Origin of the sequence: Leeuwenhoekiella marinoflava DSM 3653 (assembly GCF_900129005.1) — a bacterium.
GTDB lineage: Bacteria > Bacteroidota > Bacteroidia > Flavobacteriales > Flavobacteriaceae > Leeuwenhoekiella > Leeuwenhoekiella marinoflava.
The window spans coordinates 57,672-173,014 of sequence record NZ_FQUN01000006.1; the positions used below are offsets into that span (position 1 = coordinate 57,672).

Annotated in this window: 87 protein-coding genes and 1 pseudogene (2 of these 88 cut by a window edge); 51 read left to right on the forward strand and 37 right to left on the reverse strand. The window is 35.8% G+C overall.

The window, feature by feature from the left end:
• The 9 genes from BUB91_RS05190 to BUB91_RS05230 all read right to left on the reverse strand — a co-directional run.
• A protein-coding gene (locus BUB91_RS05190) for a TlpA family protein disulfide reductase (RefSeq protein ID WP_073097904.1) crosses the window boundary here: on the reverse strand, window positions 1–405 show its start. The gene continues 1,005 nt to the left of window position 1, outside the view; only the first 405 of its 1,410 coding nucleotides appear in the window; it begins with the start codon at window positions 403–405; its stop codon lies off the left edge, out of view.
• A gap of 258 nt (window positions 406–663) precedes the next feature.
• Complete coding sequence (locus BUB91_RS05195) at window positions 664–1,953, reverse strand: PepSY-associated TM helix domain-containing protein (protein WP_073097905.1); 1,290 nt, start codon at window positions 1,951–1,953, stop codon at window positions 664–666.
• Window positions 1,954–1,956: 3 nt separating this feature from the next.
• Complete coding sequence (locus BUB91_RS05200) at window positions 1,957–4,386, reverse strand: TonB-dependent receptor (RefSeq protein WP_073097907.1); 2,430 nt, start codon at window positions 4,384–4,386, stop codon at window positions 1,957–1,959.
• Between the two features lie 645 nt (window positions 4,387–5,031).
• A complete protein-coding gene (locus BUB91_RS05210) occupies window positions 5,032–5,541 on the reverse strand; it encodes a DUF4168 domain-containing protein (protein WP_083557840.1) in 510 nt (169 codons plus the stop codon).
• Between the two features lie 171 nt (window positions 5,542–5,712).
• Window positions 5,713–5,994: an FKBP-type peptidyl-prolyl cis-trans isomerase gene (locus BUB91_RS21235; RefSeq protein WP_241652573.1), complete on the reverse strand. Its 282-nt coding sequence runs from the start codon at window positions 5,992–5,994 to the stop codon at window positions 5,713–5,715.
• Window positions 5,995–6,083: 89 nt separating this feature from the next.
• Window positions 6,084–6,758, reverse strand: a complete 675-nt coding sequence (locus tag BUB91_RS21240; protein ID WP_241652572.1) for a peptidylprolyl isomerase — start codon at window positions 6,756–6,758, stop codon at window positions 6,084–6,086.
• 496 nt (window positions 6,759–7,254) lie between these two features.
• Window positions 7,255–7,941, reverse strand: a complete 687-nt coding sequence (locus BUB91_RS05220) for a potassium channel family protein (RefSeq protein WP_073097910.1) — start codon at window positions 7,939–7,941, stop codon at window positions 7,255–7,257.
• A 9-nt stretch (window positions 7,942–7,950) separates the two neighbouring features.
• The gene (locus tag BUB91_RS05225) at window positions 7,951–9,495 is read right to left on the reverse strand and encodes a TrkH family potassium uptake protein (protein ID WP_241652571.1); all 1,545 of its coding nucleotides are present in this window, start codon (window positions 9,493–9,495) and stop codon (window positions 7,951–7,953) included.
• A gap of 402 nt (window positions 9,496–9,897) precedes the next feature.
• On the reverse strand, window positions 9,898–10,479 hold the full coding sequence (locus tag BUB91_RS05230; protein WP_073097914.1) for an RNA polymerase sigma factor: 582 nt from the start codon (window positions 10,477–10,479) through the stop codon (window positions 9,898–9,900).
• A gap of 100 nt (window positions 10,480–10,579) precedes the next feature.
• Between BUB91_RS05230 and BUB91_RS05235 the strand changes: the two genes are divergently transcribed.
• The 6 genes from BUB91_RS05235 (at window position 10,580) to BUB91_RS05260 (ending at window position 22,442) form a co-directional block, all read left to right on the forward strand.
• The gene (locus BUB91_RS05235; RefSeq protein ID WP_083557841.1) at window positions 10,580–11,710 is read left to right on the forward strand and encodes a FecR family protein; all 1,131 of its coding nucleotides are present in this window, start codon (window positions 10,580–10,582) and stop codon (window positions 11,708–11,710) included.
• Window positions 11,711–11,830: 120 nt separating this feature from the next.
• A complete protein-coding gene (locus tag BUB91_RS05240) occupies window positions 11,831–15,364 on the forward strand; it encodes a SusC/RagA family TonB-linked outer membrane protein (RefSeq protein ID WP_073098282.1) in 3,534 nt (1,177 codons plus the stop codon).
• Window positions 15,365–15,373: 9 nt separating this feature from the next.
• Entirely contained in the window at window positions 15,374–16,789 is a 1,416-nt protein-coding gene (locus BUB91_RS05245) for a RagB/SusD family nutrient uptake outer membrane protein (RefSeq protein WP_073097918.1), read from the forward strand.
• Window positions 16,790–16,793: 4 nt separating this feature from the next.
• Window positions 16,794–18,806: a TlpA family protein disulfide reductase gene (locus BUB91_RS05250; RefSeq protein ID WP_073097920.1), complete on the forward strand. Its 2,013-nt coding sequence runs from the start codon at window positions 16,794–16,796 to the stop codon at window positions 18,804–18,806.
• A complete protein-coding gene (locus BUB91_RS05255) occupies window positions 18,806–20,209 on the forward strand; it encodes an alpha/beta hydrolase family protein (RefSeq protein WP_073097922.1) in 1,404 nt (467 codons plus the stop codon). The genes BUB91_RS05250 and BUB91_RS05255 overlap by 1 nt, the downstream gene beginning before the upstream one ends.
• 109 nt (window positions 20,210–20,318) lie before the next feature.
• Window positions 20,319–22,442 (forward strand): protein-disulfide reductase DsbD family protein, encoded by a 2,124-nt coding sequence (locus BUB91_RS05260; RefSeq protein WP_073097924.1) that lies wholly within the window; start codon window positions 20,319–20,321, stop codon window positions 22,440–22,442.
• A gap of 381 nt (window positions 22,443–22,823) precedes the next feature.
• On the opposite strand, the gene BUB91_RS05265 is transcribed toward BUB91_RS05260, so the two are convergent.
• The 3 genes from BUB91_RS05265 to BUB91_RS05275 all read right to left on the reverse strand — a co-directional run bounded on the left by BUB91_RS05265 (window position 22,824) and on the right by BUB91_RS05275 (window position 24,643).
• Window positions 22,824–23,075, reverse strand: a complete 252-nt coding sequence (locus BUB91_RS05265) for a hypothetical protein (protein WP_073097926.1) — start codon at window positions 23,073–23,075, stop codon at window positions 22,824–22,826.
• 197 nt (window positions 23,076–23,272) lie between these two features.
• Entirely contained in the window at window positions 23,273–24,178 is a 906-nt protein-coding gene (locus tag BUB91_RS05270; RefSeq protein WP_073097928.1) for a DUF6892 domain-containing protein, read from the reverse strand.
• A 21-nt stretch (window positions 24,179–24,199) separates the two neighbouring features.
• Window positions 24,200–24,643, reverse strand: coding sequence for an SMI1/KNR4 family protein (locus BUB91_RS05275; RefSeq protein WP_073097930.1), 444 nt, complete (start codon window positions 24,641–24,643; stop codon window positions 24,200–24,202).
• A 199-nt stretch (window positions 24,644–24,842) separates the two neighbouring features.
• Between BUB91_RS05275 and BUB91_RS05280 the strand changes: the two genes are divergently transcribed.
• From BUB91_RS05280 to BUB91_RS05320, 9 genes are all read left to right on the forward strand, one after another.
• The gene (locus BUB91_RS05280; RefSeq protein ID WP_073097932.1) at window positions 24,843–25,193 is read left to right on the forward strand and encodes a hypothetical protein; all 351 of its coding nucleotides are present in this window, start codon (window positions 24,843–24,845) and stop codon (window positions 25,191–25,193) included.
• A 2-nt stretch (window positions 25,194–25,195) separates the two neighbouring features.
• Window positions 25,196–26,062, forward strand: a complete 867-nt coding sequence (locus tag BUB91_RS05285; protein ID WP_073097934.1) for a hypothetical protein — start codon at window positions 25,196–25,198, stop codon at window positions 26,060–26,062.
• Window positions 26,062–27,195, forward strand: coding sequence for an adenylosuccinate synthetase (locus BUB91_RS05290; RefSeq protein ID WP_073097936.1), 1,134 nt, complete (start codon window positions 26,062–26,064; stop codon window positions 27,193–27,195). Before BUB91_RS05285 ends, BUB91_RS05290 begins: the two co-directional genes overlap by 1 nt.
• 118 nt (window positions 27,196–27,313) lie before the next feature.
• On the forward strand, window positions 27,314–28,366 hold the full coding sequence (locus BUB91_RS05295) for an SMI1/KNR4 family protein (RefSeq protein WP_073097938.1): 1,053 nt from the start codon (window positions 27,314–27,316) through the stop codon (window positions 28,364–28,366).
• 65 nt (window positions 28,367–28,431) lie between these two features.
• Entirely contained in the window at window positions 28,432–30,942 is a 2,511-nt protein-coding gene (locus tag BUB91_RS05300; protein WP_073097940.1) for a hypothetical protein, read from the forward strand.
• A 3-nt stretch (window positions 30,943–30,945) separates the two neighbouring features.
• Window positions 30,946–31,602, forward strand: a complete 657-nt coding sequence (locus tag BUB91_RS05305) for a DUF1266 domain-containing protein (RefSeq protein ID WP_073097942.1) — start codon at window positions 30,946–30,948, stop codon at window positions 31,600–31,602.
• A 2-nt stretch (window positions 31,603–31,604) separates the two neighbouring features.
• Window positions 31,605–33,845, forward strand: coding sequence for a tetratricopeptide repeat protein (locus tag BUB91_RS05310; RefSeq protein ID WP_073097944.1), 2,241 nt, complete (start codon window positions 31,605–31,607; stop codon window positions 33,843–33,845).
• Window positions 33,846–33,862: 17 nt separating this feature from the next.
• On the forward strand, window positions 33,863–35,827 hold the full coding sequence (locus BUB91_RS05315) for an ATP-binding protein (RefSeq protein WP_073097946.1): 1,965 nt from the start codon (window positions 33,863–33,865) through the stop codon (window positions 35,825–35,827).
• Between the two features lie 5 nt (window positions 35,828–35,832).
• Window positions 35,833–36,471, forward strand: a complete 639-nt coding sequence (locus BUB91_RS05320) for a response regulator transcription factor (protein ID WP_073097948.1) — start codon at window positions 35,833–35,835, stop codon at window positions 36,469–36,471.
• A 50-nt stretch (window positions 36,472–36,521) separates the two neighbouring features.
• Here the strand turns inward: BUB91_RS05320 and BUB91_RS05325 are convergent, their stop codons facing one another.
• Window positions 36,522–37,508, reverse strand: a complete 987-nt coding sequence (locus BUB91_RS05325) for a hypothetical protein (protein ID WP_073097950.1) — start codon at window positions 37,506–37,508, stop codon at window positions 36,522–36,524.
• A gap of 150 nt (window positions 37,509–37,658) precedes the next feature.
• Here BUB91_RS05325 and BUB91_RS05330 point away from each other — a divergent pair, with 150 nt between their 5' ends.
• Window positions 37,659–38,054 carry a hypothetical protein gene (locus BUB91_RS05330; RefSeq protein ID WP_073097952.1) on the forward strand — a complete coding sequence of 132 codons (396 nt, stop codon included), beginning with the start codon at window positions 37,659–37,661 and terminating at the stop codon, window positions 38,052–38,054.
• A 254-nt stretch (window positions 38,055–38,308) separates the two neighbouring features.
• On the opposite strand, the gene BUB91_RS05335 is transcribed toward BUB91_RS05330, so the two are convergent.
• From BUB91_RS05335 to BUB91_RS05370, 8 genes are all read right to left on the reverse strand, one after another.
• A complete protein-coding gene (locus tag BUB91_RS05335; RefSeq protein ID WP_073097954.1) occupies window positions 38,309–38,710 on the reverse strand; it encodes a hypothetical protein in 402 nt (133 codons plus the stop codon).
• Window positions 38,711–38,730: 20 nt separating this feature from the next.
• Window positions 38,731–39,423: a hypothetical protein gene (locus BUB91_RS05340; RefSeq protein ID WP_073097956.1), complete on the reverse strand. Its 693-nt coding sequence runs from the start codon at window positions 39,421–39,423 to the stop codon at window positions 38,731–38,733.
• A 76-nt stretch (window positions 39,424–39,499) separates the two neighbouring features.
• Window positions 39,500–39,787, reverse strand: coding sequence for a hypothetical protein (locus BUB91_RS05345; RefSeq protein ID WP_073097959.1), 288 nt, complete (start codon window positions 39,785–39,787; stop codon window positions 39,500–39,502).
• A 34-nt stretch (window positions 39,788–39,821) separates the two neighbouring features.
• Complete coding sequence (locus BUB91_RS05350; RefSeq protein ID WP_073097961.1) at window positions 39,822–42,230, reverse strand: leucine-rich repeat domain-containing protein; 2,409 nt, start codon at window positions 42,228–42,230, stop codon at window positions 39,822–39,824.
• A 51-nt stretch (window positions 42,231–42,281) separates the two neighbouring features.
• Window positions 42,282–42,659: a hypothetical protein gene (locus tag BUB91_RS05355; RefSeq protein ID WP_073097963.1), complete on the reverse strand. Its 378-nt coding sequence runs from the start codon at window positions 42,657–42,659 to the stop codon at window positions 42,282–42,284.
• 67 nt (window positions 42,660–42,726) lie between these two features.
• Entirely contained in the window at window positions 42,727–43,140 is a 414-nt protein-coding gene (locus BUB91_RS05360; protein WP_083557842.1) for a hypothetical protein, read from the reverse strand.
• A gap of 112 nt (window positions 43,141–43,252) precedes the next feature.
• Entirely contained in the window at window positions 43,253–48,250 is a 4,998-nt protein-coding gene (locus BUB91_RS05365; RefSeq protein ID WP_073097965.1) for a DUF4132 domain-containing protein, read from the reverse strand.
• Between the two features lie 384 nt (window positions 48,251–48,634).
• Window positions 48,635–49,234, reverse strand: coding sequence for an RNA polymerase sigma factor (locus tag BUB91_RS05370; RefSeq protein ID WP_073097968.1), 600 nt, complete (start codon window positions 49,232–49,234; stop codon window positions 48,635–48,637).
• 109 nt (window positions 49,235–49,343) lie between these two features.
• Between BUB91_RS05370 and BUB91_RS05375 the strand changes: the two genes are divergently transcribed.
• The 20 genes from BUB91_RS05375 to tnpB all read left to right on the forward strand — a co-directional run bounded on the left by BUB91_RS05375 (window position 49,344) and on the right by tnpB (window position 79,132).
• Entirely contained in the window at window positions 49,344–50,504 is a 1,161-nt protein-coding gene (locus BUB91_RS05375; protein WP_073097970.1) for a FecR family protein, read from the forward strand.
• Window positions 50,505–50,596: 92 nt separating this feature from the next.
• Window positions 50,597–53,887, forward strand: a complete 3,291-nt coding sequence (locus BUB91_RS05380) for a SusC/RagA family TonB-linked outer membrane protein (RefSeq protein WP_073097972.1) — start codon at window positions 50,597–50,599, stop codon at window positions 53,885–53,887.
• A gap of 45 nt (window positions 53,888–53,932) precedes the next feature.
• Entirely contained in the window at window positions 53,933–54,226 is a 294-nt protein-coding gene (locus tag BUB91_RS21125) for a hypothetical protein (RefSeq protein WP_206635266.1), read from the forward strand.
• An 18-nt stretch (window positions 54,227–54,244) separates the two neighbouring features.
• Window positions 54,245–55,417, forward strand: a complete 1,173-nt coding sequence (locus tag BUB91_RS05385; RefSeq protein ID WP_262490531.1) for a RagB/SusD family nutrient uptake outer membrane protein — start codon at window positions 54,245–54,247, stop codon at window positions 55,415–55,417.
• Window positions 55,418–55,772: 355 nt separating this feature from the next.
• On the forward strand, window positions 55,773–59,093 hold the full coding sequence (locus BUB91_RS05390; protein WP_083557843.1) for a SusC/RagA family TonB-linked outer membrane protein: 3,321 nt from the start codon (window positions 55,773–55,775) through the stop codon (window positions 59,091–59,093).
• Window positions 59,094–59,111: 18 nt separating this feature from the next.
• Window positions 59,112–61,226 (forward strand): RagB/SusD family nutrient uptake outer membrane protein, encoded by a 2,115-nt coding sequence (locus BUB91_RS05395; protein ID WP_073097974.1) that lies wholly within the window; start codon window positions 59,112–59,114, stop codon window positions 61,224–61,226.
• Window positions 61,227–61,246: 20 nt separating this feature from the next.
• Complete coding sequence (locus tag BUB91_RS05400) at window positions 61,247–62,482, forward strand: glycoside hydrolase family 88/105 protein (protein WP_073097976.1); 1,236 nt, start codon at window positions 61,247–61,249, stop codon at window positions 62,480–62,482.
• Window positions 62,483–62,487: 5 nt separating this feature from the next.
• Window positions 62,488–64,113, forward strand: a complete 1,626-nt coding sequence (locus tag BUB91_RS05405) for a glycoside hydrolase family 43 protein (RefSeq protein WP_073097978.1) — start codon at window positions 62,488–62,490, stop codon at window positions 64,111–64,113.
• A 5-nt stretch (window positions 64,114–64,118) separates the two neighbouring features.
• A complete protein-coding gene (locus BUB91_RS05410) occupies window positions 64,119–64,961 on the forward strand; it encodes a rhamnogalacturonan acetylesterase (RefSeq protein WP_073097980.1) in 843 nt (280 codons plus the stop codon).
• Between the two features lie 2 nt (window positions 64,962–64,963).
• Window positions 64,964–66,838, forward strand: a complete 1,875-nt coding sequence (locus BUB91_RS21245; RefSeq protein ID WP_241652570.1) for a pectinesterase family protein — start codon at window positions 64,964–64,966, stop codon at window positions 66,836–66,838.
• 6 nt (window positions 66,839–66,844) lie between these two features.
• Window positions 66,845–67,972 carry a glycosyl hydrolase family 95 catalytic domain-containing protein gene (locus tag BUB91_RS05425; protein WP_073097982.1) on the forward strand — a complete coding sequence of 376 codons (1,128 nt, stop codon included), beginning with the start codon at window positions 66,845–66,847 and terminating at the stop codon, window positions 67,970–67,972.
• A 40-nt stretch (window positions 67,973–68,012) separates the two neighbouring features.
• Entirely contained in the window at window positions 68,013–68,963 is a 951-nt protein-coding gene (locus BUB91_RS05430) for a pectinesterase family protein (RefSeq protein WP_083557844.1), read from the forward strand.
• 26 nt (window positions 68,964–68,989) lie between these two features.
• Complete coding sequence (pelA, locus tag BUB91_RS05435; protein ID WP_073097987.1) at window positions 68,990–70,066, forward strand: pectate lyase; 1,077 nt, start codon at window positions 68,990–68,992, stop codon at window positions 70,064–70,066.
• A gap of 314 nt (window positions 70,067–70,380) precedes the next feature.
• The gene (locus tag BUB91_RS05440; RefSeq protein WP_073097989.1) at window positions 70,381–70,836 is read left to right on the forward strand and encodes a hypothetical protein; all 456 of its coding nucleotides are present in this window, start codon (window positions 70,381–70,383) and stop codon (window positions 70,834–70,836) included.
• Window positions 70,837–70,955: 119 nt separating this feature from the next.
• Window positions 70,956–72,167, forward strand: coding sequence for an efflux RND transporter periplasmic adaptor subunit (locus BUB91_RS05445; RefSeq protein WP_073097991.1), 1,212 nt, complete (start codon window positions 70,956–70,958; stop codon window positions 72,165–72,167).
• 152 nt (window positions 72,168–72,319) lie between these two features.
• Window positions 72,320–75,472 (forward strand): efflux RND transporter permease subunit, encoded by a 3,153-nt coding sequence (locus BUB91_RS05450; RefSeq protein WP_073097993.1) that lies wholly within the window; start codon window positions 72,320–72,322, stop codon window positions 75,470–75,472.
• 24 nt (window positions 75,473–75,496) lie between these two features.
• On the forward strand, window positions 75,497–76,966 hold the full coding sequence (locus tag BUB91_RS05455) for an efflux transporter outer membrane subunit (protein ID WP_073097995.1): 1,470 nt from the start codon (window positions 75,497–75,499) through the stop codon (window positions 76,964–76,966).
• A gap of 158 nt (window positions 76,967–77,124) precedes the next feature.
• On the forward strand, window positions 77,125–78,015 hold the full coding sequence (locus tag BUB91_RS05460) for a helix-turn-helix domain-containing protein (RefSeq protein ID WP_073097998.1): 891 nt from the start codon (window positions 77,125–77,127) through the stop codon (window positions 78,013–78,015).
• A gap of 95 nt (window positions 78,016–78,110) precedes the next feature.
• Complete coding sequence (locus tag BUB91_RS05465; RefSeq protein WP_073098000.1) at window positions 78,111–78,782, forward strand: SDR family NAD(P)-dependent oxidoreductase; 672 nt, start codon at window positions 78,111–78,113, stop codon at window positions 78,780–78,782.
• 257 nt (window positions 78,783–79,039) lie between these two features.
• The gene (gene tnpB / locus BUB91_RS21635; RefSeq protein WP_073098290.1) at window positions 79,040–79,132 is read left to right on the forward strand and encodes an IS66 family insertion sequence element accessory protein TnpB; all 93 of its coding nucleotides are present in this window, start codon (window positions 79,040–79,042) and stop codon (window positions 79,130–79,132) included.
• 788 nt (window positions 79,133–79,920) lie between these two features.
• Here tnpB and BUB91_RS05475 read toward each other — a convergent pair.
• The gene (locus tag BUB91_RS05475) at window positions 79,921–82,380 is read right to left on the reverse strand and encodes a DUF5686 and carboxypeptidase regulatory-like domain-containing protein (RefSeq protein ID WP_073098003.1); all 2,460 of its coding nucleotides are present in this window, start codon (window positions 82,378–82,380) and stop codon (window positions 79,921–79,923) included.
• A gap of 115 nt (window positions 82,381–82,495) precedes the next feature.
• Entirely contained in the window at window positions 82,496–82,960 is a 465-nt protein-coding gene (smpB, locus tag BUB91_RS05480) for an SsrA-binding protein SmpB (protein WP_073098005.1), read from the reverse strand.
• Window positions 82,961–83,085: 125 nt separating this feature from the next.
• Here smpB and BUB91_RS05485 point away from each other — a divergent pair, with 125 nt between their 5' ends.
• The gene (locus tag BUB91_RS05485; protein ID WP_073098007.1) at window positions 83,086–83,835 is read left to right on the forward strand and encodes a DUF6503 family protein; all 750 of its coding nucleotides are present in this window, start codon (window positions 83,086–83,088) and stop codon (window positions 83,833–83,835) included.
• A 26-nt stretch (window positions 83,836–83,861) separates the two neighbouring features.
• On the opposite strand, the gene BUB91_RS05490 is transcribed toward BUB91_RS05485, so the two are convergent.
• Window positions 83,862–84,401, reverse strand: a complete 540-nt coding sequence (locus tag BUB91_RS05490; protein WP_073098010.1) for a SixA phosphatase family protein — start codon at window positions 84,399–84,401, stop codon at window positions 83,862–83,864.
• Between the two features lie 121 nt (window positions 84,402–84,522).
• On the opposite strand from BUB91_RS05490, the gene BUB91_RS05495 reads away from it, so the two are divergent.
• Complete coding sequence (locus BUB91_RS05495; RefSeq protein ID WP_073098012.1) at window positions 84,523–84,708, forward strand: CsbD family protein; 186 nt, start codon at window positions 84,523–84,525, stop codon at window positions 84,706–84,708.
• A 76-nt stretch (window positions 84,709–84,784) separates the two neighbouring features.
• A complete protein-coding gene (locus BUB91_RS05500) occupies window positions 84,785–86,077 on the forward strand; it encodes an anthranilate synthase component I family protein (RefSeq protein WP_073098015.1) in 1,293 nt (430 codons plus the stop codon).
• Here BUB91_RS05500 and BUB91_RS05505 read toward each other — a convergent pair.
• Window positions 86,074–86,709, reverse strand: coding sequence for a Crp/Fnr family transcriptional regulator (locus BUB91_RS05505; protein ID WP_073098018.1), 636 nt, complete (start codon window positions 86,707–86,709; stop codon window positions 86,074–86,076). The genes BUB91_RS05500 and BUB91_RS05505 overlap by 4 nt on opposite strands.
• A 131-nt stretch (window positions 86,710–86,840) precedes the next feature.
• Here BUB91_RS05505 and BUB91_RS05510 point away from each other — a divergent pair, with 131 nt between their 5' ends.
• Window positions 86,841–87,611 (forward strand): YebC/PmpR family DNA-binding transcriptional regulator, encoded by a 771-nt coding sequence (locus tag BUB91_RS05510; RefSeq protein ID WP_073098021.1) that lies wholly within the window; start codon window positions 86,841–86,843, stop codon window positions 87,609–87,611.
• Between the two features lie 22 nt (window positions 87,612–87,633).
• On the opposite strand, the gene BUB91_RS05515 is transcribed toward BUB91_RS05510, so the two are convergent.
• Window positions 87,634–89,427 carry a mechanosensitive ion channel family protein gene (locus tag BUB91_RS05515; protein ID WP_073098024.1) on the reverse strand — a complete coding sequence of 598 codons (1,794 nt, stop codon included), beginning with the start codon at window positions 89,425–89,427 and terminating at the stop codon, window positions 87,634–87,636.
• 406 nt (window positions 89,428–89,833) lie between these two features.
• On the opposite strand from BUB91_RS05515, the gene BUB91_RS05520 reads away from it, so the two are divergent.
• Entirely contained in the window at window positions 89,834–91,369 is a 1,536-nt protein-coding gene (locus BUB91_RS05520) for a glycogen synthase (protein ID WP_073098027.1), read from the forward strand.
• 33 nt (window positions 91,370–91,402) lie between these two features.
• On the opposite strand, the gene BUB91_RS05525 is transcribed toward BUB91_RS05520, so the two are convergent.
• Window positions 91,403–93,424 carry a tetratricopeptide repeat-containing sensor histidine kinase gene (locus BUB91_RS05525; protein WP_073098030.1) on the reverse strand — a complete coding sequence of 674 codons (2,022 nt, stop codon included), beginning with the start codon at window positions 93,422–93,424 and terminating at the stop codon, window positions 91,403–91,405.
• 228 nt (window positions 93,425–93,652) lie between these two features.
• Here BUB91_RS05525 and nirB point away from each other — a divergent pair, with 228 nt between their 5' ends.
• The 8 genes from nirB to BUB91_RS05565 all read left to right on the forward strand — a co-directional run bounded on the left by nirB (window position 93,653) and on the right by BUB91_RS05565 (window position 106,306).
• Entirely contained in the window at window positions 93,653–96,157 is a 2,505-nt protein-coding gene (gene nirB / locus BUB91_RS05530; protein ID WP_073098032.1) for a nitrite reductase large subunit NirB, read from the forward strand.
• A gap of 26 nt (window positions 96,158–96,183) precedes the next feature.
• Complete coding sequence (gene nirD, locus BUB91_RS05535; protein WP_073098038.1) at window positions 96,184–96,561, forward strand: nitrite reductase small subunit NirD; 378 nt, start codon at window positions 96,184–96,186, stop codon at window positions 96,559–96,561.
• Between the two features lie 12 nt (window positions 96,562–96,573).
• Complete coding sequence (locus tag BUB91_RS05540; protein ID WP_073098040.1) at window positions 96,574–97,152, forward strand: DUF4202 domain-containing protein; 579 nt, start codon at window positions 96,574–96,576, stop codon at window positions 97,150–97,152.
• A 7-nt stretch (window positions 97,153–97,159) separates the two neighbouring features.
• Window positions 97,160–98,953, forward strand: a complete 1,794-nt coding sequence (locus BUB91_RS05545) for a sensor histidine kinase (protein ID WP_073098042.1) — start codon at window positions 97,160–97,162, stop codon at window positions 98,951–98,953.
• Window positions 98,954–98,963: 10 nt separating this feature from the next.
• On the forward strand, window positions 98,964–99,635 hold the full coding sequence (locus BUB91_RS05550; protein ID WP_073098045.1) for a response regulator transcription factor: 672 nt from the start codon (window positions 98,964–98,966) through the stop codon (window positions 99,633–99,635).
• A gap of 134 nt (window positions 99,636–99,769) precedes the next feature.
• Entirely contained in the window at window positions 99,770–101,200 is a 1,431-nt protein-coding gene (locus tag BUB91_RS05555; protein ID WP_073098047.1) for an MFS transporter, read from the forward strand.
• A gap of 148 nt (window positions 101,201–101,348) precedes the next feature.
• The gene (locus BUB91_RS05560; RefSeq protein ID WP_073098049.1) at window positions 101,349–104,870 is read left to right on the forward strand and encodes a nitrate reductase; all 3,522 of its coding nucleotides are present in this window, start codon (window positions 101,349–101,351) and stop codon (window positions 104,868–104,870) included.
• Window positions 104,867–106,306, forward strand: coding sequence for a rubredoxin (locus BUB91_RS05565; RefSeq protein WP_073098052.1), 1,440 nt, complete (start codon window positions 104,867–104,869; stop codon window positions 106,304–106,306). Before BUB91_RS05560 ends, BUB91_RS05565 begins: the two co-directional genes overlap by 4 nt.
• Before the next feature lie 70 nt (window positions 106,307–106,376).
• Here the strand turns inward: BUB91_RS05565 and cobA are convergent, their stop codons facing one another.
• On the reverse strand, window positions 106,377–107,135 hold the full coding sequence (cobA, locus tag BUB91_RS05570) for a uroporphyrinogen-III C-methyltransferase (protein WP_073098054.1): 759 nt from the start codon (window positions 107,133–107,135) through the stop codon (window positions 106,377–106,379).
• A gap of 298 nt (window positions 107,136–107,433) precedes the next feature.
• On the opposite strand from cobA, the gene BUB91_RS05575 reads away from it, so the two are divergent.
• On the forward strand, window positions 107,434–108,705 hold the full coding sequence (locus tag BUB91_RS05575; protein WP_073098057.1) for an alginate export family protein: 1,272 nt from the start codon (window positions 107,434–107,436) through the stop codon (window positions 108,703–108,705).
• Window positions 108,706–108,782: 77 nt separating this feature from the next.
• Here the strand turns inward: BUB91_RS05575 and moaA are convergent, their stop codons facing one another.
• The 9 genes and pseudogenes from moaA to BUB91_RS05615 form a co-directional block, all read right to left on the reverse strand.
• Window positions 108,783–109,790, reverse strand: coding sequence for a GTP 3',8-cyclase MoaA (gene moaA / locus BUB91_RS05580; RefSeq protein WP_073098060.1), 1,008 nt, complete (start codon window positions 109,788–109,790; stop codon window positions 108,783–108,785).
• Window positions 109,783–110,709 (reverse strand): annotated as a pseudogene (gene moaCB, locus BUB91_RS05585) (bifunctional molybdenum cofactor biosynthesis protein MoaC/MoaB); the annotation flags it as partial. The pseudogene moaCB and the gene moaA, both read right to left, overlap by 8 nt.
• 63 nt (window positions 110,710–110,772) lie before the next feature.
• The gene (locus BUB91_RS05590; RefSeq protein WP_073098065.1) at window positions 110,773–111,201 is read right to left on the reverse strand and encodes a molybdenum cofactor biosynthesis protein MoaE; all 429 of its coding nucleotides are present in this window, start codon (window positions 111,199–111,201) and stop codon (window positions 110,773–110,775) included.
• A gap of 54 nt (window positions 111,202–111,255) precedes the next feature.
• Window positions 111,256–111,381, reverse strand: coding sequence for a four helix bundle protein (locus tag BUB91_RS21455; RefSeq protein WP_262490529.1), 126 nt, complete (start codon window positions 111,379–111,381; stop codon window positions 111,256–111,258).
• A gap of 155 nt (window positions 111,382–111,536) precedes the next feature.
• On the reverse strand, window positions 111,537–112,589 hold the full coding sequence (locus tag BUB91_RS05595) for a HesA/MoeB/ThiF family protein (RefSeq protein WP_073098067.1): 1,053 nt from the start codon (window positions 112,587–112,589) through the stop codon (window positions 111,537–111,539).
• 10 nt (window positions 112,590–112,599) lie between these two features.
• Window positions 112,600–112,839, reverse strand: a complete 240-nt coding sequence (locus tag BUB91_RS05600) for a MoaD/ThiS family protein (RefSeq protein WP_073098070.1) — start codon at window positions 112,837–112,839, stop codon at window positions 112,600–112,602.
• Between the two features lies 1 nt (window position 112,840).
• Entirely contained in the window at window positions 112,841–113,413 is a 573-nt protein-coding gene (gene mobA / locus BUB91_RS05605; RefSeq protein WP_073098292.1) for a molybdenum cofactor guanylyltransferase, read from the reverse strand.
• 4 nt (window positions 113,414–113,417) lie between these two features.
• The gene (locus tag BUB91_RS05610; protein WP_073098072.1) at window positions 113,418–113,759 is read right to left on the reverse strand and encodes a winged helix-turn-helix domain-containing protein; all 342 of its coding nucleotides are present in this window, start codon (window positions 113,757–113,759) and stop codon (window positions 113,418–113,420) included.
• Between the two features lie 2 nt (window positions 113,760–113,761).
• Window positions 113,762–114,937, reverse strand: a complete 1,176-nt coding sequence (locus BUB91_RS05615; RefSeq protein WP_073098075.1) for a molybdopterin molybdotransferase MoeA — start codon at window positions 114,935–114,937, stop codon at window positions 113,762–113,764.
• Between the two features lie 282 nt (window positions 114,938–115,219).
• Here BUB91_RS05615 and BUB91_RS05620 point away from each other — a divergent pair, with 282 nt between their 5' ends.
• On the forward strand, window positions 115,220–115,343 hold the start of the coding sequence (locus tag BUB91_RS05620; protein ID WP_073098078.1) for an FdhF/YdeP family oxidoreductase. 2,198 nt of this gene lie beyond the right edge of the window; 124 of the gene's 2,322 nt are visible here — the first part of the coding sequence; its start codon is at window positions 115,220–115,222; its stop codon lies beyond the right edge, outside the window.

Here is a 115,343-nt window from a genome sequence, read left to right on the forward strand (position 1 = left end):
GGAAGCGTTATAATCCCAACTCAAATCTTCAATATTTTCAGTATTATAAAATTCCTCGAGATAGGTGTTTTCTCCTTTTAAATCTCCTTCAAATACATCGCGCCCATTTTTTTGACCGATAGTCAAATCAGTTCCTGGAGTAAGAAATAATCGGGAATTTTCAGAATTTCTCTGAATATAAACATATTGCGGTCGTTTAATTTCTAACGAAATGACGGCGTTTTCTTGAGATTCTAGATTAAATGTGTCCGTTTTTGCGATTGCATTTTCTGTTATTCGCGTAGCAATAATATTATAAGGAAATTGTTCAATATCTTTAAAATGAATTACGGCAAATTCTTGTTCTTTTTTACAACCTGAAGTCAGGAAGAGTATAAAAACAAGAAATAGTAGGTTGTTTTTCACAGTTACTAGATTAGAAAAGTTATTTCTAAATTTAATTATTTCTTTTAACTATCGACATCGGAAGTGTCATAGAATATGATCTGATAAAAGGAATGTATTTAAAAAATAGCAGAAGCCAATTTACAATGAGATTGACAATGACTTTGATTATCAGTTATATTCGTTTTTAATAAAGATTTAAACAGTAGAACCATTCAAGAAATTAATCGAAAGCGAAACAGAGGAGGACGAAAATTTGCGATGATTTCAAAAATTAAATCAAGCTTTTTGAACAGTCCTTTTGAGTCTGTGTTCAAAAATATACCAGCTTAAAAAAATAAAAGTCAACCATCCTAAACTGATGTAAATGATTGCTGGAAGAGATACGTGATACTTTTTAATTAGCGAAACGTACATGTATCCCATAAGAATGCCATATAAAGCCCAATTTATAAATCTCCAATTTCCCATTATGGGTTTATTGCTTTTTTTTCTTTTAATGCTCTTGCGTTTATAGGTGATCCAGATTCCGCTCAGAATTAAAGAAGATATTCCACATCCAAAAATAAACCAGATACATTTTGTTAGGATTCCTCCCCAATACCCAAAATGTAACGGGTCAACACTATCATTAATCCACATAGCAGTACTGATTTCTGATGCTTTCTGAGTAGAAAGGATAGTAGTTGTCTTAGGATTTATAAGAACCCGGTTAGCACGTTGACGTACTAGCGGGACATTGCTTTTTCCTATAACTCCTAAAACATCGGTAGCTTTTTGAGGAACATAAATATTTCCGGCCACCAATCCTGGAATTTCCTTCTGAGCCATCAGAACAGCTTTATCATAATCTATTGTATAGGTAAGATTAACAGGAAGTTCGGTTTCGTCAGTATCTGAGAGTTGAGGGGGCTTGGGATTAACCTGTTCTCCAATCCCTGCAATATTGGCGCGTTCTATAAAGTACCAGATTCCTGTTATGGAAAATAAAAGGCAGAATGGAATAGACCATAAACCTACTAGCCGATGCATACTTCTAAAAAAAACGAGTGCTCCTTTTCCGGTTTGCAATTCAAAAAGTTTATGCCACCACTTTTTATAAAAGAAGAGTGCTGTAATCAATGATGCAAGCAACATACATCCAAAAAACAAGACGACAAAGTTTCCTATTTGAAACGGAATAAATAAGTAATAATGCAGGTCTCTAAAAAAGCGCTGAATGGTTAATGCAGATTCCCCTTGAATCTTACCCGTGTATCGGTTGGCAAATACATAACTTAGGTTCTCCTTTTCTATTTTATAAAGAATATCACATAAATAAGGTTCATTGGGGCGCATCCATAACTGAATTTTAGCATTTGGGTATAGCTTTTCAAAATTTGAAACAATCAAATTTCTGGAAGCTAAATCCTTTTTTGGGGTAGCCCGTATTTCAGGATTAAACAGCCAGTCCATCTCGTGGCTAAGCGTAGCAAGTGTTCCCGAAAAACAGACAATAAAAAAAAGGATACTTAAGCGGATACCAATCCAGCTATGGATATTAAAAAAGAGTTTTTTAGTTAACTTCATATTTTAGAACGTGTAGCCTACACTTAGTAAATAATTCCGTGGCGTACCAGGATACAAACGCGTATAACTATAGCCTCCTACCCAATGGGTTTTATCAAAAACATTATTGACTAAAAAACGGATATTGAATTTATCTACGTTATACGAAACTCCAGCATCCGCAACCACATAAGAGGGGAGTTGCAATGTAGGTTCTAAGGTATTACGCTTGCCAACAAAATTACTACCCAGTGTAAGACCAATGCCTTTTAAGTTTTCTCCGTTGAAGGTGTATTTCCCAAAAATACCACCTTGGTGTAAAGGAGCATTTTCTTTACGTGTTCCTATCTCATCAGGATTATCGCTTTCTGTTATCGTAGCTTCGTTATAGGCATAGTTTGCTGTAATACTTAGATTGGGTAGAATACGTCCATTAACATCCAGTTCAATTCCTTTAGATTGTTCTTGCCCCCGTTGTCTTAACAAATCTGGATTAGTAGTGTCGTTTGCATTCACCAAAATATTGTTATTTTCTATATAATATACCGCTAGATTTGCTGCTAAGCGTTTGTTAAAAAACTCCCCCTTGGCTCCGGTTTCAAACATATAAGCATTAACAGGGTCAAAGGGGCCACCTGCTTGTGGATTGTTTAAAGCTGCTACTCCTTGAGGTTGAAAACTTTCTGTATAGGTTCCGTAGATATTTATAGCTTCGCTTGCACTATATACCAATCCTACTCGTGGAAGAAATTTGCTTTGAGTGGTGGTTTGTTCATCGGGCTGATCAAAATTGGATATGTCATTATAGTATTCCTGTCTTCCTCCCAATAAAAGCTGAAACTTATTCCACTTAATCTGATCTTGAATATAGATTCCATAAGAATAATATTTAGTAGGATCTGAGGGGGAGTTGATAAATATATAATCACTCAACCGGGCTACATTATAGGTAGGGTTTTGCAAATCAAAATGGGGTACATTAGGCACCGGGTTTCCAGCATCATCTCGTAAAAAGTTTGCAAAATCAGCAGCGCTTGAAGATGCACCGCCACCCTGTAATAAATAACCTCTGGCAAAAGACTGTGCGTTTCCTATGGGTTGTTTTTGTTCATTATAATCAAATCCGGCAACTATTTTATGAGCTAAAGCTCCGGTATTTGCTTTATAAACGAAATAAGATGATAGGTTGTCAGCGATAGTTTGTCCTTTTCGAGATATGACTTGCATTCCCATCAAAGTAGGGATGGGATTGCCGTTGGCATCCAGTGCAAATTGATTGGATGTTCGGTGTTCCTCTAAATCTTCTTGAGCTACGTATTTTATATAAGAAGCATTAAAAGAAAGATTATCTGTAAACTTATGGTTTAAAGAAAGCGTAGAGTAGACCACATCTGTTTTATGAAAATCACTCGTTTGACCTATAGCAAATGAGACTGGGGTCGAATAAATGTCGCTTCCAGAAGTAGCTCCAAAAATAGGTTGTCCTCGATCTAACTTACCGTCAAAATTTGTAATGACCAGGTCAAAATTGATGCGAGTTTTTTCAGTTGGTAAAAATGAAATAGAAGGAGCAATTACATAGGACTTTTTCTCTTGAAGATTTCTAAAGGAATCTGAATTTTCATAGGCTAGATTAAGTCGGTAAAGCAATGTTTTCTTTTCATTGATAGGTCCTGTAAAGTCTGCTGTAGTGCGCAGCGTATTATAACTACCTACGGTAAAGTTAATCGCTTTACGATCTTGTGCAAGTGGTTTTTTGGTAACCCTGTTCATAACACCTCCAGGAATTGAATTTCCAAACATAGCAGAAGCAGGACCTTTAATGACCTCTACTCGTTCAATATTTGCTAAAAGAGGTTCTGGACCAAATAAGCCTACAACGCGCAACCCGTTAATATACGTTGCACCAGAGCGAAATCCTCTAAATGTAAAGTCATCATAATACGAATACATATTAACGCCACTAATGTTTTTAATCACATCATTAACTCGGTATGCCTGCTGATCTGCAAAAACTTCTTTGGTGACATAGCTTACTGCCTGTGGGATATCTTTTATAGCTGTAGCCGTTTTGGTAGCTGCAAAAGTCACGTTATTCTTATACGATTTTTCACTTCTACCTGTTATTTCTACTTCCTGTAACTGCTCACTTGAGGGATTGAGTGTGAAATTAAATTGTAATTCCTTTTGTCCATTTAAAGATACTTTCTTTTGCTGCGGCTCAAAGCCTAAAAAACTTACTTTTAGAATATATTCCCCTGAAGCAACATTTGAAAAACTATAGTTACCATCATAATCTGCAGTCGTACCTGTGTTTTCAGATAACATAACAGTTGCTCCAAAAAGCGGGATGCCATCGGAGTCGACTATTTTGCCTCTAATCGAAGTAGATTGAGCTGATAATAGACTAAGGTTGAACACTAATAGTAAGTATAGAAAAGTATAGGTCTTCATTGATTATTTTTTTAAGACGCAAAAATAGATCATTTGTTTTATTTAGACTAAGTATAGATAAAAGATTTACTTCTTTATACAAATTTTCATTTCAGTAAGATCAAGCGAATACAATCGCTTTTTTTGGGGTATTGATTTTAAGACTAGTGAATGAACCGCATTTCCCCAATTTCAATAGGCACTGGGCTCGAGAAGGCATGATATGGTTTTAAGTATTTCCGTTTTTCTTTTAAGGGAAGCTTACATCTTGATTGCTTTCAAAATGGATTTTTCAATTAATAGCTTTCTGTAGTTTTTTAATAAGAACAACAGAAGTAGAAGGACTACTACTTCTTGGGAGGCGAATTTCAACCTTCACTTTATATGGGATATCGAGTTTACACACCGCTGGTATCCAATTTTTTAGCCCCTTGAAAAGACTTGTAAATATTGGAACAGTTGATAACGGTTGTCAATATAACGCCGCTTGTAAAAATGGTAAAGCAGATGAATCTAACAACATATATTTTATCTCAGAAAGTGGACTCAACTTAAAGTTGATGCGTCTCAAAATGAGTATTAATGATAAGACAATAACTAAAAAAAGGCAAGTTTAAAAACTCGCCTTATCGTATATATTTAGGGATGAATTGTAGCTTGGTTCTATTAACCTTGCTGTCCGCTCTTTTGTCTTTTCATCATAATCCCTTGAAACTTCTGTTGCAAAGATTTATCTTGTTGTAGCGCCATGGCTACAGCTTTGTACCGATCAAGTGTTAACCCGTTTTCTTCAATGATAGTTTCCATTTTAGCTTCTAACTCCGGCTGCATTTTTTCTAATTCTCCAATTACAGCAGCATGTTTTTTAAGTTCTTCATCTGAAGCTTCAACACTTGCTTGAGGATTCATTTTCGCCTCTTGGATTTCATTAAAACGCTGTAGTTCGAGCCCCTCATCTTTAATTATACCCATCATTTTCTGTTGAGCTGTCTGATTTTCAGCTTGAACCTTTTCAAAAACACCAGCAAATTTTGTTAGCTCATCAGTAGAAATATCTGTTTTAACCTGATTTGCAGATGTATTTGGAATTTGTTGAGCATTGGAAGTAGCTATGCTACCAAAAGCTAGTATTCCTGCAAGAGCAAGTTTTGAAATATTCTTTAACGTAATCATCATATTTTTAATTTAAATGTTCGTTCGGAAGTTTTAAAAAAAAAATCAGAACGCCTTAGGATATACCGTCAATAAACTTTTATTTACAAAAAAATAACATATCATGTATGGTATTTTAACATATACTAAATTTTATTAATTTTTTAATTAATAGCGTAGAATGCTGTTTGCGGATTATTTTTTTGATTTTCGGTTATCCAGAAGTTCGACTTCAAATATTAGATTTGTTCTCGGTGGAATGACTCGATAACCTTGTTCTCCACATTCTATATAGTATGGGATGAACAATGTGGCTTTGTCACCGTAATTTAGTTGTAAAACACCTTCTTTAAAACCAGCTATTATGCGAGCCTCGGGACTGTATGATATTTCAAAGGGGCCATACATTTTTTCTTTGGGTCTAGTTTGAATATTCCATTTTTCGGCAATTGTTTTAATGCTACTATCAATGAGCATACCATCTTCTAAATACCAAGAATAGTTAATTTTTACTTGCTGTGAGCGATTCAGTTTATGATTACTGCCTTTTTCAGAAATGAAGATTCTTAGTCCGCTGGATAAACGATTTGCTTTTTTACGTTGTTCTTCGAAAAGTGCTTTTTAAGCTTTTGCCTTTTCTGAGAAGCAATTGCCTGTTCTTCTGCTTTTTTGTCTATTTCCCTTTTAAATACTTGAGGAGCTTCAAAGTTTCTGGCTTTTTTGCCTTTTCTTATAATTTTGAGTGATTGTATAGTTACCTGATTTTTAGGTTTTCCTCTTTGGGTGTCCATCATTTCAACTTGGGTTATTGATCGTAGAACATCAAAACCTAAAACCAATTGACCGAAAACGGTATGGCATCCTATTTCAGGATTTTTACAATTCTTTAAGTTATTATTCCTATCATACCCATTTAGATAGCGGGTTGGTGCAACCGTAATAAAAAATTGACTCCCATTTGTAGCATATCCAGAATTAATCATAGATAGTACTCCAATAGTATCGTGCTTTAGTTCTGGATTGAATTCATCGTGAAATGTATACCCGGGACCACCTCTTCCAGTGCCGGTTGGATCTCCACCCTGAATCATAAAATCTTTAATGATTCTGTGAAAGGATACTCCGTCATAAAAAGGTTTGTTACTATAAACAGAGTCTACTAAAGGATTGGTGCCTTCAGCCAGAGATACGAAATTAGATACCGCTGCAGGAGCCTTATCGTAGAAAAGTTGAGCTACCATTGTCCCTTTGTTGGTCTTAATTTCAGCGTATAAGCCATTTTCAAGTTTAGGGTAGTCGGAACAAGACGCGATGCTAGATAATATTAAGAGTGTTAGTAGAAATGAGTTCTTCATTATTAAAATCTAGTATTATTTTTATTTTATGCTTGTGTATAATTTATTACGAATGGAACGTTATACTCAATTTGTTTTTTCAAAACACCGTATTTCAGGTAATCCTGAGTAAGAATTAAAATAAAATGTACCAAAAAACTAGCATTATTAGTTAACTACAATAACGTTTGGTTTTACTCTATATTGAATAATGGCTTAAAGTTTCGTATCAATTATGCAAAAGAGAATAAGTTCTCAAGGCGGAAGGAATAGGACAATCCAGGTATATTCTAAAAATAAGCAATAACAATCCTAAGAATTAAGAAGAGTTTTTTTTAAAACCTTGTTCTAAACAAACAAGTTCTATAGTAATTGCAAAAGATGATTTGACATTTTAGTCAAATTAAGAATCCTTTAAAAATTTTTTAATAGCTACATTAGCCCCATAAACAACCAGAATGTCATCTTTGTTAAGTTCGTCATTGGGATTAGCAACCCCCTTAACATTAGTTACTTTTGTAGTTTTTCCAATTATACTTTTCATTTCTGTATTGGCGATAGTGGTTAAAACTAATAAATCATAAGTTTCCCTAATTTTAATCTCTTTAATTGTTTTGCCATCAAACCTTTTCGGTACATTAACTTCCACAATACTATAATCATCACTCAACTCAAAGGAATCAACAACCCCTGTAAAGCATAATTTTTTTGCCCATCGTTCGGCTGACTCTTCCTCCGGATGAACGATCTCATCGACACCAATGGCTTGCAAAACTTTTTCATGTAAACTATTAACGGCTCTACTAATTAAACGTTTTACACCTAGATTTTTAAATAATGCAGTCACCATAACATTAGTTCCTTGATCTTCACCAATAGCAATAATGACAACATCCGTTTCTTTTAAAGGTAGGCCAGATACTACAAGCTCATCAGTAGCATCCATACAGATTGTATGTGAAATTTTTTCTTTAAATAAATCAACTTTATTCATTTTGTTATCAATGCCAATGACTTCATTTCCTTGTGAGGTTAATTTTTCAGCTACTGAAGCTCCAAAATTTCCCAGACCTACTATAAGATATTTCATCGTATATATTTAATTTATTGTAATTTCTTCGCTTGGATAGCGATAATTTTTATGCTTCACTTTTTTGAATAGTGCGACTATAATAGAGAGCATACTAACCCTTCCTATAAACATTATTGCAATAACAATTAGTTTGCTAGCAGAGCTTAAACTACTTGTGATACCTAAGCTTAAACCAACGGTACTATAAGCTGAAAAACTTTCAAAGGCAATATTGAGTAAACTTTTTCTTGGATCAAAAATGGTAATAAGTGCAATCCCTGAGCCAATTACAATTAAAGATAATGCTATAGTTGCAAATGCTCTTTTTACAGAAATATCAGCAATTTCTCTTCTGAAAACTTCTATCCGCTGCTTTCCTTTTGCCAAACTAAAAATATTGAGAGTCGCTATAGCGAAAGTACTCGTTTTTATCCCACCTCCGGTTGAAGCTGGCGATGCACCAATCCACATTAACAAAAAAGTTACCATTACGGTTGGAAATGCCAATGCATTCATATCTATAGAATTAAATACGGCTGTTCTGGGAGTTGCAGCACCAAATAAAGCGGTAACTACTTTACCATATAATGAATGTTGAGCAAGTGTATTGTGATATTCTAATATGAAAAATGCTGCAAAGGCAACAACTGTAAGTGTGAAAGTTGTTACAAGTGTGATACGGCTGTTAATATTTAATACCCAGGGTTTATAGATTTTTGAATTAGAGCTAAACAGAAAAAGATTAACGGTTTTATGTTTTAAAAATTTGATGATATTCACTACAATAGGAAAGCCTAAACCGCCTAAAACAAAAGTGACTATAATTATAAGTTGCATAGTATAATTAAACTGAAATCCACTTTCATAGATACTATTACTCAGGGTTGAGAACCCGGCATTACAAAATGCTGAAATAGCATGAAATATCGAAAAGAAAATTCTATCTGAGAGTTTTTCAATTAAAGTCTTATTTAAAGTAAAGAAAATAAGCATAGCTGCGATCAATTCTACAATTGCGGTAATTATTATAATGTTTTTTAATGTACTGAATACATCTCCTACTTTTTGAGAATTAGTCATTTCACCCAATGTTAATTGATTTTCGTATGTGCTGCCACCTTTAAAAAAGTAACTGAAATAACTTGCAAATGTTAAGATACCCAACCCGCCTATTTGTATTAGAAATAGTATGATAGATTGTCCAAATGTTGTAAAATAAGTAGCTGTATCTACAACAATCAATCCGGTAACACATACTGCACTTGTTGAAGTAAACAGTGCATCAATAAACGAAATGCCATTTTGTGTTGCTTTTGGTAGCATCAATAAAAGTGCTCCAATAAAAATTATGGTGAGGAAACTTAAAATAAATATCTGGGCTGGGTTAAAATAGGTTCTAGTTAAATCAAGTTTTTGTTCTGAAAGTTCCCTGATAAATGACAGAATTACTGCCAGAATTACCCATAGGGGATTCTCTAAAATCAAATCGGTCTTAAAGGCTTCACCGATAAAAAGATACATGTAAAATATATAAAGAGTATATATTACAGAAATAATATCAAATACAGCCACTTTACGTTTTAGTAGGTTTATATTTTCAAAATATCTAGCAAAAGTGGATGCTAATCCTAAGGCGATGACAATAAAATAGAAACCATCTATAAGTTGCTGGATTAAAGTAGTTTTAGTGTATCCGAAATCAAAAATAAAGGCAAGTATTCCAATGACACTTGCCCAAAAAGCAATCCTATATAGTTTTTTAAGCTATGATCCATCTAACAAAAATAGGTTTTCTTAGCAGAATGCTTTTTTTAAATGCTTGCTTAATCGGAATGTGTTACTAATGATGCATTATTTCTATTGATTAAAATCTTTCAATTGGTCGACACTAAATATGGAAAATAAAAGACTTCAATTCTAAAAATTTTTAAAAAAGAGTTGATAATTTATAAAAATTTGATCAATAAGGTATTATCATTGAGAACTAGTTTTATAAGCATAAAACAACACAAATAAAAATAAATCAGATTTGTCTTTAAAAACCTCGCGTATTCGTTTAAGAGCTATACTTATTTGTGATTCTACGGTTTTTGTGGAAATATTTAGTTCTTTCGCAATTTCCTTATGTGAATACCCCTGTTTTTTGTGCATATTAAATATAATGCGACAGCGTTTAGGAAGATTGTTGACCGTTTGCTCAATCAATCTCATTTTTTTCTGAAAATTTTCTTCAGGTTCTTCTATTATAGACTGTAACGCTTCTTGTTTTAAAGAATCAAGATATGTTTGTGTCTTCTTTTCTTTGCGATAATTATCTATAAACATATTGTAAGCTATACTGTATAAATAGCTTTTAAGAGATACTGTTAAGTTAAGATCATCTTTCTTTTCCCATAACTTTATGAATGTATTTTGAGCAATATCCTCAGCATCAGCTACTTTATTTACATACTGCAAGAGGTAAGCGACCATGGGTTGGTACAATACTTCGAATAGTTTCGTAAAGGACTGTTCATCACCTTTTTGAAGCAACTCAATTAATTCAGAATTTGTCATACTGGGTTTAAGAATGAGGTAAAGGTTAAAAAAAAATTAATTTTTTTTAAGGGATGTTATCTTTTTTTTACGTCTTTGAGATGAATAATATGTTAACTACATGAAAAACATTGATAATTTAATATCAAAATATCAAAATGACTGCATAACTGATCAGGAGATAGTTATGCTGGAAGCTTGGGTTAAAAGTAATGATTCAAATAAATCCTATTTCAAAAGTCGTATAAAAGAAGACTACTTTACAGATGTATGGGCTAGAGAAGATGTGAATTCAGTTGCATTTAAAAATTTGTTTAAGCCAGTTGTCAAACTAAATCATAACAGATATTTAAGTGTTATACGTAAATATGCTGCAATTTTTGTAATTGCTCTTATCACTTCAGGTTTGGGCTATTTATTATTTACAACTAATCAAGAAATCAGTTATGATCCAGGCCAAATAACGTTGACTTTAGGAAGTGGAGATACTGTTGTTGTGGATGATAATACAGGTCAAGTAATTTCTGATGCTAATGGAGATATGCTAGGTATTCAAAAACGTGAGCAGATTAATTTTAATATAAAGAAACAGAAGAAAGGTAATTTCTCTTACAATTTTTTAAAAGTACCTGAAGGAAAGCGTATTTCGTTGATTTTATCTGATAGTTCCGTTGTTTATTTAAATTCAAATAGTTCTCTAAGGTTTCCTAATCAATTTTTATCATCCGGAAAACGTGAGGTGTATTTAAAAGGAGAGGCCTATTTTAAAGTAGCTAAGGATGCAAGTAGACCCTTTGTCGTAAATGCAGATGCTTTGGATATAGAAGTTTTGGGGACACAGTTTAATGTAAATGCATATGAAGAGTATGATGAGATTACTGCCACGCTTGCCGAGGGATCTATAAGGTTAACAGCAGGTAATTTATCCCAAACAATTGTACCAGGTGAGGCGGGAACGCTTTTAAAAAACCAAAAATCATTAGAGGTATCTAATGTGATTGTTGCAAATGATATTGCTTGGGTAGAGGATAGACTTTTATTTATAGATGAACCCTTTTATAACATAATGCGTAAAATAGAACGCAGTTATGGAGTGCGTATTATAAATCATAATCCAGAACTAGATAAAACTCATTTTAATGGAGATTTTGATCTGAACACAGAAAGTGTAGAAGATGTTTTAGATGCTTTTACCGCCGTAGACTTTTTTGAATACTCTTATAAGAATAAAATAGTAACCATTAAAAAATAACATTATGCTATAAAACTCCACAATAAAAAAGGGAATGCGTCAACATTCCCTAACAATCAATTAATTATTTCCTACAACAATTAAAAGTTCTTCAAAATTATGAAAATAAAGCATTTGAAAATGAAAGCTTCAGTCATTTTAACCTTGTTTTGTGCTTTGCAGCTATTTGCTCTTAAAACCACTGCACAAAAATTTGATATTGATCTTAAAGATCAGACTGTCGAAAAAGCAATAGCCTACATTAAGTCTCATAGTGATTATAAATTTTTTTACCAAGAAGATTTACTTAAAGAAGATTGGAAAATTTCTGTAAAAGCAAATAGTGCAGATATATTTGAAGTTTTAGAGCAGCTTTTTGAAAAATTGCCAGTCTCTTATATTATTAAAAAAAAGCAAATAATCTTAAAGCCTGAAACTGATACGATTCCTTCTAATACAACAGGATTTATAGAAGAGCAGCAATCGGTTTCTGGAAAAATTAGAGATCATTCAGGAGTTCCCATAATGGGGGCTACCGTATGGATTAAAAACACCCGTAAAGGTGTTTCTACTAATGAGAACGGGTATTATAGTTTATCCGCTAATACGAGCGATACACTAGTATATAATTTTTTAGGTTTTAAACAAGAAGAGCGTATTGTTGGAAACCAAAGTGTAATTGATATCGTTCTTCAACCTGATGTAAATAATCTTGATGAGGTAACAATAATGATGTCTACCGGTTATCAGAAAATAGCCAAAGAGCGTGCAACCGGATCTTTTTCTGTAATTGATGGAGAAGAATTGCAGAAAGTACCTGTAAATAATATTATGAACCAGCTTGAAGGTCGAGTTGCAGGTTTACAAATAGATATTTTAGAATCTGATAATACTTTTGTTTATAGTAATCAGCTTGGAGATACTGAAGGTAATACGAGTTATAACTTCAGAATACGTGGGCAATCAACTTACCAGGGAAATGACGCTCCTCTTATTGTAATAGATGGCGCGCCTACTGAATTAGATATAAAAGCTATAAATAGTGACGATGTAGAAAAAATTACATTTCTTAAAGATGCTGCTTCTGCGTCAATTTATGGGGCACGTGCTGCAAATGGAGTTATTGTAATAGATACAAAACACGGTAGTAAAGGTAAAACCCGTATCAATTACTCACAGAATTATACATTTTCCTCAAAACCTTCATTATCCAGTTTACCTTTAATGAATTCTACACAGGTCTTAGACTTAGAGCAGGAATTAATTGATCGTGGTATTGTTGCAGACCCAGCTTTGGCAACCAGTTTGTACAACTCTACACCTATAAGTAGAGGAATGGAGATTATGTTTGAGCAAGAGCGTGGTAATATCTCTGAAGCTGAGCGCGAAAATCAGTTGAATATATTACGGGAAAGAAATAATTATAATCAAATTACTCAGTATCTATTACAACCCTCATCTTCTAAAACGTATAATTTATCACTAAGTGGTGGTAAGGGTGATTACACTTATTTTACCTCTGCATCTTATGCAAAAGAAGAAACACAAACTAAAGGCAATGATGGCAAGCGTTTAACGCTTACTGCTAATCAAAATTTTAAACTTTTTGATTACGCAGAAGTTAGTACAAGTTTAAAAGGATCATTTTTTGACTTTAATCAAAATGGAATAGGTTTAAATCCTTTGTCCGGATCTTTAACTACTTTTTTACCCTACAATGAGATTGTAGATGAAAATGGGGAAGGTGTTGGTTACGACCGTGCATTTTATAGCGGTGATATCACTCGTTTTGAAGCTGCTGGATACTTACCCTGGGGTTATAACTATCTCGACGAGTTGCAAAATTCAGACAAAACCATACATGAACAAAACTATTCTGCAAATATACAGGTAGTACTACCTATAACTAAGGGATTAAGTGCGTCTGGGACCTACTTTATAGAACGTTCTTATAAAGACAACCCTAATATTTACAATCAAGATACATATTACACCAGAGATTTAATTAATCAGGCTACTTTTTTAGACCCAACTACAAATGTATTGAGCCGTGCAATTCCTCTTGGATCTATTTACCAAAAAAACAAGTATATAGAAGGAAGTCAGACTACCAGAGGACAACTGAATTATAACGCTATTTTTGGTAAACATGCAATTGATGCAATTGCCGGTATGGAGTTTAGAGAAACGCGTAATCAAATAAGCGGAGGAACGTTGTTTGGTTATAATGAAAAAACGCAAACTTCTATAGATTTGCCTGCAACAAATTATACCAGTGTATATGGTTATAATTCAACGCTCACTTACAACAATACGAATACAAACAGAAGAAGAAGATTTTTATCTTATTATGGAAATGCGGCTTATACCTATAATAATAAATACGTTTTTTCAGGAAGTATTCGTCTTGATGATTATAACAATTTTGGTGTTGATAAAAGCTATAGACGTACCCCATTGTGGTCTACAGGTTTTAAATGGAATTCAAGTAAAGAGTCTTTTCTAAAAGATGTGGAGATTATAAATAATTTAAGCTTTAGAGCTACTTATGGCTTTAACGGAAATATAAGCTTAACTACTTTTCCGTTTACAAATATATCAATTGCAGATATTGATTTTAATTTATCACAGCTGCCTTATGCTTTTGTTTCAGCTGCAGCAAATCCGGCACTCCGTTGGGAAAAAACTGGAGTTCTGAACTTCGGTATTGATTTTAGTATACTAAATAACCGTTTAAATGGTAGTATAGAATATTATCAAAAGAACAGTAAAGATCTAATACAGAACTTTCCGGTATCAGAATTTTATGGCTTACCTAATAATACATTGACAAGAAACACTGCCACTTTAAAAGGTAGAGGTATAGATTTAAACTTAAATGGAGATTGGTTAAGATTAAAGGATTTTAAGATAAACACGGCACTTATTTTATCGTATAACAAGAATGAGGTAACTGATTCTCGCTATGAAAGTTATTCAAGTTATTTAAATGGAACGGGAAGCACTCCTCCTATTAAAGGCTATGGTTTGAATAGTTTATTTGCATTTAGATCTGCAGGTTTGGATGAAAATGGTTCTGTTCAAGTTTTTAATCGTGACGGTGAGATAGTTGATTCAAATACAGCATTGACAGATATTGAAGATATGGTGTATGTAGGTACCAGAACACCTAAATACTATGGAAGCTTTAATACAACTTTAAATTATAAAAAAATCTCATTATACGTATTAGCTACTTACAAACTAGGTTATAAATTATTTAAACCAAGCTTTACAAGTTATGTGACTAGATATGGTACATTTTCAGGTTACAGTTTAGATAAAGATGTAGCAGAAAGATGGCGGGAGCCCGGTGATGAAGCCGGTACGAATGTACCCGGTGTGCAAGGTCTTAGTGGATATTCTTATACTCGATACTTATACGGTAATGATAATGTGATTTCTGGAGATCACTTAAGATTAAGAGAGGTTTCTTTAAGCTATGACTTGTCTTCAGTTTTAGCAAATACTTTTATAAACGGAGCAAATTTGTCTTTTACTGCTCGTAATTTGGGTCTTATTTGGAAAGCAAATAGTGATGATATAGATCCTGATTTTTTACCCTACACAAGCGGAAATCAATTGCGAATACCCCCTACGGCAATGTATTCATTAGGTTTAAATATTAATTTTTAATTAGAAACTATGAAAAGAAATTATATATATATCGTATTGTCCTTAATTATAACAACTTTAACGAGTTGTGACGATTATGTAGATATAAAAACTGAAGGGATGCTGTTTCCTGAAGAAACAGAAAACTATAGGTTTTTACTCAATAACACCTCTATTTATGATAAATCTTACAGTCTTGTAGATATTGCTTCAGATGATATAATTATTCGTGATGATCACGCAAATTATTTTGAAAATAATTATGGTACTTCAGCATATTACCGTCCTTATAAAGAGACTTACAAATTGGCAGATTCTATCTATTTCACAGGAGAACCTGATTATGAGATTAACACCATATACTCTGGATTGTATGCTGCTAATGTTGTAATTACCGAAGTATTAGATAGTAAAAATGGTACAGAAGAAGAAAAGGTAGCTTTACAAGGTGAGGCTTTAGTTCATCGCGCATACATTTTCTTTAGTCTTGTTAATATATTTGGAAAAGCATATGATGCAACAACAGCTACTACAGACTTGGGTATACCTATGCTTACAGAACCAACTGTAGATGCAGATATAACTCGTGCTACTGTTCAAGAGGTATATGATCAAATAATAAATGATCTTAATACAGCTATAATTTCGGGTTTACCTGCTACACGTACAGGAACCGAAGTGGGTTTTCCGTCTCAGGCCAGTGCTTATGCTCTTTTGGCTCGTACGTATTTGTATATGCATAATTATGAAGAAGCATTGATTAATGCTAATGCAGCACTTGAATTGCAAAATACACTACTTAACTTAGAGGATTACGAGAATACACCAGATTATAGCTGGCCCAGACGAATACAAAATCCAGAATTAATCTTGTCTAAAACCAGTACCAATTCTTATGGATTTTCACCCACGTTATTATCATTAAGTGATGAGCTTTTAAATTTATTTGATCTTAACGACCTGAGATATCAGTTATACACACGCTCTAATAGTGATATGTCTTATAGCGCATTTACAGAAGGACGGTCTTTGTGTGTAGCTCTATTAACAGGCGAAGCTCGCAATGCAGGACCAACGGTGCCAGAAATGCTGTTAATACAAGCTGAATGTATGGCACGTATGGGAGATATTTCAGGAGCAATGAACTCTGTAAATACATTAAGACAAGCACGCTTTAGAGCTGAAGAATATGTGGCATTAACTGCTACAAACAATGAAGATGCATTAGTAAAAGTTCTGGAAGAGCGTAGAAGAGAACTTATGGGTAAAGGAGGATTTAGATGGTTCGATTTAAAACGCTTAAATAAAGATAATCGTTTTGCAAAATCATTTAGTCACAGTTATCTAGATTATACTGTAACACTAGAGCCTGGCTCAGATCGTTATCAATTCCCTTTTGCATCAAACTTATTTATAAATGCACCTAACTTAGAACAAAACCCTTAAAAATATGATTCATAATTTAAAATTTGGTATTATTAAAGTGATGCTGCTTATTGTCGCATTATTTGCTTTTAGTAAACCTAGTCTTGCCCAAGAAGATTTAAAAGCTTTTACTGTCACCCCTAATCGTCCCAAAGGTGGTGACCAAATAACAATAACCTATAATTCAACAGAGACACCACTTAAAAATCAGGATAGCCTAACTGGAATTTTTTACACGTATGCAGACTATAAATGGATTATAGAAGATGTATCTCTTACAAAAATTGCTGATAACAAATGGGAAACAAAAGTTCAACTAAATCCCAAAGCAGCTTTAATTAACTTTACATTTAATAGTAAAGATGATACAGATTTAGGAGGTCTACCAACCTACAGTTGGATTATCAATGAAGCACCGGGTTCTTATTCAGGTTGGGGGCTTATGCGTAATCCTTCATTCAATCAGGAGTTTCCACAAAAATTGGATTCCATTTCATTTATAGAGGATAAAGTATCATTGATGTGGATTAATAATGAGATTAGAAACAATCCATCAAGTAGAGCGCATGTTTTTTTTGAAGGCTTAAGTCTTAAAATGAAAACCACTGAAGCTGATCAAACTTCCCGCATTAAAGAAGAACTTAGATATATCTTAGACCTGCCACTAGATTTGGTACAGCAGTATGATGTGCAACGCTCTTTAGGTCTATTAGATCAAACAAATAATAAATCTTTCATTGATTCGGTAGAAACGGTATTACTTTTTAAATACCCAAAAGGTGTTTTAGCGCGTGACAAAGAAATCAAGAAGCTTTATATGACGAGTGATGCAAATGAACGAATTGACGGATTTAAAGCCTTTCAGCAAAAATTTCCGCAGGAAAAATTTAGTAAAGTGAACACCGTAATTGGAGATTTATATTATGATAAATTATACAAAGCCGTTGCCTATACCTATATAGTAAGTAAGAAGGATTATGGTTTTGTATTTGATAATTTAAAAACCGCTCCATTCTCTGTAGTAATAGATTATGGCTGGCATCTTGTTTCTATACCAAATAATAATGAGAGTATGTCACTAGATAGTTTAAATTTATTTGCGGGTAGGATTATACCTGAGATGGAGCGTAGAGAGCAAAATGTACCAAATAAATTTGTACATATGTATTCTCCAAAACAATGGAAGGAAAGAGCCCTAAAGCAGTCTTATCGCGAATATCTTACTTATGCTAAGATTTTGGAAAAAGTTGGGGGTTATCAAAAAGAAGCACATTATTTAGAGAAAGTAAAGCCCTTTCTAGCTTATAACGATACCGATTTTAATGAGCTTTACGCACTGCAGTTAAAGCGTGAAGGTAACCACCAGCAGGCTGTTGACTTTATTTTAGAATGTCTAAAGTTAAATAATACATCAGCCGCGATGCTTTCTATTTTAAAAGAAGATTTTATCAAAAAAGGAGGTAAGGAAACAGACTTTGAATCTTATGTTACTGGTCTAAAATCTACAGATAGCTTCGATAAACATAGGTCTGAATTAATTTCTGAGTTGATGAATGAGCCTATTGAAGGTTTTGATTTAGAAAGTTCTTATGGTGGTTCTGTAAAACTTGCTGATCAAAAAGGTAAAATTGTGATTATTGATATGTGGGCAACCTGGTGTGCTCCTTGTAAAAAAGCAATGCCCGGTATGAAAATGGCAGTTGATAAGTATGCTGAAGATGCGAACGTGAAATTTTATTTTCTAGATACCCAGGAATACATAAAAGATTATAAGGCACAGACTGCTGCATTTATAAAAGAGAAAGGCTACCCGTTTGAAATTCTTTACGATGCCGAAAACTCAGAAACAGGAAAACTGGATGATACCTATGCCAAATATGCAAAAGCATTTGAATTTTCTGGAATTCCTCAAAAAATGATTATTGATCAAAAGGGAAATTTAAGATGGAGGTCTACTGGTTATATGGGCAGTCCCAGCGAACTGGCTGATGAAATTTCTATAATCATAGAGTTTTTAAAAGCTGAAACAAAATCATAATGATTTCTTTAAAATCCCTTTTTATAGCAGTTCTTTTATTGAGTTGTACACATCTTGTAAATGCTCAGGAGTATTGGCAAGGTCAGTACAACTCTAAGAGGCTTTTATTGTCAAAAACAGTAAATACAACTATGCAGGATTCTCTGCATTTGAGTAGCCCTGAGAATATGTACGATTCAATGCCGCTTGCACAAGACATAGTTGGTGATAGTTTAGTCTTAACAAATGAAACCTTTGGGAAAATCTTAAAATTAAATGAATTGTATGGCGACTCTATACGTGTTCGCTTTACTGATTATGGTAATACGTATAACATAAAATTCAGAAGAGTAACTGGTCTACAACCTCTAATGTTTCCACAACATCCTAAAGGAGATTTACCCTATTCAATTAAGGAAATCGAATTTAAGGGGGAGAAAACAAAACTAACTTATGGAGGCACTTTAGTTATACCTAAAGAAACTAAAAACTATCCATTAGCATTCTTATTAAATGGTACGGGGCAGCAGGATCGTAATTATACTTATTCTGGACATCAGTTTTTTACTGTACTAGCCGATGCTCTGGCAAGATCAGGCATAGCGTCTTTTAGAATGGATGATCGTGGAATAGGAGGTACCACAGGTGATTTTCAACAAGCAACCATCGAAGATTTTGTGATGGACTTAGAAGATGCAAAAACGCACCTCAAAGATCAAAAATATATTGATGCTGAATATATGGGGATTATAGGTCATAGCGAAGGTGGAGTTGTTGCTTCTATAGCTTCTGCAAAAGATAAAGACTTGAAATTTATGGTAAGTCTTTCTGGAGTAGGTGTTAACGGCTTAAAAATTCTTGATCTGCAAAATACAGCTATTTTAAAAGCGTATCAAATTCCCGATACCACTGTTGTACACCAAATGGATTTATTCAATAACTTATTTAAAACAGTTTATACTAATCAAAATCCAGATAGTTTAGAAGCTGAACTGAATACAACTGTAAAAACATGGATGCACGGTAAAAATCAGGAATTATTAAAGGCTGTTCAATTAGCTGATGGAAGAGATCAAAATCTGGTTTATAGGTTTTATAGCAATGCAAAATCGGATGCTTACCAGTATATGCTACACTACGAGCCTCAAGATTTTTTACCTGATATAAAGATTCCTGTCCTTGCAATTAACGGTGGATCAGATATTCTGGTACCTGCAGAAGAAAATCTTGCAGGCTTTAAAAAGTACTTAACGAACTCTTCTGATTTTTCTTTCAAGATTTATCCAGGCCTTAATCATATGTATCAGCATTGTACTACGTGTACTTCAGAAGAAATAAAAACTCTTGATGAGGTATTTGCTCCTGAAGTTTTAAACGATATCTCCAAATGGATTATTAATAACTATAATAATCATAAGGAGTAACCCGAATTAAATATGGAAAAGATAAAGGGGAAACAATAGCATCCCTAAATTTTAATACCCCCCTTTCCATATTGTATAATTATTCTCTGTATTTCAAAATATTTTATTGATGAAAGTATTTATCACAAGCCTATTTTTCCTAATAGTATCGGTAGTTCAAGGTCAAATATATGACCCTGTATCATTTCAATCTTCTGTGAATAAAATTGATGATACTCATTATGAACTACTTATTAAATCTATTATAGAGCCCGGATGGCATATTTATTCTCAAGAGGTACCAGCAGGAGGCCCGGTACCTACAAGCTTCAGCTTTAGCAATAAAGAAAAATACACCTTAAAAGGACCGGTCTCTGAGCCGGAAGGGCATACGGTAGATGATCCTGTTTTTGAAATGCGTATTAAATATTTTTCAGACGCAGCTACTTTTAAACAAGTCATAGAGCGAAAAACGAAAGATGCTTTCACTATAAAAGCATCAATTGATTTTATGGTTTGTAATGATCAAAGCTGTTTGCCTCCTGCGACAAAGGATGTTATTTTTAATATAGAAGCAGGATTGGCAGTTATAGAAAAAAAAGTTAAGGAAGAAAGTAAACAGGAGGTAGTTGCTACGAGCAATTCAGGTCCTCAGGATGAATTGGATACAGATAGTATTGAAAATACAGAACAGGAGGAAGTCGAAGATGCAACAGGGTTAAATAACTCCAACGATACAGTAGCAAAGGATAAAGACAGCAGTATTGTAGTCGAAAAAATAATTCCAGAATCTGCCAATAGTCATGACGAAGTGAAAGAAAAAACTACAGATTCCCGCAATCTTTGGTCAATATTTATTCTGAGTTTTTTGGGTGGTTTTGCAGCCTTACTTACACCGTGTGTATTCCCAATGATACCAATGACGGTAAGCTTTTTTACCAAGCAAAGTAAAAGCCGTGCTTCAGGTATCAAGAATGCTATACTATATGGGGTGTTTATTATCGTTATTTATGTGATTTTAGGTTCCGTTGTAACCGGGATTTTTGGTGCAGATGCGCTTAACGCTTTGTCGACTAACGTTTGGTTCAACCTGATCTTTTTTGCTTTGCTTATTGTTTTTGCATTTTCATTTTTGGGTGCTTTTGAGATTATGCTTCCCAATTCTTGGGCTAACAAAATAGATTCTCAGGCTGACCGTGGTGGTTTTATAGGTATTTTCTTTATGGCCCTTGCGCTTGCTATCGTTTCGTTTTCGTGTACCGGGCCTATTGTAGGGACGTTGCTTGTAGAGGCAGCATCAACAGGAGGAATTGCACCTATTATAGGTATGCTTGGTTTTTCCTCAGCAATAGCTTTACCATTTGCTTTATTTGCTGCATTTCCCGGTTGGTTAAATTCATTGCCTCGTTCTGGAGGGTGGCTCAATACTGTAAAAGTTGTTTTAGGCTTTTTAGAACTGGCTTTAGCTTTTAAGTTTTTGAGTAATGCAGATTTAGTTTTGCAGTTACACTTATTAGAGCGCGAGACCTTTCTAGCCATTTGGATTTCCGTTTTTGGAGGTTTAGCCTTGTATTTATTTGGAAAGATAACCTTACCACATGATAGTCCGTTGCCACATATTTCAGTTGGTAGATTGAGTCTGGGTTTATTTACTTTAGCTTTTGTAGTGTATCTGATTCCCGGCCTTTGGGGAGCACCTTTACAATGGATTAGTGGTTTTCCGCCACCCTCAAACTATAGTGAATCACCTTATGGTGTAGGGAATACTAAAGGTGGAACCGGTGCACCTATAAAACTTCCTGATCACGCAGAACTGGGGCCTCTGGACCTGATTACGTTTAAAGATTATGAGAAAGGAATGGCTTATGCTAAAAGGCAGAATAAACCGGTGATGCTTGACTTTACAGGGTATGCTTGTGTTAATTGCCGTAAAATGGAAGAACGTGTATGGCCCGAACCTAAAATCTTTGAAATTCTTCAGAATGATCTAGTGTTGATATCGCTATACGTTGACGATAAAAAAGATCTCCCTGAAAGTGAACAATATATTTCAGAAACTACCGGAAAGAAGATCGAAACAATAGGGAATAAGTGGAGTGATTTTCAGATTAAACATTATAAAGCAAATGCACAGCCTTATTATGTATTAATTGACAACGAAGGAGAAAATCTAAACAAGCCTACTGCTTATGATCCTAATATAGAGTCATATTTGAGTTGGTTGAAAGAAGGAATAGCTAATTATAGCAATTAAGACTTAGTGAAAAAATCAACTTATTATAAGTATTTATTTGAATAAGCCCTCCATAATTATAATTGGTATTGATTTTCACAAGAAGGAGGCTGCCTGAAAAGGCAGTCTTTTTTATTGGATTATTTTGCATTTTTTTAGTAATATCATGCTTATGAAGCTAAAGTTGTATTTAAGACCTATGACCAGTCACGGTTAAGTCTTTTACTGCATCGTATGGTTTTAACCAAACATCATTTTTATCCCAAAATCATGTTTATTAAATAGTTCATCTTTGATCGCAGCTCTGTTTGTAATTTGATTATCATTATCTAATGCTATTCCTAATTTAAGAGCTACCTCCTTCAATTATTTAAAAAGACGATAAGAAGAACCTATCATGTTTTATTTTACAGGGGTTTCTTTGGTCTCAAAAATAATATCATCAAATTCCTGCGGAATATAAAATTCTTCACAATCTGAATGAGTAAGCAGGTGGCTATACATACTTGAAGATTCATTTTCAAGGATGCTGTCATCAGCAGGATTGGCTTCTGAGTCAAATACTTCTGGTGTCCACTCATCATGAACCAAGTTGTAGGCGAAAAAACGTCTTAAATAATGAATGTTACCATAAAGAATACCATCTAATATCAAAGATTCTTTATCCTCACCTTCCGGCTCTTGGTGAGCTTCTAAACTATTTTCGATCAGTAACTTATTAATTGATTCAAATTATGCTTTATGATCTTCATAACCAATCAGGTTCTGTTCCTTTTATTTCAGCTAAAAACCTCCTTGATATGTATTACTCTATAATTTTTATATTAAATATTTAAGTGACGTTTTCTTTGTTAAAGCCATTCTGCTTCAATACCTAATGCTTCAAAATCATCAAGGATATGATCTTTGGCGTAACACAAGGTTACTTTTTTTAGGTTGGGGAAGTGCTTGGCATCGGCTACACTTTCGATGTCCCAATAGTCTTCTTCACCTCCAGAGAACGGTATCAAATTCATATAAATAGCATTACCGCCATCTTGGTATATTTCTGTAAGTTTTTGCGCCAAACGTTTAGGAACCGGAAAATCTTTTAAGTATTGCGTCACTTCTTCAATAGGTTCGTAGCCTTCTTCATCCAAATTAATTTCTCGGTCAGCATACCATTTAGCAAATTCGTGTACATCAAATTTTGGGCTTAGTAAACCTTGGGTGTACATTAACTCTTCAATCACCGAAAGTTTAAACCCTAAATCGGTAAAAGAAATCACCTCTTCATCTACTGCAGGAATTACATATTTATCTTTTGGAATACCTTCAGCACGATTGTAAGGCTTATAAATACTAAGCTCAATAGCCTTTACCTTATCTTCTCGCACATCAAACCAAGCGCTTATGTTATTTAGAACTAAAGCACCAGTGGTATCTCCTTCAAATAGTTTTATGTGCTTTTCTTCGTACTTGTGGTAATAACTTATAATGTCTTCATCATTAAAAGTAAAGGTTCCAGCAAAAGTATGAGTCGGACTAAAATCATAAGTTTCTCGCTCCAATTCAAGACTTAGGGTTTCTATGTTTTTGCCATCTTTACTAAAGGTGACAACCCCTAAATCATTCCACGTAAAAAGCGTGTTGTTTTTTGTTTTTAAGGTGCTGAAATTGTTGCCGATAATAGCTTGTAAATCTTCTATTGAAATAGGAAATACTACCGGAATAGTATTAATCGTAAACGAATCTGGAGTTAACTGAAAGTTGAACATAGGTATTGAAAATCAATCAATTTATAAAGATTTTTTACTTTTTAAGAACTTATCAAACGATCCTGAAATTTTCGTAATTTCACCACCATCATGATAATATGCCCATAACGAAAAACTACATTCTGGGTCTATATAGAGGTAGTCTCCATTCTCGTGACCAATCACAAAACCTCTGGCTACACGGTCTAATTTAACCCGACCAAAATGTGCCGAATGTGCATAAAGATCTTCTATGTTTTCTCCTTGTACGTGGGTGTAAAGCTTTAAACATTCATAATTGGCAGCTTCTCCAACACCGTTCATCGTCCAGCGTTTTAATAAGTCTTCTTCGCTCATCATGTTCCAAATACGCTTATCATAACGACCGCTGATTTTTATTTCAGTACCCTTAGGGTTTTTTTTAAGAAATTTGAGATAGGTGCTTGGTAATTCTTGCTGAAAGGTTTCGCTAAATTCTAATTCCATAATCTATAAAGATTTCAGTTTTTTATCGATTACAAAGTTGGGTGCTTTCTTCTGGAGAATAGTACCAGTTTTCAGGGATTTTGAATTTTACAAGCAGAACTTATTCTGAATTCAATAAATCCATTCTTTAAAAATTCACCTTATTCAGGGATAATAGAGAGTCGATTTTACAATTAACTTTGTACTAAAATCAATACTAATGGAAGATAACACTAAAAATGCTGCGTTTTTAGATTCATTAAAGCGCAATAACGAAAAGATACGAGACGATCGTGCTAACGCAATTGCAGAAGATGCGCAATTAATATATAAACGCGAAACCGAAGATTTAGCCTTGTCTCTAAAACGCTTAAAACGCGAACAAGAGAATATGTTAGATATGAGTCCTACAGATGCGAATAGTCTGGTTTTAGCTTCAGATTTTGATGCTAAAAACTATGTAGCTAAAGACTTAGAAATGTCAGTTAAAATAAGAAACTTAGAAATTAAATTAGAATTAGCCCAAAAGCGCTATGCGTATTTATTTGGTCTTAAAATAGAAGAATTATAATTATGGGAGGAGGAAGATTTAGTAACGAAGCTTACGAACAGTTAAGAAATTCTAAAGGATATAGCAATAAATCCCGCGAAGAGATATTCACAGCAAGAACTATTGACCCCGAGATGGATCCGTCAAAAGCACTGGTACGGGAATCCAGAGATTCAGAAGAGCACCCGGAGTCGGTTTCAATTATAGTAGGGCTTGATGTCACAGGAAGTATGGGCTTTGTACCCGAACTTATCGTAAAAGAAGCGTTGCCAGACCTTATAGGTTCGCTTATGGAAGCAGGCATAGAGCATCCACAAGTCTTATTTATGGGATTGGGCGATTTTGTATACGATAGCGCACCCTTGCAGGTAGGACAATTTGAGTCATCAGCCGAATTATTAGACCGTTGGTTAACTCGCGTCTATCTTGAAGGTGGCGGTGGGGGTAACAATCAGGAAGGGTATAATCTGGCACATCTATTTGCAGCACGTCATACGGCTATAGATTGTTGGGAAAAAAGAAAGCAAAAAGGCTTTTTATTCACAATTGGTGATGAGCCTGTTTTTAAAGAGCTTCCGGCAGAAATTATTCGTAAATATACCTGTACCAACGAGGCTTCTACCATAAGTACGGAAGCTATAATTAAAGAAGCTCAAGAAAAATACAATGTTTATCATATTCATTTAGAGCATAACGACTGGTCTAAAATGGAAACTAGAAAAGGAAATTGGAAAGCGTTGTTAGGTGAAAATTTTATTGAATTACCAGATTATAAAAAAGTTGCTAAACGCATAGCTGAAGTAGTGATTCAAAATCATAAACCCGCTTCTTTATCTACGGAAAATAAAACGTCATCTAATTCAGATATCGACGTAGAAAATATGCTATAATGTCAAAATGCAGTATTGTAATTGACTTAGGTTTTGGCGATGCCGGAAAAGGATTAACGACCGATTTTCTGGCATCGCAAGAACCAGATAAAAGTCTGGTGGTACGTTTTTCCGGTGGGCATCAGGTAGGGCATACCGTCACTACTGAATCTTTGACGCACACTTTTAGTAATTTTGGTTCGGGTACGTTACAAGGACTTCCTACCTATTACAGTGAACATACTACGTTATTTCCTCCTGCAATTTTGCAAGAAGGGCGCTTTTTAGCAGCGTATAACCCAGTTTTGTATTTGCATCCGTTAGCGATGGTTACTACTATTTATGATATTGCATATAATCGTGCTGTAGAAAAGCAACAGCAACACGGTTCGTGTGGGTTGGGTTTTGGCGCTACCATTGCCCGCAACGCAGAGGAGGTTTGTTTTTTTGCCAATGACCTGCAATTTCCTTGGGTTATGCAACAAAGGTTGAACAGTATTAATCACTATTATAAAAATAAACTCTTGCATCAAGACCCGGAAGTGACCGCTTATTATGAGAAAGAATTGCGGGGTTATGACGAAGCTTTTTTTGTAGAAAGTTGTCAGCAGATTCAGTCTTTTTACAGTATTACTACTCTTAGTACATTTGCTCAATCTTTTGAGCATTTTATTTTTGAAGGCAGTCAGGGAATATTGCTCGATACCCGTCACGGGTTTCCCCCGCATACCACGTGGAGTGCTACTACTTCTAAAAATGCCATGCAGCTTATTAAAGAGCATTTAGGCACTACCGATGTTGAAATATATTATGTGACGCGTTGTTATCAAACCCGCCACGGAAACGGTCCTATGGCAGATACACCCGCTGTACATTTGCAAAATCACGAAAAGGAAGCAAATGTTACTAACGAGTTTCAGGGAGAATTTAGAACGCAAGCATTAGCTGAGCACTTACTAGAATATGCTTTACAGTGTGATGCCGTGTATCACCAAGATGTTGAGGTGACTAAAAACCTGATGCTTACCTGTCTCGATCAGCTTCCTGATTTTTCGGTTCCTGAATTACTAAAACAGTTGCCTGTAAGGTTTAAAAATGTCTACGGAAGTTATGGTCCCTCTTCAAAAAGCATTCAAGAAATCAACGCGACTTAATCAGGTCGCATTTCTTTCTAGAGGCCAGAATCCCGCTTTTATTTTAAAAATCACCCTATTCAGGGATAAGCTTCAGACTATGCTCTGTTACCTTAGCATTCTATTTTAAAAAGCGTATATGAAAGATTTTATAATTTATAATGAAGCATTTATAGATAAAAAGTGGGATGATTTTGATTTTGTGTCATTTGAAATTAATACGCTTCCGGCTTTAGAAGATCCTGATGATTTCAGAAACAGTTTCACCTTTAGAGACGCAGTTTTAGAAGATTTTGAAAACCAGGCTAATAAGTCAGTAATTAAGTTGTTACTACTGACTCCAGATTTTATATTTCATTTTAAGTATTACGGTATTGCTTTTTTAGAAGGAAAAGAAATAATGACTGTAGAATTAAAGCAAGAGGAACGCTTTAAAGACTGGATTAAAGTGATAACTAGCGATTCTAGAAAATCCGAGAAATCATATCCTCAAATTTTTCAGTTTGGAAAAAACCAATACAGTTCGCAGCCGGCATCTAATTTTGAGAAAGACTTTATTTATAAAGATACCGGAGCGTTTCTTTATAAGTTCATTCCTAATGAATTTATAGCAGAAAAACTTAAAAAAGAGAAAGCCGATTTTATAAGACCCTTTGTCAATCTTAATGTCCCAAGCGATTTGAAAATGCTTGCAGAAGCCTTTAGAAAACTGGTAGAGGCAAAAAATCTGGAGGTAACAGTACCAGTCGCTAACGACGCTGTTTATGAAGCATTTGAAAAACAGGCCGGCTTTGCATTTCCGCAGGTACTGAAAGACTTTTTCACCTTGCATAATGGAGTTAAAAACACAGCTTTTATGACTGCAGAAGCGATGCTTAATGAATGGAAGCAATGGAATGACATCTATGAAGAATGGACACAGGAAGATTTGCTAGATACGTATAGCACGAATGAAGGTAAGGTTTTATTGATGTATACAACCCCGTATTGGATTCCGTTTTTTGATTTAGGTAACGGCAGTTTTATAGGCTTAGATTTAGCGCCTGCTGAAAAAGGAACATCAGGACAAATCATCCGATTTGGAGCAGATCAGGAAATAGGCTATCAACAAGCCGAAAGTTTAGATGCTTTTTTGAAGCAGTTACTTCAAGAGGAGGAGATTGTAGACTGGGAATGGCTTCCAACAGAATAAGACAGTACAAGTGATTTTTGGGTGGTACACAGCCTTAATATTAACTAAGAGAAGACTTAAACAGTTTGGAAAATAATATAAATACCGAGCGTAAGATGTTGGTAACCTTTAAAGCGTTATTAGCTTCTAAACTAGATATATCGCATTTAGAAGCTGCCGAAGCTCAAGCGTTCCTAGAGGTTCTAGAATTATTTCATGTGCAAGAGGGATTAGCTTATAATGCAACTAAAGCAAATGTACAAGATAAACAGCTTGCAGCAGATTTCACAGAAACTGTTGCACAACTGGTATATTACCATCCTTCCATTTATGCTAATGAAGAAGAGGGATTTGAGTTTGTTGCTTCTTGGCATCCGTTAATTACAAAAGGCTTTTATCCTGATGCTAAAAGTGCTGCTAAATTAGTGGATTTTCTTTATTTCGGATTAGCTTTTCTTCAGTCGGCAACTGTTTCTGATGCATTGAGAACTCGCGTTTTTGAAGTCTTAAGTATTTTGGTACATCGTAAATCTCATGCTTCAGCGCCTGTAACTCGATTTCTAATGCACCGCGCTCTAGATATGCGAGATTATTTAAGCGCTCATTTTATTATGGAGTACTGTTTGAAGTATGAGCTACTAGCCGGAACCTATTTTGTAGCAGATGAAACAGGACTTTTACAAGAATACCCTTTTCGTATTAGTGATACATTTGTAGCGCATTTTTACAAAGGTAAGTGGGAGCTATTGGTAGAAAGCCTGCATCAGGTGTTGCCTGTAGGTCAAGTTGCAAAGCCTGGAATCTATGATGTATTAAAACCTTGGATAAGTGAAAACTTAGCTAATTTTTATGCTGAGAATAGAAAGTGGGTAACCGCAGCACATCAAATGCTTGTAGAGCGTGTACTTTTTGTAGAAGATGAAAGCTTTGATTATATAAACCTGCGCACCGCAGAAGGGGAATACCCATTAGTCACGGCTTTAAATGATAAAGAATGGGATGAAAGTGACGTTATATTGTTTAGTCTTAAAGGTGAAAATATTACTTTAAAGCAAACAGAGACTGGTTTTTACAGATTACAGGATTGGTTATTAGCAGATAAAGGAACCAATTTTAATCGTCCTGTTTTTAATGATTATGGAAAAATTGCGTTTCAGGTAAATAGCGCTAAAGAACTCCCGGTACGATCTATTTTACTTTGGTTTGTAATGAGTGATGCAACGAGCAGTACGCTATCGAAAATCACTTTTTTTAATGACGTTTTTTCCTGTTTACTTACTGGATGGGATGCAAAACAGCTTCCTGTAATGAGTCATAAAGGCGAAGATTTCCCGGTAACCGGGGTTTATGTGCTTAGAGACTTATTTGAAACCCGTACCCAACTCGAAAATTGGATACCATCGTTTCAGCCATCGGGATTAGCAGACCCTTTAAATCAGTTTTTAATACTTTGCTTTTATGATGCACGTTTTCAATTAAACGAATTATTAAGTGATGAAAGCAAGGAAGCTCTGTACAATTACCTCATTACTCTGGCGCATTCTGCCCGGGAATCAAAGCCTTATCTTCGAGAAACAGGCGTACAGCTCATTGTGGAAACCCTGATTGTTTTATACAAAGACACCCCTAAGGTTGGGCGTGTGAATGAGATTTCAGCATTAAAAAATCTACATCCCAGTATTATAAAAACCTGTGAGCAATATGCAAAATCGTACTATGTAAATACGGAAACGCCTTTAGAGCCTCAGTTTATACAAAGTTGGTATTTGTCTTTAAACGATTATTACTACAGTTCAGGAAAAGAGCTGGTATGGGTTGCAGAGGTATTAAAAAACCAGGGAGAGCGTCTGGCACAGTATTTTAATGAGGTAAAAGCTCAGGAAATTCTAGCCAATGAGGTGCTCTTTAGACTGCTTACGTTTTTAAAAAGAAGTACTAAAAATTCAAAAAAATATCCGGGATTAGAAAAGATTGCTTCGGAAATCACAACGCATCTTAGTGACCTGTTGCAGCACTTAAAGCACAGAATTCTTTTTAAAAATACAGTTGAAACATTTCACAGTTACCTAACCGGTCACGAAATAAATCTGTATCATCAAATGCAATTAGAACCGGTAATTATGCCGTTTTATAGGTATTATTTTGAGCAAGGAGATACCAGAAACGTAGCGGAATCACAGAATACTAACAGAGTAACACCGTTAGTGACTTTAGCAATTAAGCTGAGTGACGTAGTGCTTGAACAGGTGATTACCGATCTTGAAAACTTTAAAGAAAGCAGGATAGACAGCGTTGTTTACAGAACTTTTTTAGAAAAGAACCTAACGGACATTCAATCGCTGCTGGCGAAAAATACGCCATTAGCGATGCAGTTTTATCAAGCCTTATATCTAATTATCATAGATGTAGAAGCTGGTCCGGATGGCACATATAAAGCTTACGGAAACCTTGTTAGAAGCGTCTTTGTACAATTTTTGAAAGGTACTGCGATGGCACAGACTTACGGGCAGGGATTGCAAATGATGGCTGAATCTGGTGCATATTCAGAAAACTTAACCGAGACTTTACTACAAGTCGTTACCGATTTAAAGGCATAACCTATGACTTCAGAACAAATAATACCCCAGATACAAAAGCAGCTAAACTTTTCGGCCTTGCTTTTAAAAAAACATTCCAATGAGGTAGACCTTCAAAGTTGGTTTGGTTTTAACCTGATTAACGAATGGCACATTAAGATGGCAAAACGTTTGTTGAAATATTATGGCATACACTCAGGTTTGCATTTGCGTACCCGATTATTTCAGTATGAATCAGGGCTGATGGCTTCGGCTTCTTTTGAAAAATTAGCGGCCTCTTTGCGTTTGGATACTACAGCAACTTTTGAATCAAAATACAGCGCGCTAGAGAATGTAATGACTAAACACAACTATAAGCTCGCGTGGAAATACCGCTTCAGCCTTAAAGACCAGAAGCTAAAGGGCTATGAGCTTGCCCATTATGTATTCTTGATGCGTTTAGGCGGAATCCTCAGTTATATAGAACTGGAAGAAATCACCTTGCGCTTAGAAGAAGTAGAACAGCTTCTTAAAACAACCTTTAGCAGTTGGGGAGCTTTTCACCGCAATGTATGTATTGGAGACGAATTTATTAATGGTGTGGGTGAACAGGATTTGAGCTCGTACCCCGGGATATTAACACTTTGGGAATGCTACCAGCGTATGCAGATAGATAACCCCACCTGGTTTAAAGAATGGTAAGTATGGAATTGACAAAAGAAGAGGTAGTAAGACATCTGGAACAGGCAGAACAAGCCTATGTTGTACAACAGGTACATGAACTAGAGCAGCATATTAGTGCTATTCAGGAGAACTTTGATGTATTTTCTAATAGCGATACGTCTGTGTACATAAGGTATTATCGCTTGTATATGCGCTTCTTAGGGCTCTTTAAAGAGGTAGATGTGTCTGCAATGAACACCTACTTGGAAGCTTTAGAAGCCGAGGGTGTTGTAGAAGCTTCTGACTACGAGTGTATATGCAGTTATTATAAGCAATGTCCTCAGGAGATTTATGAGAAAGCCTTGATGGCATTTTCGTATAACGAAAACTTACACCTACATTATGCTTTAAAATTGAATGAAGAACGGCGCTTTGGCGAGGCTATCGAGGTGCTTCGCTATGTGTTAGAATGCTATCCGGAAAGCACCGAAGTACGTTTTTTATTATCGGAAATTCAACGGGAGTATTTGGACGACTTGTGCATTTCTGAAGAAGAAGTTCCTGTAAACAAACTCTTGAATTTAGCTTCGGCAACTCATAATATTTCTGTTTTAAAAGGATTGAATCTCGACCCACGTTTAACACAGGCAGAGCAGTACCATACCCAAATTCAACTTGCTATATGGCAAAACCGCTCGGTAGAAGTTCGCGATCAATGGAGGGCAGAGTGGAAGCATCTGAAACTGGAAGACCGCACGCGTATTCTACTGGCCGATTATGCAAAGGCTTTTATGATTTACGATATGGTTGCTGAGGTTTTAGTATACCCAGAGACTCCAGAGTTTCCAGAAGAAAATTATAGCGATTTTTCAGCCTATAAATCCTATATGGCAGCGCTTGTAAATGCAGGATGGCAACGCGCGCAGCACCAGTATTACCTGATAGGAAAATCCTGTTATTTCTATTCAAACGACTTAAAGAAAATGGCTTATTGCCTGCAACAAGGCTTGACACTTAATCCTAAAAACCCGTTACTAATTGAATTAAAAGGTAAATTTTTCTTCTATCAGGGCGATTATCAGGAAGCGGCAAAAGCTTTTCATGCGGCATTTAATAACGGTCTTTCAGTAACAGATTATTTGCAAACCCTAATGGATTTAAATGATAGGGTACGAAACAATGAAGGTATTCTACAAGTCGTAAACCAGTTTCACTTACGGCACTGGCCTAATGCAAAAAGCATCTGCTTTAAAGGCTTTGCCTTAGCTAAACTTGGGCACGATGCGCAAGCTCTGGCAGTTTTAAATGAAGGCATCGAGGGCTATAATCAGAATTCATTTCATGCCTGGATGTATTATTGGCGTGCCATATTGCATAAGCGCAACAAAAATTACGATCTGTTTTTTCAAGATATCGAGCGCGAAGTACAATTTTATAAAGAAGGAAGCAGCGATTACTGCAATTCGATGAATCTGAGTATGGAAGTGCTTTTTGAAATGGCAGATTACGAAAAAAGCTATAACTATGCCTGTTACTGCCACGAGCAAGGTAAATTAGATCCAGAGCTTTACCCGGTATTACAGTGGTTGTGTTTTTATAATTTTAAAGAAAATCCTGAAGGCGTAAGAGCGGCATCTGAGGGAGATTTGGTTCCCAACCCACAAACGTTCATAGATTACCGAAACAATGGTCTGGTTTATTGGATTATAGGAAACGAAACTGTAGCAGCAGAGTCTCTGGTACTTGCTGCCCAAAATGCATCCGATGCAGGCGTGTATTATAAGCTCGCTTTTATAGCTGCACGAGCAGCTTTTGATAACACACTTAGCCTGAACATTTATGATGAATTAAAAGCACGAGTCCCTGAAGACCGAACTTGGGAAGTAGATTATCCGTATCCAGATCTACTATTAAAAGCTAATCGTTATAAAGAAGCAACAGCAGCGCAAATAAATTTAATAGCTTCCTATCCTTATCGCGCTTTCTTTGACTTTCCTAAGGATATTAATTACCTTGCGGGAGCTCTTAAAAGAAGTGCCAAAGAAGCAGGAAATTTGAAGGATTATATAAGATACAGTGCCATGTTTTTGAGTAAAGAATCTCCTTGGGAAATTGATTTAAAAGAGCATCAGGAAATCACTGAGGACTTTTATAAAGAAGAACTTTTTTTACGACACAACTTATTGCAAACAGCTTCTCATTTAGAGGAACCTCTTGAAGAACTTGAAATTAGTGCTTTAGAGAACATTAAATCTCACTTTATAACTACTTATTTCGCATAAATGCGAACTGTATCTTAATGCTAAGAACTCTAAAACTTCATTTTTTAACCGTTCTTTTTTGTCTGGGAGTAACAGAAGTTCTCTTTGCGCAAGAAGCTCCCACTCCTAAAATAGATTCTCTGGCTAATAGTTACCAGCAAAATCTAAATACGCACCCTGTGGTGGCCAAAAAGGCTGCTTTAGAGTGGCTTAGCCTTGCTAAGAAGAAGCAATTAATTAAACAACAGGCGCAAGCACATTATTCATTAGGATATCTTGGGAATATATCTGGAGATTATCAGACTACGGTATCCCATTCTAAACAAACCATAACGCTTTTAAAACAGCTCAATTTTGAAAATGGACTTGCTGCTTGTTATAACCTATTGGCTTTAGGGTATAAAAATTTGGGAGATTATCCAAAGGCGATGGATGGTTTTATAACCTGTCTAAGCTATGCTAAATCTCAAGATGATAAACAGCAAGAAGCTAATGCTTATCAAAATATAGCGACCCTTTATGTGCTTCAGAAGCAGTATGCTAAAGCTTTAGAAAATTTAGATAGGGCTGCTAATTTGTATCGGGAATTAAAAGACGATGATGGGGTACTTACTACTTTGTTCAATTTTGCAAATATTTTAAAAGAACAAGCGAAGTTTGATGAAGCCCGTAAGCATTATGAGACGGTATTAAAATACCGAAAGCGTGAAGGAAATAAAGCAGTTATTGCCTATATAAATATCAATCTTTCACAAATGCTTTTGGAAGAAATGAAATATCAGGAAGCGACTGTTGCTCTTAAAAAAACCTTACAACTTTTACAAGAGCTTCAATTCAACTCAGATATCGCCATAGTATTAAACGATCTGGGGCTTTGTGCAAGTAAACTGGGAAACCCCAAAGAAGCGATTGCTTATTTTCAGCAGGCACTGGCAATAGGCGAAGAGCAATCCCTACTTCGCTATAATTCTGAGATCTATAAAAATCTATCCCAGCTTTATGAGGATCTGGGTGATTATAAGCAGGCACTTAATTTTTATGATAAAGGTGTGATGGTTACTGCAGATCAAAACTCCTTAGATAAAGAGAAGTATGTAGCCAAGCTTCAGGAGCGCTATGAAACCCAATTAAAAGAAACGCGTATTAAACTGCTTGAAAAAGAGCAGAAACTCAGTGAGGCCGAATTGCAAAAGACAGCACTCACCTTAAAAAGGCAGCGCTTTGTTAGAAATGCCTTTATTGCCGGTTTTATTTTGGTCTTAATCACAATGATTTTGTTGCGGTTTTTTTACTTACAGCGATTAAGAGTACAGAAAGAATTAAGCACACAACAGGAAGAAAATGCCAGACAGCGCATTAATCAAATGATTAAAGATCATAAGCTGTCTGTTATAGAACGCTATCAGGAAGGCCAGGAAGAAGAACGCTCAAGATTGGCACGTGATATTCACGACGGTATAGGAAGTGATTTGGCAGGTATAAAAATTGCTTTTGAACACTATATAGAAGGAAATTCAGAAAGGCCACAGGCAAAACGTTTGTTAGAAGCAATTAGCAATGCGTGTATTGATGTACGCGGACTCTCGCATCAGCTGCATCCGCTGCCCTTTTCAAAAATAGGTTTTAGCAGCTTCCTCAATGATTTTATAGATCAGGTTACTCAAAAAACCGAATTGAAAATCCAGACGTTTTTCTTTCCCGAAGAAGAACTGGATGCCTTGTCTGACGAGCTTTTAGCAGATGCTTATCGCATTGTACAGGAATTGATAAACAATATCTTGAAACACGCCGAAGCTACGCGGGCAGAAGTACAGCTTACAAAGCACGAAGATCATCTAAATATTGTTATTAACGATAACGGTAAAGGCTTCCAGAAAACCAAAAAACAAGGAATAGGACTCCGTAATATCAGCGAGCGTCTGCAAAAAGTGCAAGGTGTTTTAGATATAGACAGCGGTTCAGGAAGCGGAACTTCGATAACCATAGATATTCCCCTAAATTAGATATTTTGAAAAAGGTAAACATCATTATTGCAGACGACCATTTAATGTTTTTAGAAGGCATTAATACTATTTTAAAGGATATGCCAGAAATAGGTGAAGTGCATTTAGCCACTGAAGGAAAACAGGTTATACGCTTGCTGCATCAGTTTGATATTGATTTAATAATTAGCGATATCAGTATGCCTAAGATGGATGGGATAGAACTGCTTACTGAAATTAAAAAGAAGCACAGCGATGTAAAAATCATTATGCTGAGTATGCTTGATAATCATCGAACGGTACATAAAGTAATTCAAAAAGGAGCAAATGGTTTTGTACCAAAATTTACCAGCAAAGAAGAATTGCAAAAAGCGGTGCGCACCGTACTAGAAGGGGAGCAGTATTTTTCAGAACTCATTAAACAGCGTTATATGGAAAGTGTTTTTGAACGCAAAAAGTATAAAAACATCGAACTTTCCCCAAGAGAAAAAGAAGTGCTTCAACTCTTAGGAGAGGAGTTGACTTCTAAAGAAATTTCAGAAAAGCTTTTTATTTCTGTGAATACGGTAGAAACACACCGCAAAAACATTCTTTTAAAAACAGGCTCAAAAACCACTACAGGAGCTGTGAAATATGCAATAGAGTCTGGCTTGTTTGATGATTAATTTTTTTGATAAAAGAGCTTTGTTTGAGTTCACATAAAGCAAATATGATCTTAAAGAGTAGTTGTAAACGGCAAGAGCTCTTCAATTTTTTCCCAACGCTCTTCAAAGGTTTTTAAATCGACTATCGTATGCAATTCGGTACGCAGCATCTTTTGAGTTTCTAAATCAAAAAATACCAGCATCACGGCAGTAATAGGTTCTTTCCAAGCTACAGGTTCTTTAGACCTAGAACCGTTTTGATCACTTAAAAACTGAATCCACACCGCCTCGTCAAATGTATCAGCATTTACATAAGTTTTAGAAGTAGGATGTAAGCGATAGCTGGCTTGAGATTGTTTTAAATAGGCAATAATATCAAGGTTGATTTTGCTTTGTAACTTTGTGTAAGCTTCAGCTTTAGTATTTATTGTAAAATGCGTAAAATCCCAGCCTTCTATTCCTGGAATGGTTTCGCCTTGTAATAGGGAGTGTGATAATACCGGGGTTTTGATGTTGAATTTAAAATAGCCCCCACAATACAAGGTATCGCGATTTTGATTCATAGTATTTAGCAGTTCAGAAATAGTGTTTTTTATAAACAGGGAAGAAGGAGTTGTCGTAAAATTTAGGTTAACAGAGTAGTATTCAAAATTTGTAAGAATACCTTTATTTTCTAGTTGTTCTGTTATGTTCTGTTTTATTGTGTAATCTGTTTTAGCTTCGGTATACATCTCTTTTAGAGATCTTTCCTGATATCCTCCCTGATCTAAAAGATCTTCTTCTTTCATTTTTTTAGCATCAAAATGTAAAGCAAAACGTATTTTAGGATATTGTTGATCAAAAATTTCAACAGAAAACATGTTTGGATTCATATTTCCTTCATTAAAAAAGCGGTTTAAATTTTCAAAACTCAATTTTTTTTGAAAACGTTCTGTAAGATACTGTTCTAATGTAACAGCTGCCCGGTCTTTGCTCATGCCGCCAAATAAACGGCCGCATCCAAGCATTAATATTGCTATAAGTATAATGAGAATTGCGATGTAGCTCATACGTTTCATAGTGTAGTTATTTATAAAAGCTAATCTAGGAGAAAGCTGTTCGTAGAGCCTCACTGAATTCCGTGAGTTTTAACATTCATCAATACAGGTCAGTTTTTGTCTCGTGTCAGGGGATACTTTTGAAGTATCAATTTTAATAAAAAAACTAGTATGGGACTACAAGAAAAGAAAACTGCAAAAGCCATAGAAGATCAGTATTTAGGTGATTACCAAAAAGAGATCAATGAGGTTACAGGTAAAGAATTACATGTAAACATTAACTGGGATACATTTGAACTTGATTTTATGAAGTTTATACCTAGCGTTTGTTTGCAACGTCTTACCGATGCGTTTAAAGAGGTTTGTGCAGATGATATGGGTAAAGAAGCTATACAAGAAAGTATTAATTCTGTAGAGGTTTATTGCATACCTAACGAAGGAGCAGAGGCTAAAAAAGAATTAAAGATAGAAGACGGTGTTTTCTCACTTACAGCTTGCTGGGGTGGTCACCACAGTGGCTATTTTTCTGATTTGGTTATTCGCGAATTTTTAGAAAATAATCTATAATCACCTCCTTTTAGGAACGTATTAAAAAACGGAAAGCTGATTAAGCTTTCCGTTTTTTTTGTGGATTACGGCGAAGAATGAGTCGTTTTTAGATTTGCCTATTTTACTAATTCTATCATATGTTTTGTACCGGTTCCTTTTGCTGTATCTTATCAATAATTACATTCTTATCCTGTTGATTATAAAAGTGCTTATAAATGAATATGAGCCATAAAAATGGCTCATATATATAATTTTGTTTAAACTTAGAAGGACTAATTCATTTGCACTTTATTAATTACAACTCCCATTAAATTTGCAGAAAAATAGCCGCTTTGTTGATAACCGTTATTCTCGGTAAACGATTGGTTATAGCTTTGTGCAATAGCTTTTTTAAAGTTGAGGGTTATATTGGGAGTTTCTTCGTTTTTAAAGAAAATTTTTACAATCCCAGACCAATCGCTAGGGTGGTTGGCAATCCATTCTAAAAACAGTTCGTCTGGCTCATTATTATTACAACCAGAAGCGTAAACATCTATTCTCTTATCAGATTCATTATTTATATCATATGCAGTAGAAATGCTATAATCAAAACTCTGTAAGATATATTTATTTTGTGTGTTTTCATCTTTGTTTAAAATGAATTCGATACGATCTATAACAGTATTTGGTACCATAATATTTAAATTTTAAAGTTTTATAAGTTTTTTTCGATTTCGTTTTGAAGTTGAATTTTACTCAAAACGCTTTTCCAACCCTTCTGAAGATTGAAGCTAATCGTAAATGAGCGCTCGTTAAGCGTTACGGTATTCTTTTCCGAAAAATTAAAAGCAATAGCATCAATACCTTCTACAAATGCTTCTTTTGCCAGCTTATTTTCGGCAAGTGTACTTATTGTTTCTTGTACTAAAAGAATGGCTTTTTTAGCGTAGAATTTTTCAGTATCGCTTGGATTTTCTCCAGCATCAAATTTAATAGTGATTTCTTTACCTAAAATTTCTTGAATAGCTAAAACCGCAGTTTTTATATCTTTTTTAAACTGAAGTTGCGTAGGAATATCTTTAGGATCGGGAGTGAACGGAATTTTACCGTCAGATAGCAGGTGTACGTAATCTTTTACGTTTTGTAACATAACACACGAAATGCTATGGAAACTTACATATTGCAAATCGGCCTCATTGTCGTACCAATTTCCTATTAAAACCACTCTTTTATCGGCATCGTAGTTTATAAAATAACCTGAAATAGTACCATCTGTATTGCTAAAGCTAACCTTTGGCATATTTGGTTTCTCCTGTTTACGCTCATGGTCTGCGACTTCTTGAAGTATTTCTAAAACCTCATTCGTCTCTAAAACCGGTAATTGTAACATTGCTTTAAAGTCCATCATTTAATCATTTTAATTTGATTACAAAGTTGGAAGCTACTAAGCAGAATTTTCTACCGGTATTCCGTGAAATTGTGTATTATTTAAATGTATTTAACACCAAATCTAAGATTCTCAAGTCTTGATTTTTATCACTAAAGGTATAGGTTCCTTTTCCGGAAACCGGAATGGTGGTTATGTAATTCATTCCGGTTTTATGGGATTCTTCTATATTTACATCAAAAGAAAATTCAGCATTTGTAAACTGAAAACTTTTGTTAGTTATATTAAGGCTAATCTTTTCCGGAGCTAGTTTTACTTGGCAAATACTAGGCGCATAATTTCCCAGCTCTTTTTCTACGAACAACTTAGACCAGCAGCTATGCATCTTGCATATCAAGTCAGCCAACTCTTTTTTCACCTTAGTAGTAATCGGCACTAAAAAGGAATGAAAGCTTTTTGTGACTGAACTCTGATTTCAGTTTTGTATAATTGGGTGTGATTAAATTTTGATAAGTTTTAGGCGATATGTTACTGCCACTAAATTTAGAGATGAAGTATTTCACTTCTTTCAGTTTTAGTTTCTGAAAATATTCAGGAATGTCATATTCAAACGTACAACTATTAATTCCTAAATAGTTTAGATGTTTCAGATCGGCAATCCATTTAGGGAAATCTACAAAATGAATACCGTCTAAATAGAGGGTTTCCAAATTAGAAAATGCTTTAACGTAATCTGGAAGTTCCTCAATTTTATGATTCGGGTTAAAATCAATAAGATCCAGGTCGGTTAAACTTTCAGGTATGGTTTTAATATCGTCGCCAACCCCCATCAGATGTAGCCGCTGTAAGTCTGTAAATTGATCAAGCTGAGCGTAAGCCTTCTTATCAAAAGAGTAGCATAAAGTCATCTCTAAATCTTTTAGTTTGGGAGCCTCTAGAGCTTCTAAAGAAGATACATCTGTACGCGATAGAGAAAGCTTTTCTAAATGAGGAAGCTGTACTGCAGGAAAATCTTGTATAACCCGGTTGTTTTCAATTGAGAGCGCTTGTAAATTAGGCATCTCTTGAAGGAGTTGCGCTACATTGTTTGCTTTATAATATTCTAATTTTAATCCTTTTAACTGAGTAGCCGTATGGGCATTAAGTGCAACTTCGCTTTCGTTTTGATTTTCTATAAACAGTTTTTCGAGTTGAGGACAATGTTTCAAAACATCTATTATAGCCGCTGTTGACCAAATAACCTGTAGTTTTTTTAAGTATTCAGGCTTAGGAAAATATGCTGAATAATCTGTGGTAGGATCTGGTGTGGCTTTAGGTAAAAATATATCTAAGGTACTAGCTACAATCTTACTGAAAAAGCCTTCCATATAGCTAATGCTTAAGGATTGAAATAAAGCCTTTTCAGTTTGTATTAATTTTTCTCCCGGGATAAGCTCTTTAATATTTAGAATGTAGAGGTTATTAATTTTTTGAGGAAGTTCATCACTTTCAATGACTAAATTTGGACATCGTTGAATTTCTAAAGAGTCGAGTAGTGCTACATTTTTTAAATTTTCTGGTAACTTTTTGATATCAGAATTCCATATTTTTAGAGTAGATAAATTTAGGCATGCTCCTAAGTTGGCAAATAAAGAATCACAATCATTCATCCCAAAACAAGCAATTTTTTCTAACGCTGGTAAACTTTCTAAGCCCGAAGAAAGTTGAGGTAATTCATTAATTCTGTAGATTTCCAATTCTTTTAAATTCGGAAAATTTTCAGGATGTTCTAGAATATAAGCCAAGAAATCTGCTCGGTAAAGAATCATTTTAGTAACCGCTAGAGCTGTACCGGTATTTATAATTTTAATCGAAGAATCTAATCGAACAACGCTAATATTCGGCATAAATACACAAGTATCTTTAACCTCTTTAACTTTTGGTAGTTTTTTAAATTCAACTTTTTTTAATGATTTTAATTGTGGAATATAGAGTGGTATTTCAGTAAGATTGGGACAATCGAAAACTTCTAGTTCTTCTAATTCTTTTAAGAAAGAAAGGTCTGGTAAGCTTGTTAAATTTTCCAATTCTTCTATTTCCAACACCTTTAAATGCTTCGGAAGTTTTAACTGATCGATGTTTGAGGCGGTTAATCTTTCTAATTGTAAAGTTTCAAGACTACTAAGTTGCTGTAAATCTTGCGGTAGCTCTAAGGCTACTGATTCTTCTGCATTAGACTGATCTATAGTAAGCTCCTTAAGTTGCTTTAATTGGCTGAAATATTCTGGAAACTTCTTTAAAAATGGGGTTTTAAGCGATATGATTTCTAAATCCTTAAAGTTGCTGAAAGAATTAGGTAAGGCTGTATACGGCCCTTTAATGTCAAGGGTATTTATAGCGTTTAGTGTTCCAAATTCTTCTGGAATACCACTTGCAAATACATTGGTAATAAACAAACCCGTTATGCCTTGAAGTCGTAAAATAATAGAAGGGTGTTTACTTATCTTTTTAGCAACGCTTTCTTCACTTAAGAAAAATCGCGTATAACCCAATGTATTGTATAGTTTGCCAATAGGAAAATCTGGATCTATAGCTGCAAAATGTACAAGAGTGCTGATAATTTTTCTGGTATCATCTAATTTTTCAGGGAGCTTATTGCGAGTTTTAAAAGCTTTGATTTGTGCTTTGCTACCATGCTTGGTTAAGATTTCTGAAATTTCTTGTAAAACTTCTTTATTTCTGTAAAGTTTGCCTATCAAAAAAAGTTCATAAAGGCTATCCTGTGGATAGTTACTTTTTTCTTGAAGATGCTTGTAGTAGGATTCTATATGATCTAGCTTGAATTCCATAATCGGTTTTGGGAAGTTTAACGGTTCTTATTTTTTTTAAGTTGAAAGAATTTATGCGTCTTTAGCTACTTTATAAGCATTCATTTTTTTAAGAATAACCGGAGTAATTAGCGCAAATCGAGTGTTAAATTCTTCTTGAGAGGTTGCGGTATTTAAATTAGTAACCATCGTTACCCAAGTATGCATTAATTCATCTTCTAGAGTTTCGTGTTCGGTTTCGATCGCAATAGCTTTTGTTAAATCTAAATGATCGTCTAGCTCATAAAAACCGGTTGCGTTCACCAGCTTAAAAACTTTTTCGAAAATAGGCTGGGTTGCCAGTAATTCGCTAGGTTGAAGTTTGGGTAAATTGGAAGCGCTTATACTTTCAAATACATCTACTATTAAGTCTTGAACGGCAGCATTTATAGAGTCGTTTAAATAGTTCAAAATGATTTTTTAAGTTATTATGAATAGAATAGGGGAGTTTTGTCTTTGCTTTTTTAATAGTTGAAGCTTACCAATACGAACCCACCAAAAAGGTCATTCTAATAAAGGCAATGACACTTTCTGAAGTAAGCTGTAGTGGGGTTTGCAGATCGGTAATTTCTTCATCATCTATAAAAACCAGAAATAAACCGTCTTTAAATGCGATTAGCACATTATCGATTGCTTCTTGCTCGTTGGCTAAATCTTTATTGGCCAAATCTCCAAAATCTACTTTTCCGCTTGCGGCTTGATCTTGAATTTCTGACGGGCTCAAAAAACCGATAACATTAACTTCTAAGCGCTTTTTATTAAAAGCTTCCACCTGATTTTTCACACATCCAATAAGTAATTCTTCTAAATTTTTTGGCGTTTCTGCTAAGGTAAACGGGAAATTTTTCACCTTCTTTTTGCCTAATCTTTTTAAGTGTAGGGTAATTTCCATAACACGAATAATTTTTTGCGTTAGCGATTGTCGTGAAAAGCCCACAGTGCGTGAGCACGCGGACTTGTAACAGAAAGCGCGCCCCACGAGAGTGGGGAACGCCCTAATGCTACTATTGATTATTGATCTGCGCTAAAATGGTTGGATCTTGTATTTTATCGTCTTCGGCAAGAAGTTTCATTTTAGAAATAAGCTCTGCAGTTTTAGGATCGTCGTCTACAAAAGGTAAAAACATACGGCCGCGGTGCTGACTTTGAACAGCTAGAATAGATAAGGCAAGTCCGTTTTTGCTAACCTGCGCGCTGCCTAAATGAATGCTGTATTCGCCAAGTTTTCCTTTAATAAGAATGTGACGTTCTTTAACCGTAACGTTTTTAAGCTTAAACAGTCTAGCTGATTCTTTGGCCAGAGCTGCGCGCATTTGTATGGTGCTATGGCTGGCTTCAGGATCTACGCCACCCACGTGAGCAACACTAACAACCAAGTCGATATCACGCATAATCTCGCTAAAAACTACTGGCGGAATTTCACTAAGCGGAATGGGCTGATAATCATTTAATGAATGAAAGCAAACCTCTTCTAAAGTTGGCGCTTCTACATCTGAAGGGGAATACCAATCTGCCATAGCATACATCGTAGCCATAAATCCACGTTTGTGATACACTTTTTGTAAACCTTCATCACGGTTTACCGTCCATCCCCGACTGCGCAGTAAAGCAACGGTCTTTTGAGGTTGAATTTGATGTCCCTGATAGCGTTGTGACCTAAAACTGGTTTCGCGCTCGTCTGCTGTTACCAGATATAACTCTCTAAAGACTTGTTTAAAAGGTTGGGTAATGCGCTCTGCAAAGAGGTGTTTTTGATATAAATCCCATTCTACGGATGAATACAGGTGAGATGGATGGGCTATTTGTAAAACATCTTCTTTTTTTAATTGGTGGGTTTTTCCTGAAACATCGGTTAAGCTACCCTCCTTATAAAATCCGCTGATTTCTTTTTCTGGCGAAAACAAGACGAGTTTACTCAGCATTGCTTTCACAATGGGGTGCAACATAATATTTTCAATCTCAAGCGCAGTAAATGCATCTTCATTAACCATTGCATTTTCTAGCGATAAACGGGTTCTGCTGTATTGTTTAGATAAATAGGATTTATTTTCTTTTAAAGCGATCACCTGTTTGTCTTTTCGGTATTTAGCAGGAATAGATTTAAGGGGCTTACCAGATTTGGTGACTTTTATATGGGTTTTTCCCAGTTCATCAATTACAAGTTCTAATTGGGTTTCTTCGATATTTAATAACGCATCTTCCATAATCGCTTGTGTAGCCTGAATTTCCATCGCCCAGCTAAAGCGCACGCGATCTTGGTAACCTGCATTTCGCGAGAGGTTATCTAGTGCAATCTCTACCGCTGCTTTTTCACTTTCCTGACGCTGGGCACCAAACTGTTTACTTTCTTTTAAAAAGTCTTGCAATAGGTTGTAGCGCTTTAATAAATCTTTTTCGGGTACGGTTTTGCTTAGAGGAATTAAACCTAATGCCCGCACATAATCTTTATCGCGCTTTTCTTTTACCTTCTTTAAGGTTTCGGTAATTTTTACTTCGCCTAGCATCACGCTTGAATACAATTTAACCTGACGGTGACCGTTTCCATCAGAAATGTATTTAGAGGCTGCGTGTAAAAGTTTCCAATTGGCTTTTCCTAAACTGCTGTATACTTTATTGAACCAGTCTATATCTATAGCGCCGATGGCGAAGTCCGATTTTGGAATGTCTGAATATCTGGAGATAATGGTTTCCTTTTCACTACTCATATAATCTGATGCATGAGCCTGAAACCACCATACAGCATCTACCAACTTTTCTAAACCTAAATATTCGCCTATAAATTCTGCCCACTGGGTAGCATAACAGGCTACTTCTATGAGCCGCTTTTTTGGTATTTTAGCTTCGTCTGCAAGAACTACAAAATCTGAGTAGCTTTCAGATTCTTTAGGAATACTCATTTTAAGAATAGCACTGAAATTTGCACGTTTACTATCGCCATAATAGCTGTAACCGCGCTCAAAAGTTTCTTTACCCATACGTTGTAATACGTCAAAGAGGTAATGTATTCCTGCTGCATTTTGAATGGGCATAATGTAAGTCGAAGCTTCTGTAGGCAAATCACCACGCTCAAGTTCTAACTTAAGTAGGTTCTTTTTAAGAGGCGCAAAAATTTCTTGAGGTACCGGGTTTTTAGGTATCTCCCCCCTGCGAACCCGGTAATTGGAACCTCCGTCTATAATGTTCATTAACTCTGGGGCGTATAAAGCCTGTAGGAGTAAATCGTCTTGATTTATGAGACCTTCTCTGTAGAGTTTAATGGTTACAGCAATATCTGGGTAGGGTAGGTCTGAACCTTTTATCTTCTGAATAGCCACTTCTTGCCAACTGCTTACCGGCTTAGGATAAGCAATATATTGAGCCATTAAATATAATTTTATGTCCCAAAGTCTTTTAAGCTGTTGTGGACTGGCCATCTTGAAATCATGATCTGATAAATTAACCCAAACAAAGGTATTGATTACATTAACCCAAGTGTAGGTGTTAAGTGTATGTACCGTTTTTCTGAAATCTTTTGTTTTGTACTTCTCCGGAAAGGTTGCAACCACATCTTCATAGAGATCTAGCTTAAACTGAAGCAAGGTTTCATGGTCTACAAATGCCTTATATAGGTTTCTTAAAACGGTAGTAGGCGACTGGTTTTTGCTATAATAAGATGTACTGTGATCTATATTTAAAGCTTGTAGATTCGGTACATATTGCTTGGAAAAATCATAGAGATCAGAGAAGCTTCCGTAAATATAATTGGAGTTTGCTACGTAGCGCAGGGCAAAAAAGAGTTCATAGTCGTTTAGTTTGCTTTCTTCGTACCAGTTTATCCATAAATCGGCAAGGGGTAGGTTTTTTAATTCATCTAATGCTGTTGCATCTTTATCGAGATTGTTAATTTCATAAATACCTTGTGAGACTAGGTAGGTTTGAACCTCTCCCTGATAGCCTTCTCGCTGGTATTCGTGATGGCGGTTTTCATAAATTAGCTGAATAAGTTTATTTACGGTCTTTACTATTTTAGTAGCATCAATAAGATCGTTAAACTTATAAGCATTAGAACTTGAGGTTACAATACCCAGTTTGTCAAAAAAGTTGGTCTTTTTCTTAAATTGAGGCTGCGGTATATAGATCGAACTCAGGTTGTCATAATCTACTGCACCAAAACCGTTACTAAAGGTAGTTGCGTTTTCAGATATGGTAAATTTGTCTAAGAAAACTTGTTCATTTTTAGAATGCTTGGGGCGTTCTTTATAAAGATTTATTTGTTCGTTTATAAAGTCGCTGTATTGATCTTCGGCATCAGCAAGGGTTAGTAGTTCAAGACCTGCTAAACGCTGGTCTATATTTGACGAAGTGACTAAGTTTTTAGTCGTGGTTTTAAAACGATCTTCAGGTTGTTTTACCAATAATTTAATGATTGCCGAACGCAGCGCTTTACCTTTACGGGTCATCAGCTCTTCGGCAACTTCAATGTCTTTTTCGTGCAAAGGCATCGCATAAAACATCTGAATTCCGGTGTACATTACCGTTTCATTTCGGTTTTTTATCGCTTGATGTACTAATTTTCTTTTCCAAGAATTAGCGTCATAATCAAATTCTGGTTTAGGCTCTGGTTTGTTTTCTTTACCCCAGTAATAACGATAGCTGTTAGGGAATACCTTACGTATATAATTCTCCCTAAAATCAGAAGGGAGCTCGTCTATATTATTTGATAGAAAAGCTAATTGCTCTTCGTTGGCATTGGAGATTAAAAAGTTGTAAAAGGCATCGCAGCTAGGAGTAAATTTAAACCATGAGAAAATAGACGATGAGTACTTAGAAGCCTTTTCGGTAACTGTTGCGGCGACCTGTTGAACTTTTTCAAAAGTTTGATTATCGAGATCAAAATCAGGCAAATTTTGAAGCACCCAGTAATCTAATGCAGGATCTTTGCCTAGTTCTTGTTTAAAATACTGTACTATAGTATCGTTTGTTCGACCCGTATTAGAAACAAAATACAATGCGAGTATTTTTTTATCACGATTTGTAGTTGTGTAAACTAAATTTAAAGCGGCTTGATTGGCACGGTCTACATCTAGTATTCCTACAACCCAAAGCCCCATATAAACCTCTAGATTATCTTTGCTTTGTATTAATGTATTGACATTTTTGATGTTGAGGATGTAATCACGTGCGATGGTAAGTATACGGTTTACAGTCGCTTTTTTAGGAGCTTCCCAGTTAAAACCAAACCACACATTTATAGCGCGCACCACACTGCTAAAGCGTGTAAGATCATGTTCTAGTATGAGGTTTATAATATACTTTAAAGCTTCAATATTGGTCTCATCTAGAGACTCCAAAATAGACTGTCTTAAACCTTCTTGTCGCTGAGCAGCTAATAATAGGCTTCCTACTAGTTCCCAGTTTTTTTGCTCTGGGGTAAGCAATAATGCTTTTATAATATCTTGGCTTATACCGCCAATTTCATCTTCACCCTGTATAATGTCGTTAATAGGCTCGTCTACAAGCTCAGGTTTGTGATGTAAAACACAGGCAAAAAAGTAGCTGTTTACGTGGTCTGAATACGTGCTATATTGTAATTGCTCTTTTAACGGTAACGAACCATAACCTTTGCGGCTATTGCTTAAAAAACGTGTAAAAGAAATCATTTTCTTTTCTAGTATTTCTTCGGAAGGCTTACTGCGAAAAGCCCTACGCAGATAACCATATTGGTAGGGGAGTGTGTTCATAAGATCCCACATTGCACCAAGGTAAGGAGCTTGTATAGCACCAAATAAGAAAACCCCAAGTTTCATACCTTCGGCAGTTTTCCACGGGTTAAATGTAATAGCATCTTTTTGTGCTACTATATAATCTTTTGTTGTATAACGTTCGTCACCTATTTTATTGAGACAGGCAAGGGTAAGCCCCAATACTTTATATTCATGTTGAAAGTGAAAAAAATCTTGCGCTTTTAATGTTGGTTTTTTAAATGTAGAAACGTATTTAGTGGCTTGCTCCTGAGATATCATGTGCTAATAAGTTTTGCTGCTTTTCAGTTTTATTAGGCAGTGCTTTTGTAAACCTGCATCTGCTAATGGTTTGCAAGATAAAAGGAGTTATGATTATTTTACTCCCTGTATTTAGGGATTTTTTAAAATACGATAACTGCGAGAAGTAAATGATTTCTAAATTATTTATTATTAGAATAATAGTTTTAAACCTGTTTAGTTAACTATAAATTCAAATTTTGCTGTGATCATATATTAAAAGCTCAGTTATATAAAGTCTTTTGTTTAGTGATTGTGTGTGATTGATCTTGCTTTAATAGATTCGTTTAGCTATTGCGAACTTATATATTGTTAAATAAAATCTATATTCTTTATAATGTTTAATAGGTGGAAGAGTTATTAAAATCATAGATTTTTGATAAGTTTAGAATCAACTAATAAAAAGAGTATATGAGCATTTGTTTCGCCAACTTTTTCACGAAGTATAGCAAATGCTTTTGTAATGTGTTTTTCAACAGATTTTAGGGAGACATTTAAGTAATCTGCAATTTCCATATTTGTGAGTCCTTCTTTTTTACTTAAAAGAAATGTTTGTTTACATTTTGGAGGTAAATTTTCTATTTCTTTTTTTACCATTTTAAAAAGATGCTCAAGCGATTGCTCATTTTCTTGTTCTATAACTGAACTAAGTGCTTCAAGGTATTTTTTTTCAAGAGATACTGTTTTTTTTTTATTCTTTCGATATTGATCTATAAATTCATTATAAACAGATTTATAAAGTAAATTTTTAATTGAAACTTCTGTTTTAAGATTATTTCTTTTTTTCCAAATTTTAAGAAAAACATTTTGAACAATATCTTCTGCTAAATCTTTGTCGTGAATTAAATTAAATGCGTAAACATTCAACTTATGGTTATAGGTATTAATCAAAAATTTAAATGCATCATCATTTCCATCTCTTAAAGAACCAATTAATATATAGTTGTTAGAAAAGGTTTTCGACATGATGAATTCTTAAAATAACAAGGTTTATTTTAGCTAATGTATAAAAAAAATCTAAAAAAAAGGTAGGGTATAGAAATTACAGAACGTATTAAAAGTAATAGGCAAAAATATGAATCCGGAAATTGAACATATAATAGTGAAATTTATTTCTCGAGAAGCTACTGCTGAAGAGATGGATAAATTAGAATATTGGTTAGAATCCGATTCTAACGAAAAACAATTTCAAACCTATGTGAAATTGAAATTTGCAATCGATTATAATTTACAAGTGTTTAATGAAGATAAAGTCTATGAGAAGCATAGAAAAAACATTAAAAAAGAACGTAAAATATATCACTTAAAAAAGGTAAGTACGTTTTTAGGTTATGCAGCTGCTTTAGTACTAATTATTTTTGCGATTGAGAGTTTAGTATTTAATTATACTCAAAAACATTTAAAAGTATCTGGTAAACCACAAAATGTTGTTGAACTTCATCCTGGTGAATCTAAAGCTATTTTAACCTTAGATGATGGCACTGAGGTGGCTTTAACAAAAGGAAGTGTCTATAAAAATAATGGTATAAATAGTAATGGAGAGCAACTTAGTTATGATAGAGAAGAAAGCTCAGAAGCTATTACATATAATTATTTAACTGTTCCTAGAGGGGGACAATTTTTTATGCAATTATCAGACGGTACGAAGGTTTGGCTGAATTCAGATTCTAAATTGAAATATCCTAAAAATTTTCATGACAATGAAGCGCGTCGAGTCGAATTATTATATGGTGAAGCTTATTTTGAAGTGTCACCTAGTAAACTACATAACGGAAGTTTATTTGAGGTAAATAATGGAGGGAGAGTAATTCAGGTTTTAGGAACACAATTTAATCTGAAAAGCTATCAAGATGAGAAGGAAACTTATACAACACTAGTTGAAGGAAAAATACGCTTAAGGGCTGATAATGCGGATTATAATTTAAAGCCAAATGATCAAGTAGTTTTTAATAAGGAAACAACTTTATATAAGAAGAGAACAGTTGATGTTTACAATGAAATATCTTGGAAAGACGGAATTTTCAGCTTTGAAGATAAAAACTTAGAAGAAATTATGCAGGTTCTTTCTCGATGGTATGATATTGATATTTTATTTAAAAATGAAGAAGTAAAACAGGAAGAATTTGTAGGTGTTTTAAGTAAAAATCAAAGTATAGAACAAATACTTGAAAGCATAAAAATCTTTGGGATTTTAAGCAGCTATGAAATACAGGGTAAAACTATCATTCTAAACTAAAAAGGGAACGAAGCTTTGACATTTGACGGTATCTGGCTTCGTCCCTCTACTAATTAATTAAACACGTATGTCTAACTAACTCATTCTTTATTATGAATAAAAAAAAACAAAAGGCTGGAGCTTATGTACTCAAGCGATCCTTACTTTTAATTATGAAAATTTTTATAATCTTTTTTTGCACGACAGTTTTTGCATTTACTTCAGAAAAATCGTTTTCTCAAAAGAAAGTACACATAGATAAAAATCAGGAGGTAACAGTTGATGGTGTATTCTCAATTATAAAACAACAAACTGACTACCGGTTCATTTATCCCAGACACTTATTCAAAAATACACCAAAAGTTCAACTTTATAAAGGTGAAATAGCAATTACTGAATTGCTTAAAATGAGTCTTCAATCCAGTAACTTGACTTATGAGGTGACTGAAGATGAAACTATTCTTGTGAAAGAGAAAGATAAAAACAAAATTCCTTTAGAAGAAATACAACAAATAGTTACTGGTATAGTCACAGATAGTAACGGAACCCCTATGACCGGAGTTAATGTGTTGATCAAGGGAACTACGAGCGGTACGATGACAGATTTTGATGGTAAATATAGCATTGAAGCAAAATCAGGAGATACACTGTTGTTCTCATTTGTAGGAATGGAAACGGTTTCTAAAGTTCTTGGTGATCAGAATTCCCTTGATATTTCCTTAACTGAAAACTTGGCATCTTTGGACGAAATCGTTGTCGTAGGCTATGGTACACAAAGAGAGAAAGATATTACAGGTGCGGTGACCTCTGTTTCAGCTAAAAACTTCAATAAAGGAGTACAGCAAAGTCCGCAACAACTTTTACAAGGTAAGATGCCTGGTGTGAATATTGCTCAAAACAGTGGTAAGCCTGGTGGATCTAATACGGTACTCATTCGTGGAGGTACATCATTAACAGGTTCTAATGATCCATTATATGTCATAGATGGCATACCTATTTCAACATCATCAGGAACAAGCCAAGCAAACATTAGTGGTAATGGAACTGATTTTTTTGATCAGGAACCTGTAAACCCTTTAATGACTCTAAACCCGAGTGATATAGAATCTATTAGTGTTTTAAAAGATGCATCAGCTACAGCTATTTATGGTTCAAGAGGGGCTAATGGAGTAATCGTTATAACTACTAAAGACGGTACAGCAGGGAAGATGAATGTTTCTTTAGATATTTCTCACGGAGTATCTGTAGTTTCAAATACGCTGGAAGTACTTTCTGCAGATGAGTATAAAACAGTTATAAATGATTTAGGCCTCCCATTAGATGATGGAGGTACCTCAACTAACTGGCAAGATAAAGTTTACCGTACAGCACAAGTGCAAGATTATTACTTGTCTCTTAGCGGAGGTTCAGAGAATAGTAACTACAGAGCTTCTTTAGGTTACGGTGATCAAGAAGGAGTAGTTATAGGCTCTAAGTTAAATCGTGCTACAGCACGTATTAATCTGGGACAAAAAATGCTGGATAAGAAATTATCTTTTGATTTAAGAGTTAATTATGGTCAGACTGTTTCTAATGCAGCCCCAGTCTCTAATACAGTAGGAAGTGAAGCAGGATCTAGTATAAACTATGAAGCTTATGTTTTTAATCCTACGTATTCTGTATATGATGAAAATGGAAATTTTAATCACATACTTCCATATAGAGTGAATCCGCTTTCATATCCTAAGCAAGTTATTGATGAGCGCACAACAAATCGTTTTTTAGGAAATTTCACAACAGATTATAAGATTATTGATCCACTGAGTGTGAATGTTAATCTGGGATATACAAACCAGACCATAGACAGAAACTCATACTTAAGTAAAGAAAACCCATTAGGTCAGGGTCTTGGCGGTTATGCCAATGTCCAGAAATTGAAGAGTTATAATAAACTACTAGAGACTACTTTAAAATTTGAAAAGAAATTTGGAGAACACAGTATAAATGCTCTTGCAGGATATTCTTATCAATATTTTGTAGATGAAGGATTAAGAAATGATGCTAATGGATTTCTTTCTGATGAATTTAAATGGTACGGTTTACAAGCTGCAAGTAATATAAGAACGGTATCTTCTTACAAGCAGAGCAATACATTAATATCAATGTATACGCGTCTAAACTATGATTATGCAGGTAAGTATTTATTAACAGCTACTGTGCGTAGAGACGGTTCTAGTCGCTTTGGTAGTGGTAACGAGTGGGGTGTATTTCCATCGGGTTCTATTGCATGGAGGATTTCAGATGAAGATTTTTTTAAATCAAATTCAATTACAGATCTCAAGTTGAGAACAAGTTATGGAGTTACTGGTAATCAAGAGATAGGAAACCTCAACTCTATAACTACTTTAGGTGCGAGCACAATGGGCTATATTGTAGGGGGACAACGCATAACTGTTGTTTTACCACAGCAATATGCAAACCCTAATTTAAAATGGGAACAAACCTCACAGTTTAATGTAGGTGTAGATTTTACTTTGTTTAAAGGTAGAGGTTATGGTACTGTAGATTATTATAATAAAAAGACAACAGATCTTTTATTAAGGATTCCGGTTCCTACCCCTACAGCCGTAAATACGCAATTAGCTAATGTGGGTAGTGTGCGTAATCGGGGAATTGAATTGTCTCTTGGAGCTTATGTGATTGAAAAAGATGATTTTCAATGGAGGACTAATTTGATTTTTAGCCGAAATGAAAACGAAGTGCTCAGTCTATCTAATGCGCAGTATCAGGGAGATGATATTCAGGTAGGACCTTTAAGAGGGCAAGGATTAACCAGTGGGACTTTTGCTCAATTAATTAGACCAGGCTTTGAGGTAGGAACGTTTTATGGTAGAGAATTTTTAGGAATAGAAGATGGTGTGGAACAGTTTGATGCGGAACAAAAAAAGATAGGATCTGCACAACCAGACTTCACTTTTGGTTTTAGCAACAACTTTACCTATAAGGCGTTTGATCTATCTTTCAATTTAAGAGGTTCGATAGGTAATGACGTTTACAACCTTACAGCTAACAACTTAGCTTATCTAAGTAACCTTCCGGGACGTAACGTTTTTCAAGAAGCTATTGACAGCGGAGTGACCCGGGATCAACCCAAACAGTATTCTTCAAGATGGATTGAGGATGCATCTTTTTTAAGATTAGATAACTTATCCTTAGGTTATAATTTTAATACAGAAAATATATTCTTTTCGAATGCTAGAGTATATCTAACGGGTCAAAATCTATTTGTAATAACAGGTTATTCTGGGCTAGATCCAGAAGTCAATTCTGAAGTTTCAGGAGGAGGTATTGCACCATTAGGTATCGATTATTTAGCTTATCCTAAAGCTACTACAGTAACATTAGGTTTAAATCTAACATTTTAATATACAGTCAAGATGAAAATAAATAAATATAAAATACTAATTTTTATGAGTTCTGTATTACTTATGCTGAGTTGTACAGATTTAGAAGAAGAAACATTTGGTAGTTTATCACCAGATAACTTTTACAATACTGAAGAGGAAGCCTTAGCCTCAGTAGTAGGAATATATCAGCAATTATCTTACGTGCAAAGTATTGGTGACCCTTGGCGAATAGCAGAGTTTGGTACTGATGAATTTATAGTACCGGGTCGTGCAAGTGGGGGATGGTTTGACCAGAATAACATCGATATTATTAAGCATCAAGTAGAAGCAACAAATGCTACTACAGGTCGTGCCTAGAAGAATATTTTTCAAGAAATAGGTACTTCAAATGCTGTTTTAGAAAGTTTGCAGGAATCTCCTAATAGCGAAAATCTAAGTGCACTTATAGCAGAGGCTCGAGCACTTAGAGCTTATGGCTATTTTTATGCAATGGACTTTTGGGGAAATGTTCCATTAGTTACTGTAGCACGTATAGATCCAAATGAATTACCAAAAACTACGCCTCGAGCAGAAATTTTTAACTTTATAGAGAGTGAACTTTTAAGTGCTTTAGACGATATGCCTTCTGTTAATGAGGTAAATCGTTCTGACTACTATCCAAGATTTACTAAAGAGTCCATCTACTCACTTTTAGCGATGATGTATCTCAATGCTGAAGTATATACAGGTACACCTCAATGGCAAAAGGCTGTTGATATGTGTGAGGTAGTTATAAATTCAGGAGCATTTAATCTTTCAAATCAGGTTGTTGACAATTTTGCATCTAATATTCAAGGTAGTTCTTCGGAACTTATAAGTGCATTTACAAATGATCCTAATAATAATGCGGGTAATAATCAATTCATTTTATATGCGCAGAATGCTTTAGATCAGTTGAAATATAATTTACCATTTGTTCCTGCTAATGGTTATAGTACATATCAAGAGGCATTAGATAGATATGCTGATAATGATGCTCGAAAAGATTTGTTAGAATACGGACCTCAAACTTATTTAAATGGAGATCCTTTATTAAAGGATAATGGGGAGCAATTAGTATTAATTGCTGTGCAAGATCTAGTAAGTGCTGAAGATAATGAAGGTTATAAGGTTTTAAAGTATACACCTATCGGTGCTAGTTTCTCCGGATACGATGCAGATAATGATTATGTGTTAACGAGATATGCAGATATATTATTGACTAAAGCAGAGGCTTTATACAGAATAGATAATAATTCTACTATAGCATTAGACCTTGTTAATGAAGTTAGAGAACGAAGCAATGCAGGTGAGATTTTAGATTTATCATTAGATATCTTAGAAGATGAACGTGCACGAGAATTTATTTGGGAAGGGCATAGGAGAAGAGATATGATACGTTTTGAAAGTTATTTCAATGAAACGTGGGCATTTAAAACAACTCAAACTGAAGCTTACAGAGGTATTTATCCAATTCCTCAAGAACAGATTACAGCTAATCCCAGTTTAACTCAAAATCCCGGATATTAAATATTTGAAAAATATTATTGAGCGGACTTTTAAACTAAATAGAAAGTTTTTTAAAAAACCTCTTGATTTACAACTAACCTTATTTGAATCAAGGGGTTTCACATTGTTCTGTGTTTACATAATTAAATTAAAAACACTATATATGTGATTGTATATTAGATTGATATACTTATTAAAGTTAAATATTTTAACAATTATTTTTAAAACTAGATATATTTTCCCTAAACTTGTAGTCAATACAACTATTAGAAACTTTATTCTTAATTCCCTTTAAATTTTATAAATAGAAAATTGATTTTGGTATTTATTATTAAAAGAATACAATCGATTACACAACTAACTTAAAACTTATGCAATGAAAATTACTTTTTTATTTGAAAGGTTAAAAAATGGTATAGGGATGCTAATTCCTATTGCAATATTTTTGATTCCTCTAATAATGCAGTCACAAGACATGCGCACAATTACAGGATCAGTAAATTCAGAAGACGATGGGATGCCTCTACCGGGTGTCAACATTTTTATTGAGAACACAAATTATGCTGCTATTACAGACTTTGATGGTAACTTCAGTCTGGAGTTACCTGCAACTAAACAAACATTAACTGTATCTTCTGTTGGCTTTAAAACGAAATCGATTTCGGTTAATGCAAATCAAGAAACTTTAGGGATTACTTTGGCTACAGATGTTGCAGCTTTGGAAGAGGTAGTAGTAATAGGTTATGGAACATCATCTAGAAGAAATGTAACCGGTGCAATTGCTTCCATTTCAGGTGATGATGTGGCTAAAGTTCCTGTAGCAGATGCTACACAAGCATTACAGGGTAAACTTGCTGGTGTAAATATTACTACTCAGGATGGTAGACCTGGTGCAGATGTAAAGGTTAGAATTAGAGGAGGTGGCTCAATCTCTCAAAGTAACCAGCCGCTATTTATAGTTGATGGTTTTCCGGTAAACACAATAAGTAATATTCCTGGAAATCAGATTAAAAGTATTGACGTTCTTAAAGATGCATCTTCTACAGCAATTTATGGATCACGTGGTGCAAATGGTGTTGTTATCGTTACTACAAAAAGTGGTAGTGTAGGTAAGACACGCATAACCTATGATGGTTTTGCACAATATAGTTACATTCCTGAGTATATCCCTGTAATGAATGGTTATGATTATATCGCTTACAACTGGGCTTATGCTGATGCGATAGGTAATCAATACTCTGATGCCTGGGAACAACTTTGGGCAATAGGCAGATATGAAGGGAGTAATAGTGAAGGAATTGACTATTATCGTGGTGTAGATAGTAAGGATTTTACAAAAGAGTTATTCAATTCTGCGTTTACTCATAATCATAACTTCAATATTACTAGTGGGACAGAAAAGACTAAATACCTTTTAGCTTTAAACCATATAGATCAGGAAGGAAATAAAGTGCGTTCATTTTATAAAAGAAGTAATGTTCAGTTTAAATTAGATCAAGAAATTAGTGACCGAATAGATTTTACAATTAATACTCGTTTTGTAGAAACCAGAGAGGGTAATAATCAAGGTAATTCAAATGCATATTGGTTTAGACCTATAGGTAGCGATGATATTTTAGGAGAGTCTGATGTTACGGTAAATACACAATTGGGAGATTATAATGCAGTATTGCAAGATTTCTACAATCCGGTGTCATTACTCAATGATACAGATAGCGATATACGTTCGCGTTCACTTGTAGCAAATACTGCGGTAAATTGGGAAATTATAGATGGTCTTACTGCAAAGACTAATTTGAGTTTAAGTGCAAACTGGTCAAGAGCAAAATACTGGGATGGTGCAATTGTAAATAACTACTTAGATACACAAGGAAATGTGCTATATAGTGGTGATGCTCGCATTAGAGCAGGTGAGGGATGGAATTTACGCTGGGTAAACACATTAAATTATGAAGTTCAGGGTCTGGGAGAAGATCATGTACTTTCTATATTAGCTGGTATGGAAATCTCTGATTCTGGTTCTGAATTTACAGATGTGAGTGGTAATGAATTTCCGGCATCTTATGACGCAACTCGTGCCTGGGCAAATATGAATGACTTCTTGAGAAGAGATGATCAGGAAAACTTTCAGATAGGCTCTCAAATAGGTATTCCTAATCGTCTGCAATCTTATTTTGGGAGATTCAATTATTCACTTTATGACAAATATTTATTTACAGGTACGTTTAGAGCAGATGGATCATCACGCTTTGCACCAAGTAATAGATGGGGGTATTTCCCTGCGGGGGCTTTTGCGTGGAGACTTTCAGAAGAGAATTTTTTAAAAGAAACCTCATGGTTAGATGATTTAAAATTACGTCTAGCTTACGGTGCGGTAGGTAGTGATGCTATTAGCTCTGAACTTTGGAAACAAAGTTGGGCCTCTGCTACCGGTTCTTATTCTATAAACGAAGTGATACAGCCGCTTTACAGACCAGCTTCAGATCTTATTGCAAATCCAGACTTAAAGTGGGAAACTACAATTACTAGAAATGTTGGTTTAGATTTTACTTTATTTGATAGAAAACTATCAGGTACAGTTGAAGTATATAAAAACACTGTAAAAGATTTATTACTTGTTAGAGATGTATCTCCACTTACCGGGTTCTCTTTTACTCAAGAAAATATAGGAAGTACGAGTAACAAGGGTATTGAAATTTCTTTAAATGGAGATATCGTAACCTCAGAAAATTTCAATTTACAGGCAGGTATCAATTTCAACATTAACAGAGGTAATATAGATGAATTAGCTGAGGGAATAGACGGTCTTTATGGTTCTAACTGGGGGAGTGTAGCTCAAAACCCCAGAGAAGATTATATCTTTCAGGTAGGACAACCTGTGGGACTTATTCGCGGGTACATTCATGATGGTTGGTATACAACGGATGATTTTAATTATGATCCGGCAAGTCAGGTATATACTCTAAAGGAAGGTGTTGCAGATTATACAAGTGGTCTTCTAGGTAATGTATACGGTACTGCAACTAATAAACCGGGTGATCAGGCAGCTTATCCTGGAGTTCAAAAGGTAAGAGATACTAACGGTGATGGAGTTATTGATGATCTTGATATAGGTATAATAGGAGATACTAATCCTGTGCATACAGGAGGTTTCAACTTTAGTGGAAATTATAAGGCTATAGATTTTTCATTGAACTTTAACTGGAGCTACGGAAACGATCTGTATAATGTTACACATCAGGCTGCATATTTAGGTAATAAAGAAGCTGGATTATTTAGAAACAGATTTCAGGAGTTAGCGGGGCACTATAAGATATATGATATCGTAAATGGTCAACTAACTAAGGTTGTAGAACCTTCTGCTTTAAAGGCATTAAATGCTAATGCAAATACGTTTTTACCTTATCCAGAAAGTGCAGTGGTGTCAACCTTTGCAATTGAGGATGGATCATTCTTGAGACTTAACAACTTGACAATAGGTTATACACTTCCTAAACCTGAAAAATTAGGTATTAACAGACTTCGTTTTTACGGTTCTATGTTTAACGTATTTACATTAACAAATTACAGTGGTTATGATCCTGAAGTAAGTGTTGATGAAACCGGAAGAAGTACTTACTACCCAACTCCTGGATTTGATTTTCAGGCATACCCACGTCCTAGAACAATAACCTTAGGAGTCAATCTTGAATTTTAAAATTTTAATCCATTGATTATGAAAAAATTATTAGTAATATTCATTTTTACAAATCTGGTATTCACTTCGTGTGAAGATGACTATCTAGACGTATCAGCCCCATCTAATGTAGATGAAGATTTTGTATTTGCTTCTCCTGAAGATGCTCAAAAAGTCATGGCAGGTATATATGATCTCTGGTATTCTTTAGATAGAAAATTGTATTATGATTTAGAAGTTGTGGGGTCTGATTCTGAAAGACACCCGGAAAATTACAGTGCACAATTGCGTCACATTCCAGAAGGACTTTTTGCTTCAGAAATCAATATAGATTATGGTAACTCTAAAGACACCTGGACTGAGTGTTATCAGATTATCAATCGTTGTAATATAATGCTTGAAAGTATTGAAGCTAAAGAAGAATATCAGAATGCAATAACACAAGGGACTCCTAGTCCATGGACACAGGTTTATGGGGAGGCAGTAGCTGCACGTGCTACTTGTTATAAGTTACTTGTTCGCTATTTTGGCGATGTACCTTATTTTAATTATGCGATACGCACAACTGCGCAAACAGATACACTCGGTTTGAGTTCTAGAGATTTTATATATGACAGTGAGATTGCTGCACTTCAAGAAGCTACTCCATTGATGTATCGTCTTGGTGAAAGCAATGTAAATGCAGAACGGTTTTCAGGAACTTATGCTGATGCCATTATTGGTAGGTTGGCTTTTGATGCTGCTGGTTATCAATTGCGTCGTACAGATTTTGACTACGGAAGTGTAAGTTTTGATCAAATAGGTGTAGATAATGGCACTTGGCAGGCTAAATACGTTAGAAGATCAGATTGGCGAGATTACATGGCCGTAGCAAAAGAGTATTATTTAAAGGTAGTTAATAATCCCGGGTCTGCATATCTGATTGAAAATGATGATAGAGGTGAAGATTTTAATAATCCATTTCAACGCAATTTTCAATACCTGATGGATTTAGAAGTCAGTCCAGAATCGCTTTATGAATCAGGCTACACACGTGGCTTTAATTCAGATTTTCCGTATTCATTTGGTAGACCTTCAGGAGGAGGTGGTTCCAATGCATATCCCACTAAAAATTACGGCCAAGCCCGTATTTATTCAAGTTTCTATTATGGTGACTTTGTTACAGAAGATAAAAGACGTGATGTTACAGCTTGTATTACTGCAAATTCAGGGGCTGCATCAGAAAGATTGATAGATTTTTCGCCGGGTAGTCGTGAGAAAGGTGGTCTTGCTATGAATAAATTGGATGAAGCTCGTTTCAGCGATCCATATATTACAGCGCAACGTAGATCAGGTTGTAACTGGCAACAACTGCGTATGGCTGATGTTATGTTAGATTTAGCCTACGCTTCAGCTGCTATAGGAGATGAAGCAACTGCTAAAGCATATCTTGAACAAGTAAGAAGCAGAGCTTTTAACCAAGAAGATCAGACAGAATTTGTTACTAATTATATAAACGCAATATCGGGTCAGGATTTATTAGATGCTATCGCATTTGAGCGAAAATTAGAATTAGCCGGTGAAGGAAAAACCCGCTGGGATATGATACTTTATGGGACTATGCCAGAGCGTATTGTTGCATTACGAAACAGACAAATCGCTATGGTAAATGGTTTGAAAACTGATGGCTTTTACACTTTTCCTGAGACAGGCGTTACTATTTCAAATTACATTTGGACAAAATATGTAGATATTAAAGACATCGATCCCACTTTAGATTTACTTACAAAGGAAACACCAAACGATCTTCAGCCATCAGATCCTATATACCCTGTTCTTGTACCGGGATGGAGAGGAACTAGTGATTTATGGACTGATTATATAAGCACATTGCCTAGCGATGAGGTTAATCTGGCTATACGTGGATTGTATGAATATATAGACCCTAACGGAACTCTAGCTGCAGAATTAGAGGCTGATGGATATGTTCGCTCACCTTGGGGAATTAATATGATTGAAAATGAAAGTCAATATACTTCTGATATTTTTAGAGGCTATCCTGATTCTTTTTTCTCTGCTGGTGAACCGCCACGCTATATAATGCCGATACCTTCTGAAACTATATCACAATCTAATGGCTTGATTACTCAGGGATATGGTCACGCATCTCAATAATAAATTCTAAAAAAACACCTATGAAATCATTAAAACTAATCACTGTATTAATATTGTCTTTAAGCGTTTTTTCTTGTAAGGAAAAGGTCAAAAAGGCAGGAGAAAAGGATACGGCTGTAAACACTTCAAATCATATAATTAGTAGTGACTTGAAATGGTCTGAACGTATGCTTTTGTCAGAGATGAACCGATTTCCAGAATCCTGGATGCTAGATTTTCATGATAAACCTAAATGGAGTTATCCTAACGGTTTGGTTTTAAATGCAGCTAAACGTGTTTATGATCAGACCGGAAAGGAAAAATACTACGATTATATTTATGGGTATCCCGATACAATGATCAACCCTGACGGAAGTATAAAAACATATTCTTTAGAAAAGCAAAATTTAGATATGTTGAAATCTGGAGATGTACTTTTATATGTTTATGAAAAGACAGGTGAAGAACGTTTTAAAAATGCAATAGAATTACTTCGTAGTCAGATTGATACACAACCGCGAACTAGTGAAGGCGGCTTTTGGCACAAAAAAAGATATCCGCATCAGATGTGGTTAGATGGTCTTTTTATGGCAGAACCTTTTTATGCAGCTTATACTCAAAAGTATAGTGAAGGTGAAACGGCAAATAAAGCGTATGCTGATATTATCAATCAGTTTGACTTGATTCAGAAACACAGTTATGATTCTAAAACCGGACTTTTATACCACGGCTGGGACGAAAGTAAAGAGCAAATATGGGCAGATAAAGAAACCGGTGTTTCTCCTAACTTTTGGTCTAGAGCAATGGGCTGGTATGGGATGGCGTTGGTAGATGTTTTAGATTATATACCGGAAAATCAGGAAGGAAAAGATCGACTCATAAAATACCTCAATCAATTTGCCGAAGCGATTGTGAATGTTCAGGATGAAGAAACTGGTTTATGGTATCAGGTTTTAGATCAAGGAGACCGTGAAGGTAATTATCTTGAAGCTACCGGCTCTTCTATGTTTGCATACACGTTAGCTAAAGGAGTAAATGATGGTTATTTACCAGAAAAATACCTTGACGTTGCTAAAAAGGCATTTAGAGGTATTACAGAAAACCTGATTTCAATTGAAGAAAATGGAGTGATAAACTTAAATCAATGCTGTGCTGTTGCTGGTTTGAGTGCAGATCGGGATGGTTCATTTGATTATTATATCAATGAACAAAAACGTTCAAATGATCCTAAAGGAACAGGAGCGTTTATTTTAACAAGTTTAGAATTAGACAAATAAAACCTATGAATTACTTAAGCTTAACCGTATTTTTAGTTACAGTAACACTATTTGCTCAGGAGAAACCTTATGTTTCTGATGTTTGGCTTTCTGATCAAGGAAATGGAACTTATAAAAATCCCATTCTATATTCAGATTATTCAGATCCAGATGTAGTCCAACTAGGAGATGATTATTTTATGACTTCGTCGAGTTTTAATGCAGCTCCTGGGTTACCCATTTTGCATTCTAAAGATCTTGTGAATTGGGAATTAGTCAATTACGCACTTCCTAAACAAGTTCCTGTAGAACATTTTAATACCCCACAACATGGTAACGGTGTATGGGCGCCTTCAATTAGAGTTCATAATGATGAGGTGTATATTTATTGGGGGGATCCTGATTTTGGTATTTATATGGTAAAAACAACTGATCCTTTTGGCCATTGGGAAGATCCGGTTTTAGTAATGGAAGCTAAAGGAGCCATAGATCCATCACCTTTATGGGACGATAATGGGGATGCTTATTTGGTACACGCTTGGGCAGGAAGTAGAGCTGGAGTTAAAAGTATTCTTACAGTTCATAAAATGAATGCTGAAGGTACCCGTGTTTTAGACTACGGGCGTCATGTTTTTGACGGTCACGAAGATCATCCTACGGTTGAAGGTTCTAAATTTTATAAGCGTAACGGTTACTATTACATTTTTGCACCTGCCGGTGGCGTGGCAACCGGTTGGCAGTTAATACTTCGTTCAAAAAATATTTATGGACCTTATGAAGAAAAAATAGTTTTAGAACAAGGTTCTACTTCGGTTAACGGTCCGCATCAGGGGGCTTGGGTAGAAACCGATTCTGGCGAGGACTGGTTTTTTCATTTTCAAGATTTAGATGCCTACGGTAGAGTAGTGCATTTACAACCGATGAGTTGGAAAAACGATTGGCCGGTGATGGGAAAAGATACAGATGGTAACGGGATAGGAGAACCGGTATTGATACATAAAAAACCAAATGTAGGTAAGACATATCCGATTGAAACACCAAAAGAAACTGATGAATTTAATCAGGATAGTTTGGGTATTCAATGGCAGTGGAATGCAAACCCAAGTGTCTTATGGTCTGCTAAACTTCCCGGTAATGATTATCTGCGATTGTTCAGTATAGCACAGCCTAAAGAAGCTAAGAGCCTTTGGGATGTTCCCAACCTGCTTTTACAGAAATTTCCCGCTCCTGAATTTACTGCAAGTACAAAAATCACACTTAGTCCAGAGGATGGAAAAGAACAACGTAAAGCCGGGCTAATCGTTATGGGAAGAGATTACTTCACACTAACGCTGACTAAAAAAGATGATACCTTTTATTTGCAACAAACTGAAGCTATTAATGCAGATCAAGGCGCAGCGGAAAAAATTCTAGAGGAACTAGAACTTAAGTCAAATACTGTTTTTCTAAAAGTAGATGTTGTTGCACCTAGTGCAATGTGTCAGTTTAGTTATAGCGAAACTGGTAAAAACTATAAGAAGCTTGGTAAACCTTTCAAAGCGCGCGTTGGAAAATGGATAGGAGCTAAAGTAGGTCTCTTTAGTATTAGTACTCCCGATGCGTCTCGCGGAGGGTATGCAGACGTTGATTATTTTAGAATAACCAAAAACTAGTAACAATGATTAAGTCAATATATACTGCTTTTGGAATATTGCTATTGGTTTCCTGCAATTCAAAACCTGAAGAGGAAAAGAGAACAGAAACGGAAGAGCAAACTAATCCGGTTACGATATACCTGATAGGCGACTCTACAATGGCAGATTACAGTGGGGATTATGATCCTGATAAAGATTATATGGAAACCCGGTATCCGGTAATGGGATGGGGACAGGTTTTTCAGCAATTTTTTGTGAGTGATAGTTTAGATCAGATTTCAAGATTGGTGAAAAGTGATTCGATTATTGTTGCAGACAAAGCTCGCGGAGGCCGTAGTACACGTACCTTTTTTCAAGAAGGTAGATGGAGAGACGTTTATGAAAATTTAAAGGAGGATGACATTGTTATTATGCAATTTGGTCACAACGATGCTTCAGAAAGACATATAGAGCGTTATGTGAATATTGAAGGATACAAAGAATTTTTACACTTGTTTGTAAATCAGACTAGAGATAAGAATGCAAACCCCATAATTCTTACTCCTGTTGCCCGTAATTATCCTTGGAAAGATGGTCATTTGCAAAACGTTCACGGCGAGTACGATCAGGCTCCTAAAGATATAGCTCAGGAAATGGGTGTGCCTTTAATTGATCTCAACAAAATGTCTATGGATTATTTTTCGACTAAAGGAAAAGATTTTGTGAGTGAACATTATTTTATGAATCTCCCTGCCGGAAAATACGAGGCTTATCCTGATGGTCAGGAAGACAATACACATTTTCAGCCGGATGGCGCAAAAGCTGTAGCTCAGCTTGTTTTTGACGGACTCAAATCAATAGACACTCAGAAGAATAACGCAGACTAATAATGAAAAACTTAAAGATAATACTTGTTTTACTCTTCTTTGTTGTTCATTACGCTGGTAATTCTCAAGAGCGAAAGTTTAAAATAAGACCTTATACTATTGAGACTAATTTTAAGAATCTATCTAATCATTATGATTTTTTAGAAATTATAAAATTAGATAGTAGTCTTGTTGTAAATGAGCTTAAAGATGTAATTTATAAGAAAACAGAGACTTCAGATTTAAAGCTAGATGCCTTTTTTCCAAAAGTTGAAAATGACGCTAAGCATCCGGGAGTTATATTGATTCACGGTGGAGGATGGTTTTCTGGAGAAAAAGAAAATCTAGGGGTAATGGCACAAGAACTTGCTGCAAATGGTTATGTGGCCGTTACGCCCAGCTATCGTCTGGGAGAGGAAGCCATTTATCCTGCTGGTGTTTTAGATCTTAAAGATGCAATACGCTGGATGCGTAAAAATGCGGAATTATTGAATTTAGATGTAAACCGTATTGCATCACTAGGCGGTTCTGCCGGAGCCCAATTGGCTATGCAGGTTGGTGTGACGCCAGATTCTGAAGTGTATAATGAAAAGAACGAAAAATACAGTACTGCCATTCAGGCTATTGTAAATATAGACGGTATTACTTCTTTTGTACATCCAGAGGTAGAAAAGGGCCCAATTCTGGATGCCTGGTTTGGAGGCACCTATGACGAGATTTCTGAAGTCTGGAGAGAAGCTTCGCCTTTAGAATATGTAGATAGCACAACACCTCCTACGCTTTTTATAAATAGTGCTCAGCCCCGTTATCATGCAGGTCGCGATAGTTATGTAGCCTTGCTTGATAAGTACGGTATTTACAATGAGGTGCACACATTACCCAACACGCCGCACGCCTTTTGGTTGGTTCACCCTTGGTACAGTCCTACTTTTAACTATACATTAGACTTTTTGGATAAGACCTTAAAAGAAACGTATGTAGAACCTTACCGAACAATAACCGTTTCTCAAGACGGAACTGGAGATTTTAAAACCATTAAGGAAGCAATAAACGATATACGCGTTTTTGGACCGGGTCAAGTATTGCTAAAAATTAAGGAAGGGGTTTATTCTGAAAAACTGGTAATTCCTTCCCATTTGACCCAGATTACGTTAGCAGGGTCAGATACTGGCGAAACAATTATCACAAATAACGATCACACTGGAAAACGGGATGAAGTCACCAATGACATTCACGGAACTTTTACATCACACACGATTTTAGTTCAAGGTACAGATGTTCATTTTAAAAATTTGACTATAAAAAACAGCTCTTGTAATGAAGGTCAGGCGGTAGCTTTACACGTAGAAGGCGATCGTTTTATAGCGGAGAATTGCAAGATTTTAGGTTGTCAGGATACTTTATATACGGCAACCGAGGGAGGAAGGCAGTATTATAAGGACTGCTATATAGAGGGGACGACAGATTTTATTTTTGGTCAAGCGACTGTTGTTTTTCAAGATTGTATGATACACAGTATTAATGATTCCTATATCACTGCAGCTGCAACACCCAGAAATCAGGATTTTGGATATGTGTTTTTTAATTGTAAGCTCACCGCAGCTTCAGATGTGACTAAAGTTTATTTGGGAAGACCCTGGAGACCTTATGCGCAAACGGTATTCATCAATTCTATATTGGGCGATCATATTCTAGCTGAAGGATGGCATGCATGGCCGGGAGATGAAATGTTTCCGAATAAAGAGCGCACAGCATTTTATGCGGAATATCAAAGCACCGGAGCCGGAGCTTCCCCTGATACACGGGTAGATTGGTCGCATCAGTTAGGACCTTGGCAACTTGATCAATACACGTTAAAAAATATCTTGAACGGATGGGTTCCTGACATAGTAAATTAAAACCTTATGAAAGCCCAATTTATTTTCACCGTTTTGCTTTTGCTAATTTTGGTTTGTTTTGAAAGCTATGCTCATGAATACATATCACTTTGGCCTGAAGGTAAAATGCCAAATTCAAAGGGTTTAGAACTAAAACATATTGAAGAACGCCAGCGAGTTACACAGATTTCAAAACCCGGAATGTATTCCTTTTTTCTTGCCGAAGAGGAGCAAAATGGAGCAGCTGTTTTGATTCTTCCACCAGGTGGCTATCAAAAACTCACCTACAATTTAGGCGGATTTCAAGTTGCAAAGTGGCTCAATACACACGGGATAACCGCTTTCGTTTTAATATACCGTTTGCTAAATTCCCCACTTCCACCGATGCAAATTGGGCAATACGGTCAGTTACAGGAATGGATTAAAGATTGGCACAATCCAAAAGATAAGCACCGTCACGTTTCTCATTTATACGGACTGCATCCTTCGAATCAAATCTCACCTTTTAAAAATCCGGAGTTGTTTAGTGCTGCGCAACAAACACTGAACTATAGAGGTGATAAATCTATCGGTTGGTCGATGGGTTGGAAAGTTAATTTCTGGGCACGTTTGCTCAATGGGGATCGGGCATTTGATTTGATAAAAACTCAGTTGCACTTGGTTGAAGACGGTACTGAAGAAGACGGAACCTATCCTAATTTATTAAATGCACATCCTCCGTTTGAAATAGATGCTAATTTGGGGTGTACTGCCGGTATTTCAGAAATGCTGTTGCAGTCGTATGATGAAGCAATACACCTGTTGACCGAACTTACAGCTTCGTGGGAAGGTGGTTCTATTAAGGGTTTGAAAGTCAGAGGCGGATTTGAACTTGATCTTGACTGGGAAAACAAGCAGTTTAAATCAGTAATTATTCAATCAGAATTGGGAGGGAATTGTCGCATAAGAACTCATACCAAACTTGTAAACAGCAGCGGAGAACCATTAACCGAAGCTACGGGTGAAAATACAAATCCTTTTTTTCAGAATGCCACAATTACACAACCGCTAAATGTTTCAAATCAGAATGCAGCGCAATTGAATATAGGTATATATTATGTTTACGATATAGTTACTAAAAAAGGAGAGATATTAATGCTATCAGCTTTGAATTAAGATAGATTTAGATTCAATATATTTTTATAAAATCAATATTATGTCAAAAGTTATTATCAAAATAGTTTCGGTTCTACTCATCACATTTGGGACCTCATTAAAAGCTCAGGATTTGAATTATGATTTTGTTGTTGCTGCAGATGCTTCAGGAGATTTTGTGAAGATTCAGGATGCTATTATGGCGATTCCTGATTTTAGAAAAGCTGAGACACGTATTTTTATAAAAAACGGAACATATAAAGAAAAACTCATTTTACCAGCTTCAAAGACAAATGTAACGTTTATAGGAGAGGAGCGCGAGAATGTTATCTTGACTTATGATGATTTTGCTAGTAAGCATAACGCATTTGGAGAGGAAAAAGGAACTACAGGATCATCATCCTTTTTTGTTTTTGGTTCAAATTTCACAGCGAATAATATAACTTTTGAGAATTCATCTGGCCCGGTAGGTCAGGCAGTAGCTGTAAGAGTTGATGGAAATAATGCTCATTTTGAAAATTGTAAATTTTTAGGATTTCAAGATACGCTTTACGTTCATGGTCGTGATGCTAAGCAGTATTATAAAAATTGTTATATAGAAGGAACTACTGATTTTATATTTGGTTGGTCTCAGGCTATTTTTGAAAATTGTGAAATTTATTCAAAAGAAGGAGGGCAATATATTACTGCAGCATCTACAGAAGAAGGGGAGCCATACGGACTTGTTTTTATAAACTGCAAACTTACAGGTGATGCACCTAAAAATAGCGTTTACCTAGGCAGACCTTGGCGCGATTATGCCCAAACTGTTTTTATAAACTGCAATATGGGCGCACATATTAAATCTGAAGGTTGGCACAACTGGTCTAAACCAGAAGCAGAGCAAACTACTTTTTATGCAGAATATAACTCTACAGGAGTTGGAGCATCACAAAATCGTGTAAGTTGGGCACAGCTCTTAAGCGAAGAAGAAGCATCAAAATTTACACGTACTAAGCTTAGGGAAGAATAGTCTTCTTAATTAAATAATAGAATTTTATGAAAGGAAGGTTTATCATTATTTTAATATTGAGTACAATTCAATTCTCTGCAGTAGCACAATCTGATACTGTAGACTGGCACAATATACTGCGTCAGAAAAAAAGCTGGTATTCAACAGGTGAAGCGAAGCAAATAGGCAGTCAGGTATTGCATTTTCAATACGATAATGGTGGTTGGGCGAAGAATATTGAAATGGCAGAGCCTATTTCTAAAAGCGAAATAGCCAAGCTGAAAACAAAGCAAGAAACGACGATTGACAATGGAGCAACGATAAAGCAGTTGCGATTTTTGAAAAAAATGATTGATCAAAATTATTCCAAAGTATATATCAAATCATTTAAAGATGGCGTAGCATATCTTTTGGAAGCTCAATATGAAAATGGAGGTTGGCCTCAATTTTACCCACTTAAAAAAGGGTATTACACGCATATTACATTTAATGATAATGCAATGATAGGTGTCTTGCAATTACTTTATGATATTAATAATACTGATGAATACACATATATCTCTGAGCAAACTAAAAGTAAAATAGCTGTTGCGATAGAAAAGGGTGTTGCTATTATTTTAGAGTTGCAAATTGAACTTGATGGTGAACTTACCGTATGGTGTGCACAACATGATGAAAAGACGCTGGAGCCTGCCAAGGCAAGAGCCTATGAATTACCATCCTTAAGTGGTGGGGAAAGTGTAGAGATACTCGACTTTTTAATGCAATTTGAGAATCCTTCAGATCGAATGATAACCGCTATTGAAGCTGGTGTAAATTGGTTTAAAACCCATTCTATTGAAGATAAGGAAGTTAAGTGGATTAATATTAAGACAGATACCGGTATGCGAAGAGATCGGGTTGTGGTTGAAGCACCTGGAGCAGAAGCACTTTGGGCACGCTTTTATTCTCTAGAAACGCAGCAACCTATATTTGTAGGAAGAGACGGAATCATTAAAGATAATTTGGCAGATATTGAATACGAACGTCGGACTGGTTATAGTTACATTCGCAATTATGCAGAACGACTTCTAAAGAAAGATTATCCTGAGTGGAAATTAAGACTTAAGGTTGTTAATGATTAATATTCAGTGGATAGGATAATTTAAAGTATTCCTCTAAGTCCTACTGTAGTAACTTCTTCCGCTATTGTAATGATACTTTAAAGTTGAGTAAATATACTCAATAAGTACCTGAATCTATATTATTTACAATTAGTACTACTATTTCAGAAGTCTGTTATAATGTTTAGAATTCGATATACGTAAATTACTTCAATATTCTAAAAGTTATTAAAAAGTAGATTTTGGTCATTATAACCATGTTTTTGGTTGTCATCTCGGTAGTTGTTGAAAATACCTTTGTACTGTAAAAAAAGGTATCACTTAAACTTGAAGAGATGAAAACAAAAAAACACCTTATAGTAACAACCGTATTTCTCTTAAACTCGCTGCTTTTTATAATTAACAGTACTGCGCAGACAGATCAAAGATTTGCTAATACTGTTAATCTTGATACGGTAAATTTAGATTCTAGAAGCGTAGCAATTAATCAGTTCGTCTCAGATATTATAACTGATAAGGACTTTAAATACCGTAAAGCTTTAAGAGAATCAAAATCTAGTAAAAAACACTATACCCTAAATAATTTTGAAATTACAGAAACAGATCTTTTAAAGCACTTTAAAAAGGCTGCTCGTAAATCTGACTCTGTAGCGGGTTTTGCTCGCTACTTTCAAAACAGAAACTTGAGTTTCATAGCTGCGCTTGATCAGTATGTTTTAGAACAACTCTATAATACAATACGACAGACCACTTTCAATGGTTTTCTAGATAACTGGCAAAAATATTACTAGAGTATTCTTATCAAAAAAATAGATTTTGGTCATTTATACAAACATATTGATCAGTCTTACGTCTTTCACCCCTACTAAATTTGCCAATCAATATACAACCTGTTTAAACTCAAATTAAAATGAAAACATTCGATCTCAATACAAAAAAAATAGCCGTCAATATTCTTACGGTGGCAGGACTTTTATTACTACTATTTTTAATTCTTTCGTTTACAAATGAAAGCACAGAAGAAAAATCTGAACCTGCTGTTGCAGCAAATCAGGCAATGCCGGTAGAAGTAGCAACTCCCGTATTTGGTAACATAACCGAATGGGATGAATACACCGGTCGTTTTGAAGCTAGTGACCGAGTAGATGTTCGGGCTCGTGTAAATGGTTTTTTAGACCGGGTAAATTTTACAGACGGTCAGCACGTTAAAAAAGGAGAAGTACTATTTACTTTAGATGACAGACCTTTTAAAATCGCATTATCTCAAGCCACAGCAGAATACAATCAGGCACAGGCTTCTTTAAAAACAGCTCAGGATAACTATAACAGAGTAGAATCTCTTCGGGAGTCAGGTGCTTTGTCTATAGAAGAGTATGACCGTAGAAAACAAGCTTTAGCTTTTGCTCAGGCAAGTGTGGCATTGTCTCAATCTCATGTAGATAAGGCAAGATTAGATTTACAATTTACAAAAGTTATTGCGCCTATTTCTGGATTAGTGAGCAGACATATGGTTAACGAAGGTAATCTTATAGATGGTGGTACTTCTAATGCTACGCTTTTGACAACAATAGTGGCAACAAGTCCCATATACTTTTATTTCACCGGTAGTGAATCTGATTATTTACGTTATGTGCGTTTAGCACGAAGCGGGGAAAGAGGCTCTATGCGAACTGATACGCTGCCTGTATTTATAAAATTGCAGGATGAAGCAGACTTTTTGCACGAGGCAAAAATAGACTTTGTAGATAATGAGATAGATAACAGTACCGGAACTATTGAAAGCAGAGCTATTTTAGAAAATAAAGATCAACTCTTAGAACCGGGTATGTTTGGTAAAGCAAGACTAATGGGTAGTGCTGAGCATGATGCATTAATGATTTCAGATGATGTAATTGGTACCAATCAATCCCTTCGTTTTGTATATGTTTTAGGAAAAGATAATACTGTTGAAGTCAAAAATATTACCCTAGGACCATTGCATACTAACGGCTTGAGAATCATTAGAGATGGTTTAACTAAAGACGATAAGTTGATTGTAAATAATATTCAGAAAATACAACCAGGAATGACCATTGCTCCGGTGGAAAGTTCTTTTACGGAAGAAGCTAGTTCTGAAGAATAATTGCTTTTATCAATGCTTAAAAGTTATTTCATACCTCACGTGAAATCTTGATTTAGAAAACTCTAAAATTTTAAAACGGAATATATCCTTCCCATTTTCGAGAGCCGAAAAAGAGAAGGCTAGAACTGTACATCCTATTTGTAAATACCATTATGAAATTTAGTCACATTTTTATACAGCGTCCCATCTTTGCCGGAGTCTTGAGTGTTCTCATACTCATCGTAGGTGCGCTTGCTTATGTATCCTTACCCATTTCCCAATTTCCCGACGTTGCGCCACCTACCGTTGAAGTGGTAGCAACCTATCCCGGCGCTAATGCCAGAACCCTTTCTGAAACGGTGGCAGCACCCTTAGAAAAGGAAATAAATGGAGTAGAAGGCATGTTGTACATGACGTCTCAATCTTCTGCTGATGGAAGGGTAATCGTACAGGTAGCTTTTGAACTGGGAACCGATTTAGACCGGGCACAGGTTCAGGTACAAAACCGGGTTGCAATTGCAGAACCCAGATTGCCTGAAGCATCCCGTAGATTAGGGATCACCACCAAAAAGATATCTCCAGATATTCTCCTTGTGGTGAATATGTATTCGCCTAATAAAACCTATGATCAGACCTACATGGGGAATTATGCGGCACTTCAATTAAAGGATGAATTGGCGCGTATTAAGGGTATTGGTGATATTCAGATTTTTGGGGCAGCAGAATACGCCATGCGTATTTGGTTGGATCCTGATAAAATTTCAAACTTAGATATGACAGCGGGTGAGGTTGTGGCTTCATTGCGTGCTCAAAACGTGCAGATAGCAAGTGGAACGCTAAATACATTGCCTTCCGGAAAGCAAGCTGCTTTTGAAATCAATATTCAGACACAAGGGAAATTAGTAACGACAGAGCAGTTTGAAAATGTAATCTTAAAATCAAATGAAGGAGGAAGACTGGTGCGTCTAAAAGATGTAGGGCGCGTAGAATTAGGTGCTCAGAACTATGCGACGACTGGTTATTTAGGTAAAGATCCTGCGATTGCGATGCCTGTTTTTCAACAACCGGGAGGAAATGCTTTAGAAACTTCAGCAGAGATTGAAGCTCGTATGGAAGAACTTTCTAAAAGTTTTCCGAAAGATTTAGAATACAAGATTGCATATAATCCAACTAAATTTATTCAGAAATCGGTAGATGAGGTGTATCACACTATTTTTGAAGCGATCATTCTGGTAGTTCTCGTTATTCTTTTATTTCTTCAATCTTGGCGTGCTGCAATAATTCCGATTCTGGCAATACCAGTTTCTCTAATTGGAACCTTCGCAGTGATGCAGGCCATCGGCTTTTCGTTAAATAACCTGACTCTTTTTGGTTTGGTTCTCGCCATTGGTATCGTGGTAGATGATGCGATTGTCGTTGTAGAGAATATGGAGCGGTATCTGGCACAAGGATTTGCTCCTAAAGAAGCGGCACGCAAAACAATGGATGAAGTTGGAGGTGCTCTGGTTGCTATTGGTTTGGTACTGATTGCAGTGTTTATTCCTACTGCATTTTTAGACGGAATTTCAGGGCAGTTTTACAAGCAATTTGGGATGACCATTGCAGTGGCGACTGCTATTTCTGTATTTGTTTCGTTGACGTTAAGTCCGGCAATGGCGGCTTTGTTAATGAAACACGAAGTAAAAGATCCCAATAAAAAGACACCCTTAATACTGAAGCCTTTCGCTTACGTAGGAAATGGTTTTAACCGATTTATAGATAAAATTTCGGCAAGTTATGGCAAGCGCGTACAAAAATTGGTACGTACTTCAATTATGGTGCTGGTGGTTTATGGCGGACTAATAATCATCACAGGTTTTGAATTCGGTAGAGTGCCAAAAGGATTTATCCCTGCGATGGATCAGCAGTATTTTATCACACTGGTACAGTTACCGCCCGGAGCGTCTTTATCAAGAACAGATGCCGTTGTAAAAGATGTTATAGATAAAGCTTTGGATATTGATGGGGTGGAAAATGCGATTGCCTTTACAGGATTTGATGCAGCATCTAATACCAACTCTTCAAATACTGCAGCGGTATTTTTACCTCTGGAAGATTTTGAAATTCGCGAAGAAAAAGGCCTGGAATACGAAGAACTCTTGGGAACAATAAGTGCCAACTTAGGTCAGATAGACGATGCGATTGTGCTGGTAATACCACCGCCATCTGTACGAGGTATTGGTAACGCCGGTGGTTTTAGAATGATGGTTCAAGATAGAGCAAACCTAGGTACAGATGAGTTGGTAAAAGCTACGTATGCACTTGCTGCTGCAGCTAATGCTGATCCCATTTTAACCAATGTTTTTACATTTTTTAATGATCAGACTCCGCAGTTGTACTTGGATATCGATCGCGTAAAAGCTGAAAAGCTGGGAATCAATGTAGGTGATGTTTTTCAGTCTTTAGAGATTTATATGGGTTCTGCTTTTGTAAATGAGTTTAATTATCTGGGAAGAACCTTTCAGGTGACTGCACAGGCAGATGCTCCTAATCGCTTAACTCCAGATGATATTTCACGAATAAAAGTGCGCAATGCAGACGCTGAAATGGTACCACTGGGAACCTTTACAAAGCAGGAAGATATTTCGGGTGCGTCGCGTATTCCCCGTTTTAATCTGTTTCCTGCAGCTTCCTTAAATGGGAATATAGCTCCCGGTTACAGCTCAGGTGAAGCTTTAGACAGGATGGAAGAACTCGCGGCAGAAGTGCTTCCGCAGGGAATATCTTTTGAGTGGACCGAGCTTGCGTATCAGGAAAAACAAACCGGTAATACTGCAGGTATTGCTTTTTTACTAGCCGTTGTATTTGTGTTTCTGCTTTTAGCTGCTCAGTTTGAAAGTTTGGTGCTTCCGCTTGCGGTAATATTTATTGTGCCTATGGTGTTGCTATCAGCAATTGTAGGAATTGATCTTGCAGGTCTTGATAACAATATTATGGTGCAGATAGGACTGATTGTTTTGGTAGGTCTTGCGAGTAAAAATGCGATTCTTATCGTGGAGTTTGCCAAGCAGTTAGAAGATCAGGGTAAAGATTTAAAAACCGCTGTAATAGAAGCATCCCGGTTGAGATTACGCCCTATATTAATGACAGCGATGGCTTTTATTCTGGGTGTAATTCCGTTAGCTATTGCTACCGGAGCAGGAGCAGAGCTTCGGGTTTCATTAGGTATCGCAGTATTTAGCGGAATGCTTGGGGTTACGATATTCGGTATTTTTCTAACACCTGTATTTTATTATCTGGGAAGAAAATGGACGACCCAAAAAGCAAAAGAACAGCACGAGCAATAACTTATAATAATACAATCTAAACAGATGAAAAATAAATTTTTAATATTCCTTTTCTCTTTAATCTTGAGTTCTTGTGGAATCACAAAGCGAGATTTTGAAGTTGATCAAAATGTGAACATTCCCGATGATTTTTTAAAAGAGGAACTTGCAGCAGAAACTACAACAAACTCCGAAGTGATACAAGACTGGTGGTCAAATTTCAATGATCCGGTTTTAGATACGCTTATTGAAAAAGCTCGTAAACACAATCTGGACATCAACACGGCGATTGCTAACTTTTATGCATCGCGGGCATTTATAAAAGGTACTAAATTTGATAGAATACCTACGGTGACAGCTAATGGAGATTATACCCGTACCCGTCTGGGAGAAAATGTTTTCGTACAGGGTTCTAATCCTACTTATAATACGTTTAATACCAGTTTTGATGCTTTTTGGGAAGCTGATCTCTTCGGAAGGGTTTCCAACCGAATTAAAGGAGCAGTAGCCAATAGTCAAATGGCTCTGGCCGATATGCAAGGCGCTTATGTGAGTATTTTTGCGGAAGTAGCTACTAATTATATGGAGCTTCGCGGAACACACTATTTGCTAGACATTGCAAATCGCAATTTAAAAGGACAGCAGGGTACGTATGATTTAACCTTGCAGTTATCTGAAGCAGGAACCAGCAATAATCTTGACGTTTCCAGAGCACTGGCGCAGCTTGAAAATACGCGGGCAACCATACCACCACTTAAAGCCCGTATTGAAGCTTTAAAAAACAGTTTGAGTGTTTTAATAGGTGAAGTTCCCGGTAATTTAGATGCAGCTTTAGTAAGTGATCAACCTTTACCCAGTCTACCAGTTTCAGTAGGAATAGGAGATGTAAACGAGTTATTAAGACGACGCCCAGATATCAGAAGGGCAGAAGCGGCTTTACAGGTGCAAATTGCTCAGTATAATATTTCAGTAGCAGAGCTTTATCCTAAAATACAGTTTGGTGGCTCTATAGGATTTTCGGCAGTAGATTTTGCAAACTTCGGTCAGAAAGAATCCTTCACTTGGAGTATTATGCCTAGCATCAGTTGGGCTGCATTCAATCTTGGGCGTGTGCGGCAACAAATACGCCAAAATGATGCATTAACACTGGCAGCGCTTAACCAGTATGAAAAAGCAGTTTTAGAAGGTCTGGAAGAGCTTAAAACACGGTTGGCAAACTATGCTCAGGAATTAGAAAGAAGGGCCATTTTAGAGCGATCTTCAACAGCAAGTGCACAGGCGGCACAATTTGCTAAAGATAGATACCATGCCGGTCTGGATAGTTTTATAGATTATCTAAGTGCAGATAATACCTTGCTTCAATCAGAAAATTTATTGGCGATTAGTGAAATAGCCTCTGCAACTTCTTTAATAGCGATTTACAAGGCTTTAGGTGGCGGTTGGGAAATCATTTCTGAAGAAGAATTAGACAACAGGTTTGAAACGATGAAAGTAACTGAAAAGACTTCAGACTAAGTAGAAGTTAGGTCGTTTTTTGATAACTGAATTTATAATTAGAATACGCAGTAGCATTTTAATAAAGGGTAACCTTTCAAACACAAATTTTTGCATATAGAATTTATTTTTAAAATTATAAAGAACCGATTTTGGTCATTACTTCATACTTTTAAAAGATGACCCAGACAGAAATACCGGTTTATGAGACAAGTAATGCACTGAGTGAAGCTATGGGTTTCCCTCATAGAAGTCATATACCCAATTTTGATGTGTATGAATTGGGTAGATTAGAGCCTTCTGCGCGTCGATGTATGCCGCCTTACAGACAAGGTTTTTATCAGATAGGGATATTGAGTTATGTGGGAGAGAGCAAGTTGAATTTAAATACAGACTGGATCTCTCCAGAAGAATATCCGTTATGGTTTGTAGTTCCCGGTCAGGTTTTTTCGTGGGTGCGTGACGAGAATATGGCCGGATTTAATATCATGTTTAAAAAAGAGTTTTTGATGAATGTGGTAGATAATGTAGTAGAGGATTTTCCGTTCTTAAAAATGTCTGAACGCAGTTTGTTAATGCTTACTAAAGAGGAGCATGAATCGTTGCTTTTTGATGCGCAACGTATGCATTCAGTATTTAAAAATCCGCACCCATATCAAGAGAAGATGTTAGAGGGTATGCTGGTCTCTTTTTTATACTTTTGCAAGGCTGTTTATGAGCGTTACAAGACGACCGAAAATCACCTTACACGCGCACAGGTTATTACTCAGAAATTTGAAATTCTGGTTGATAAAATGTATGTAGATACTAAAAACGTGGGGGATTATGCAGATGAGTTAAACATAACTCCTAACTACCTAACAACTACGGTAAAAAAGTTGACCGGTAAGAGTGCAAAAGATATTATTCAGGATCGGTTATTAGTAGAAAGTAAAAGTTTGTTGAAATTTTCAGGTTTAGATATAGGTGAGATTGCTTATCGATTGAATTTTCAAGAACCAACACACTTTACACGTTTCTTTAAAAAATTGAGCGGGTTAACGCCTAATCAATTTCGACAAATGGATTAAAAAATTGCAAAATGGGTACACCTATTGCAGTAAAAATTAATAAACTAAATCATATTTAAAATTGATCAGATTAGTTTCACATTATTAAGCATGCTATGGAAGTTAAGAGAGTTGCGGTAGTCACAGAGGCAGGAAATGGATTGGGAAAGACTTTTGCTAAGATATTAGTAAACCATAATTATAATGTAATTCTGGCGGCAAGTAAGAAGAGTTACGATACCCTCTCACTAGACGCGAATACCTTGCAGGATTTTAAATTGGTAAAGGTTGATTTTACTTCCTCAGAAAGTGTTTCTGAATTAAAAGGCCTAATAACTTCGACTTACGGAAGGTTGGATCTTCTTATTAATAATGCAGAGATTGCTAACGGTTTTGGTCAAAAAATAAGTCAGTTGAAACTTGAAGAGGTAAAAGAGCTTTATGAGATCAACCTTTTTGCGGTGATTCGAATCATTCAGTCTTTAAAACCCGTGCTTGAGGTAAGTGATGATCCCAGCATTATTAATATCACCAGTTCTTTAGGTGATATTACAAAAATGACTGATGATAATTTTTGTTATTCCAATTACTGTATGACCGCCTATGCCACTTCTAAAGCAGCTTTAAATATGTTTACACATCTTCAGTGTAAAGAGTTTAAACCTTCAAAGATTAAAATAAGTAGCTTTGATCCTATTTCTTTAAAGAACTGTACACATAATTCGGTAGTAATTTGTGATGGAATTAAAGATGAATTTGTTAAGCTGATTTCTAAAGCTTCCCTTTAAAAGCTTTTAACGAAATAATTTTCTAAAATTCTAAAGACGCACTATTTGTTTTGAGCGAAATAAGTGATTAAACGATTGTGATTGTTAAAATCAAGTTTATAAACAATCTCTGAAACCGAAAGATTTATAGTAGAAAGCAATTCTTTAGGTTTTTCAATCAATAATTTTAATTACAATACAAATTTTGAAAGTATCCATCCGTCTAAGTGCATCTTTTCAGAACCCTTTGTAGATTCTAATTTAGCGGTCTAAATCTAATCAATGGAGCGCACAATAAGGTCAAGCTGCTGCATTGGCAGTCTGGAGGTTTTGTTTTGTATTATAAACGCCTGGAGCGTGGTACTTTTTAGTTGTCCGATTACGATGAATTTGTGGGAGGATTTCAATTAGATTACACCCAACTGGTGATGCTCATAGACGGGGTAGCCATCACCAATATTACCCGAAGAAAACGCTATAAAAAGCCAGTTAAATGCTGGTATATTTTTAACAAGGGTAGTATTTTAGCTACCCGATGACCTCTCAGGAGCTACAAAGAGAAAACGAGCAACTTCGCCAGTCCAATGAAGCCTTCAAGAAGAATATCTCCACTTTGGAGGTAGAATTTGGGCAGCTCTATAAGCTGATCCAAGGTTTTAAATCGGAACGCTTTATTCCTGAGATCTTAGAGCAACAATGATCCCTTTTTCCTGAAGGTTCAGATAAGACAGGGCAAATAGCTAGCCCTAAAGAAACGATCACCTATACCCGTTAAAAACAAAAGCCCGGCGCGTAGCAGCTTGCTGAAACACCTTCCGGTGCGAGAAGTCATTCTTGAACCAAAGGAAGGTGTAAGTACACTGAAAAAATAGGGGAGGAAATTAGGGATCAAGTCTAATTGTCGTTTTTAAGCAAGATTTGTAGTTAATTCTGTACAGAATAGAATGCTGCATTTTTCACTCCCCTAAATGGACTTCTAAACGCACCTTATTCTAAGCTATTTGCATAATCCCGTATAGCTATACATATACTATTGATAAGATAGGAATACTTATAGATAACCCCAAAGTCAGTCCACACTCCAACCACATTCACCCACAGATTTTGTGGTAAAGTGTGGTTTCAGTGTGGTGTCATTATGCTTGTACTTGGAAAGATTTTAAAAACTAAGCCCAAAAACAAATACACCATCCGTATTGGGGCCGTTAATCGAGCGAACGTAATCAATTCTTAAAAATTTCAATTTACCAAAACCAAGATTACCTATACCTGCAGAAAACTCATAATACGGTTTGTTTTCATGAGTTATTAAGCTGTGACTTCCCAGTATGAAATTTGCGTTTAAAGCACGTATTCCGGGAATTTTGCCAAGGATGAATCCTTTAAAGTTATGCTCTAAATGCCCCTCAAAATAGCTGCTGTTTGTACTGAAATCATAATATGGAAGCAGATTAAATCCGTTAAGATGTTTGCCTTCTAGATTAATTCGGGTTTGATTCCCTGAGAAATGCTGGTAATCAACAAAACTGATGTTGTCTGAATTAAAGAAAGTACCGCCACGCAAATTATAGCCAAAACTTCCTTTATTTGAAATATCAAACTCTTGTTTAAGTTGTGCTGCAAACTGCGTAAAATTAAAATCACTGATTGAGGCTGCAAAAGTTTGCTCAATGTTGAGAGTAAGTGTAGGATATTTTGATTCACCAATATTGAATTTTCCATCAGGATAACTCATATATTTTTGATCAAAATTGATGACAGCTCGTGCATTTAATTTTCCCAGTTGATGGGTTTGTATTGCCGGTGTGCTAGAATCATTAGGAGCTAAGGGATTGTTTGAAGTATAATCTATCCGATTTTTAATCCAAACCTGATCTGTTGTGTTGAACAATGGTGAACGCTTTTCATAAGAAGCATTTGCATAGAATTTAAATCCATTAAAAAGCTCTTCACTATAGAATAATCGGGCATAATCCAGTTCGTATACTTTCATATAATTCCGTTCCCAAAATAAGGTTGCAACGCTATTAATCAAGGTTGAAATAGGTTCTCGCGCGTTAAATTGTTGCACTTTTGTACCACCCAAAAGTCCCATAGTTCGGTTTGAGCTTCTGTTAAAGCGCTTGGTCAGGCTTCCTGTAAAACGCAGTCGATCATCATCTATACCATAGTTGGCATCTAGATTTGCATAGGTAGCTTGTTTGTAATCTTCAGTCCACGTGTTGTAAAACAAGCCGGCTTTTGCGTTAAAGCCCTGTACGGTATTGAAACGGAGTTCTGGCAACGGACCTTTATATCCCACACGCCAACGCTCATAAGTGTTATTGTATGTGTATCCCAACAAAGGATCTGCTAGGCTGAATTTATTATTCACCCCATCAATAGAATCTTTATACGGTTTAGAATCGCGTATTTCTTGCAGACTATCTTTTACCACATAATCAGAGCGCTCTTCGAGTGTTAGAGGAACGGGACGTATTTTTTGCCAAAATAGGCTGTCTTTTTTATTGGCTTCAGGCTGAAAGCTCAATACTTCATTGGTAAAACTCGTACGGTCAAATTGGGGTTCAAAATTATAATTACTATATACAGCTGTAAATCTTCCGTTACCGCCAAAGCCTAAGAGTTTAAAACTAAAGTCTATACTTTGTGAGATTTTAATCCAGAGTTCTTTTTCAGCATCATATTTAAAATTGTGCTTAAAAACCAATTCCTCAACGAACGGAACTTGTATCGCAGTTCCTGTAGTTTTGAGGTCTGCACCATACAATTGCCAGTCTTCTTCAACGACATAAATGATTCCTTCAAAAATACGATCGTTTTTGCGTTTTGGCGTGACTTCAATTTTATTGATTAATTTTTTATCTTCGCGAAAAGCACCTACGAGCTTATAACTGTAATAACGAAATGCATTATCTGCAATGGGAGAAACCAGCTGCGAATTGATCTCAAGTGTATTGTTATAGAACGAATAATCAGCTTCCTGAGCACTATTGAAGCTAAAACCGTTGTCATTACCACTCACTTTACTGGCGGTAATGGTTTCTTTAAAATCGTCAGGTGCTTGATATGCAATTTTAGAAATTGTCTCACTTAGGTACACAATACCAGTTCTAGTGGAGTCGAGACCACCACCCAGATCTCCAATTTTCTGACCCAGGAATTTCTCAGGAGCATTTTCTACACGCCATAAACCTCTGGAATAAAAGTCGGCGGTATAGGCATTTTGCTTCTTTAGGATTTCAGGCTTTTTGTTGATTACTTCCCTGATGATTCGGTCTGCAGGATTACCTTTTGTATCTACTATGATCTCATCTAGCGATGTAGTTTCTTCAGTTAAAACAGTGTTGAGTTCGTATGGATATTGATCAATACGAACCTCAAGTTCTTTTGTGGTATATCCTAAAAACTGAAAAACAACGGTGTATGTACCGGCTTTAGAAAGTGATAACGAATAATTTCCGTCGCCGTTTGTGGTCGTTCCGGTAGTAGAATTTTTTAAGTAAATATTTACGTAGGGTAGTGGCTCGTTGTCACTATTTGTAACAAGCCCGGTAATCTGGCTGTAACCGCTTAAGCACGTGCATAGCAGAAAAATAAAAAGTAGCTTTTGGATCATAAGAGAAGTTTTGCTCGGTAATCAACGAATTAATAAGTTAGAGCTTAGCCTAATATAATTTGAATTTCCCGAAGTAGTTCTCTTAAAAGACTCTGACTACTTTTTAAGTGTTGCATTAATTATTAAATGCTTTTTTGATTTGACCTAATCTTTTCTTAGAATCCCGGTCTTTAATAGTCTCGCGCTTATCATATAATTTTTTACCCTTAGCCAGAGCGATTTGCATTTTAGCAAGACCGCGATCATTTATAAATAATCGCAGGGGGACGATTGTGAGTCCGCTGTTACGCACTTCTTTAAGCAGCTTATTAAGCTCACGGCGATTGAGTAATAACTTACGACTACTCTTAGGGGTATGGTTAAAATACGTAGCATGAGAATACTCTTGAATCGTCATATTGATCACAAAAAGTTCATTGCCTTCAAACTCGCAAAAACTCTCAGCAATAGAAGCTTTACCTTCTCTAATCGATTTTATTTCGGTACCGGCAAGTTTGATTCCGGCAGTATATTTATCAAGAATCTCATATTCAAAACGAGCCTTCTTGTTTTTGATGTTTATTGTATTGGTCTGTTTCATAACACTGCAAAAATACTAATTTCTGAGTTGGGCTGCTATTGCTTTTAATTGCTTTAATTTTGTGGTTAAATAACCCCTAAAAACGAGTAATAGATTTATAGCTGTTACTCCTTAAATTAATTAAAATGATTTATAGAATATTCTTAATATTTATTACGTTACTCATCTTTTCTTGCAAAGAAAAACCTCAAAATCTGGATGTAAATACCATCATAGAAAATGCGATTACCCGAGTAGGTGGTGCAACCATAAATACGTCTACGATTACATTTCATTTTAGAGATAAATACTACAGGGCCAATCGTGATAACGGGTTATACCGTTTAGAACGCAGCAGTGATGCTGCTTTTAAGGATACCTTAGATCAGTTGACCAATTCTGATTTTAAACGCTTTATCAATGAAAAAGAAGTTGCTGTTGCAGACTCGCTAATCACGTCGCTTTCGGGCGGGGTAAATTCTGTGCATTACTTTTCAGTGTTGCCGTATGGTTTAGATTCTGAAGCGGTAAATGCTAAAAAAATAGGCGAAGCTACTATAAATGGAAAGACCTATTATGAAATTCAAGTGAGCTTTAGTCAAGAAGGTGGCGGTGAAGATTATGAAGATCAATATATGTACTGGATCAATACCGAAGATTTTACAGTAGATTATTTAGCTTATAATTATCACGTAAACGAAGGCGGAACGCGTTTTAGAGAAGCTTATAATGCAAGAGAAATCAACGGAATTCGATTTGTAGATTACCGCAACTTTAAACCGGAAGAACAGTTTCCATCTCTTGAAAGTCTTGACAGTTTATTTGTAAACGATAAACTTGATTTACTCTCTAAAATAGAATTAGAAGACGTTACCGTAACTGAATATTCAAAATAAATAATCGAAGGGTTTCTAAGGTGAATTTACTCTTGGCTCCAGCTGTTAAAGTCTTTTACATCAACCTCGGTCTGACCATTTTCTACTTTCACTATGTAAAGAAAACCGTATTTAGAATCATCAATCTCATCATACTTATCAGATCCCACAATCGCATTTACAAAAGCAGGAGTTGTATTGCTATGACCTACAATTAGAACAGTTTTTCCGGAAGTTTCCTGTTGAAATTCTTTATTAAATAAATTAGTAGGATCGTAAAGTTTTACCTGTAAATCGTTTTGGTTTGCTGTAGGTAAGGCAGTGCTCTTAGTTCTTCTAAAATCAGTGCTGTAAACAGCATCAAAACCAACACCTTTTAACTCATTTGCCCAGAATTGCGCACGCGCCTCACCAACATCGGTAAGAGCAGGGTCATCACCAGCGTTTGCACCGCGTACTTTGTCGGCATGTCTTATAAGATAAAACGTAGCTTCCTGAGAAGTATTAGTGTCTATAGCCGTCTCCTTGGGTTTGTCTTTACAAGAAAGAATCAATAGCATTAACAAGGATAAAAGTAATCTGATCATAGCTGTTTGATTTTAAACAAATTTAACGCTTGTCAATCAAATATTAGCTTTTCATTGGCTCAAATAGACTATGATTAAAGCTAATTTTAAGTATTACTAATAATTAAAAAAATCAATTGTTATGAATAGCGATCAATTAGAAGGAAAATGGAAACAAGTTAAAGGTAAATTTAAAGAAGAGTACGGTGATTTGACTGATGATGACACTACTCATGCTGAAGGTAAATTTGACCAGATGCTCGGTAAGCTTCAAGAAAAAACCGGAAAAACTAAAGAAGAACTTAAAGATTGGATTAACAAGCAATAATTGTTTTCCAATTTATAAATGAACCGCTAAAAAATTAGCGGTTTTTTTATGCGTTAAACTGTAATTTCGCAAGTCTATGCGAATTGTAAAATCTAAAAAGCTTCCGCTGAATTGTGCTGTAATTGATCTGCTTCTAGACTGGATTGAAGAGGTGCCCATAAGTTGTTTATTTACTTCAAATGGGCATGACGATCATTATGGAAGCTTTGAGATACTTCTGGGAGTTGGAGCTGAGCGTATACTTGAGGCTTCTGTAGGAAATGCTTTTTCTCAACTTGCTAATTTTCGAAGCGAACTTAACGATTGGATTCTGGGGTCTCTTTCTTATGATTTGAAAAATGAATTGGAAGATCTGGACTCACAGAATAATGAAGAACTCGATTTTCCTGATCTGTGTTTTTTTCAGCCTAAAAAATTGATACGTATTAAAGGCGATAAAATTGAGTTTTTATACTTGCCTGCATATACGGAAGAAGTAGAAACTGATTTTGAGAATATTTTCAATTCATCTGCTAGCAAGGAAATTATAAAGTTTTTTGAAGCTCCTAAAATTAAAATGCGATTCAGCAAGGATAGGTATTGCGAGCACGTATCAAAAATGCTAGATCACATCAAGCGGGGAGATATTTATGAGGCTAATTTTTGCCAGGAATTTTATGCGGAAGAGAAAATCAATCCTATTTCAAGTTTTAAAAAGCTTAATGCACTTTCTGAAGCACCATTTGCAACCTATTTAAGGCTGAATGATCATTATGCGTTATGCTCTTCTCCAGAACGCTTTTTAGCAAAAAGAGGAAATCAAATCATCAGTCAGCCTATTAAGGGAACAGCACGCAGAAGTGCTGATTCAGTAGAAGATTTAAAACTCGCAGAGCAATTAGCAAAAGACCCTAAAGAACGTACTGAAAATATTATGATTACAGATCTGGTACGAAATGATCTTTCTAAAAATGCAAAAAAAGGGAGTGTTAAGGTTAAAGATCTTTGTAAAGTTTATACTTACAAGCAAGTACATCAAATGATCTCAACGATAACTTCACTAGTTGAGCCAGAATCAGATTCGATAATATTAATCAAAAATGCTTATCCGATGGGAAGTATGACTGGCGCTCCAAAGGTTTCTGCAATGCAAATTATCGAAGAATTAGAAGTTACAAAAAGAGGTTTATACAGCGGTTCTGTTGGCTATTTTACTCCGGATGGCGACTTTGATTTTAATGTGGTTATTCGCAGTATTTTGTATAATTCAGCAAAACCTTATGTTTCTTTTTCGGTGGGAAGTGCCATAACTGCTCAGGCTTTACCTCAAAATGAATATGAAGAGTGCTTGCTTAAAGCAAAAGCGATGCGCGAGACTTTAGACAATTAATTAAGGTCTAGTAATTCAATTTTGTTTCGGTTGATTTTTAGTTTACCTTCTAATTCTAATTTTTTAAGTAGACGTGAAATCACCACTCTAGAGGTATGCATTTCATAAGCAATTTCCTGATGCGTGCTGTGTATTTCGTTAAGTTGGTTAAGTTTCTGTTTGTCTTTAAGATACTTCAGTAAACGTTCATCCATACGCATAAAAGCAATACTGTCTAAAGTGTTTAGCATTTCTTCAAGTCTATTCTGGTAGCTGTCAAAAATGAAATTACGCCAGGATTTATATTTAGAACTCCATTCTTCCACCTTCTGAATAGGTATCATAATCAGCAGGGTATCTAATTCTGCAATTGCACGTATTTCACTTTTTTGTTGTCCACGCGTAAACGAGAGTGTGAGTGCGCACGTATCTCCTTTTTCGAGAAAATAGAGTAGGAGTTCATCACCGTTTTGATCTTCTCTCAAAATTTTAATCGCACCACTAATGAGCAACGGTATTGCTGTAATATACTGACCAATGTCCATGAGCATTTCACCTTCTTTAGCTTCTCTTAAAATTCCTGTTTCTGTTATTTCTGTTAAAAGCGCTGATTCAAAAAGGTGTGCATAATTGAGATTTAATAATTCTTCCATAGCTTAAAAATAGTGTTTAAAATGATTTTTTAAAACAAAATAGCTAAGCTGTAAATTTTAAAAAAGGATTAAAGTACTGGTAATCTGTATGCAATCTTTTATATTGAAATTAGACATAAAATCTAATTATAATGGCAGGACATAGTAAATGGGCCAACATAAAACACCGTAAAGGAGCCCAAGATAAAAAACGAGCAAAAGAGTTCACGCGGGCAATTAAAGAAATCACAGTAGCTGTAAAAGAAAATAATCAAAACGGAGATCCAGATTCTAACCCGGCATTGCGAAATGCCATTCAAAATGCAAAGGGAGTAAATATGCCCAAGGATACGATCGAACGGGCTATAAAGAAAGCCTCAGGTGCAGATGCTGATTCTTATGAACAACTCACTTTTGAAGGTTATGGCCCTAACGGAATCGCATTTTTTATAGAATGCACTACAGATAATTCTAATCGTACTATTGCGTCGGTACGTTCTATTTTTTCTAAAAACGGCGGAAGTCTGGGAACTCATGGTTCGCTTGAATTTTTATTTGATCGCAAAGGAGTTTTTACCTTAGATAAGACTAAAATTGAATGGGATTTTGAAATGCTTCAACTCGAGCTCATTGAAGGTGGAGCAGAGTCTTTTGAAAACCACGACGACGTTTTTGTGGTTTACACACAGTTTACAGATTTTGGTAGAATGGCTCAACATCTTGAAGAATTAAATATTGAAACTAAAAATGCTGAATTGCAGCGTATTCCTCTAAATACTATTGAATTACCGGTCTATGAAGCAAGAGAAATATTGAATCTCATCGAAAAATTTGAAGACGATGATGATGTGCAAAATGTATTTCACACGTTAGAATTTAATGAAGAACTGGAACTCGCTTTAAATGATGAAGAGGAAGAATAAAATCTTCTAAAATGAATCTTATTTATTCTTTTTTCTTTCTCTTTTTGGTTTTTTTACTTTGTTCAGAATCTATATCTGCAACTAGTTTATTTTCAAACTGAATACGTGATTTAGAAAGATGCTTACCATTTTCTAATGAGCAGATAAACTTAATGAGTTTTTCGCGCAAAGAACAATGTAAATCCCAAGTTGTAGAGGCATCTTTTGCGCTACAAAGTGCTCTTAACTCTATGGAGTTTTCAGTAGCATCCACAACCTGTAAATTCGGCTCATGTTCCTCATCCCAATTTTCTTCTGATTTTAATAATTCTATAAATTTTTTGCGAACCACATCAACGTCAATTTCATAATCAACATATAAAATAATAGGACGTACTTGGTGGGCACTAGTCATAGACCAGTTTTCAAAAGTCTCTGAGATTATTTTTTTAAGAGGAACCACAAGTCTTCTTTGATCCCATGTACGAACAACGAGATATGTAAATCGTATATCTTCAACATATCCCCAGTCTTCTTTGATAATTACGGTATCGCCTATTCTGGCAGGGCGCGTAATAGCAATTTGAATTCCGGCTACGATATTACCTAGTGTGCTTTGTGCAGCAACACCAAGAATTACCGTAGCTACCCCAGCAGAAGCTATTAGCGATATGCCTAATTTTTCTAAAGATCTAAATTGCGAAAGAATAACCGAAATTCCGACAATGATTACCACAAAAGTGATCACTCTTCTTGCAACAGATATGTAGGTCATCATCATTCGAGCCTCATTATTCTCTTCGGGATTTGCATCACCTATTTTAGTCTCTGCAACATAAACCATAAACGAGTCTATAAAACGCATAATAAACCATGTCATAGTACCTATAACTGCAATTAGGAGAATAGCATATAAAGTACTTGCGAAGGTTCCGCCAAATGATATTAATTTGTTTAAGGTGATATAAAAGAATAATACACCAATAGCCCATCCTGCGGGTGTAGCTAATCTTTTTGCTATTTTATTAACCCATATTTTATCAGACTTTTTAAATAGTTTTCTGAAAAACCAAATACTTACTTTTCCTAGAAAATAGCTTAATAAAATAAGAATCAAAGTCCCAACAACTTTCCATACCGGTGTATTCATAAATCGAATACGCGCCCAATCTGGCATCATTCGGTCTAATTCTCGTGGTCCATAAATCTTATAAAGTGCATCAATATTTTCTGTTGTATTAGCAGAAATTAGCCAAAAAGCTCCATAATCTTTGTATTTAATACGTTGTAAGCGTAAAATAACATCCTTTCCATCTAAATCTATTTCACCAAAAACAACGCTGCGTAAAGGTTTTCCGGCAATAGCTTGATTAGTTGCAGTACTGATATCAATCTGACCATCTGGACGATCTGATAAAGAACCCCAATCAATTTTTATGCGTTGATTTAAAACAAAATATAATTTTTCAGCAAGTGTTCCTGCTTGCTCTTTAGTAAGATTATCAGGCATTAAATTGAGATTTAAAGCGTAGGCGGCTTCCTCGTAATTATTGTTACGAGAACTTACTATAAAATGTTCTAGAGTTGCCTGAGGGGTTTGAAAATTTAGTTTATTAGGAGGTAGTCCATTAGGATGATTCAACCTATTTAAAATATAATAAGCATCATTATATTCTTGTATTGCATTAGGTTGATACCTGCCATCATCTGAAACAGTTGTATCACTAGAAGGTAAATCTCTGCCTGATGTTGCCTTTGTAGAATCTTGAGCAATACCGCTTAGAACACATAGATTTAACAATAGTATAAGGAGAAGACTACTTTGGTTGGTTTTCATAATTTGAAATTTACATTCAAAAAATATATTGAGGTATTAGCGTTTCGTTAAAACTCAATTTTGCAGCTATATAGATAATTATTTAAACTTATAAAATCTTCTCTTCTCAAAAATTCGACATTAAAAATGAGAATGAGATTTACGCTTGTATAAAACCAGCGTTATTTTATCAATATTAAATTTAGAATTAACCTTTAATTAATATTATAAGTAATAATTTTATGAAGTTTATAGAGTTAGAAGGTTGATTTTTAAAGAAAATATCTTGAGTTGACTTATGAAATAACGATTATTAAAAATAATGAGTAATTGTATGTTGATTTATAAATTATTATGGGTGTAAACTGAAAATATATCAAGGCTTCAATCTTTGATGTAAAAATTTCCAATAAACCAAAACCAACTAATGAAGAATTTTTTATTTGTTTCTGCTGAAAACGATGCCCTTGCTGATTGTAAAGCCGGCGGAATGGCAGATGTTGTGCGAGATGTACCACGTCAGCTTGCAGCAACTGGAGATCAGGTTCATGTTATTGTACCTGCCTACAATAGACTTCACAAAAAGGGACGTTTAATAACAGAACTTAAATTCAATATTAGAGGGGAAGAGACAGTTGCAGAGCTCTATGAGGTAAACCCTAAAAAAGAGTACTCAGGTATTACGCATTATGTGATACATCACCCGGAGATTGTAGAAGGTAATATAGCTCATATCTACAATGACGATCCTGAAGAACCTTTTTTTACCGATACTGTTAAGTATTTTATCTTCAATACAGCAGTAGCGCAAGCTATAAAACAAAATATTTTTGATCATATAGATGTCGTGCATTTACACGACTGGCATACAGCTCTTTTATTATTTCATAAAAGATTTCATCAAGATTTTACAGTATTGAAACAAAGCTGGTTTGTATATAGCATACATAATTTGAGCTTGCAAGGAATACGACCACTCAATAACAATTTTGCTTCATTGAACAACTTTTTCCCTGAAGTAGGCTATGAATATGACATTGTAAAAGATGATCGTTATTATGATTGTATAAATCTAATGGCAGTGGGAATTCGACTCGCTGATGAAGTACATACGGTTAGTCCTTCTTATATGCAAGACATAATGAAGCCGAGCCACAAACCTGAGTTTATAGGGGGCGAAAGCCTGGAGGAAGATCTGAAAAGAGCTTTTGCTGAAGGAAGACTTCACGGAATATTAAACGGTGTAAATTATCAAAATATGCGTGTCGCTCAAAAAGGGAAATTATATCCTAATGTTTTACGTCAGTTATTTAAATGGATTCAAGAAGAATCAAAAAAATACAAAGCAGATATTCTTGCCAATACTGGAGAAAAAGTTGTTGATCTTATTGAGAACCCTCCCAGTTTTGTGGTTTCTAGTGTTGCCAGAATGACCGAGCAAAAATTCTATTTTTTTAAACAAAAACCTGAAGCATTAAAAGAAATTTTAAGAAAGCTTGAAGCTCGTAACGGGATATTTATTTTACTAGGTACTGGAGAACCGGAATATGAAACGCTTATGCGTGAGATAAGTTATGAGCATCCTAATTTCATTTTTATCAACGGTCAGTCTGAAGACATAATAGATTCTATCTACTTAGAATCAGATCTTTACTTTATGCCTAGTCTCTTTGAACCTTGCGGCATAAGTCAGATGCTGGCGATGCGTAATGGGGTTTTGTGTTTGGTACACCATACCGGCGGACTCATAGACACGGTTAATTCAGATGTAAATGGATTTTCATTTAAAGGGGAGTATATCGATGAAACAATATCAAATATGGTTGCTTCATTTGATACCTGTATGAGTGTATATTTTGAAGATAGACCCAAATGGAATAAAATGAGACGCAAAGCGAAAGCTGTACGTTTCTCTTGGGAGAATTCTGTTAAAGAATATTATAGTAAGCTGTATTCCTATTAAGGAAACAATCTGGGTTTATATTATGAAATTCCATTAAACAGGAATACTTATTTTAACCGAAGATCCCTTGCCTATATCCGACAAAATAGACAATTTAGAACCTATAAGTTTACTGCGTTCTTTAAGAGTTTTCAAACCTAGACCACTATTAAATATGTCAGAATTGGTATCAAAACCATCACCGGCATCACTAATCTCTATCAAAATACTAGATTCTTTCTTTAGAATGGTCAATTCTGCAGAATCTGTATTAGAATATTTGATCATATTATTAAGCGATTCTTGTATCATTCTATACAAATGAATAGCTCGGTCTTTAGTCAGTAAATCGTCTACATTTTCAATACTTTTTGAAAAATTTATTGTTGTATTCTTATCTACTTCATCTATCATAATAGTTACTGCTTCAGAAAAACCAAATAGATCAAGATTGGCAGGATGAAGATTCTTTGTAATTGTACGCAATTCCTTTAAAGATTCATCTGCCAGATTTTCAATACCTTCTGTTTTATCATCAAGCAATCTTCTTTTTAGCAATACCAATTTTTGCCCCAAACTGTCATGCAATTCTCGCGCAAGTCGCGACCGCTCATCTTCTTGCGCAACTAGTAACTTATGCGAATAATCTTGTTGAAGTTTTGTTTTTTCTTTTGCTGTTTTTCGAGAGCGATAGAGCAAAATGAGTCCAAGGACACCGGCAGAAATTAGAATACTGAAAATTAGCAATTGCTTTTGTAGCTTACTTTTTGCATTAAGCAAGTCAATGTCTTTTTTCTGAGTGTTAATTAAGTTTTCCTTTTTTTCAGTCTCGTAGAGCGTTTGATAATAGGCTAAGCTTTGAATTTTTTTAACCGAAGAAATAGAATCTTTTAATTTATAGTATTCAATCAAATAATCATTTGCTTCAGCTGGTCTGTTGAGTTTATTTAAAATGTTAGCCATCTTCAGTTTTGAAAGATAGCGATCAAGAAATGAATTATTTTTTAAGGCAAGTTCTTCAAATTTCTTTGCGCTGGTCAATGCTTCACTATAGTTTCCAAGAGCCTGCTGCATACTTAAGGTTGCGATAACAAAATACATTTCATTAGGCGGGTTTCGGTAATATTCAGGACCGTTAGTGAGCTTCTTATAATAGGATTCTGCGAGTTCGAGAGAATCATTATCTGCATAAGCAGCTGCTAGAGCTGCAAATACTGGAGGCTCCATTGCTTCCTTGTATTTAGAGAGATTGGTATAATAAGCAGCTTTTTTTAAAGAGGCAATACGCTCAGCTTGATTATCCGCTATATTAAAATCTTCGGCAGCATTGTAATATAATGGAATTAAACTCCCATAGCTTTTTGTTTTTTCGGCTAAAACTTGAGACAGTTTCCTATAATTAGCAGCTTCATTAAAGAAATTATTCTTAGCAAATATCACGGCTAATGAATTTAAAGAACTCATTATATTGAAGGTATCTTTTTCTTTCTCAAATAGCGTTTCTGCTTTTTGATAATCAAAAACAGCTTTGCTAAAGTTACCTTGATCAGATTGTAACTGCCCGCGGTATAAGCATATAAAACCCAGTAAATGGTTGAGATTGTATTTTTCTGCAGTCTGCTCAGCTTTGTTGTAAAACTTCAGTGCACGCTCAGTATTTCTCAAAAAGTAATAGCTATCAGCAACGTTGAGATAAAGCCGGGTAATTGATTTACCGCTGGTTAATTGTGGGATATACTTTTTAAAATCCTGATAAATTTCCTCTCCTTTTTCAGGGTTCGTAAGTATGCTATTCTGATGGTAGATTCGATTTGCAACATATTCTCCTGCTTTATTGAGAGAATCTAAACTTATAGCATATTTAATGGTATAATTAACTAATGAATCATATTGGAATTCTTCATCGTAATCGATGTAGCGCTCAAGACTATCCAATAATTTTAAATGGGCAGCTCCCGACGTATTCTCAAGTTTTTTTTTGAAGAATTGAATTTTTTCAACTTGGGTTTTAGATTCTTGAGCAGAACAAAAAGCATAAAATAGGATGAAAAATAATAGTAAACTTCTATTAAGCATAAACTCATTTTGTGATGCCAATTTACAGCAAAATTTAGAAGATTTTATAATGCTGTTCTAGTTTTGAGCTAAATATTTAGTACTGCCATGAAATCATTATTCGATTCATATTCAAGTCATTACTATTTCGTTATATGTTAAATTTTAATATTCTCTCAAAATAATTACGTCTAATTACTTACTTTAATACGTATAAATACTTATATTTGAAATGTAAATACGTAGCTAATGAGAAAAATAGTAGTAGTTGGTAATGGAATGGTAGGATATAAATTCTGTGAAAAGTTGGTAGCTCACCCAAATTTTGAAGCCTATCACGTGGTGGTTTTTGGAGAAGAACCAAGACCTGCTTATGATCGGGTACATCTTAGTGAATATTTCTCAGATAAGTCTGCAGATGAATTATTGATGGCTCCGGTAAACTGGTATCAGGAGAATAGTATTGAGTTACGCACTTCTGAACTCGTAACTGCAATTGATCTGGAAAATAAAAGCATAAAAACACATAAACACACCGTTCTGGATTATGATTATTTGATACTCGCGACAGGATCTTCACCTTTTGTTCCTCCTATTAAAGGTTCAGATAAGCAAGGTGTTTTTGTTTATAGAACTATTGAAGATCTGGATGCTATGAAGAGCTATGCTTCTAAGATTAAAATGGTTGGTAAACGAAGTGCTGCTGTTTTAGGAGGTGGACTCTTGGGTCTTGAAGCAGCAAATGCAGCTAAAGAACTAGGTTTAGATGCTCACGTAATAGAGTTTGCGCCGCGTTTGATGCCGCGTCAATTGGATCAGGCAGCTAGTAATATGCTTCAGTCTAAAATTGAAAGTCTGGGAATAGGTATTCATCTCAACAAAGCTACAAATGAGGTTGTGGGTGAGGAGCGAATAGAACGTATGGACTTTGCAGACGAGACACATTTAGATGTAGATATGCTAATTATTTCCGCAGGAATTAGACCCCGTGATGAACTGGCTAGACAGAGCGGAATTCAAGTAGGTCCTCGTGGCGGAATCTATGTAAATGAAAAAATGCAGACTTCAGATCCTAATATTTTTGCAATAGGTGAGGTAGCACTCTATAATGAAGGTATTTACGGACTTGTTGCTCCCGGTTATGAGATGGCAGAAGTAGCGGTTGAGCAAATCACGGGTGGAGATAAATGTATGGCAGCGTCTATAGATATGTCTACGCAGCTTAAACTCATAGGTACAGAAGTAGCTTCTTTTGGAGATCCTTTTGTAGAAAACCAAGATATAGTTGCTATCACTTACGAGAATAAGCAAAGCGGAATTTACAAACGTATCAACGTAGCTAAGGATGGTACCCGATTGTATGGAGGTATTTTGGTAGGAGATTCATCTGATTACAACACGTTATTTCAGATTTATTACAATGTGATGAAACTACCTGAAAACCCTGAAGATTTAATTCTAGGTTCCAGAGGTGGAGATAGCATTTTAGGGAGTGTTCTTGATTTACCTGATACAGCTCAGATTTGTTCATGTGAAAGTATTTCTAAAGGAGAAATTTGTAACAGTCTGGAAGAAGGAACTTGTGCTGATTTAAAAGACATTATAAAATGCACTAAAGCAACTACAGGTTGTGGCGGTTGTAAACCGATGGTTGTAGATCTGGTAAACGAGACTTTAAAGTCTTTAGGAAAGGAAGTAAAAGACATGATTTGCGAGCATTTCAAGTATAACCGTCAGGAGCTTTACGACCTGGTTAAGGTCAAGAAAATTGAAACATTTGAAGAAGCTTTAGCTACCATTGGTAGGGGTTGTGGTTGTGAAATTTGTAAGCCGGTTATGGCTTCGATTTTCTCGAGTATTTATATGGATACGGCAAATAAACAGCCTGTTATTCAGGATTCTAACGACCGTTTTTTAGCAAATATTCAGCGAAATGGAACGTATTCTATTGTTCCGCGAGTTCCCGGCGGTGAGATTTCCCCAGAAAAATTAATTGTATTGGGAGAGGTTGCTAAAAAATACGACCTCTATACTAAAATTACAGGAGGACAGCGTATAGATTTGTTTGGAGCCGAATTGCACGAACTTCCTTTAATCTGGAAAGAACTTATAGATGCTGGTTTTGAGAGTGGTCACGCGTACGGTAAATCCCTGCGTACGGTTAAAAGTTGTGTAGGTTCAACCTGGTGCCGCTACGGAATGCACGAGTCGGTTTCTTTTGCTATTGATATCGAAAACCGGTATAGAGGTTTACGGTCACCACATAAATTAAAAGGTGGAGTTTCAGGATGTATCAGAGAATGTGCTGAAGCGCGAGGGAAAGATTTTGGACTTATCGCTGTAGATGGTGGCTGGAATCTTTATGTGTGCGGAAATGGGGGTGCTACACCTAAACATGCGATTCTTCTGGCAGAGCAGTTAGATGATGAGACCTGTGTTAAGTATTTAGATCGTTTTTTAATGTTCTATATACGTACAGCCGGCCCGTTAGTGCGTACTGCGCCGTGGTTAGACAAACTTGAAGGCGGTATAGATTACCTTAAAAAGGTTGTTGTAGAAGACAGTTTGGGTATTGCAGCAGAGCTTGAAGCAGAAATGCAAGGTCTGGTTAATAAGTATGAATGTGAGTGGAAGCAAGCTGTTGAAGATCCTGAAATGGCAGCCAGATTTAAGCACTTTGTAAATTCTGAGGATAGTGATGATACGATAGAATATGTTGCGTTACGAGATCAAAAAATGCCAAGACGCTGGTAAAATACTAATTACAAACAAACAACCTGATGGAAGAATTACTCAATCAATATAAAACAGTTACTCAAGATAATGCAACAATCTGGTTTAAGGTAGGTAAAACAACCGACTTCCCAGCAAACGGCGGAGCTTGTATTAAGCATCAAAACAAACAAATTGCGGTTTACAATTTTAGCTTAACATCAAGCTGGTACGCTTGCCAGAATTTGTGTCCACATAAGATGGAAATGGTTCTTTCGCGTGGTATGATTGGTGATAGGGAGGGAATTCCAAAAGTTGCCTGCCCCTTGCATAAAAAAACCTTTTCGTTAGAAGATGGTAGTAACTTAAATGGGGAGGATTATAAAATCGCGGTTTATCCTGTTAAAATTGAAGATGAAATGGTGTATATTGGTTTTGCTGAATAACAAACCAAACTTATGACACTACTTGAGCAAGCTATAGAAGCAATAGATACAAAGAACTCAAAAGATCCTAATCTAGAACAATCTGAAGGTACAATGGTACCCAAAGAACTTTTATATTCCCAAAGAATGACAGCTCATTTACTCGCTTTTGAACCCGAAGCTTCAGAAGAATTACAAGTTGCAGCACGCGCGCAACATATCTGCCGTTGGAAAAGTCCGCGGGAAGATTATCCTATGGATCGTATCGGTTATTTAAAATGGCGGGAAGATCTTAAGAAAATGCACGCAAAACTTACTGCTGAAATTCTTGAGGACTTAGGCTTTGAAAAAGAATTTATTGACCGCGTTCAGTTTTTGATCAAGAAGAAACTCATAAAAAAAGATGACGGTTCACAAACTCTTGAAGATGTGATTTGTCTTGTTTTCCTTCAGTACTATTTTGAAGATTTTGCAGCTAAACACAAAGAAGGTAAAGTGATCGATATCATTCAGAAGACCTGGGCAAAAATGTCACAAAAAGGTCAGGCGGCTGCTTTAAAACTACCTTTAGGTAAGACTACGTTAGAACTTGTAGGTAAGGCTTTAGCCTAAAATAATTATGGCTTCTTTAGATCAAAAGACCTTTAATAATCTCAGGCGTTTATACATAATCGCTTTGAGTCTCATCGCCCTTTCCGTATTGATTAGTCAGGTGCTGGTGCATAAATTTTTAGACTCACAGACCACAGATTCTACGGTTATAAATATTGCCGGCAGACAGCGTATGTTGAGTCAGAAATTGACTAAAGAAGCCATACAGCTTGCGCAATATCAAAACGCTCTACAAACCTCCTCTTTAAAAGACAGTCTTTCAGCAACTCGAGAGATTTGGTACAAAAGTCATTTAGCGCTGCAAAAAGGTAGTGACAGTTTACAAATTCCCAAAAACAACACTGCAGCAATAGAAGCTTTATTTCAGAAAATAAATCCGTATTTCGATGCTGTTTATAATGCTTCAGAAACACTGATTAGAAGTTCAAATTCATCATCAATTGGTGAAGGTGAATTTGCTTTAGAAACCATACAGGCTAATGAAGGCTCATTTTTAAAGTTGATGGACCGTATTGTAAACCAATATGAGACCGAGGCTGAAGCAAAGATAGAAAGACTACGCACCTTAGAGACTTTGCTGGTAAGTTTGACCCTACTCATTTTATTGGCTGAATTTATTTTTATTTTTTGGCCTACAGCAAAAGCAGTTCGTACAGGTATGTTAGAGTTGATCACAGCAGAACGCAAGGCACGTAAAATGGCCCGTGACGCAGATGCATTGACCGAATCTAAAGAAAGATTACTGTGGGAGTCCAGAGCCTTAAATCAGGCAATGGATAAAACCTTACTTTTTGTTAGAACAGATTTAAATGGAGTTATTCTACATGCTGGCGAGCAGTTTAAAAAGCTATTAAAACAGAGTTTTTTTAAGCAAAACACAAAACTAGCTGAGATTATTTCCATCAACGAAGTCGAAAAAAATACTTTCGAAAAAATCCTTTTAGAAAATAAGCGTACCGGCTGGCAAGGAGAAATACGGGCGACAGCTCCTGGTGGGAGAGCTCTCTTTCTAGAAATGTCTTTGCTTCCTTTTTTTAAAGGAAAAGAAAACAACGAACTATTGATCATTTTTCTGGATGTTACTAAACGAAAAGAGGCTCACGATGAGATAGCACGTTTGACAAAATCTAATTTTGAAGAACGTATTACCCATCAAAAAACTATTTCAAGACAGATTATAGAGAATCAGGAACAAGAACAAAACCGCATTGCTCAGGATCTACATGATGGGATCGGGCAGATGCTTACCGGTTTAAAGTTTACATTAGAAAGTATAGATCTTAAGGATAAAGAGAAAGCCCAACTTAAAATAAACAATTTAAAAAGTTTGTCTTTAGATATCATTAAAGGAATACGTACCGCAACGTTTAATTTAACACCTCCAGAATTAACAGATCACGGTCTTATTCCCGCACTTACAAAGCTTTGCAAAGAACTCAGCAATTTAACAGGTAAAGTTATTCAACTTCAAAATAAAACAGATTTTAATCTTCGACTAGATACTTTAGTGGAGATCAATACCTATCGCATTACACAAGAAGCGATAAACAATGCAATAAAATATGCAGATTCAAAATTTATCCTGATAAGTATTAGACATAGTATAAATCTCTTAAGTATAACCATAGATGACGATGGTAAAGGTTTTGATATGGATAAGACCAGAGATAAACGCAGAGTTGATGGCGGTATGGGAATGACTTTTATGCAGGAGCGAATGAACTATATTAATGGTAGACTTTTTGTAAATTCGGAACTTGGTAAGGGGACCCGAATAACCCTAAATATTCCTATAGATTAAATAACTTTTTATGGAGACTGAGATGCTTAAAGTGGTGTTGGCTGACGATCACGTTCTGGTACGTGATGGTATTAAGGCTTTGTTAGAAGATGAGGAGAATATTATGGTTCTTGATGAAGCTTCAAACGGAAAAGAAGCTCTTCAGGTAATTAAAAAGCAACAACCCGATATTCTTATTGTAGACATTCGTATGCCAGAGATGAATGGTATTGAAGTTGTACAGGCTATTAAGAATGAGTCTATAAACGTTAAAACTCTTGTTCTTTCTATGCACGATAGTGAAGAATATGTGCTGCAATCTATTCAGGCCGGGGCAGATGGTTATTTATTAAAAGGGTCAAGTAAAGAAGAGTTCTTAAAAGCTTTACATACTATAGAAGGCGGTGATAAGTATTTTGCAGGTGAGTTATCTTCTATTATCATAAATAACTTTGTAAATGGTAAGACCGCTACACCTGCTAAGGAATCTAAAGAGGCTATCGCTCAGGAATTTAGTTTGACTAAAAGAGAGCGCCAAATACTGGGTCTGGTTTTAGAAGGAAAAAGTAATAAAGAGATAGGAGAAGAATTGAATATTAGTAAACGAACTTCTGAGGTTCATCGCTTTAATTTGATGAAAAAGCTTGATGTTAAGAACCTTATGGAATTAGCGAATAAGGCTTCTGAGTATAATTTAATGTAGAACTAATAATATTTTAATACTGAATTTACTAATTCAGTAATTAAAATCAAGAATACTTAAATATTCATATTTCTAAATACTACGTATTTTAATTAAGTATTAATACTTATTTTTGTAAGTATAAACACTTAATTATGAAAATAACATTCACTTCAGCAAAGGCTACCCGCCTTAATTTAAAAGATTTTAGCAGCATTCCCATGCGAACGTTTTGGATTACTTCTTTTGCATTCTTTTTGTGCTTTTTTGCATGGTTTGGTATTGTTCCCTTTATGCCAGATGTGGTTCGAGATTTAGGTTTAACTCCGGCTCAGAAATGGAACTCGGTTATTTTAGCTGTTTCAGGAACCGTATTTGCTCGTTTAATTATAGGTAAATTGTGTGATAAGCATGGGCCTCGTCTGTGTTATACCTGGTTACTTTTGTTGGGTTCAATTCCTGTAATAGTGTGCGGACTTGTAAAGACTCCGTTTCAATTTTTAATTTGTCGTTTATTTATTGGTTTTATCGGTGCGAGTTTTGTTATTACGCAGGTACACACTTCATTAATGTTTGCTTCTAATATCGTAGGTACTGCTAATGCTACTTCTGCAGGATGGGGTAATATGGGAGGTGGAGCAAATAGACTCATAATGCCACTAATCGCTACGGGAATTATAGGACTTGGGGTCGCAGAGGCAGATGCTTGGAGAGTTTCACTAATTATCGCCGGTGTAGTTTGCTTTCTAATGGGAATTGTGTATTTCTATTTTACAAAAGATACTCCTGAAGGAAACTTTAAAGAACTTAAAGCTCAGGGAAAAGAAATTAAAGGGAAGAAAAAAGACGAAGTTGGTTTTCTGGAAGCCTTAAAAGATTATCGGGTATGGATTCTTTTTATCGTATATGCGGCTTGTTTTGGTATCGAGTTAACCGTTTATGGTACTATGGATGATTATCTGCAAAATACGTTTAGTCTAAATAGAATTACTGCAGGAAACATTGTGCTTTCCTTTGCATTGATGAACTTATTTGCTCGAACACTGGGAGGTTATTTTGGAGACAAATTTGGTAAACTAAAAGGCTTGCGTGGAAGAGTTCTATTCTTGGTAGCTATTCTGGCAATAGAAGGTGTGATGCTCGTTACTTTTTCAGCTATTACAAGTTTGGTGGTTGGGATTATCTTCTTAGTGGCATTTAGTCTTTCGGTTCAAATGGCGGAAGGAGCAACCTTCTCAGTAGTACCTTTTATAAACAAAAAAGCAATCGGATCAATCTCAGGAATCGTAGGTGCAGGAGGAAATGTAGGAGCCTTTCTAGCCGCTATGCTTTTAAAATCTAAGTCTGCTGTTGCAGAGCAAGCTGCGCTTAATGCTAATGAAGGTGCAAGCGAAAAAATTGCAAAACTAGCACAATCTGAAGCTGCTGCAGCTGCGGTTTCAAGCGGTTATTTTATAATAGGAATTCTAGTTTTTGTAACAGGAATTCTAGCGCTTACTATTAAATTTTCTACTGCGGATGAGAAGAACGCTGCAGCTGACCAAGTTATTCCAACGGAAGAAAATTTACTTCCATCAAATGCTTAAAAAAGTAATCTCATAATCTTTAATTCATAAAGCTTATGAGGTTTTTTTATAAGATTCGTAAATTGAATCGAATCGCTTTGAAACTACCTGAAAATCTTTAACCTTAGTAGTAATTGAATCGCAACCATCGCATAAAACTCTCCTCATTATGATAGAAAAAACCATTAAATCAACCTGTTCTTATTGTGGTGTAGGCTGTGGTTTAATCATCAAAAAAGAAGCTAAAAATAAGGTGATGGTTGAGGGTGATCCAGATCATCCTGTTAATAGAGGTATGTTGTGTTCTAAGGGTAGAAATTTACACTACGTAGTAAATGATACTTCAGATCGGTTGCTCTATCCACAGATGCGATGGAGTAGGTCACATCCCTTAGACCGGGTTGATTGGGATACGGCTTTAACAAGAGCTGCTCAGGTTTTTAAAAGTATAATCAAGCAGCACGGTCCTGATAGTGTAGGTTTTTACGTTTCGGGACAATGTCTTACCGAAGAATATTACATAGCCAATAAACTGGTAAAAGGTTTTTTAGGTACCAATAATATTGATACCAATTCTAGGCTGTGCATGAGTAGCGCTGTGGTAGGATATAAGAAAACCTTCGGTGAAGATTCTGTTCCCATCGCTTACGCAGATATAGAATTAGCAGATTGTTTTTTGATTACCGGCGCCAATCCGGCGTATTGCCATCCTATTTTATTCCGCAGATTAGAACAACATAAAGAGAATAATCCTGATGTACAAATCATTGCTGTAGATCCACGCCGAACCGACACTGCTGCTTTTGCAGATTTACATTTGCAATTGATACCGGGTACCGATATTATTCTTTATAACGCCATAGGTAGACGATTACTTGAGCAAGGCTTAGTAGATAAGGATTTTATAGACAATCATACTGAAGGTTTTGGTTATTACAAAGAGCAAGTAAAAAAGCTTTCTTTGAAAGAAGCCGCAAAACTGTGTGGTGTTCCTTTGGCTGATATAAAAAAAGCAGCAGACATTATCGGTGTTTCTAAAGGGTTCATCAGTATGTGGGCTATGGGTTTGAATCAGAGTGTGGTAGGGACTAATAAGAATTTTGCATTACTCAATTTATCGTTGATCACAGGCCAGGTAGGTAAACCGGGTTCTGGTCCTTTTTCGCTTACGGGACAGCCCAATGCAATGGGTGGTCGCGAAGTAGGAGGGATGGCTAATTTATTAGCAGTTCATAAAGATCTGATGAATCCAGATCATAGAAGGGAAGTTGCTCAGTTTTGGGGTGTGAATGAAATTTCAGGTAAACCGGGATATACGGCTACTGAAATGTTTGAGGCCTTAGATAGCGGTAAGTTAAAAGCGGTATGGATTATTTGTACAAATCCGGCGGTAAGTTTACCCGATGTACGCCGTGTGGAGAAGGCTTTAAAAAATGCCAAGTTTGTTGTGGTTCAGGATATTTCTAACAAATCTGATACGTTAGATTTTGCAGATTTGGTACTTCCGGCCGCAGGATGGTTAGAGAAAGAAGGAACGATGACCAATTCTGAACGTAGAATTTCACATCTGCCTCAAGTTGTAGATGCTCCCGGTGAAGCCCGTCCTGATGTAGAAATCTTATGTGATTTTGCTCAGAAAATGGGCTTTCGTGGATTTAAATATTTCAATGCGGAAGAGATTTATCAGGAGTACTGTGCGATGACAAAAGGTACTAATATTGACATTTCATTTTTAAATTATGACCGCTTAAAAACAGAAGGAACTTTTCAATGGCCTGTAAACGAATACAGACATACCGGTACACCCAGACTTTTTGAAGATAAAAAATTCTATACTCCATCACAAAAGGCAATTTTCAATATCCCATCAACTATAACCAACAGGTCTATTCAACCAGACACAAATTACCCGTTTATACTAACTACAGGGCGCGTTAGAGATCAATGGCATACGATGACAAAAACGGGTAAGGTTTCCCGTTTAAAAACCCATTATCCTACTCCGGTTGTTGAGATAAACCCTGCTGATGCTTTCGCTCTTAAAATAAGAGAAGGGGATGTTTGTGAGATCACGAGTGAGAATGGAAATGTTAGGGTAAAAGCAAATCTTACTGATAATGTGAGAAAAGGGGTGATTTTTTTGCCTATGCATTGGGGTAAAAAATTAGATAGTGATCTCAATCGCTCCAATAACCTGACTCAAAATATGGTTGATCCGCAGAGCAAAGAGCCTGATTTTAAGTTTACCGCTGTTCACATTGAAAAATACCGGAAAAGACGTGAAAAAATAGTGGTAATAGGTTCTGGTGCAGCTGCATTTCGGTTTATGGAGAATTACCGCGAGTTGAATACTGTAGATCAAATCACCGTTTTTTCTAAGGAAGAGCATGCGTTTTACAACCGGGTTTTATTACCGGAATATATTACCGAAGAATTAACCTGGGAGCAGTTGCTGAAGATGAAAGCAAATCAGTTGAAAACTTTAGATTTTAAACTTTATCAGCAAAATCCAATCATTGAAATAGAGAAAAAATCAAGAACTATCAAAGACAGTCGCGGTATCTACCACACTTATGATAAACTGATAATTGCAACGGGTAGCCGGGCTTTTGTTCCTACTGATATGCGATTGGATTTAAGCGGAAGGTTTACAATGCGTGATAAACAAGATGCAGACCGTTTTAAAACCTATCTTGATAATACCAAAATTCCGGTTAATGAGCAACGCGTGATTATAGTGGGTGGCGGACTTTTAGGCTTAGAACTTGCTGCTTCGTTGAGGCACAAAAATGTGAATATAACCATTATTCAGCGGTCGTCTTATTTGATGGAAAGACAGCTGGACACCGTATCCAGTCGTATGCTGTCAACCAATGTGCAGGAGCGGGGTATTCAAATTTATTTTGATAATGAAGTAAGTACGGTATTTGATAGTGAAGAACCGCATACGCTAGAAGTAACACTTAAAAGTGGTAAAGTTTTAGAAGCTAATGCCATTGTTTATGCAATAGGAACGCGACCTAATATTGAAATTGCGCGACTGGCCGGCCTTCAAATGGGTAAAGGCGTACGGGTTAATGAGTTTTTACAGACTTCTGACAGCAATATTTTCGCTTTGGGAGAAATAGCAGAATTCCAAAATCAAACCTTTGGGATCACAGCTGCAGCTGAAGAGCAAGCTAATATTCTAGCTAATTATATCACAGGAGACATAAGTATGAGCTATGAGGGATCAACACTGATGAATATCTTAAAATTTGAAGATCTTGATTTGTGCAGCATCGGTACCATCAATATTCCTAAAAATGATCCTGCTTATGAAGAGGTGATTTTTATGGATGTCGCTAAGCGTTATTATAAGAAATGTATCATTAAAGATGATTTGCTTATAGGTGCAGTTTTGATGGGAGATAAGCAAGAGTTTGCAGAATTCAAAAACCTGATAGATAGTAAAATTGAATTGGCTGACAAACGCGATCAACTTCTTAGAGGTTCAGCCAAACAAGCTCCTGTTAAAGGTAAACTCATTTGCTCGTGTAGTCAGGTAGGTTCTGGTAATATTGAAGAAGCAATAGCTTCCGGTTGTACAGATTTTACAGCTTTATGCAATCAAACCGGAGCAGGTTTGGGATGCGGTAGTTGCAAAACTGAAGTCCGTGAGATTTTAACCGAAGTAAGCGCAGCTGTATGATACAAGATTATTCAAGAGTAATTGTAAAAGGCGGAGTGCTTTCGCCGGGCGAACTAAAATCTATTTTAGAAGTAGCTGAAGGTTTAGATCTTAAAACTGTTGCTTTTGGCTCCAGACAAGATATCCTGTTTTTAACTGAGTCTAAAGAAGATTTAAAAACAGATAAACTAGAACTTGTTACTTCAGAAATGAAAGGCGTAGAGAACATTGTTTCCTCATATGTTGCCAGTGACTTATTCAACAGTACTCCTTGGCTTACGGCAGACCGCTACTTATATATATTAGAGCAATTTCAGAGTACACCGAAGCTAAAGATCAACATAACAGACCCCAAACAACGTTTAGTACCATTATTTACAGGGCATCTCAATTTTATTGCTTCAGAATTTGAAGATTACTGGTACCTCTATTTGAGAATGCCAAATTGGGAACAAACACAAATGTACCCCGTATTGATTTACAGTTGGGATCTGGCTCGTATCGCCACAATTATAGAAAAATTAGTACGAGAAGAGCCTGATACGGTGACAATGGTTTTTGATCTTGTCATTGATGCAATAGATTTAAACAGCCGTACAGTTTCAAATCCACTCGAGGTTGATTTTTATCCGTTTCCCTATTATGAAGGAATGAATCGTATGCGATCGGGCAAGTATTGGTTGGGCTTGTATTGGCGAAATAATCAATATGACGTTCAGTTTTTAAAAGCGCTTTGTGATTTATGTGCAAGTTCAAGGATTGGGAAACTATCATTAACCCCCTTTAAATCATTTATCGTAAAAGGAATTCCGGCAGAAGATAAACTAATTTGGGAAAAATTCTTGGGCTTATCTGGTATCAACGTAAGACACAGTATGCTTGAGTTGAATTGGCATTTACCGGTAGCAAACACATTGGCGCTTCAACTTAAAGAGTATCTGGTGGGGGAGTTTAATAAAAATGATATTAGTACGTATGGTTTAACTTTTGGGATCACAGATTATAAAAGCAGCACCTATTATTTCACTTCCATAGTAATAGAAAAGAATAAACATGGAGAGCTTCCTGAACCTTTTAAAAACAGAGATACATTTAATATCCTCTACGCACGTAATTTTGACCCAAATACGTGCGATTATATTGTTCACGTTCAGGATGTAGATCAGGTAGAATTACCTGATTTATTGATGGAATTAAGCCGCATGTATTTTGAAAATTTAGGCAAAAATAAAAAGCCAGAAGTGAATTCTTCTATTGAAAAAAAACAAATGAGATTTGATGTTTATCAATGCGAATCATGTCAAACTATTTATGATTACAGATTTGGAGATATCACACAAAATATAAAACCTGGCGTATACTTTGAAAACTTACCGGATGATTACACCTGTTCGTTGTGTGAAGGACCTAAAGAAGCGTATAAAAAGATTACAGTTATTGATGCCCTAAAATCATAATTAAAATATGAGTTTAGGGCATCAATAACTTTACAAATTTTAGTTATCTACGATCTCAATAGAGATTGAGTTAAACGCTGGCGATAGTTTGCGCAATAACTTCCTGCATTTGCTTACGATTATTTACCACCTCACCTAAAACAATTATTGCCGGATTCCCTAGATTTTGCTCTTTATAGATTTGCGAAATATTAGCAACAGTACCTATGCCTATTTTCTCAGAATCTTTAGTTCCGTTTTGAATAATTGCAACCGGTAGTTCATTTTTATGTTCTGCTTTATAAATCGCTAAGATTTCATCAAGCTTGCTGGTTCCCATCAATAGCACCACAGTAGCATTACTTTTTGCAGCAAGTTTGACATCGTTAGATAGTTTATGGGCTTTAGTTGTGCCGGTAATCACCCAGAAACTTTCTGAAACGCCACGCTTTGTAAGTGGAATTTGCTGTAGCGCAGGTACTGCCATACAAGAAGAAATACCCGGTATCATTTCAGAGGGAATTCCATTTCTTTCTGCGTATTCCATTTCTTCAGAACCTCTTCCAAATATAAAAGGGTCACCTCCTTTTAAGCGTATAACAGTTCCTTTAGTTTGCGCACGTTGTACGATAAGCTCGTTTATTTGTTCTTGCTGATACACATAACAACCTTTCCGTTTTCCTACAAAAATCAACTCTGCTTCGGTAGATACGTGCTTCAATAACTCAATATTAACCAAAGCATCGTATAACACTACAGCAGCGGTATTTAATGCTTTTACAGCTTTAAGTGTAATTAATTCCGGATCTCCGGGACCTGCACCAATAAGAATAAGTTTTGAATCTATCATACTTCACACTGTTTAGTAATTAATTTTTTCAGATTAAAACTTGATGAATCAGTAGAGTACGATTCTCAAGTTCAAATTTTCCTGCATATATACTCAAGCATACGTGACTCTATTCTTGAATACTGTGTTATAAAAATAGAAATTTCTACGTATAAATACGTTTATATACGTATTTATTTTATTTATAATTAAGTAATGTGTAATAATTTATATAAAACAAACAATATAATTAAGTATTAGTACTTAATTATATTGTTTGAAATATATTTGAATTGTCAACTTTCACTTATTATCCATTATGAAAAAAATCACATTACTTTTTAGTCTCTTGATCTTTAGCGTTTTTAATAGCATTGCTCAAGAATTTAGTTTGGATGCAGATTTGCGCCAGCGCTTTGAATACCGTCACGGCTTTATAACCCTGTTTCCTGATGCTGCTGATCCTGCAGCTTTTGTAAGACAGCGTGCACGGTTAAACTTTAAATACAATTCAGAAAAACTCAACGTCTTTATAGCTATTCAAGATGTAAGTACTTGGGGAGATACACGCCAGATCTTTCCTACTGATGGCAATGATTCATTTATGCTTTTTCAGGCTTGGGCAGAATTGGACTTAGATGAAAACTGGTCAACAAAATTAGGAAGACAGATTATAGCATATGACGATCAGCGCATCTTTGGTGGTTTAGATTGGGCTATGCAAGGGCGTTTTCATGATGCGGCGCTCTTAAAGTATAAAAAGGCAGATGTGCAATTTGATCTTGGTTTTGCTTTTAGTCAGCAAGGTGAATCTGTTTTAGGAACTACGTATAATGTTCTGGGTTTTTTTACCTATAAAGCAATGCAATACGGATATTTTAAGAAGAATTGGGAAAAATCTTCTTTAAGTTTATTAGCCTTGAATACCGGTTTTCAAAGATTTGATAACAGTACATCCGCAGTCGCAGATGGTGTTTATTATACCCAAACAATAGGATCTTATTTTACATTTCCTCTAGGAGCTGTAAATATTTCCGGAAGTGCTTATTATCAATTTGGTGATGCCTATCCTGTAGACGAAAGTTTATCAGCTTATCAGGTTGCACTTAATGCTACTTATAAAGCCGGAAGTACGCTTCTTGGGGTAGGTGCCGAATTGTTAAGCGGTTCTGATCAGGGAAGTACAGATCATAAATCGTTTTTTCCCTTATATGGTACCAATCACAAATTCAACGGTTTTATGGATTATTTTTATGTGGGTAATCACGCCAACAACGTAGGTTTAAATGACTTTCATGCTAAAGCGATTTTTAAAATCGGTAAGACTTCATCCTTATTAGTAGAAGGTCATTATTTTGCTTCAAATGGGGAATTAGCAGGCGATGCTAATAACTATTTAGGTACCGAACTGGATCTGGTTTATACGCAACCTTTGATTAAAAATGTAAAACTACAGTTAGGCTATTCTCATATGTTTGCTTCAAAAAATATGCCTTTAATAAAAGGTGGCACTACATCAGATAATACAAACAACTGGGGATGGGCGATGCTTGTTATCAACCCGAATCTTTTTAAACACAGCTTTAAGTAAAATATAGAATATTCGGACTTAACCTCGTTGTCCCAAGTTTAGTTAGCCTTTGTAATCTCATATTGCAAAGGCTTTTATTATCCGCCAATCGCGATCATACTGCGGTTATTGTTGTGCAGATCAGGGTTGGTCAATTGATCAAAGTCAGTCATCCCGGCACGTACAGCTTTCTTTTTATTGAGCGCCAGATCGATGAGATTTTCTAGTTTTTTGCCTTCGCGAAAAGCTTTCAGGAGATTTGTTTCTTCATTAGAAAAGAGGCAATTTTTCAGTTTTCCATCAGCGGTAAGTCTGATCCGGTTGCAACTGTCACAAAACGGATTGGTTACCGAACTAATGATTCCAAAACTTCCCTGAAATCCTTCAATCTTAAAATTACGCGCTGTAAAATGTTGCTCATTTGCGAGTGGTTTCAAGGCTTCAACGCCAAAATAGTCAGTCACCTGATTTAAAATTTCAGCTTGACTAACCAATTTACCTTTGTTCCATTCGTTTCCGTCAAAAGGCATAAATTCTATAAAGCGCACGTTAATGTCCCGATCTTTAGTAAGCTTGATAAAATCTACAATCTCATCCTCATTAAAATCTTTCATCAACACCGCATTGATCTTTACGTTAAAACCTTCGGTTATGAGTTGGTTAATATTTTCAAAAGCCTTTTTATATTGATCTCTTCGGGTAATAAATTTGAATTTTTCAGCATTCAAACTATCCAGACTTACATTGATATCATTTAAACCATAACGTTTAAAATCATCAATATAACGATGCGTCAACAACGCATTTGTGGTAATAGATAGTTGTATGGGCAGTTTTGATAAGCGTTTCAGAATATCACTAAAATCTTTACGAACGAGTGGTTCACCGCCCGTTAGCCGTATTTTATCAACCCCATTTGCAACAAATACTTTTGCAAACGATTCTATCTCATTTGCAGTCATCAAATTTGCCCGCGGACTCAAAGGTATTCCGTCGTGCGGCATACAATAAGTGCAACGCAAATTGCACTTTTCGCTGAGCGAAATGCGCAAATAGTTATGTATTCTGCCGTGTGTATCTGTTAATATTGGAGTTACGTTATTCATTTTTGTTGTGTTGAGCGCCTCTTAAGATTTTAAAGACATGCAATAAATGCGGAAAAACAGCATTCATAGATTCTTTTGCACCATTAGTAGAGCCGGGGAGTGCAAGTACCAGACAATTGCCTAAAGTGCCCGCTACGCTGCGTGAAAGCATCGCATACGGCATACGATCCTGACCGTATTTGCGAATGGCTTCTTCAACGCCCGGAATGCGTCGTTCTAAAATAGGCTCTAGCGCTTCCGGTGTTACATCGCGAATGCTTAAGCCTGTACCGCCTGTATAAATGAGCAGGTTTACTGTATCTGAAAGTTCCATCGCTTTGTTGCGTATGGTTTGCAAATCATCTGGAATAATCTCATATCCCTGAATTTGCACATTATGAGACTGAAGATTTTCCATAATGGCTTTCCCGGCCTTATCTTCTTTTTTTCCTTCGGAAATAGAATCTGAACAAACAATAATATGGGCACTCAAACGCGACGGATTCTGATCTCTAAAACTGCTTTTGCCTCCTTTTTTATTCAGCAATTTCACGTTGTTAATTTCGATACCTTTATCTATAGGTTTCAGCATATCATACATCGTAAGCGCAATCACCGAAGCTCCGTGCATCGCTTCAACTTCTACGCCTGTCTTGTAAATCGTTTTTATGTTTATCGCTATAAAGATGTTTAAACCTTCGATTTTGTAATCAACCGCAGTATATTCAATAGGTAGCGGGTGACAATCAGGAATGCAGGTATGCGTGTTTTTTACAGCAAAAAATCCGGCGGTCTTAGCCATCTCAAAAACATTGCCTTTAGGCACCCTATTCTTTTGAAGCGCCTCAATGGTTTCGACCTTGCTTACGGTAAGCGTTGCTTGCGCAGTAGCCGTGCGCAACGTGTTTATTTTATGGGTGATATCTACCATGTTGTTCTTATTGCTATTATCTTTTTGGTTGTATAATCATTATTTCACTGCCTACTGCCTATACAAACTGCTTTAAGTGTTCACTTTCCATTGATGGGTTTTATCCTCAAAGATCTCTTTACCGTAAATAGGCGTGCGATCTTTTACTTGATTGACTAACCATTCTGTTGCTTCATAAACTTCTTTTCTACGCTCCGCAGAAACAAAAACAAAAAAGCATACTTCACCGGTTTTGATGGTACCCAAACTGTGATAAATATGCATACAAATCAAGTCGAATTTCTCAAAAGCTTCTTCCCGAATCTCGTGCAGTTTTGCATTTGCCAACTCTTCATAGCAGGTATATTCAATTGCAGCTACATTTCTGCCGTCAACAGCGTCTGCACGTACTTGACCCAAAAATATATTATGCGCACCAATGCTTGTTTTGGTCTGGTGTTTAGCTATAGATTCCCCAATAAAATCACTGGATATGGGTCCGTTTATAAATACTTTTTTCATTAGATGGTTTAAGCGTTATCTGTTTATTGTTTAAATGATTGAAGATTATTTTAATTAAGACTTTGTAAGTCCGTTAGTAAGGTTTGCAATAACTTCAATCATTTTTTTTAATTCTAAATATTCTTGTGGATCAATAAATTCGAGTTCTTTAGCAATTATGAGTTGGTTTAATAATTCCATTTTCAAAGGAAAATTTTCAGTGCTTTTGTAAAACATTTTAATCATTCTAATTGATTCTTGTCAGGCATTGAGTTTTTCAAATGAAAATAAATACATAATTAAATTTTTAATGGTTAGTATTATCTTAGACTTCAACACTTCAACACTTCAACACTTCAACACTTCAACACTTTTATAGAATTAATCTTCTTTTGAATTTCATCGGCTCCTTCATTAAGTGCTCTGACATCTTTAAAATTATTTTCTTGTAAAATAAGAACAGCCTTTGCTGCTCGTATTCCGCTTTTGCAAAAGACTAAATATTGTTGTTCTTTATCCAACTGGCTCATATTTTCTTTGAAAGTTGAAAGCGGGAGTTCAAAAACATTTTGATGTTGAATACGCGGTTGTTCATCTAATTTGCGAACGTCAATCAACTTATAATTTTCCAATAGACTTACGTGGAAGGGTTTCGGAGCTGCTTCATCTGAATTGTATTCGTTATCGAAAAACTCTTGTGTAATTTTTATACGTTCTTTCTTAGAAAATTGAAACTTGTGCTGGCTTGCAGTAAGCGTATTGTAAATCAGTAATTCCCCTGAAAGCACATTACCTGAGCCTAGAATAATTTTCATCACTTCCTGTGCCTGCATCATCCCGATCAAACCAACATTTGTTCCCAGAACACCGGCTTCTGCACAGCTTGGCACTTCTGCAGCTTCTGGAAATAAACAACGATATGTAGGTCCATTGTTGTAATTAAAGACGGAAACCTGACCTTCAAACCTGTGTATGCTTCCATAAACGAAGGGTTTTCCTGTTAATACGGCAGCATCATTGATAAGGTATCTAATCCCTATGCGATCTGTTGCATCAACAATAAGATCATATTTTTCAAATAGTTGTAACGCATTTTTACCCGTTAGATATTCAGTATCAACAGTTATGTTACAAGACGGATTTTGTTTTTTCAAAAAAGCTTGAGCTTCCTCAACTTTAAATTTTCCGATAGATTTATTAGAAAATAAAATTTGTCTATGCAGATTAGATTCATCAACGCGATCACCATCTACAATACCTAATTTTCCAATCCCAGATGCAACCAGATAGGGCAGAAGGGCACAACCCAAGCCACCAACTCCTATAATCAGCACACGGGCTTCAGCCAGTTTTTGTTGACCTTGTTCCCCAATTTGAGGAAGTATTATTTGACGTTGATATTTGCTCATGTCTATATTATTAACCACCTGCATAAGGAGGCAGCAAAGCGATGACATCGCCATCATTGAGTTTTTTTGCCGCTTTCTGATCAATCAATTTATCATTTATCGCCAGTTGAAAGGGAATGTGTCCGATTGGATTATTCTGTTTCATTTGCTCTAATAATTCATTAGAATTATTAGAGCTAATCTCGCGGGTTTCTTCGTGATTGCCCATCACATCAACCAATTGCCCAAAATATTTTAGAGTAACTTTCATACTATTTAATTTGCTCTAGTTGTTTTAATTCTTCAGGAGAATTGATATTGGTTAACGACTTGCTGTCTGCTATTTCAATCTCCTGATAGCGATGTTTTTTTATAAAATCTATAAGTTTTAAACGGTCGTTTTCAATATCATTTTCCATAACTGGCAGAAGGCTTTTTGCATAAATTCCTACCAGTGGATGCCAGTTTTCATCAGCAGTTGCAAAAGAAATTTCAGCATCACTTTTTGTGTTTTGCAAAAGGGTATTTAGTGCATCAACAGTTATTAGCGGAATATCACAACTCAGTATCAAAGCCTTTTTATTTAGGGTATGATTTAGCGCTGTTTGAATACCTCCTAAAGGACCTTTACCTTTGTAATTATCTTTCAGTAATTCAAGTTCAAAACTCAAATATTCTTGATTTTCAGTCACTAAAAAAACAAAGTTTGTAATTTTTTTTAAAACATTGATAATGTGATGGATAAACTGTTTTTCTTGAAATTTAACTAAGCCTTTTTCACTACCCATACGTGAGCTTTTTCCTCCACATAAAATATAGGCTGGTATGTTCGCCGAAGTGCTCATAGAACTAATTATCAAGCTCTATTATTGTATTGAATTTTTCATTTAAAAATGCCTCACAGGCGTTGTTAAGTGTTTCAAATTCTGTTATCATTTTGTGACCATAATCTGTTATAAACGTACCGCCACCATCTTTACCGCCTGTGTTTGTAATTACCAGAGGTTGTGATGAACTGGTGTTCATCGTGTTTATGAGATTCCAGGCTTTTTTATAAGACATCCCGATGGCTTTTGCCGCAGCACTTATCGAGCGGGTTTCGGCAACTTTTTTAAGCAAGGTAACACGACCAAATCCTAAGAAAGCTTCCCCTTCCTGTTCAATCCAAATTCTGCTTTTTACTTGTTTCATAATTAAAAGCTTAGATCCATATAATTTACTACATCGCCTGCTTTCAAATCAGTTTCTGTTTCAGGAACAACGAGCAAGGCATTACTTAAAGCATAGGTGTTGAGCATAGAACTTGCTTGCCCGGTGTAGGCTGTGATTTTAGTATCTGCAACACCTGCTTTTAAAAAGAGTGTTTTTCCAATTTTATTGGTTATATCTTCAGTCAGCTCGGCTTTTCGTTCATTTAAAAATGGAAGTAAACTTCCCATTCTGCTGCGCAAATGCGGCAAAACATAAACATAAAATGCCGTCAGGCTAGAAGCCGGATTTCCGGGTAATCCAAAAATAGATTTTTCTTCACTTGTACCAAACCATAAAGGTTTTCCGGGTTTTTGATTTACTTTGTAAAAATGTTCTTTAACACCATTACTGAGTAAGGCTTCTTGTACAAAATCATAATCTCCCACTGAAATTCCGCCGGAAACTAAAAGCACATCAGATTGTTGCAAGGCATTTTTTACAGCTTTTTTAGTCGCTTCTAAGGTATCCTGAGCTTTTAAGTTTTGAACTTTGGTAATACCTATTCGTCCTAAAGCACTTTTAAGCATTATGCCGTTGCTTTCATAAATATGATTAGGTTTTAGAGGTGTACCGGGTTTTTGCAATTCATTGCCCGTTGTCAAAATCGTAACCGAAGGTTTGCGATAAACCTCAATTTTAGTAAAACCAAGGCCTGCCATAAAACCCAAAGAGGCCTCATTGATTTGATGTCCTGTTTTAAGCACGTAAGTTCCGGCGGTAATTTGTTCACCAATGGGCCTAACGTTAGCTTCCTTATGTGGTAATTTATCAAGAATGAGTTGGTCTCCATTACGCGTGGTATGCTCTTGAATAACCACAGTATCAGCAGCATCAGGAACCGGCGCACCGGTAAAAATGCGAATCGCTTCTCCTTTCTTAAGGTCAGGGATTTGAGTATCACCGGCTTGCACCTGACCAACAACCTTCAATTCAGTTTTATCGGTATGAATAAACGCATAACCATCCATCGCAGATTGTCTAAAGGAGGGAAGGTTTATAGGTGCCGTTAAATCTTCAGCTAAAAAATACCCAAATGCATCTTCAAGATTGAGCGTAAAAGTATCAAGCAGTTTTGCTTTTTGAATAATAAGTTGTTGAGCTTCGGTTACCGAAATCATAGTTTTAAAGCGTTGTGTCTTAGCGAATATAACGATATGTTTTAAGAGTTTTGCCCGGATTATCAGCTATTAACAGCTTTTTATTAATTTCAGAATATTTGCCCGGCATAATTCGTTATTTAAAACCGAAACGCCTCGCTTATTTGTCAGAGTGAATTTTCTTTAAACCTTTTAGTTTTTTCTTAGCAGTCATCCCTATATTTTATATCTAAATTGATTTCAAATAAATCGAAGGATTACAAGATGGTTCTTCTTTGATTTTTAATGAATTAAAAGATCAGAATGGCCAAGGACTTTAAGAGAAATGTCTCTATAACCGGAATAGAAGAATTTACCAATATTAGATTAGGCAAACCTGTGCGCGACGCAGCAGGAATGCTGGGTGTAAAAGAAGCGCTGAAACACG

Bases quoted from the DNA above. Each gene is read 5' to 3' on its own strand.
- BUB91_RS05195 (WP_073097905.1), bottom strand. From the start codon at position 1,953: ATGAAGTTAACTAAAAAACTCTTTTTTAATATCCATAGCTGGATTGGT.
- BUB91_RS05575 (WP_073098057.1), top strand. From the start codon at position 107,434: ATGAAAAAAATCACATTACTTTTTAGTCTCTTGATCTTTAGCGTTTTT.
- BUB91_RS05540 (WP_073098040.1), top strand. From the start codon at position 96,574: ATGACACTACTTGAGCAAGCTATAGAAGCAATAGATACAAAGAACTCA.
- BUB91_RS05445 (WP_073097991.1), top strand. From the start codon at position 70,956: ATGAAAACATTCGATCTCAATACAAAAAAAATAGCCGTCAATATTCTT.
- smpB (WP_073098005.1), bottom strand. From the start codon at position 82,960: ATGAAACAGACCAATACAATAAACATCAAAAACAAGAAGGCTCGTTTT.
- BUB91_RS05260 (WP_073097924.1), top strand. From the start codon at position 20,319: ATGAAAGTATTTATCACAAGCCTATTTTTCCTAATAGTATCGGTAGTT.
- BUB91_RS05450 (WP_073097993.1), top strand. From the start codon at position 72,320: ATGAAATTTAGTCACATTTTTATACAGCGTCCCATCTTTGCCGGAGTC.
- nirD (WP_073098038.1), top strand. From the start codon at position 96,184: ATGGAAGAATTACTCAATCAATATAAAACAGTTACTCAAGATAATGCA.
- BUB91_RS05390 (WP_083557843.1), top strand. From the start codon at position 55,773: ATGAAAATTACTTTTTTATTTGAAAGGTTAAAAAATGGTATAGGGATG.
- BUB91_RS05495 (WP_073098012.1), top strand. From the start codon at position 84,523: ATGAATAGCGATCAATTAGAAGGAAAATGGAAACAAGTTAAAGGTAAA.
- moaA (WP_073098060.1), bottom strand. From the start codon at position 109,790: ATGAATAACGTAACTCCAATATTAACAGATACACACGGCAGAATACAT.
- BUB91_RS05245 (WP_073097918.1), top strand. From the start codon at position 15,374: ATGAAAAGAAATTATATATATATCGTATTGTCCTTAATTATAACAACT.
- BUB91_RS05405 (WP_073097978.1), top strand. From the start codon at position 62,488: ATGAATTACTTAAGCTTAACCGTATTTTTAGTTACAGTAACACTATTT.
- BUB91_RS05305 (WP_073097942.1), top strand. From the start codon at position 30,946: ATGACTTCAGAACAAATAATACCCCAGATACAAAAGCAGCTAAACTTT.
- BUB91_RS05525 (WP_073098030.1), bottom strand. From the start codon at position 93,424: ATGCTTAATAGAAGTTTACTATTATTTTTCATCCTATTTTATGCTTTT.
- BUB91_RS05595 (WP_073098067.1), bottom strand. From the start codon at position 112,589: ATGAGCAAATATCAACGTCAAATAATACTTCCTCAAATTGGGGAACAA.
- BUB91_RS05365 (WP_073097965.1), bottom strand. From the start codon at position 48,250: ATGATATCTCAGGAGCAAGCCACTAAATACGTTTCTACATTTAAAAAA.
- BUB91_RS05270 (WP_073097928.1), bottom strand. From the start codon at position 24,178: ATGTTCAACTTTCAGTTAACTCCAGATTCGTTTACGATTAATACTATT.
- BUB91_RS05560 (WP_073098049.1), top strand. From the start codon at position 101,349: ATGATAGAAAAAACCATTAAATCAACCTGTTCTTATTGTGGTGTAGGC.
- BUB91_RS05460 (WP_073097998.1), top strand. From the start codon at position 77,125: ATGACCCAGACAGAAATACCGGTTTATGAGACAAGTAATGCACTGAGT.
- BUB91_RS05610 (WP_073098072.1), bottom strand. From the start codon at position 113,759: ATGAAACAAGTAAAAAGCAGAATTTGGATTGAACAGGAAGGGGAAGCT.
- BUB91_RS05395 (WP_073097974.1), top strand. From the start codon at position 59,112: ATGAAAAAATTATTAGTAATATTCATTTTTACAAATCTGGTATTCACT.
- BUB91_RS05230 (WP_073097914.1), bottom strand. From the start codon at position 10,479: ATGACAAATTCTGAATTAATTGAGTTGCTTCAAAAAGGTGATGAACAG.
- BUB91_RS05545 (WP_073098042.1), top strand. From the start codon at position 97,160: ATGGCTTCTTTAGATCAAAAGACCTTTAATAATCTCAGGCGTTTATAC.
- BUB91_RS05510 (WP_073098021.1), top strand. From the start codon at position 86,841: ATGGCAGGACATAGTAAATGGGCCAACATAAAACACCGTAAAGGAGCC.
- BUB91_RS21235 (WP_241652573.1), bottom strand. From the start codon at position 5,994: ATGCTCATTGATAGTAGCATTAAAACAATTGCCGAAAAATGGAATATT.
- BUB91_RS05505 (WP_073098018.1), bottom strand. From the start codon at position 86,709: ATGGAAGAATTATTAAATCTCAATTATGCACACCTTTTTGAATCAGCG.
- BUB91_RS05490 (WP_073098010.1), bottom strand. From the start codon at position 84,401: ATGATCAGATTACTTTTATCCTTGTTAATGCTATTGATTCTTTCTTGT.
- BUB91_RS05220 (WP_073097910.1), bottom strand. From the start codon at position 7,941: ATGAAATATCTTATAGTAGGTCTGGGAAATTTTGGAGCTTCAGTAGCT.
- BUB91_RS05600 (WP_073098070.1), bottom strand. From the start codon at position 112,839: ATGAAAGTTACTCTAAAATATTTTGGGCAATTGGTTGATGTGATGGGC.
- BUB91_RS05360 (WP_083557842.1), bottom strand. From the start codon at position 43,140: ATGGAAATTACCCTACACTTAAAAAGATTAGGCAAAAAGAAGGTGAAA.
- BUB91_RS05345 (WP_073097959.1), bottom strand. From the start codon at position 39,787: ATGCATAGCTGCTGGTCTAAGTTGTTCGTAGAAAAAGAGCTGGGAAAT.
- BUB91_RS05615 (WP_073098075.1), bottom strand. From the start codon at position 114,937: ATGATTTCGGTAACCGAAGCTCAACAACTTATTATTCAAAAAGCAAAA.
- BUB91_RS21240 (WP_241652572.1), bottom strand. From the start codon at position 6,758: ATGGTAGCTCAACTTTTCTACGATAAGGCTCCTGCAGCGGTATCTAAT.
- cobA (WP_073098054.1), bottom strand. From the start codon at position 107,135: ATGATAGATTCAAAACTTATTCTTATTGGTGCAGGTCCCGGAGATCCG.
- nirB (WP_073098032.1), top strand. From the start codon at position 93,653: ATGAGAAAAATAGTAGTAGTTGGTAATGGAATGGTAGGATATAAATTC.
- BUB91_RS05235 (WP_083557841.1), top strand. From the start codon at position 10,580: ATGAAAAACATTGATAATTTAATATCAAAATATCAAAATGACTGCATA.
- BUB91_RS05440 (WP_073097989.1), top strand. From the start codon at position 70,381: ATGAAAACAAAAAAACACCTTATAGTAACAACCGTATTTCTCTTAAAC.
- BUB91_RS05465 (WP_073098000.1), top strand. From the start codon at position 78,111: ATGGAAGTTAAGAGAGTTGCGGTAGTCACAGAGGCAGGAAATGGATTG.
- BUB91_RS21455 (WP_262490529.1), bottom strand. From the start codon at position 111,381: ATGGAATTATTAAACCAACTCATAATTGCTAAAGAACTCGAATTTATT.
- BUB91_RS05210 (WP_083557840.1), bottom strand. From the start codon at position 5,541: ATGATGATTACGTTAAAGAATATTTCAAAACTTGCTCTTGCAGGAATA.
- BUB91_RS05500 (WP_073098015.1), top strand. From the start codon at position 84,785: ATGCGAATTGTAAAATCTAAAAAGCTTCCGCTGAATTGTGCTGTAATT.
- BUB91_RS05380 (WP_073097972.1), top strand. From the start codon at position 50,597: ATGAATAAAAAAAAACAAAAGGCTGGAGCTTATGTACTCAAGCGATCC.
- BUB91_RS05285 (WP_073097934.1), top strand. From the start codon at position 25,196: ATGGGAGGAGGAAGATTTAGTAACGAAGCTTACGAACAGTTAAGAAAT.
- BUB91_RS05520 (WP_073098027.1), top strand. From the start codon at position 89,834: ATGAAGAATTTTTTATTTGTTTCTGCTGAAAACGATGCCCTTGCTGAT.
- BUB91_RS05370 (WP_073097968.1), bottom strand. From the start codon at position 49,234: ATGTCGAAAACCTTTTCTAACAACTATATATTAATTGGTTCTTTAAGA.
- BUB91_RS05350 (WP_073097961.1), bottom strand. From the start codon at position 42,230: ATGGAATTCAAGCTAGATCATATAGAATCCTACTACAAGCATCTTCAA.
- pelA (WP_073097987.1), top strand. From the start codon at position 68,990: ATGAAAGGAAGGTTTATCATTATTTTAATATTGAGTACAATTCAATTC.
- BUB91_RS21125 (WP_206635266.1), top strand. From the start codon at position 53,933: ATGAGTTCTGTATTACTTATGCTGAGTTGTACAGATTTAGAAGAAGAA.
- BUB91_RS05275 (WP_073097930.1), bottom strand. From the start codon at position 24,643: ATGGAATTAGAATTTAGCGAAACCTTTCAGCAAGAATTACCAAGCACC.
- BUB91_RS21245 (WP_241652570.1), top strand. From the start codon at position 64,964: ATGAAAAACTTAAAGATAATACTTGTTTTACTCTTCTTTGTTGTTCAT.
- BUB91_RS05250 (WP_073097920.1), top strand. From the start codon at position 16,794: ATGATTCATAATTTAAAATTTGGTATTATTAAAGTGATGCTGCTTATT.
- BUB91_RS05375 (WP_073097970.1), top strand. From the start codon at position 49,344: ATGAATCCGGAAATTGAACATATAATAGTGAAATTTATTTCTCGAGAA.
- BUB91_RS05310 (WP_073097944.1), top strand. From the start codon at position 31,605: ATGGAATTGACAAAAGAAGAGGTAGTAAGACATCTGGAACAGGCAGAA.
- BUB91_RS05240 (WP_073098282.1), top strand. From the start codon at position 11,831: ATGAAAGCTTCAGTCATTTTAACCTTGTTTTGTGCTTTGCAGCTATTT.
- BUB91_RS05295 (WP_073097938.1), top strand. From the start codon at position 27,314: ATGAAAGATTTTATAATTTATAATGAAGCATTTATAGATAAAAAGTGG.
- BUB91_RS05290 (WP_073097936.1), top strand. From the start codon at position 26,062: ATGTCAAAATGCAGTATTGTAATTGACTTAGGTTTTGGCGATGCCGGA.
- BUB91_RS05325 (WP_073097950.1), bottom strand. From the start codon at position 37,508: ATGAAACGTATGAGCTACATCGCAATTCTCATTATACTTATAGCAATA.
- BUB91_RS05340 (WP_073097956.1), bottom strand. From the start codon at position 39,423: ATGATGGACTTTAAAGCAATGTTACAATTACCGGTTTTAGAGACGAAT.
- BUB91_RS05330 (WP_073097952.1), top strand. From the start codon at position 37,659: ATGGGACTACAAGAAAAGAAAACTGCAAAAGCCATAGAAGATCAGTAT.
- BUB91_RS05455 (WP_073097995.1), top strand. From the start codon at position 75,497: ATGAAAAATAAATTTTTAATATTCCTTTTCTCTTTAATCTTGAGTTCT.
- BUB91_RS05590 (WP_073098065.1), bottom strand. From the start codon at position 111,201: ATGAAAAAAGTATTTATAAACGGACCCATATCCAGTGATTTTATTGGG.
- BUB91_RS05255 (WP_073097922.1), top strand. From the start codon at position 18,806: ATGATTTCTTTAAAATCCCTTTTTATAGCAGTTCTTTTATTGAGTTGT.
- BUB91_RS05400 (WP_073097976.1), top strand. From the start codon at position 61,247: ATGAAATCATTAAAACTAATCACTGTATTAATATTGTCTTTAAGCGTT.
- BUB91_RS05550 (WP_073098045.1), top strand. From the start codon at position 98,964: ATGGAGACTGAGATGCTTAAAGTGGTGTTGGCTGACGATCACGTTCTG.
- BUB91_RS05475 (WP_073098003.1), bottom strand. From the start codon at position 82,380: ATGATCCAAAAGCTACTTTTTATTTTTCTGCTATGCACGTGCTTAAGC.
- mobA (WP_073098292.1), bottom strand. From the start codon at position 113,413: ATGAGCACTTCGGCGAACATACCAGCCTATATTTTATGTGGAGGAAAA.
- BUB91_RS05200 (WP_073097907.1), bottom strand. From the start codon at position 4,386: ATGAAGACCTATACTTTTCTATACTTACTATTAGTGTTCAACCTTAGT.
- BUB91_RS05430 (WP_083557844.1), top strand. From the start codon at position 68,013: ATGTCAAAAGTTATTATCAAAATAGTTTCGGTTCTACTCATCACATTT.
- BUB91_RS05410 (WP_073097980.1), top strand. From the start codon at position 64,119: ATGATTAAGTCAATATATACTGCTTTTGGAATATTGCTATTGGTTTCC.
- BUB91_RS05565 (WP_073098052.1), top strand. From the start codon at position 104,867: ATGATACAAGATTATTCAAGAGTAATTGTAAAAGGCGGAGTGCTTTCG.
- BUB91_RS05485 (WP_073098007.1), top strand. From the start codon at position 83,086: ATGATTTATAGAATATTCTTAATATTTATTACGTTACTCATCTTTTCT.
- BUB91_RS05315 (WP_073097946.1), top strand. From the start codon at position 33,863: ATGCTAAGAACTCTAAAACTTCATTTTTTAACCGTTCTTTTTTGTCTG.
- BUB91_RS05280 (WP_073097932.1), top strand. From the start codon at position 24,843: ATGGAAGATAACACTAAAAATGCTGCGTTTTTAGATTCATTAAAGCGC.
- BUB91_RS05555 (WP_073098047.1), top strand. From the start codon at position 99,770: ATGAAAATAACATTCACTTCAGCAAAGGCTACCCGCCTTAATTTAAAA.
- BUB91_RS05515 (WP_073098024.1), bottom strand. From the start codon at position 89,427: ATGAAAACCAACCAAAGTAGTCTTCTCCTTATACTATTGTTAAATCTA.
- BUB91_RS05425 (WP_073097982.1), top strand. From the start codon at position 66,845: ATGAAAGCCCAATTTATTTTCACCGTTTTGCTTTTGCTAATTTTGGTT.
- BUB91_RS05335 (WP_073097954.1), bottom strand. From the start codon at position 38,710: ATGGTACCAAATACTGTTATAGATCGTATCGAATTCATTTTAAACAAA.